The organism is Xanthomonas sp. DAR 80977 (assembly GCF_041240605.1).
In the GTDB taxonomy this organism is placed as follows: Bacteria; Pseudomonadota; Gammaproteobacteria; order Xanthomonadales; family Xanthomonadaceae; genus Xanthomonas_A; species Xanthomonas_A bundabergensis.
This window is the reverse complement of record NZ_CP162487.1, coordinates 2,848,728-2,964,070: the sequence shown is the minus strand read 5'-3', so window position 1 is coordinate 2,964,070 and position 115,343 is coordinate 2,848,728. Positions and strand designations below refer to the sequence as shown.

Sequence of the window (115,343 nt, the reverse complement as noted above, 5' to 3'; positions counted from 1 at the left end):
GCTGGGCGACCAGGGTGCTGCGCAGGTGAAGCAGTTCGCGCAGCGCTTGCACTGGCGCAGGCAGCACGGCAGTGGGCTGACCGGGGAGGCATTGGGCCGCCACGGCCAGCAACCGCGCATCCAGGGCGTCGGTCTTGGCCTTGAGCCCCAACGCGTGCGCCAGCGCCCGGGGGCGCTGGGCAGACAGCCGGACCACGGGCAGGCCAGCCTGTGACAGCACTTGCAGGACCGCCCGTTCGTAGCCGCCGCTGGCTTCCAGCACGATCCGCTCGCATCCCAGCGACGCCAGCCGCAGGGCCAGGCGGGCCTGCTCCTCGGGCGTATTGGCCTGGGTCCAGTCCAGCCCGTCTGGCAAGACATGAATGGCCAGTTCGGCCTTGGCGACATCAATCCCGACAAAGCGTTGCAGCGACATGGACGTTCTCCGCAGTAGACTCAGGGACGAGAGATCTCCTGCCGATGCCCATGCTTGTCGGTTCGAGCTCGCGGCTCAGGCAACTGTTCGGGCTTGTGGGGCAGGAGAAACGGAGTGCGGCGGCCCTGACTCCTACCCGTGCTTGCGACGCACTGCGACTTAGCGGCCTGCCGCACTCCGCTCTCACCTCAACGATAGACCCGTAGAAGACACAAGCGACTTCAGTCGCGACGAGCGCAGCGGGAAACCTGCAGGTTCCGGCTACAGGTCGGGGCTGAAGCCCCTCCTGCGGTGCACCGATCAGCACCCCTGAAGCTTCCTTGCAGGAGCAACTTCAGTCGCGCCGAACGCAGCGGGAAATCCACAGGCTTCGGAAAAGGCCGAGGCCGATCTAGCGCCGGCCCCAGAAACAAAAACGCCTCCACGAGGGAGGCCGGCGAAAGCAGGTGATCCTGGCTGGCGAGCGAAGGCGAGCGGGCGGAAGGATCGGGCGCAGCTGGCTGGCGTGAGGCTGGCGGGCTTGCTGCGGGACGAAGTCTAGCGAGCGCCGCGGCTCCGCGATCAAACGCGAATCACTCGCATCTATTGGCGCGCAAACCCATGAAACGGATGGACTCGATCGCACGCTTCGTGCCTGGCGTCGCGCTCGTTCGCGCGCGCATCGCCGCAGGACTCAGTGCGAGGACACCGCCGCCGTCGGCGATGCGGCGTGCGCTGCGTGCGCCGAACCTGCGACCACCGCATCAGCTGCATCATCGGCATTCGGGCCCGGCGCGGCGTGCGGTTTCGCAGTGGCCTTGCCGTCGCCAGCCGCTTCTGGCGGTGCCGCCGTGCCTGTGTCCGTCTCCGGTTCCGGATAGGGATACGCCGGCGCCGCAACCGGCTGCAGCTGCGCGCGCCAGCGCTGCAGCAGCGGTGCGATGCGCGCGCCCACGTACAGCTGCGGATACGACGGCGCTTCGCCTTCGGCCTGTTCGCGCGCGGTGATCTCGGCGGTGGCCAGGCGGTAGCTCTCGACGAAATCGTTGGTCCGCGCCAGCGCGTCGATCAGCCAGGCGCGGCCGAAATAGGTGGCGCTGGCGGTGTTGCCGCAACCGAACGAGGGCCGGTCGCGACGCGCGGCGGTGATGACCAGCGTGTCGGGGCTCTTCAGCGCCGGCACGAAGCCGCCCGAATAGCACGCCGACAGCACGATCACCCGGTTGCGGATGCCGGCGTCGTCGAGCAGCCCGCGCAGTTCCTTGGGGGTGATGGTGTCGTAGTCGGCGTCTTCGCCGGGACCGAACTGCACATACAACTCGTGCTGCTCGGTGCCGTGGCTGGTCAGGAACAGCAGCAGCGCATCCTCGCGCCGGTCCATCAGCTTGCCGATCCGCTGCAGCGTATCGGCCAGGTTGTCGTACGAGGCCTGCGGCGCGTAGGCGCGGGCGCCGAGATTGTCGGCGTGGTTGATCAGGGTGACGATGCGTCCCGCCGCGTCGAAGCGCTGCGCGAACAGCTGGCGCAGGTACAGGGTCTCGTTGCGGAACACGTCCTCGCTGGCGTCGCCGGCGAAGCCGACCACGTACAGGTCGGTCACGCCCGGCCGCTGCGGTCGCAGCGCGGCCAGCGCCTTGTGCAGCTGCGCCTGGTCGAGCGGATCGACCGGCGCGTCCGCCGCTGCCGGCGCCGGCGCCTGCGCTGCGCCGGCATCCGGATGGCAGGCGGGCAGCAGCAGCGCCAGCAGCAGGGCCAGGGCCAGGCGGCGGTACGACCCGCTGAGGCTGCGCAGGAACCAAGGCATGGGCGGCGTGGGCGGCACAGGAAGAACGCGGCGACGCACGGCGGCGGCCGCGGCGCTCACAGCGCCAGGTCGGCGAAGCTCTCCACGCGCCGGTGGCCGTTGCAGGCATCGCCAAGGCGCGGTTCGGGATAGTCCTCGCGGCGATCGACCAGCACCGTGTCCAGCCCGGCGTCGCGCGCGGCATCGAGTTCGGCGACCACGTCGGACAGGAACACGATCTGCGCGGGCGCAGTGCCGGTGGCCTCGGCGATGCGCGCATAGCTGGCCGCCTCGCGCTTGGCGCCGACTTCGGTGTCGAACCAGCCGGAGAACAGCCCGCTCAGGTCGCCGGCGTCGCTATGGCCGAAGAACAGTTTCTGCGCCGGCACCGAGCCGGACGAGTACACGTACAGCGGGTGGCCGTCGGCGTGCCAGCGGCGCAGCGCCGGCGCGGCGTCGGGGTAGATGTGCGCGGCGAAGTCGGCGTCGCGGTAGCCGGCCTCCCAGACCATGCCCTGCAGCGCCTTCAGCGCGGTGTGCTTGCGGTCCTGGTCGATCCAGCCCTGCAGCGTCTCCACGATCACCGCGTCGCTGCAGATGCCGCCGGATTCGGCCGCCACCGCGTCCAGCCATTGCCGCACCTGCGGCTGCTGGCCGTGCGCGCGCACGAACTCGGGCAGGGCGCGGCGCGCGTACGGGAACAGCACGTCCTTGACGAAGGAGATGCTGCTGGTGGTGCCTTCGATGTCGGTCAGGATCACGCGGGGGGCGCTCATCGCTCAGTTCGCCTCGCCGCGCAGCGCCGCTTCGTAGCGCGGGAAGCGCTGGGCGATGTCGGTGCCGGTGAAATGGCCGACCCAGCCGTCCGGCTCGGTGAAGAAGCGGATCGCGACGAAGCGCGGTTCCGGGCCCATGTCGAACCAGTGGTGGGTGCCGTCGGGCACCGCGATCAGGTCGTTCTGCACGCATTCGATCTCGTAGACCTTGCCGTCCACGTGCAGGGTGAACAGTCCCGAGCCGGCGACGAAGAAACGCACTTCGTCCTCCTTGTGGAAATGCTCCTCGAGGAACTTCTTGCGCATCTCCTCGCGCTGCGGGTGGTCCGGGGCGATGCTGACCACGTCCACGGTCTTGAAGCCGTGCTCGGCCACCAACCGGTCGATGTCGGTCCTGTAGGCGGCCATCACCGCCTCCGGGGTGGCGCCGGCCTCGATCGGCTGGTCGGCCTGCCAGCGCTCGAAGGTGACGCCGATCTTGCGCAGCTCGGCGGCGATCGCGTCGCCATCGCGGCTGTCGAACAGCGGCGCGTCGGGAGTGGTTTCGGCGAAGATGCGGAGTCGGCTCATGGCGGCGGGCGAGGGCGTCGTGGTGGGAGGAAAAGGGTAGCAGCTGGCGGGGAAGCCGCCGTTGCGGCGCTGGAACGCTGTCGCGCGGGCGCCGTGCCGGGGATCAGCCCGACACTGCGCGCAGCTTGCGCAGTTCCAGCTCGCAATGCAGCAGGAACTCGATCGCTTCCAGGTGGCGGCGCGCCTCGGCCATGTCGCGGCCCCAGGCGTACAGGCCGTGGCCGTCGATCAGGTAGCCCCACAGCGCGGTGCGGTCCAGCAGCGCGTCCACCTGCGCGGCCAGCACGGTCATGTCCTGGGTGTTGGCGAACACCGGCAGGTCCACCGCGGTCTCGTGGGTCTGGTTGCCGTGCAGCGCCTTCAGTAGCTCGTAGCCTTCCAGGCGCACGTGGCCGGCGGGCGCGTACAGCCGCGAGGCGATGGTCTGCACCGGCGAGTGCGTGTGCAGCACGCAGCCGATCTCCGGGAAGCGGCGATACAGCTGGGTGTGCAGCAGGGTCTCGGCCGAGGGCCGGTGATCGCTGCCGACCGCCTTGCCGTCGAAGTCCACCACCATGATGTCGGCCTCGACCAGCCGGCCCTTGTCGCGGCCGGACACGGTGATCGCGGCATGCGCGGCGTCGAGCCGGTGCGAAAAGTTGCTGCTGGTGGCCGGGGTCCAGCCGGCCGCCGACAGTTCGCGGATGTTGCCGATCAGCAGCTGGGCCAGCGTGCGCAGGCGTTCGGTATCGTAGGGCTGTGCGTTCATGCCCCTATTCTAGCGAGCCTGTGTGGCACGCAGACGGCTGTGGCGGAAGCCGTAGCCGAAATAGATGAGCAGGCCGAGCACGGTCCAGCCGCCCATCAGCAGCCAGTTGTGCGCGGTCATCGCCGACAGCAGCGCCAGGCAGCTGAGCACGCCGGCGATGCAGATCGGCCAGGCGAACGGGATGCGGAACGGGCGCGGCAGGTCCGGCTGGGTGCGGCGCAGGATCAGCACCCCGGCGCAGACCGCGGCGAAGGCGATCAGCGTGCCCATCGAGGTCAGCTCGCCGAGCACGTCCAGCGGGAACACCGCCGCCAGCAGCGCGATGCCGATGCCGGTGATCACCGTGTTGACGTGCGGGGTGCGGTACTTGGGATGGATCTTGGTGAACACCGGCGGCAGCAGCCCGTCGCGGGCGATGATCATGAAGATCCGCGGCTGGCCGATGATCATCACCAGCACCACCGAGGACAGGCCGATCAGCGCGCCGACCTCCACCACCACCCGCAGCCAGGCCAGCTGCGGATGCGCGCCCACCGCGGTCACCACCGGCTCGTCGGTGCCTAGCTGGGTGTAGGGCACCAGCCCGGTCATCACCGCGGCCATGGCGATGTACAGCACGGTGCAGATCACCAGCGACAGGATCATGCCGATCGGCAGGTCGCGCTGCGGCCGGTGCGATTCCTGCGCCGCCACCGACACCGCCTCGAAGCCGATGTAGGCGAAGAACACCATCGCCGCGCCGCGCAGCACGCCCTCCATGCCGTACTTGCCCGGGCCTTCGTTGGCCGGGATGAACGGGTGCCAGTTGGCGCTGTCCACGTACTTCCAGCCGGCGGCGATCACCAGCAGGATCAGCCCGGTCTTCAGCACCACCATCGCCATGTTCATCGCCGAGGACTTGCGGATGCCGACGTAGCACAGCCAGGTCAGCAGCAGCACGATGCCGGCGGCGGGCAGGTTGGCGATCGCGCCGGTGCGCTGCAGCTTGCCGTCCAGCGGCGCGTTGACCAGCGCCGCGGGCAGGTGGATGCCGAAATGGTCGAGCAGGCTCAGGAAATAGCCGGTCCAGCTCACCGCCACCGCCGAGGCCGATACGCCGTATTCCAGCACCAGCATCCAGCCGATGAACCAGGCCGCCAGTTCGCCGAAGGTGGCGTAGGTGTAGGTGTAGGCGCTGCCGGACACCGGCACCATCGCCGCGAACTCGGCGTAGGCCAGCGCGCAGAACGCGCAGCACAGCGCGGCCAGCACGAACGACAGCATGATCGCCGGGCCGGCATGGTTGGCCGCGGCTTGGCCGGTGATGACGAAGATGCCGCCGCCGATCACCGCGCCGATGCCCAGCGCGGTCAGGCCCCAGGGGCCGAGTGCGCGCTGCAGGCCCAGGCCGCCGGCGTCCTCGTGGCTGGCATGGGGGTGTTTGGTGGCCCAGAGTTGTTTGAACATGGAGCGGTTCCAGCCTGGCGCTGCGCGCGATGGACGAAGGGACGAACGCGAAGACCGGCGCGGGCGCCGGTCTTCGCGGAAGGATCAGGCCTTGGCCAGGCGGCTGTGGCGGATGCCGTAGCCGAAATAGATGAACAGGCCGATCACGGTCCAGCCGACGAACACCTTCCAGTGTTCCTGGAACGCCTGCAGGAACAGGAACAGGCAGGCCAGCGCGCCGAGCGGGCAGATCAGCATCGCGAACGGCACCCGGAACGGGCGCGGCAGGTCCGGCTTGGTGAAGCGCAGCACCAGCACCCCGACGCAGACGGTGGCGAAGGCGAGCAGGGTGCCCATCGACACCAGTTCGCCGAGCACGTCCAGCGGGATCAGCCCGGCCAGCAGCGCGGCGACCACGCCGACGAAGATGGTGCCGACGTAGGGTGTGTGGAACTTGCGGTGCACCTTGCCGAACAGCTTCGGCAGCAGGCCGTCGCGGGACATGGTGTAGAAGATGCGCGGCTGCGCCATCAGCATCACCAGCACCACCGAGGACAGGCCGGCGATGGCGCCGATCTCCACCGCGGTCTTCAGCCAGGCCAGGCTGGGGTAGTGCTCCAGCGCGGTGGCGACCGGCTTGGCGGTGCCGAGCTGGGTGTAGGGCAGCAGGCCGGTCAGCACCGCGCAGACGATGATGTAGATGACCGTGCACACCGCCAGCGACACCAGGATGCCGATCGGCATGTTGCGCTGCGGGTCCTTGGTCTCGCCGGCCGAGGTGGAGACCGCGTCGAAGCCGATGTAGGAGAAGAACACGATCGAGGCGGCGCGGAACACGCCGCTCCAGCCGAACTGGCCCGGCCCGGTGTTCTCGGGAATGAACGGGTGCCAGTTGGCCGGGTCGACATGGGACACGCCGAAGCCGACGAACAGGCAGATCACCAGGACCTTGATCGCCACCACGATGGCGTTGGCGAACGCCGACTGGGTGACGCCGACGTAGCACAGCGCGCTGACCGCGACCACGATCAGCACCGCCGGCAGGTTGACGATGCCGCCGGAGGCGACGAAGGCGTGGCCGTTCCAGGCCAGTGGCGCGCCGGCCAGTTCCGCCGGGAACGGCAGCCCCAGGGTGCCGGTGAGGAAGCTGATCAGGTAGGCCGACCAGCCGACCGCGACGCTGGAGCCGGCGAACAGGTATTCCAGCACCAGGCACCAGCCGATGAACCAGGCCACGCCTTCGCCCAGGGTGGTGTAGGAGTAGGAATAGGCGCTGCCGGAGACCGGCATCATCGCCGCGAACTCGGCGTAGCACAGGCCGGCGAAGGCGCAGGCGATGCCGGCGAACACGAACGACAGCATCACCGCCGGGCCGGCATGGTTGGCCGCGGCCTGGCCGGTCAGCACGAAGATGCCCGCACCGATCACCGCACCGATGCCGAGCATGATCAGGTGCTTGGCGGTGAGGGTCCGTTTCAGCGTGGCTTCGCCTTCCAGGCTGCCTTCGAACGGTTCGCCGGCATCGACGTGGCCGGCAGGCTCGATCGGCTTGACCCTCAACAGAGACTTCAGCATGCGGTGCATTCCCCGGTGGCGATCGGGGCCGTAGTGCCCCGGTAACGATGGTGCGCTAGGCCCAAGCGGGCCACGCAAGCGTCGTACCATGCCAAAGCCGGACGGCCGCCACAAGCCGCGCCGCACCGGCGGCGGCGATAATGGCCGCCCCCGATCGCGAGAACCCCCCATGCCGGACCTCTCCCTGCGCCGCCAGTTGCAGGCCTATGCCGTCCGTTGGCCGCAGGAGGCCGAGGTTGCCGCGCAATTCCTGGCCTTGCTGGACGACGCGCAGGACCCGTTCGTGCGCGCGCGGCTGGACGGCCATTTCACCGGCTCGGCCTGGCTGGTCAGCGCCGACGGCGCGCGCACCCTGCTGACCCACCACCGCAAGCTGCAGCGCTGGCTGCAGTTGGGCGGGCACGCCGACGGCGACCGCGACCTGGCGCTGGTGGCGCTGAAGGAAGCCGAGGAGGAGTCGGGGCTGCCCGGACTGGCGCTGCACGATGGCGTCCTGTTCGACCTGGACCGGCACTGGATCCCCGAGCGCCAGGACGTGCCGGGCCACTGGCACTTCGACGCGCGCTACGTGGTGCGCGCCGGCGCCGACGAGGCGTTCGCGGTCAGCGCCGAGTCGCTGGCCCTGGCCTGGCGCCCGATCGCCGAGCTGCTGGCCGAGCCCGACCTGGATCCATCGCTGCGGCGGATGGCCGGCAAGTGGCTGGCGCACGGCGGCAGCTGAGGGAGGCCCCCGGCGACGGGCGCTGCCTGACCGGCCGGTCCGGGCGCCGGGCATGCGCGGCCGCTGGGCGGGCATGGCGGGATTGGGTACCCTTGGGCGCCCGTTGCCTGTCCCTGCCCATGTCCCGCGCCGCCGCTTCGTTCACCTACCGCCTGGCGTTCCGCCCGCTCGACGAGCGGATGGACTCGGCCGACCTGGCGCGCACCGTGCAACGTGCGCTGCTGGCCTTGAGCGGGCCGCCGCATGGCGTGGCGATCGTCAGCCTGCAGCGCCCGCCGCGCGAGGACGGCGACGGCCTGTACATGGAGGCGGTCACCACCGGCCCGGAGCGCTGGTACCTGAAGGCCGACGACTATCTGTTGAGCGAAGGGCTGCGCGGCGAGTTGCAGCCCTAAGGGGCCGGGATTCGGGATTCGGGATTGGGGATTCGCAAGAGCGTCGTAGGTCGCGTGATCCGCGTTTTTTGCGCCACTGCAATCGACCCAAGCCAGATTGCAGCCGCATGAATGACTCGCCAGCGCCGCCGCTCTTACGAATCCCCAATCACGACTCCCCAATCCCCGTCAGTAGAGAATCCGCGTGCGCAGCGTGCCGGCGATCTGCCCCAGCTCGTCCTTCAGCACCCCCGCCAGTTCCTCGCTGGCGGCGACGTCGATCACCACGTAGCCGACCTTGGGGTCGGTGCGCAGGAACTGGCCGTCGATGTTGACGTTGTGGCGCGAGAACAGTTCGTTGATCTGCGACAGCACGCCTGGCACGTTGCGGTGGATGTGCAGCAGGCGCAGGCTCTCGGCGTGCTCGGGCAGGGTGACCTCGGGGAAGTTCACCGCCGACAGGGTGCTGCCGTTGTCGCTGTAGCGCACCAGCTTGGCCGCCACCTCCACGCCGATGTTGTCCTGCGCTTCCAGCGTGCTGCCGCCCACGTGCGGGGTCAGGATCACGTTGTCGTGCGCGGCCAGCGGCGATTCGAACAGGTCGCCGTTGCCCTTGGGCTCGACCGGGAACACGTCCACCGCCGCGCCGCCGATGTGGCCGGAGCGCAGCGCCGCGTCCAGCGCGGCGATGTCGATCACGGTGCCGCGCGAGGCGTTGATCAGGTGCGCGCCGGGCTTCATCTGCGCGATCTGCGCCGCGCCGATCATGTCCTTGGTCGCGGCGGTTTCCGGCACGTGCAGGGTCACCACGTCCGAACGCGCCAACAGCTCGTCCAGGTCGGTCGCCGCGCGCGCGTTGCCCAGCGACAGCTTGGCCTCGATGTCGTGGAAGATCACCTGCATGCCCAGCGATTCGGCCAGCACGCCGACCTGGGTGCCGATATGCCCGTAGCCGACGATACCCAGCACCTTGCCGCGGGTCTCGTGGCTGCCGGCGGCCGACTTCGACCAGCCGCCGCGGTGGCATTCGGCGTTCTTCTGCGGAATGCCGCGCAGCAGCAGGATCGCCTCGGCGATGACCAGCTCGGCGACGCTGCGGGTGTTGGAATAGGGCGCGTTGAACACCGGGATGCCGGCCAGCTCGGCCGCGTCCAGGTCCACCTGGTTGGTGCCGATGCAGAAGCAACCGACCGCGATCAGGCGCTTGGCCTGCGCCAGCACCTCGGCGCTGAGCTGGGTGCGCGAGCGGATGCCGACGATGTGCGCCTCGGCGATGCGCGCCTTCAGTTCCTGTTCCGGCAGCGACTTGGCGTGCAGTTCGATCTGCGAGTAGCCGGCGGCGCGGAACACGTCGATGGCGGTCTGGCTGATGCCTTCGAGCAACAGCACGCGGATATCCTGCTTCGGAAACGAGGTTCTCTTGGGCGACATTGCGGCGACACGGCGAGGCGAAAGGGTCGGTCACTATGCCAGATGCGTCCGCGCTTTGGTGCGCCGCAATAGGACGCCGGGGCGGCGCGAACGCGATGCTGGCAAAGGTTTCAGTTGCATCTGTTCGGGACTGGGGACTCGGGACTGGGGACTCGGAAGAGCAGGAGCATCAGCATGAAGCGAGGGGGCAACGTCAGACCCAGGCTCCCTGCGAGTCCCCAGTCCCGAGTCCCGCCCAACTGGACGCCGCCGCACAACGCTGGCAGGCTTGAACGCTTGCCTTCGCCCCGACCTCTGAGCCGATGACCGACCCGCGCCTGGATGCCCTTACGCACGCCGTTCCCGGACTGCGCCTGAAGACCGACCCCGCCGACCTGGAGCACTACGGCCGCGACTGGACCCGGCGCTGGACGCCGGCGCCGCTGGCGATCGCGCTGCCGGCGACGGTGGACGAGGTGCAGGCGGTGCTGCGCTGGGCCAACGCGCACGCGGTGGCGGTGGTGCCTTCCGGCGGCCGCACCGGCCTGTCCGGCGGCGCGGTGGCCGCGCACGGCGAACTGGTGCTGAGCCTGGAGCGGATGAACAAGGCGCTGGCGTTCGACGCGGTCGACCGCACCCTCACCGTGCAGGCCGGCATGCCGCTGGAAGCGGTGCACAACGCGGCGCGCGAGCACGGGCTGGTGTATCCGGTGGATTTCGCCGCGCGCGGCTCCTGTTCGATCGGCGGCAACATCGCCACCAACGCCGGCGGCATCCGCGTGATCCGCTACGGCAATACCCGCGAATGGATCGCCGGGCTCAAGGTGGTCACCGGCAGCGGCGAGCTGCTCGAACTCAACCGCGGGCTGATCAAGAATTCCAGCGGCTACGATTTCCGCCAGTTGCTGATCGGCTCGGAAGGCACGCTCGGCATCGTCGTGGAGGCCACGCTGCGGCTGACCGATCCGCCGCCGCCGAGCAACGTGATGCTGCTGGCGCTGCCCTCGTTCGAGGTGCTGATGCAGGTGTTCGCCGCGTTCCGCGGCCGCCTGCAGCTGGAGGCGTTCGAATTCTTCACCGATCGCGCGTTGGAACATGTGCTGGCGCACGGCGCGCAGGCGCCGTTCGACACGGTCTACCCGTATTACGTGGTCACCGAGTACGCCAGCGGCGACGAGACGCAGGAAGCCGCGGCGCTGGCCGCGTTCGAGACGTGCATGGAGCAGGGCTGGGTGCTGGACGGGGTGATCAGCCAGAGCGATGCGCAGGCGGCGCAGCTGTGGCGCCTGCGCGAAGGCATCACCGAGGCGCTGGCGCGCTACAAGCCGTACAAGAACGACGTGTCGGTGCGGATCTCGGCGATGCCGGCGTTCCTGGCGCAGACCCAGGCGCTGCTCGGCGCGGCCTACCCGCAGTTCGACGTGGTCTGGTTCGGCCATATCGGCGACGGCAACCTGCACATCAACGTGCTCAAGCCCGACGCCACCGCCGATGCGGACTTCATCGCCGCCTGCGAGCAGGTCACCAAGCTGCTGGCGCAGGTGCTGGCCGAGCATGGCGGCAGCATCTCCGCCGAACACGGCATCGGCCTGGTCAAGAAGCCGTATCTGCAGAGCACCCGCAGCGCCGAGGAGATCGCGCTGATGCGCGCGGTCAAGCGCGTGTTCGATCCGGCCGGGCTGCTCAATCCCGGCAAGCTGTTCGATCCCTGAACCGCGCGCCGCGCAGGCGGCGGCGCGGCGGTTGGCGCGCATGGCAGCGGCCGGCTAGGCTATGCCGACGCGGTCCGCCCGCGTCTCTTTCCCGATCCGTTGGAACCGATGCGATGAACCGAGTGACCGTGCGCTGCGCCCTGTTGTTGATCCTGACCGTCCCGGCGTTCGCGCAGGCCTCCAGCTTCGCCGGCACCTCCGCCGGCTCGGCCTCGGCCGGTTCGGCCGGCAGTTCGGCGTCCTCGGACAGCAGCTCGGGCGACGACAAGCTGGTGCTGCAGGCGCGCGACGACGCGGCCGGCTTCGTCGCCAGCGCCGGCCGCATCCGCGGCGTGCAGCTGGAAGCGGCGCTGCACGTGCTGCGCGAGCGCAATCCGCAGGCGCGGCAGGCCAGCGACCTGCAACTGGCGCAGGCCATCCTGGCGCTGTGATCGCGCGCCGGCGGCTGCGCCGGCTGGCGTGGCTTGCGCTGCTGGCCCTGGCCTGCGCGGCACCCGCGCAGGCCTTGCAACTGCAGGTCGACGCGCGCGGCCTGAGCGCGCCCGAACGCGCGGCCAGCCAGGCCCTGCTCGACGCGGCGCGGCCGAAGCTGCCGCCGGCCTGGAGCGCGGCGATCGAGACGCCGCTGACGCTGCAATGGCGCGACGACCTGCCGGCGCAGGTGCATGGCAGGGCGCAGGCGCGGCAACTGCTGTTGAACAAGGCCTTGCTGCGCGCGTGGCTGGCGCGGCCTGCCGCGGCCGCCGATGGCGATGTGGACGCCGATGCGGCGCGGCGGCCGGCGCTGGCCGCGCTGCTGCATGAACTGGCGCACTTCTACGACCGTTCCGCGGCGGGCCGGCTGTCGTCGGATCCGCGCCTGCTGGATCTGGCCGGCTGGCAGGTCAGCCCGATGCGGCTGGGCCTGCGCCTGGGCCGCAACGCCTTCAGCGAGCGCAGCCCGGACCGCTACGAACTGACGTCGCCGACGGAATTCGTCGCGGTCAACCTGGAACACTTCCTGCTCGATCCGGACTACGCCTGCCGGCGCCCGGCGCTGGCGCGCTATTTCGCGCAGCGCCTGGACTGGTCGCCGCCGGCCGCCGCGTGCGCGCCCGGCCTGGCCTATCTGCAGGATCCGCTGGCCGACGAGGCGGCGTTGCTGCAACTGGATCCGGCGCGGGTCTACGCGGTGGACTACCTGCTGGCCGAGGGCAACGCGCAGCCGATGAGCCATTGGGGCCACAGCATGCTGCGGCTGGTGATCTGCGCGCCGGGGCGACCGCCCGGGCCGCAATGCCGGCTGGACCTGGCCTATCACAAGGTGCTGTCGTTCCGCGCCTTCGTCGACGACGTGCAGATCTCCAGCCTGCGCGGCCTGGTCGGTTCGTATCCGTCGCGGCTGTTCGTGCTGCCGCTGCGGCAGGTGGTCGACGAATACACCCAGGTGCAGCTGCGCGGCCTGCAGTCGATTCCGCTGACGCTGGCGCCGCAGGAGATCGCGGCGCTGCTGGAGCGCGCCGCGCAGCTGCACTGGAGCTACGACGGGCGCTATTACTTTCTCAGCAACAATTGCGCGGTGGAAACCTACAAGCTGCTGCACGACGGCGTGCCGCGCCTGGCCGGCGCGCGGTTGTCCGGAATCAGCCCGACCGGCCTGCTGCGGCGCCTGGGCCGCGCCGGCGTCGCCGACACCGCGGTGCTGGACGATGCCGACGCCGCCGCGCGCCAGGGCTATTACTTCGCGCCGGCGAGCGCGCACTACGCGGCCATGTTCGCGGTGGCGCGCGCGCAGCTGGCGTTGCCCGCGCGCAGCGTGGAAGCCTGGCTGGACCTGCCGGCGGCGCAGCGCGCGCCCTGGCTGCAGCGCGGCGACCTGCGCGCCAGCGCCGCCTTGCTGTTGCTGGAAAACGCCGCGCGCCGGCGCCAGGAGCAGCGCGGCCGCGATGCGTTGAAGCGGCGCTATCTGGACAAGGCGCATCCGCCTGCGGCGGTGGCTGGCGGCGCAGGCGCCGATGCCGAGAACACCGGCAACGCCGGTGTTGCCAGCGCGACCGCCGACGCGGCCGAGACCCGCGACGCGGCGGCGGCGGTGCGCGCGCTGCTGGCGCAGCAGGGCCTGTTGAGCCAACCGTCGACGCTGCTGCAGGGCCAGCCCGGCTACGGGCTGCCGCAGGCGCAGGAACGCGCATGGCTGCAACTGCAGGGCCAGGCGCGGATCGACGCGTTGCGCAGCGACGGCGCCGCGCTGCAGGCGCGGCTGCATGCCTTGCTGCCGCCGCCGCTGCGCGCGGAGCTGCAGCAGATCGACGCGAACCTGGCGGCGCTGGGCACGCGGCTGCGCGATCTCAATCGCGACAGCGGCGGACTGCAGTTGCTGTCGCCGTCGCTGCTGCAGCCTGCGGATGCGAAATGAGGGCGCGGGAACGGGTTCGCCGCTGACAGGAGCCGCTTGATCGCCTGGAGCGGATGGCGAGGGGCTGTGCCGGAGCGCAGCAGTGCGTCCTGCCGCCATCGGAGGCGAATGGGTGTCCGACACGATCTGTCGCGGCTGAAGCCGCTCCTACAGGGGCTATCGGAGCTTCTGTAGGAGCGGCTTCAGCCGCGACAGACGGCCGGCGACACCGCGCCCCGGGCCGTTACGGCAAATCCAGATCGGCGTCTTCGCCATAGCGGCTCAACCAGGCGTCGCGCACCGGGTCCTGCCGATACTTCGCGCGCAGCCTGGCCCAGGTCGCCTCGTTGCCGTCGCAGTACTTGGCCATCGCCTTTTCCAGCTCGCGGCGGCGCGCGGCATCGTAGGGCTCCTCGCCGGCGAAGTGGGTGCACACGTCCTGGCGCGCGACGAACGCACGGATCTCCTGCGGCAGCGCGCAGAAGCCGGCGTGGTGCTCCGGATCCACCTCCGCGGGGATCGTGCAGGCGGCCTGGGGCTGCGCCGCGGGCGTGGGCCTGGCGGCGGCCGTGGCCAGGCCCGGCAGGCTCAGCAACGCCGCCAGGACGATGCTGTGGCGTGCGCGCATGCGCTCAGTCCGCACGTCCGGCGAACTCGCCGGTGGTGGTGTTGACCAGCACGCGCTCGCCGTTGCCGATGTACTCCGGCACCATGATCTCGATCCCGGTATTGAGCTTGGCCGGCTTCGGCCGCTTGGTCGCGGTGCCGCCCTTCAGCTCCGGCGGGGTCTCGACCACTTCCAGGGTCACGCTCTGCGGCAGCTGCACCGCCACCGGCTGGTCGTCGATGACCTGCACGTAGAGGCCGCTCAGGCCCTCGGTGATGTAGCCGGCGTCGTCGCCGATCACGTCGGCGTCGAGGGTGTACGGGGTGTAGTCCTCGTCGTCGAGGAACACGAACGCCTCGCCGTCCTTGTACGAGAAGGTGGCCTGGCGGCGCATCAGGTCGACTTCGCGCAGGTCGTCGTCGCCGTCGAAGCTGGCGTCGAGCTTGTTGCCGCCCGGCACGCTGTACATCACGAAGCGGAAGCGAACGTTGCCGCCGCGGCCCTGCGGCGAGCTGCGCTCGATGTCGCGGATCTGATAGACGCCGTTGTTGTACTCGACGACGTTGCCTTTCTTGATTTCGTTGGCTTTCATGGGTTGGGAGCCGGGATTGGGGATTGGAGATTCGGGATTGGTAAAGAGCAGGGCGGGGGGCGAAGGGGGCGGGGCGCTTTTACGAATCCCCAATCCCGAATCACGAATCCCCGCTACTTGGGCGCCAAGCGTACCGCGCCGTCGAGGCGGATGACCTCGCCGTTGAGATAGCGGTTGCGCAGCAGGAACAGCACCGTGTCGGCGAATTCCTCCGGGCGGCCGAGCCGCGGCGGGAACGGGATCGACGCGGCCAGCGACTGCTGCACCGCCTCGGGCATGCCGTCCACCATCGGGGTCCAGAAGATGCCCGGGGCGATGGTGTTGACGCGGATGCCGAAGCGCGCCAGTTCGCGCGCCATCGGCAGGGTCATCGCCACCACGCCGCCCTTGGAGGCGGCATACGCGGCCTGGCCGATCTGGCCTTCGTAGGCGGCGACGCTGGCGGTGTTGACGATCGCGCCGCGCTCGCCGTCCTCGCCCGGCGCGTTGTGCTGCATCAGGTCGGCCGCGGCCTTGGCGACGTTGAAGCTGCCGACCAGGTTGACCATCACCGTGCCCTGGAAGGTGGCCAGCGGCATCGGCGCGTCCTTGCCGAGCACGCGGCCGGCGCCGAGGATGCCGGCGCAGTTGATCGCGGCGTTGAGCCCGCCGAGGAACGCGCGCGCCGCGCCGAGCTGCGCCACCACCTGCGCCTCGTCGCTGACGTCGGTGCGGAAATAGCGCGCCTGCGCCGCGCCGAGCGCGGCGACCGCCGAGGCGCCCTTGTCGTCGTTGAGGTCGAACAGCGCGACCTTGCCGCCGTCGGCGACGATGCGCTGCGCCACCGCCAGGCCGAGACCGGAGACGCCGCCGGTGACCACCGCGCGGATATCGGCAAGCTGCATTGGGTGCTCCCTCCCAGGAAAGCGCGCATTTTAGCCGACTCGCCGCCGCCACTGTCCGGCTGGCGGCGGCAAGCGCGTGGAGGCGCATGCCAAGCCAGGCAGGTGCATCGCGCTTCGCGTGTGCCGCGGCTGCCTGCGCGGCTGGCGTACTCGGGCCGCAGTGTTGCCATGGCCACGCTGGCGTGCGCCGCCGGTCGGCGACCGCGTTCGCGTCAGCGCCTGTGAGTGTCGGCCTGGAACTGCCTCGACATGCATGCGCGGCAAGTTGCGTGAGGCACTGCCGGTGCAGGATCGGTGGGCACTGCCGGCGCGCCGATCCAGGCGCGCCGGTCGGCCGCGGTCACGCCGCCGCCAACGCCTGGCCGACCTTGCTGCCGGTCGGCCGGCCGAGTTTCTGCGCCAGCCAGCGCCCGGTCGCGGCCAGCGCCTGCAGGTCGATGCCGGTGGCCACGCCGTTGCCGTGCAGCAGGTAGACCACATCCTCGCTGGCCACGTTGCCGCTGGCGCCCTTGGCGTACGGGCAGCCGCCGGCGCCGGACACCGCCGCATCTACCACGCGCACGCCTTCCTCCAGGCACGCGGCGATATTGGCCAGGGCCTGGCCGTAGGTGTCGTGGAAATGCACCGCCAGCGCCGCCATCGGCACCTCGGCGGCGACCGCGCGCAGCATCGCCCGCGCCTTGCCCGGGGTGCCGACGCCGATGGTGTCGCCCAGCGAGATCTCGTAGCAGCCCATCGCGTGCAGCTGCCGCGCCACCCGCACCACGTCGGCCAGCGGCACGGCGCCCTGGTAGGGGCAGCCGAGCACGGTGGAGACGTAGCCGCGCACCTTGACCCCGTCGGCGGCCGCGCGCGCCAGCACCGGCGCGAAGCGCGCCAGCGATTCGTCGATGCCGGCGTTGGTGTTGGTGCGGTTGAAGGTCTCCGAGGCGGCGGTGAACACCGCGACCTCGCGCACGCCGACCGCGGCCGCGCGTTCGTAGCCCTGCAGGTTCGGCACCAGCACCGGGTAGTCCACATCGGGCGCCGGCACGATGCCGGCATAGACCTCGGCCGCATCGGCCAGCTGCGGCACCCATTTCGGGCTGACGAAGCTGGTCGCCTCGATGCTGCGCAGGCCGGTGCGCGACAGCTGCGCGATCAGTTCGATCTTGTCGGCGGTGGCGACCCAGGCCTTCTCGTTCTGCAGGCCGTCGCGCGGTCCCACTTCCACCAGGCGCACGAAGTCGTTCATCGGCCACGCCCAGGTCGCGGCGCGAAGACGCGGGCCGTCGGCGCGGCGCGCGCGGGGCAGGGCGGAGAGGGCGGGTGGGTGGTCACGTGCATTCCTTGGAGTGAACGGCTGCGCGCCGTGGCCGCGCGGCGCAGTGCAGCCCGGGCGACGCGCGGCGGCCGGCGCAAGGCGCCGCTCAGGCGCTCGCCGGGCGGTGGCACACGGCTTCGATGTTGTGCCCATCCGGATCCAGCAGGAAGGCCGCGTAGTAGTCGGGGTGGTAATAGGGCCGCAGGCCGGGCGCGCCATGGTCGCGCCCGCCGGCGGCCAGGCCGGCGCGATGGAACGCGTCCACCTGCGCGCGCTCGGCGGCGACGAAGGCCAGGTGCAGCCCGCCGCCGGTGCCGGGGGCGCCGTCGCTGAGCCAGACGCTGGGCTTGCCGTCGCGGCCGAAGCCGACGTGGCGGCGGTCGCCGGTCTGCTCGGCGCTCACTTCCATCACCACGTCCAGTCCGAGCGCGGCCAGCGCGGCGCGGTAGAAGGAGAGGCTGCGCTCCAGGTCGGCGCAACTCAGGCCGATGTGGTCGAGCGGGCTCACCAGAATCCCATCCAGTCCGGGTCGCGCTTGTCCAGGAAGGCGCTCAGTCCTTCCTGGCCTTCGGCCGAGACCCGCAGCCGCGCGATCAGCGCGGCGTTGTCGCGGTCCAGGGTGGCGCCGTCGCCGCCCGCGGCGACCCGGCGCACCAGCGCCTTGGCGCCGGCGGCGGCGAGCGGACCGGCCTGGCCGAGCAGTTCCACCTGGCGTTGCACCGCCGCGTCCAGCGCGTTCGGCGCCACGGTCTGGTGCACCAGGCCGATCTGGGTGGCGGTGGCGGCGTCGAACGCCTCGGCGCTGGCGAACCAGCGCCGCGCCTGGCGCGCGCCGATCGCGGCGATCACGTACGGCGAGATCACCGCCGGCAACAGGCCCAGCCGGCTCTCGCTGAGCCCGAAGCGGGCATCGGTGGAGGCCACCGCGATGTCGCAGCAGGCGATGAGCCCGACCGCGCCGCCGAAGGCCGCGCCATGCACCCGCGCCACGGTCGGCTTGGGCAATTCGTCCAGGCTGCGCATCAGCTGCGCCAGCGCCAGCGCGTCGGCCAGGTTCTCGGCCTCGCTGGCGGCGGCCATCGAACGCATCCATTGCAGGTCCGCGCCGGCCGAGAACGCCGCGCCGGCGCCGGCCAGCACCACCACCTTGACCTTGGGGTCGGTGCCGATCTGCTGCAGCGTCGCGGTCAGCTGCGCGATCAGCGCGGCGTCGAACGCGTTGCGTACCTCGGGTCGGTTCAGCCGCAGCGTCAGGACCTTGCCTGAGCGCTCCAGCAGCAGTGCATCGCTCATCGGCGGGTCTCTTGCGAAGGGATAACGGCAGCCATACGGCGATCATAGCGGGCTGCGCCGGCCGCGCCATCATGCGATGCGGCGATGCTACAATTGATAACCATTCTTATCGACGGAACGTTCCGTGACGTTGTCCGATATGCCGTTGCGCAGCACCGCCACCGTAGAGACCGTGCACGACACCCAGCCCAACGACGCCATCGCGCGCCGCCTGCGCGAGCTGGGTTTCGTCGCCGGCGAGCAGGTGCAGGTGCTGGCGAGCGGTCCGGTCGGCGGCGAGCCGTTGCTGGTGCAGGTCGGCTATACGCGGTTCGCGCTGCGCCGCAGCGAGGCGGCGCGGGTCCAGGTCAGCGTCGCCGTCGAGGCCGACGTCGCCGCCGGGGCGCGGCCGTGAGCGCGGAGCGCGTCCCGCTGCGGCTGGCCCTGGTCGGCAACCCGAACTGCGGCAAGACCGCGCTGTTCAACCAGCTCACCGGCAGCAAGCAGAAGGTGGCCAACTACGCCGGGGTCACCGTCGAGCGCAAGGAGGGCCGCTTCCGCGCGCCGTCCGGGCGCGACTTCGCGGTGCTCGACCTGCCCGGCGCCTACAGCCTGCAGCCGGCCAGCCTGGACGAGGCGATCACCCGCGACCTGTGCCGCGGCTTCTATCCGGGCGAGCCGGCGCCGGACGTGCTGGTGTGCGTGGTCGATGCCACCAACCTGCGCCTGCACCTGCGCTTCGCGCTGGAGCTGCGCGAGCTGGGCAAGCCGATGCTGGTGGCGCTGAACATGGTCGACGCCGCGCAGCGCCGTGGCATCCAGATCGACCGCCAGGCGCTGGAAGACGCGCTCGGCGTGCCGGTGATCGAGACCGTGGCGGTGCGCCGCAACGGCGCCAGGGCGCTGGTCGAGCGGCTCGACGCGCTGGCCCCGTCGCTGCCGCCGGCGGTGGCGCCGGCCGAGGGGCAGGGCGACTACCACCAGCAGGTGCGGCGCATCCTCGCTGCGGCGGTGTCGATGCCGACCCGCACCTCGCGCATCGACGATGCGCTGGACCGCTGGCTGCTGCACCCGGTCGCCGGGCTGCTGACCCTGGCGGTGGTGATGTTCCTGATCTTCCAGGCGGTGTATGCCTGGGCCGCGCCGCTGATGGACCTGATCGACGGCGGTACCAAGGCGCTCGGCGCCTGGGTCGGAGCGACCCTGCCGGAGGGGCCGCTCAACAGCCTGCTGGTCGACGGCATCATCGCCGGGCTCGGCGGGGTGGTGATCTTCCTGCCGCAGATCCTGATCCTGTTCGCCTTCATCCTGGCGCTGGAGGAATCGGGCTACCTGCCGCGCGCGGCGTTCCTGCTCGACAAGATGATGGCCGCGGCCGGGCTGTCCGGGCGCTCGTTCATCCCGCTGCTGTCCAGCTTCGCCTGCGCGGTGCCCGGGATCATGTCCACGCGCAGCATCCAGGACCCGCGCGACCGCCTGGCCACGATCCTGGTGGCGCCGCTGATGACCTGCTCGGCGCGGCTGCCGGTGTACGCGCTGCTGATCGGCGCGTTCATCCCGCAGCAGAAGGTCTGGGGCGTGTTCAACCAGCAGGGGCTGGTGCTGTTCGGGCTGTATTTCGCCGCGATCGCCAGCGCGCTGGCGGTGTCGTGGACGATGAAGAAGTGGCGCCGCGACAAGGGCGAGCACCCGCTGCTGCTGGAGCTGCCGTCCTACCGCGTGCCGCACCTGCGCGACCTGGCGCTGGGCCTGTGGGAGCGCGCGGCGATCTTCCTCAAGCGCGTCGGCGGCATCATCCTGGCGTTGACCATCCTGCTGTGGTTCCTGCTGTCGTTCCCGGCCGCGCCGGCCAACGCCACGCTGCCGCCGATCGACTACAGCTTCGCCGGCCGCATCGGCCACGCGATGACCACGGTGTTCGCGCCGCTGGGCTTCAACTGGCAGATCTGCATCGCGCTGATCCCCGGCCTGGCCGCGCGCGAGGTGGCGGTGGCGTCGCTGGCGACGGTGTACGCGCTGTCGGCGGCCGACGACGATGCCGCCGCGCAGGCGCTGTCGCCGCTGATCAGCGACGGCTGGTCGCTGGCTACCGCGCTGTCGCTGCTGGTCTGGTACATCTACGCGCCGATGTGCATTTCCACGCTGGCCACGATCAAGCGCGAGACCAACTCGTGGAAGCAGATGAGCTTCGCCGCGCTGTACCTGTTCGCGCTGGCGTATTTCGCCTCGCTGGTCACCTACCAGGTCGCGGTGGCGCTGGGAGCCGGCTGAGATGAGCGCCTCGCTGCTGCTGCAGTACCTGGTGATCGCACTGGCGGTGCTGCTCAGCGCCTGGGTGGTGCTGAAGAAGCAGTTCCCCGGCACCGCGCGCAAGCTGCGCGGCGCCATCGCCGTGCGCCTGCTCAAGCCCGGCCGCGCGTCGTGGCTGCAGGCGCTGGGCCGCAGGATCGCGCCTGCGGCCAGCGCCGGCGCCGGCGCGTGCGGCGGCTGCGACAGCTGCGGCCCGGCGCCGACGCGGCGGCATTGAGCCTGGCGGCAGCGCACGCAACGCAATGAGGCGGGGCCAGCTGCCATGAACGATCCGCCGCTGCCGGCCGGCGCCTTCCCGGGCCTGGATCTGCAGGCGCTTGCGCCGCTGCAGCGCGATGCGTTGCGCCAGGCCGATGCCGATTTCCGCGCCGTCGCCGCCGGCCGCGCGCCGCTGCACGCCCACATCGATATCGAAGCGCCGTTGCCGGCCGATGGCGGCACCCGTTACTACCTGGGGCAGGGCTATCGCTTGACCGTGCTGCGCCGCCTGTCCGGCCTCGGTGCACAGACGGCCATCGCCTACGGCCCGATCCTGCAACTGGACGCGGCGCTGTTCGCCGGCGTGGAGGTTCCGGCGCTGTCGGATGTGCGCCTGTATGCGCCTGCCGCGCTGCAGCAACTGGTGTAGCCGCAATCCGGGCATGCGCGCCGCGCGTTGCCCGGCGCCGCGCGTCCTGCAAGGGTTTCGCTCGTGCAGACAAGCGCGTCGCGCGTCGCGCGCGGTCGCCCCGGCGCTGGCGCAGGACTGCAGGGCGGGGTCGCCGATGCGCACTGGCACCCCCGCGCTTATCCTATGCCGATGACGACCTCCTTCCAGTTCTCCCGCCGTGCGCAGGCGCTGACCAGTTCGGCGATCCGCGAAATCCTCAAGATCACCGAACGCCCGGAGGTGATCTCCTTCGCCGGCGGCCTGCCGTCGCCGGACACGTTCCCGGTCGCGCGCATGCAGTACGCCTGCGACAAGGTCCTGCGCGAAGCGCCGCAGGCGGCGCTGCAGTACGGCCCCACCGAAGGCTACCTGCCGTTGCGCGAATGGGTGGCGGCGCGGCTGAGCCGCGACGGCGCCAGCATCCGTCCCGGCCAGGTGCTGATCACCACCGGTTCGCAGCAGGGCCTGGACCTGCTTGGCAAGGTGTTCATCGACGAAGGCAGCAAGGTGCTGGTGGAGACGCCGAGCTACCTCGGCGCGCTGCAGGCGTTCTCGCTGTTCCAGCCGGCGTTCGCGGCGATGCGCTCGGACGACGACGGGCTGGTGGTGGATGCGCTGGACGACGCGCAGCTGGCCGGCGCGCGTTTCATGTACTGCCTGCCGAACTTCCAGAACCCGACCGGGCGGCGCCTGCCGCTGCACCGGCGCCAGGCATTGGTCGCGCGCGCGGCCGCCGCCGGCGTGCCCATCGTCGAGGACGATCCCTACGGCGAGCTGTGCTACAGCGGCGACACGCTGCCGAGCCTGCTGTCGATGAATCCGGACGGCGCCATCTACATGGGCTCGTTCTCCAAGGTGCTGGCGCCGGGCCTGCGCCTGGGCTTCGTGGTCGCGCCCGAAGCGGTGCACGCCAAGCTGGTGCAGGCCAAGCAGGCGGCGGACCTGCACACGCCCTCGTTCAGCCAGCGCATCGTCTACGAGGCGGTGCAGGACGGCTTCCTGGATGCGCACATCCCCGGTATCCGCAGCCTGTATGCGAGCCGCTGCCAGCAGATGCTGGCGGCGCTGGAGAAATACTTCCCGTCGCAGGTGCGCTGGAACCGCCCCGCCGGCGGCATGTTCATCTGGGTCGAACTGCCGGCGGGCATGGACGGCGGCGCGCTGCTGGCCAAGGCGATCGAACGCAACGTGGCCTTCGTGCCGGGCGCGCCGTTCTTCGCGGTCGAGCCGCAGCGCAACACCTTGCGCCTGTCGTTCGTGACCGTGCCGGAAGCGCGCATCGAGACCGGCGTGCGCATCCTCGGCGAGCTGCTGCAGGCCGAGGTCGCCGCGCATCGCGGCGCCGCGGCCTGATGCGGCCTGTGGGGGGCCGCGCATGAGTGCGCCTGCGGCACTGGACCTGGGCGTGGACGCGGTGCTGGTCGGCCGCGTGCAGGCATTCACCCGTCCCGGCAGCCGCAGCGCGATCGCCAAGCGGCCGCTGCCCGGGCGGCTGCGGATCGGCAGCGAAGGCCTGGAACTGGACGAGCAGGGCGACCGCCGCGTGCATGGCGGCCCGGACAAGGCGCTGCACCACTATCCGCGCGACCACTACGCGGCCTGGCGCCAGGAACTGGGCGCGCACGCCTTGCTGGACGCGCCCGGCGCGTTCGGCGAGAACCTCAGCACGCACGGCGCCACCGAGGCCGATATGTGCCTGGGCGACCGGCTGCGGCTGGGCACGGCGCTGGTCGAGGTCTCGCAGTCGCGGCAGCCGTGCTGGAAACTGTCCGACCGCTTCGGCGTGGCCGCGCTGGCGCGGCGCGTGCAGGAAAGCGGCCGCACCGGCTGGTACTACCGCGTGCTGCAGCCGGGCGAGGTCGCCGCCGGCGACCGCCTGACCCTGCTGGAGCGGCCGTATCCGGCCTGGTCGCTGGCCCGCCTGATCCAGCTGCTGTACCGGCGCGAGGTGGACCCGGCGCAGCTGGAGCAGGTGCTGGAATTGCCGCTGGTGCCGAACTGGCGCGTGCTGTTCGAACGCCGCCTGGCCCAGCGCGAGGTCGAGAGCTGGGACAAGCGCCTGCTGGGGCAACCGGCGGCCGAGTAGGGCGCGCCACTCATCGCCGCGGCGAATGAGCGTCGGACGTTCCGGCGGCGGATGCCGTCGGGACTGAAGTCCCTCCCACAGTGCACCCGGCGAGTTGGCCGCAAGTCCCTGCAGGAGCGGCTTCAGCCGCGACGAACGGAGCGCTGGCCCTTCCGCCTTCGGATATTGTCGGGGCTGAAGCCTCCTACAGTGCACCCGTCGTGCTGGCCGCAAGTCCCTGTAGGAGCGGCTTCAGTCGCGACGAACGGAGCGCTGGACCTTCCGCCTTCGGATACTGTCGGGGCTGAAGCGCCTCCTACAGTGCACCCGGCGTGCTGGCCGCAAGCCCCTGCAGGAGCGGCTTCAGCCGACGAGCGCAGCGATGGACCTTCCGCCTTCGAATGCTGTCGGGGCTGAAGCACCGCCTACAGCGCACCCGGCGCGCTGCTCGCAAGTCCCTGTGGGAGCGACTTCAGTCGCGACGAGCGCAGCGGCAGACCTTCAGGCGTCGAATTACCGTCAACGCTCGAACAGCCTCCGTCGCGAATCAGTGCCACGGCCCACCACCCCTGTCGCCCACCGCCACAAACCGCTAGCCTTGCGCGATGACGACTTCCCCCGTGCGTGTGTTGATTCATGGTGCGTCCGGCCGCATGGGCCAGGCGCTGTTGCGGCTGGCCGCGCAGGACCCCGCCTTGCAGGTGGTCGGCGCGGTGGTCCGCCGCGCGCCGGCGCAGCGGGTGGTCGACGGGGTGCCGTACTTCGCCGCGGCCGAGCTGAACGGGGCGCCGGCGTTCGACGTGGCGGTCGATTTCAGCCTGCCGCAGGGCTTCGACCCGGTGCTGGCGCTGTGCGTGGCGCGCGGCGCGGCGCTGGTGTCCGGCACCACCGGCCTGGACGAGGCGCAGCGGCAGGCGCTGGCCGACGCGGCCGCGCGCATCCCGCTGATCTGGGCGTCGAACTTCAGCCTCGGCGTGGCGGTGCTGAACGAGCTGGTGGAGCGCGCCGCCGCGGCGCTGCCGGGTTGGGATTGCGACATCGTCGAATCGCACCACGTGCACAAGCAGGACGCGCCGTCCGGCACCGCGCTGACCCTGGGCGAGGCGGCCGCGCTCGGCGGCGCGCAGCCGCGCTACGCCAGCCTGCGCGCTGGCGACATCGTCGGCGAGCACCTGGTGCAGTTCGCCGGGCTCGGCGAGCGGGTGGAACTGGTGCACCGCGCAAGCAACCGCGACATCTTCGCCCGCGGCGCGCTGCATGCCGCCGCACGCCTGCCGGGCCGCGCGCCCGGGGCCTACCGGCTGCGCGACCTGCTCGGCTGAACGGCGCTTTCACATAAACGTCTGGCGCGGACAGGCCCGCGTCGGTACAATTCTCGCTCGCCTGTTACCCATCGCCACGGACCCGGAGAAGCGCCGAGTTCGCGGTTTCTTGCAGCCGCAAGTTGGTGGGGCAGGGTTCCTCTCTCCCCAAGGCGAACCCCGTGACTCAACCCGCAATCCTTGTCCTTGAAGACGGCACCGTGTTCGAGGGCGAATCCGTAGGCGCCGCCGGCCTGTCCGTCGGCGAAGTGGTGTTCAACACCGCGATGACCGGCTACCAGGAGATCGTCACCGATCCGTCCTACGCCCGCCAGCTGGTCACCCTGACCTACCCGCATATCGGCAACACCGGTTGCACCGACCAGGACGACGAAGCCGCCCAGGTCTGGTCGGCCGGCCTGATCGTGCGCGACGTGCCGCGCCGCCCCAGCAGCTGGCGCAGCCAGGTGTCGCTGCCGGACTGGCTGATCCAGCGCGGCGTGGTCGCCATCGCCGGCATCGACACCCGCAAGCTGACCCGCATCCTGCGCGAGAAGGGCGCCCAGAACGGCGCGCTGATGGCCGGCGAAGTGAACGTGGACACGGCGCTGGAAGCGGCGCGCACGTTCCCCGGGCTCAAGGGCATGGACCTGGCCAAGGTGGTGTCCACCGACAAGGCCTATGCGTGGCGCGACGGCCAGCTCGACCTGGACAGCAACGCGTTCGCGCAGGCGGCGCCGAAGTACAAGGTCGTCGCCTACGACTACGGGGTGAAGCTCAACATCCTGCGCATGCTCGCCGAGCGCGGCTGCGAGGTCACCGTGGTGCCGGCGCAGACGCCCGCCGCCGAGGTGCTCGCAATGAATCCGGACGGCGTGTTCCTGTCCAACGGCCCGGGCGATCCGGCGCCGTGCGACTACGCGATCGCCGCGATCAAGCAGATCGTGGCCAGCAGGATCCCGACCTTCGGCATCTGCCTGGGCCACCAGCTGCTGGCGCTGGCCGCCGGCGCGCAGACCCTGAAGATGGGCCACGGCCACCACGGCGCCAACCATCCGGTGCAGGACCTGGACAGCGGCCGGGTGATGATCACCTCGCAGAACCACGGCTTCGCGGTCGACGAAGCGTCGCTGCCGGCCAACGTGCGGGTGACCCACCGCTCGCTGTTCGACGGCACCAACCAGGGCATCGAGCTGACCGACGCGCCGGCCTTCAGCTTCCAGGGCCACCCGGAGGCCTCGCCGGGTCCGCGCGACGTGGCGCCGCTGTTCGATCGCTTCACCGCGCTGATGCGGGACTCGGGACTCGGGACTCGGGACTCGAGTTCGGTGCAGTGAGTCCCTCGCATTTTCGAGAACTCGATGTTTGGCAGTTGGCGATGGCGTTAGCCAAGCAGGTTTACGAAATAACCGCGGATTTTCCGCGGGAAGAGCGTTATGGGTTGACGTCACAACTGCAACGTTCCGCCGTATCCATTCCTTCGAATATTGCCGAAGGCAACGCGCGCCACGGCGCGCGCGACTACGCAAGATTCGTTTCCGTGGCGCAGGGGTCCTGCGCCGAATTGCAAACGCAATTGCTGTTGGCGCTGGAACTTTTCCTGGGCGACGCAGCAGCAATCGAAGAAGCCTTATCGACGTGTGACCGGGTCGGCCGCATGCTGTACAAGCTGCATCGCAGCTTGCTGCAGAAGCTCGAATCCGAGTCCCGAGTCCCAAGTCCCGAGTCCCGGAGCTGACATGCCCAAGCGCACCGATCTAAAAACCATCCTCATCATCGGCGCCGGTCCGATCGTCATCGGCCAGGCCTGCGAGTTCGACTACTCCGGCGCGCAGGCGTGCAAGGCGCTGCGCGACGAGGGCTACCGCGTGGTGCTGGTCAACAGCAACCCGGCCACGATCATGACCGACCCGAACATGGCCGACGCCGTGTACATCGAGCCGATCAACTGGCAGACGGTCGAGAAGATCATCGCCAAGGAAAAGCCCGACGCGCTGCTGCCGACCATGGGCGGGCAGACCGCGCTGAACTGCGCGCTGGACCTGGCCGACCACGGCGTGCTGGAGAAGTACGGCGTCGAGCTGATCGGCGCCAAGCGCGAAGCGATCATGATGGCCGAGGACCGCGAGCTGTTCCGCGTGGCGATGGGCGAGATCGGCCTGGAATGCCCGAAGGCGGCGGTGGCGCACACCCTCGAGGAAGCGCTGGAGATCCAGACCCGGGTCGGCTATCCGACCATCATCCGCCCCAGCTTCACCCTCGGCGGCAGCGGCGGCGGCATCGCCTACAACCGCGAGGAACTGATCGAGATCGTGACCCGCGGCCTGGAACTGTCGCCGACCAGCGAAGTGCTGGTCGAGGAATCGGTGCTGGGCTGGAAGGAATTCGAGATGGAAGTGGTCCGCGACACCGCGGACAACTGCATCATCGTCTGCTCGATCGAGAACCTGGACCCGATGGGCGTGCACACCGGCGACTCGATCACCGTGGCCCCGGCGCAGACCCTGACCGACAAGGAATACCAGCGCCTGCGCGACGCCTCGATCGCGGTGCTGCGCAAGATCGGTGTGGACACCGGCGGCTCAAACGTGCAGTTCGGCATCAACGCGCAGACCGGCCGCGTCGTCGTCATCGAGATGAACCCGCGCGTGTCGCGGTCCTCGGCGCTGGCCTCCAAGGCCACCGGTTTCCCGATCGCCAAGGTCGCCGCCAAGCTGGCGGTCGGCTACACCCTGGACGAACTGAAGAACGAGATCACCGGCGGCCTGACCCCGGCCTCGTTCGAGCCGTCGATCGACTACGTGGTCACCAAGATCCCGCGCTTCGCGTTCGAGAAGTTCCCGCAGGCCGATGCGCGCCTGACCACGCAGATGAAGTCGGTGGGCGAGGTGATGGCGATGGGCCGCACCTTCTCCGAATCGCTGCAGAAGGCGCTGCGCGGCCTGGAGACCGGCAAGATCGGGCTCGACCCGACCGGGCTGGACCTGGGCAGCGAGGACGACATGGCCGCGCTCAAGCGCGAGTTGAAGGCGCCCGGCCCGGAGCGGCTGTTCTACGTCGCCGATGCGTTCCGCGCCGGCATGAGCGTGGAGCAGGTGCATGCGCTGTCGTTCATCGATCCGTGGTTCCTGGACCAGATCGAGGACCTGATCGCGCAGGAGAAGCAGCTGGCCGCCGACGGCCTGGGGTCGCTGGACGCCGCGCGCCTGCGCACGCTCAAGCGCGCCGGCTTCTCCGATGCGCGCCTGGCCGAGCTGGCCGGCACCAACGAGGCCGCGATCCGCGCGCTGCGCCGCGCACACAAGGTGCGCCCGGTGTACAAGCGGGTGGACTCGTGCGCGGCCGAATTCGCCACCGATACCGCCTACCTGTATTCGACCTACGAGGACGAGTGCGAGGCCAAGCCCAGCGACCGCGACAAGATCATGATCCTCGGCGGCGGCCCCAACCGCATCGGCCAGGGCATCGAGTTCGACTACTGCTGCGTGCACGCGGCGCTGGCGCTGCGCGAGGATGGCTACGAAACCATCATGGTCAACTGCAACCCGGAGACCGTGTCCACCGACTACGACACCTCCGACCGCCTGTACTTCGAGCCGCTGACCCTGGAAGACGTGCTGGAGATCGTCGAGCTGGAGCAGCCCAAGGGCGTGATCGTGCAGTACGGCGGGCAGACCCCGCTGAAGCTGGCGCGGGCGCTGGAAGCCAACGGCGTGCCGGTGATCGGCACCAGCCCGGACTCGATCGACCTGGCCGAGGACCGCGAGCGCTTCCAGCAGCTGGTCGACAAGCTGGGCCTGAAGCAGCCGCCGAACCGCATCGCGCGCAACGCCGACGAAGCGCTGGTGCTGGCGCGCGAGATCGGCTACCCGCTGGTGGTGCGCCCGAGCTACGTGCTCGGCGGCCGCGCGATGGAGATCGTCTACGGCGAATCGGACCTGGCGCGCTACGTGCGCGACGCGGTCAAGGTCTCCAACGATTCGCCGGTGCTGCTGGACCGCTTCCTCGACAACGCGGTGGAAGTGGACGTGGACATCATCGCCGACAAGGACGGCCAGGTGCTGATCGGCGGGGTGATGGAGCACATCGAGGAAGCCGGCGTGCATTCGGGCGATTCCTCGTGCTCGCTGCCGCCGTACTCGCTGTCGGCCAAGACCCAGGCCGAGCTGCGCCGCCAGGTGGTGATGCTGGCCAAGGGCCTGAACGTGGTCGGGCTGATGAACACCCAGTTCGCGGTGCAGGTGGACGAGGCCGGCGACGACATCGTGTTCCTGCTGGAAGTGAACCCGCGCGCCTCGCGCACGGTGCCGTTCGTGTCCAAGGCCACCGGCATGGCGCTGGCCAAGATCGCCGCGCGCTGCATGGCCGGCAAGACCCTGGCCGAGCAGGGCGCGCTGAAGGAGATCGTGCCCGACTACTACTCGGTGAAGGAAGCGATCTTCCCGTTCGCCAAGTTCCAGGGCGTGGACCCGATCCTCGGCCCGGAGATGCGCTCCACCGGCGAGGTGATGGGCGTGGGCCGCAGCTTCGGCGCCGCCTTCGCGCGCGCGCAGGAAGCCGGCGGGATCAAGGCGCCGCCGCTGGGCAAGGCGTTCCTGTCGGTGCGCGACCCGGACAAGCAGCGCGTGCTGCCGGTGGCGCAGGCGCTGGTCGAGCGCGGCTACACCCTGGTCGCGACCAGCGGCACCTGCGCATGGCTGCGCCAGCACGGCCTGCAGTGCGACCAGATCAACAAGGTGGCCGAGGGCCGCCCGCACATCGTCGATCTGATCAAGAACGGCGAAATCGTGTATATCGTCAACACCACCGAGGGCCGTGCGGCGATCTCCGACTCGTTCTCGATCCGGCGCGAAGCCCTGCAACAGCGCGTCACCTATTCGACCACCGTCGCCGGCGCGCGTGCGCTGGTGCATTCATTGGAATTCCGCGGCACCGGCCCGGTCTGGGCGCTGCAGGAACTGCACAAGGAGCTGGAAGCGTGAGAGCCCCGATCACCATGCAAGGCGCGCAGCGTTTGCGCGAGGAACTGGACCAGCTGAAGTCGGTCAAGCGCCCGGAAGTCATCGCCGCGATCGCCGAGGCGCGCGCGCACGGCGACCTCAAGGAAAACGCCGAGTACCACGCCGCGCGCGAGCAGCAGGGCTTCATCGAAGGCCGCATCAAGCAGCTGGAGAGCGAGCTGTCGCACGCCGAGGTCATCGACGTCAGCAAGCTGGCGGTCGGCAGCAAGGTGGTGTTCGGCGCGACCGTGACCCTGGCCGACGTCGAGACCGACGAAGAGAAGCGCTACCAGCTGGTCGGCGACCTGGAAGCGGACATCAAGCTGGGGCTGATCGCGATCTCCTCGCCGCTGGCGCGCGCGCTGATCGGCAAGCTGGAAGGCGACAGCGTCAGCATCGACGCCCCGGCCGGCCGTCGCGAGTACGAGATCGTCAGCGTCGAATACGTCGGCTGACGCCGTGGCGGTCGCCACCCTGCTGTTGCCGGAGCGGGCGCGCCTGGCCGGTGCGCCCCTGACCGGCGAGGTGGCGCGCGCGTTCGGCCGCGCCGAGCGCGAGCGCCTGGAGCCCGGAGCCGACGCGCAGTTGCGTCGCCATTTCGCGTTGCCGCCCGGGCCGTTGCCGGTGGCGGCGCTGACCCGGCAGCTGGATGCCGGCGATGCCGGCGACGGCGTGTGGCTGCGCGCCGATCCGGCCTACGTGGTGCCGGACATGCAGGGCGCGCGGCTGATGGCGCATGGCGACATGCTCGCGATCGACGCCATCGACCTGGCCGCGCTGCTGCCGTCGCTGCAGGAGGTGTTCGCCGAGGCCGGCCTGGCGCTGGACGCCGCCGAACCCACCCGCTGGTATCTGCGCCTGGACCCGGGCAGCGCGCTGCCCGAGTTCGCCGCACCGGCGCAGGTGCTCGGCGCCGACCTGTTCGACCACCTGCCGCAGGGCGAGGGCGCGCGCCGCTGGCGGGCGCTGCTGACCGAGACCCAGGTGGTGCTGCACCAGCATCCGTGGAACCGCGAGCGCGTCGCCCGTGGGCAGCCGGCGATCAACTCGCTGTGGTTCTGGGGCGGCGGCGCGCTGCCGGCCACGGTCACCACCGCGCATGCGCAGGTGCGCAGCCGCGAGCCGCTGCTGCGCGCGCTGGTGCAGGCGGCCGGGATCGACGCCGAACAGGCGCCGCGCGTCGACGCGCTGGTCGACCTGCGCCAGCTGCGCGCGCCCGAGCAGTTCGTCGGCGAGGTGATGCAGCCGCTGCTGGAAGCGCTGCAGCGCGGCGAGCTGCAGCAGCTGTTGCTGGATTTCGAGGACGGCGTGCGCTTCCGGATCCAGCGCGACCAGCGCTGGCGGTTCTGGCGGCGGCCGCTGGCGCGCCTGGACGCATGAGCCCGGCGCTGCGCATCACCCGGCGGCCGGCCGCCGAGGGCGGGCCGTGGACGGACAGCATGCTGCCGCTGCTGCGCCGCATCTACACCGCGCGCGGCGCCCACGACCCCGGCCTGGCGCAGCCGAAACTGGCGCAGCTGCTGCCGCCGGATGCGCTCAGCGGCATCGACGCGGCGGTCGCCTTGCTGGCCGCGGCGATCGGCGCCGGCAAGCGCATCCTGGTGGTCGGCGATTTCGACTGCGACGGCGCCACCGCCTGCGCGGTCGCGGTGCGCGGGCTGCGCCTGCTCGGCGCCGCGCAAGTGCTGCACGCGGTGCCCAACCGCATGGTGCACGGCTACGGCCTGTCGCCGGCGCTGGTCGCCGAACTGGCGCCGCTGCAACCGGACCTGCTGGTCACCGTCGACCACGGCATCGCCTGCCATGCCGGCGTGGCCGCGGCCAAGGCGCTGGGCTGGCAGGTGCTGGTCACCGACCACCACCTGCCGGGCAGCGTGCTGCCGCCGGCCGATGCGATCGTCGATCCGAACCTGGCCGGCGACGCGTTCCCGAGCAAGATGCTGGCCGGCGTCGGGGTGATCTTCTATGTGCTGCTGGCGCTGCGCCGGCACCTGCGCGAGCGCGGCGCGTTCGCGGCGCAGGCGCCGGACCTGACGGTGCTGCTGGACCTGGTCGCGGTCGGCACCGTCGCCGACCTGGTGCCGCTGGACGCCAACAACCGCGCGCTGGTGGCGGCCGGGCTGCGCCGCCTGCAGCGCGGCGACGGCTGCGTCGGCCTGCGCGCCTTGATCGAGGCCAGCGGCCGCGACCCGGCCCGGCTCAGCGCCGGCGACATCGGCTTCGCGCTGGCGCCGCGGCTCAACGCCGCCGGGCGCCTGGAGGACATGGCGCTGGGCATCGAGCTGCTGCTGTGCGAAGACCCGCGGCAGGCGCGCGAGATCGCCGCCACGCTGGAACAGATCAACGGCGAGCGCCGCGCCGTGCAGCAGCAGATGACCGACGAGGCCGAGGCCACCGTGGCGCGGGCCTTGCTGGCCGCGCCGGACGCGCCGCCGGTGGCGGTGTGCCTGTTCGATGCCGACTGGCATCCGGGCGTGATCGGCCTGGTCGCCTCGAAGCTGAAGGACCGGCTGCATCGCCCGGTGATCGCCTTCGCCCCGGCCGAGCCCGGCAGCGCGCAGTTGCGCGGTTCGGCACGCTCGATTCCCGGCTTCCATATCCGCGACGCGATGGCGGCGGTGGAGGCGCGCCGGCCCGGGCTGATGGACAAGTTCGGCGGCCATGCGATGGCGGCGGGGCTGAGCCTGCGCCAGGACGCCCTGGCCGAGTTCGAGCAACTGTTCCGCGAACATGCGCTGGCCAGCCTGGACGCGGAATTGCTGCAGGCCGAACTGCTCAGCGACGGCGCGCTGGATCCGCACGAGCTGGACCACCGCCATGCCGAGGCGCTGCGCCTGGCCGGGCCATGGGGGCAGGGCTTCCCCGAACCGCTGTTCGACGGCGAGTTCGAGGTGCTGCAGTGGCGCGTGCTGAAGGAGCGCCACCTCAAGCTGAGCCTGCGTTGCGCCGGCCGCGGCGACGCGTTGAACGCGATCCACTTCAACGGCTGGCACGGCAGCGAACCCGGCCGCCGCGTGCACATCGCCTACCGCCTGGTCGCCGACGACTACCGCGGCGGCGAGGCGGTGCAACTGGTGGTGGAGCACTGCCAGAGCCTGGCTTAGCCCCTCTTCCCTCGGGAGAGAGGGGTTGGGGTGAGGGTGTCGCTTGAAGCGTCTCGCGGAGTTCGGGTGCAGGAGGCTTGCGCCCGGACCCTCATCCTCCCCTTCGGAGCACCTTCCCCCCAAAAAGGGGGCCATGGTCCCGAGGGGAGAAGGGAACAGCCATGCGCACATGGCCCTCTCCCTCCGGGAGAGGGGTTGGGGTGAGGGTACGGCGCGAAAGCGACTCGCTGAGTTCGGATGCAGGAGGCGTGCGCCCGTACCCTCATCCGCCCTTCGGAGCACCTTCCCCCCAAAAGGGAGCCATGGTCCCAAGGGGAGAAGGGAAAACAGCCGCGCGCTAACCCCGCAACGCGGTACCGCGCGTTCAAGCTGTACCGTCCCATCGAGGAGTGATCCATGCCGTCCATCGCGCGCAAAGGCCTGTGCTTGCTGTTGTTGTCGTTATCGTTGGCCGCCGCCGTGCCGGCCTGGGCGCAATCCGCGCCGCAGCGGCAGCTCCTCGCGCCGCTGCTGCAGACCGACCAGGGCGAACGCCCGGTCGAACTGCGCTCGGCGACGGTGAGCGCGCATGCCGCGGCCGGCCTGGCCGAGACCACGGTGGAGCTGCTGTTCTTCAACCCCAATGCGCGGGTGCTGGAGGGGCAGCTGGCATTCCCGCTGCGCGACGGGCAGCAGATCAGCGGTTTCGCGCTGGATATCGACGGACAGATGCGCGATGCGGTGCCGGTGCCGAAGGCGCGCGGGCGCCAGGTGTTCGAGGCGATCGAGCGGCGCGGGGTGGACCCGGGCCTGGTCGAGCAGACCGCCGGCAACCAGTTCCAGTTGCGCCTGTACCCGATTCCCGCGCACGGCAGCCGCCGCGTGCGCCTGGTCTATCGCGAATCGCTGCCGCGCAGCGCGGCGGGCTGGCAGTGGCGCCTGCCGCTGGGCTATGCGGCCAGCGCCCAGGCGCTGCGCCTGCAGCTGAGCACGCAGGCGGCGCCGATCGAGGCCGCGGCGTTGCCTGCAGGCCTGCGCCTGCTGCCGACGCCTGGCGGCTATGCGGCGGACTGGTCGGGTACCCCGTCGCAACTGCCGAAGGAACTGGCGCTGTCGTTGCGCACGACCAACGATCCGCGCGTCGCGATCGGCCGCCACGACGGCCAGCGCTATTTCCAGGCGCTGGTGCCGATCGCCGACCTGCACGGCGCACGCCCGCTGCCGCAGCGCATCGGCCTGCTGTGGGACGCGTCCGGTTCGGCGCGGCAGCGCGATATTCCCGCGGAACTGGCGCTGCTGCAGCGCTATTTCGCCGCGCTCGGCAACGCCCAGGTGGACCTGATCGTGCTGCGCGACCGCGCCGAGGCGCCGCGCCGGTTCCAGGTGCGCGATGGCGACTGGAGCGCCTTGCAGGCCACGCTGCGGGGCCTGCAGCCCGACGGCGCCAGCGCGCTGGGCGATTGGCGGCCGGCGGCGCAGGTGCAGGAGTATCTGTTGTTCAGCGATGGCCTGGGCAACTACGGCGCGCAGGCCTTGCCGGCGCTGGCGCCGGGCCAGCGCCTGTACGCGATCGATTCGGCCGGCGCCCACGCCGATGCCGCGCGCCTGGCGGCGTCGGCGGAAGCGCGTGGCGGCCGCTTGATCGAGGTGCATGGCATGCAGGGCGTGCAGCAGGCCAGCGAACGGCTGCTGCAGCGCGGCGGCGAACTGGTGGCGCTGCAGGGCGAGGGCGTGGCCGATCTGGTCGCCGATTCGCGCTACGCCGACGACGGCTATCTGCGCATCGCCGGGCGCCTGCTCGCGGCCGATGCGATGCTGCAACTGGAAATCGCCACCGCCGCCAGCACGCGCCGCCTGAGTCTTCCGTTGCGCGGCGCCAGCGAGGTGCCCGGCGACCTGGTGCCCGGCGCCTGGGCGCGGGCCATGTTGCGCAGCCTGGCGGCCGATCCGCTCGGCGATGCCGAGCGCCGCCAGCAGCTGGCCAGCCGCTTCGGCCTGGTCAGCGCCGATACCTCGTTGCTGGTGCTGGAAAACGTCGACGATTACGTGCGCTACGCCATCGCGCCGCCGCCGGCGCTGCGCGAGGCGGTCGCGCGCGCGCAGGCGCAGCGCCAGCAGGAGCAGGGCGAGCAGCGCAGGCAGCGCATCGACCGCGTCGCCGAGGATTTCGCGCAGCGCATCGCCTGGTGGCAGCGCACGTTCCCGAAGAACGCGCCGCCGCCGGCCAAGCCGCAAGGCGAGGGGCGCGATTCCAGCCGGCAGCGGCGGGACGGCGTTTCGCGGCCTGCGCCGATGATGGCCATGGCGCCGCCGGCACCCGCCGCGCCGATGCCAGCGGCAGAGTCTGCTGCGCTGGATGCAGTGGCCGTCAGCGGCGCGGTTGCGGCATCGGATGGCTATGCGAGGAACGCCGATGCGCGTGCCAGCGCGCCTGCGGCCACCACGATCTCGCTGGCCCTGCAGCCCTGGCGGCCGGATTCGCCCTATGCCCGGCGCCTGCGTGCCGCGGCGGCGGACGAGGTCTATCCGCTGTACCTGAGCGAGCGCGCCGCGCATGCCGACAGCGTGGCGTTCTACCTCGACGTGGCCGACGTGCTGTTCGAACGCGGCCAGCGCGAGCTGGCGCTGCGCGTGCTGTCGAACCTGGCCGAGCTGCAGCTGGAGAACCGCCACGTGCTGCGCGTGCTCGGCTACCGGCTGCTGCAGGCCGGCCGCGCCGACCTGGCAGTGCCGGTGTTCGAGCAGGTGCTGCGGCTGGGCGAAGAGGAGCCGCAGAGCTTCCGCGACCTGGGCCTGGCCTATGCCGCACGCGGCGACCGGCAGGCGGCGATCGAACAGCTGTACCAGGTCGTCGCGCGCGACTGGGACACCCGCTTCGACGGCGTGGCGCTGATCGCCTTGAACGAGTTGAACGCGATCGTGGCGCAGGCCCCGCGCCCGCTGCAGACCGGTTTCGTCGACCCGCGCCTGCTGCGCAACCTGCCGCTGGACCTGCGCGTGGTGCTGAACTGGGACAGCGACAACAGCGACATGGACCTGTGGGTGACCGATCCCAACGGCGAGCGCTGCTACTACGCGCACCGCGCCACCTACCAGGGCGGGCAGCTGTCGCAGGATTTCACCGGCGGCTACGGGCCGGAGGAGTTCTCGCTGCGCCGGGCCAAGCCGGGCACGTACAAGGTGGAGGCGAACTTCTTCGGCGACCGCCAGCCGCTGGTCACCGGCGCCACCACCTTGCACCTGCAGCTGAGCACCGGCTGGGGCGGCGCCACGCAGCGCGACCAGCAGGTGACGCTGCGGCTGAAGGACAGGAAGGAGACGATCCTGGTCGGCGAGTTCGAGGTGCGCTGAGCGCGCCGCCGCATCGCCGCGACGGCCATTGCGCAATGGCCGGCGCGCTACCATGCGCGCCATGTCCGAATCGCCAAGCCCCAGCGTCTATTCCCGTTTCCTGCCGTGGCGGCGCGGTTTCGAGATCGGCTTCTGGGTCGCGCTCACCCTGGTCAACGGCATCGCCAACAGCATCACCGTGCTGATCGACATCCGCCGCAACGGGCTGCATTTCGCCGCCTGGGAGCCGGCGTTGTGGGAATGGTCCAGCGGCCTGATGTTCCTGCTGATCGTGCCGATCCTGGTGCTGCTGACCCGGCGCTATCCGCTGCATTGGGACAACTGGCGGCGCCGGCTGCCGGCCTATGCGCTGGGCAGCGTCGCGTTGTCGGTGCTGCACGTGCTGGGCATGGTCGCGATCCGCAGCGCGGTGTACCGCCTGCAGGGCCTGCACTACGACTTCGGCCCGTGGCCGCAGGGGCTGGCCTACGAGTACCTGAAAGACGTGCGCAGCCTGGCCTCGATGCTGCTGTGCGTGGAGATGTACCGCTTCCTGCTGCGCCGCTGGCAGGGCGAGGCGGCCTTGCTCGGCGCGCCCGACGAAGGCCCGCCGGTGGAGTCGCTGGAGCGCCCGGAGCGCTTCCTGGTGCGCAAGCTCGGCCGCGATTTCCTGGTCGCCGCCGCCGATATCGAATGGCTGCAGGCCTCGGGCAACTACGTCAACCTGCGCGTGCGCGGCCACGACTACCCGCTGCGCAGCACCATGGCCGCGATCGAGGCCAGGCTGGACCCGGCGCGGTTCGTGCGCATCCACCGCAGCTACATCGTCAACCTGGGCTGCGTGGTGTCGATCGAACCGCTGGAGACCGGCGAGGCGCGCGTGCACCTGCGCGACGGCAGCCATGTGCCGTGCAGCCGCCGCTACCGCGCCGCCCTGCGCGCGGCGGCCGGGGAGGGCGAGGCGACGCTCGCCGAATGATCGGCACGGTGCCCGGCCCGGGCGGGCCGCCGCCGCGCGCTGTGGCGCGGCGGCCGGAATTGCTAGAATCGCGCTCTTGTTTGCCGGAATACCGACCATGATCGAACTCAATCCCATCCGCCACCGCATCGCCGATCTGTCCGATCGGGTGCTGTCGCTCCGGGGGTTTCTTTGACTACGACGTCAAGAAGGAACGCCTGGAGGAAGTGACCCGGGAGCTGGAAAGCCCCGATGTCTGGAACGACCCCGAGCGCGCCCAGGGCCTGGGCCGCGAACGCGCCAACCTGGAGAAGACCGTCGGCGGCATCGCCAGCGTGCTCGACGGGCTGAACGAGGCGCTGGAGTTCCTGGAGCTGGCCGAGAGCGAGGACGACGAGGACACCGCGCTGGCGGTGGTCGCCGATGTCGAGCGCTTCCAGGCGCACGTGGAGAAGCTGGAATTCCAGCGCATGTTCTCCGGGCAGATGGACGCCAGCAACGCCTTCGTCGACATCCAGGCCGGCGCAGGCGGCACCGAGGCGCAGGACTGGGCCGAGATCCTGCTGCGCATGTACCTGCGCTGGTGCGAGTCGCGCGGCTGGAAGACCGAGTTGATGGAAGTCTCCGGCGGCGAAGTGGCCGGGATCAAGTCGGCCACGCTGCGCGTGGAAGGCGATTTCGCCTACGGCTGGCTGAAGACCGAGACCGGCGTGCACCGGCTGGTGCGCAAGTCGCCGTTCGATTCGGACAACCGCCGCCACACCAGCTTCACCTCGGTGTTCGTGTCGCCGGAAGTGGACGACAACATCGACATCGACATCAACCCGGCCGACCTGAAGACCGACGTCTACCGTTCTTCCGGCGCCGGCGGCCAGCACGTCAACAAGACCGAGTCGGCGGTGCGCATCACCCACGTGCCGACCGGCATCGTGGTCGCCTGCCAGACCGGGCGCAGCCAGCACCAGAACCGCGACAACGCGATGAAGATGCTCGCCGCCAAGCTGTACGAGCTGGAGATCCAGAAGCGCAACGCCGAGCGCGACGCGGTCGAGGCGACCAAGTCGGACATCGGCTGGGGCAGCCAGATCCGCAACTACGTGCTCGACCAGAGCCGGATCAAGGACCTGCGCACCGGCATCGAACGCACCGACACGCAGAAGGTGCTCGACGGCGACCTGGACGAATTCGTCGAGGCCAGCCTCAAGTCCGGCCTGGAAGTCGGCGCCAAACGCAGCGACGCCTGAACCGCCGGCCTCCGCCCGCCAGGGCGGAGGCCGCCCGCGCGGCGCAGCGCGCGCATCCTGCTGCATCCTTTCCCTTCTTCTCCGCGTACCCATCCCCATGACCGAGCAGACCCCCGCGCCGTCCCTTCCCGTCGACGAGAACGGCCTCATCGCCGAACGCCGCGCCAAGCTGGGAGCGTTGCGCGCGCAGGGCGTGGCCTATCCGAACGATTTCCGCCGCAACGATTACGCCGGCGACCTGCAGGCCGAGTTCGCCGACGCCGAGCGCTGGAGCGCCGAGGCGCTGGAGGCCGAGGGCCGCAGCCTGCGCCTGGCCGGGCGCCTGCTGGCCAAGCGGGTGATGGGCAAGGCCAGCTTCGTGCAGCTGCAGGACGAGTCCGGGCGCATCCAGCTGTTCCTGCAGGCCAATGCGCTGGGCCCGGCCTACGACGCGTTCAAGGGCTGGGACATCGGCGACATCATCGGCGTGGAGGGCGGGCTGACCCGCACCAAGACCGGCGAGCTGTCGGTCAAGGCCACCGCGCTGCGGCTGCTGACCAAGGCGCTGCGCCCGCTGCCGGACAAGTGGCACGGCCTGTCCGACGTGGAGCAGCGCTACCGCCAGCGCTACGTCGACCTGATCGTGTCGCCGGAGGCGCGCGAGGTGTTCGTCAAGCGCTCCAAGATCATCCGCGCGATGCGCGCCTGGCTGGACGCGCGCCGCTTCCTGGAAGTGGAGACGCCGATGATGCATTACATCCCCGGCGGCGCCACCGCCAAGCCGTTCACCACCCACCACAACGCGCTGGACCTGGACCTGTACCTGCGCGTGGCGCCGGAGCTGTACCTGAAGCGGCTGGTGGTCGGCGGCCTGGAACGGGTCTACGAGATCAACCGCAATTTCCGCAACGAAGGGGTCAGTACCCGGCACAATCCCGAATTCACCATGATGGAGCTGTACGAGGCCTACGCCACGTACCACGAAGTGATGGACCTGACCGAGAACGTGATCCGCGACGTGGCCCGGGAGGTGCTCGGCACCACCCAGGTGCACTGGGACGGCGCCGACATCGACCTGGCCCCGGCCTTCCGCCGCTGGCGCATGGACGAGGCGGTGCGCCACCACAACCCCGAGATCAGCGCCGCCGACTGCACCGACCGCGACGCGCTGCTGCGCCACTGCGAGCGGCTGAAGATCCGCACCAAGCCGTCCTACGGCTGGGGCAAGCTGCTACTGGAGATCTTCGAGGCCACCGTGGAACACACCCTGATCCAGCCGACCTTCATCACCGACCACCCGGTCGAGGTGTCGCCGCTGGCCCGCTCCAGCGACACCGAGCCGGGCTATACCGACCGCTTCGAGCTGTTCATCAACGGCAAGGAGATCGCCAACGGCTTCTCCGAGCTCAACGACCCGGAAGACCAGGCGGCCCGGTTCCAAGCCCAGGTGGCGGCGAAGGAGGGCGGCGACGACGAGGCCATGCACTTCGACGCCGACTACATCCGCGCGCTGGAGGTCGGCCTGCCGCCCACCGGCGGCCTGGGCATCGGCATCGACCGGCTGGTAATGTTGCTCACCGGCAGCGGTTCGATCCGTGATGTGCTGCTGTTCCCGTACATGCGTCCGGAGGCTTAATCTAGCCCAGGGCGGCGGTGGCCTTGGGATGGGGTTCTTGTATCGGGCGTCGGCAAGCGAGCGGTTGGCTAGCAAGCGGAAGTGAGGCGGTGGGGCCGGCGTGGCCGGCGCCGGAGCGTTTCCCGTTGTTGTCTCAACAGCCCGATGCCCGTGGGCGAGAGGATCGCAGATGCAAGATGCCAGCATGAGCCTGTCCGGAGTATCCTCCAGCAGCGACCGCCCGGACTGGGCGGAGGGGGCGGACAATCGCTTGAACATCGTCATCGTCGACGATCAGACGTCTGCGCGCACCATGCTGCGCCACGTGATCGAGGACATCGCCCCGGAACTCACCGTCCGCGACTTCGGCGACTCGCAGGCCGCCCTGGCCTGGTGCGAGGCCGGCAAGGTCGACCTGTTGCTGCTCGACTACCGCATGCCGGGCATGGACGGGCTGGAGTTCGCGCGGCGGCTGCGGCGCCTGCCCAAGCACCGCGACATTCCGATCATCCTGATCACCGTGGTCGGCGACGAACCGATCCGCCAGGCCGCGCTGGAAGCCGGCGTCATCGACTTCCTGGTCAAGCCGATCCGCCCGCGCGAACTGCGCGCGCGCTGCCACAACCTGCTGCAGCTGCGCCTGCAGAGCGAGAACATCAAGCAACGCGCGATGTCGCTGGAGCAGCGCCTGCTGGCCAGCATGCGCGAGGTGGAGGAGCGCGAACGCGAGACCCTGTCGCGGCTGGCGCGGGCGATCGAGTACCGCGACGCCGGGACCAGCGCCTACCTGGAGCGCATGGCCCATGTGGCCGGCCTGATCGCCGAGCAGCTGGGCCTGTCCGAGGACGAGGTGCGGGTCATCGAAATGGCCGCGAGCCTGCACGACATGGGCAAGATCGCCATTCCCGATGCGGTCCTGCTCAAGCCCGGCAAGCTGAACGAGGAGGAGATGGCGGTGATGCGCATGCACCCGCGCATCGGCTACGAACTGCTCAGCGGCAGCCAGAACCGCTTCATCCAGGTCGGCGCGCTGATCGCGCTGCGCCACCATGAACGTTACGATGGCAGCGGTTACCCCGATGGACTGGTCGGCGAAGCGATCCCGCTGGAGGCGCGGATCGTGGCGGTCGCCGACGTTTTCGACGCGCTGATCTCGCCGCGTCCCTACAAGGAAGCCTGGACCATGGATGCGACCCTCGCCTATCTCTACGCGCAACGCGGCCGTTTGTTCGACCCGCGTTGCGTGGACGCGCTGTTCCGCGGGCGCGAGCAGTTGCACATGATCTGCGAGCGCTTTTCGACCGCGTCGATCCGGCCGGGGGTGAGCCCGTGAACCAAAGGCTGGAGTGGATCAGGAGCCGATTGCGACAGCGTACGGACACCGAGCATGGCCAGACCCTGATCCGGGTGGCCATCTTCCTTGGCGTCATCGTCTGCATGACGGTGGCGGAAAAGCTGGGCTATCTCGCTCCCGACGTGTACCTGACCTCGGTGCTGATGAGCGGGGTGGGCGTCCTCGTCGGCCTGGCCCTGTTCGCGGCGATTCTGGCCCGGCCGGGGCCGTCGAACGTCCGCCGCATCATCGGCATGGTGACCGACTACGGCCTGATGACGGTGGCGATGATCCTGCAGGGAGAACCGCTGGCCTGGCTGTACGTCATCATCATGTGGGTCACGGTCGGCAACGGCCTGCGCTACGGCAACCGCTACCTGATCGGCGCCGTGGTGTCGGCCTGCATCAGTTTCGGCTGCGTGGTCCTGCTCAACGGCTACTGGCGCGAGAACCTCACCCTCAGCGCCGGGCTGTGGGCCGGCCTCATCGCCATTCCCATGTACCTGTCGGGGCTGCTGCGGCAGTTGACCCAGGCGACCGCCGAGGCGCGGCGCGCCAGCGAGGCCAAGAGCCGTTTCCTCGCCAACATGAGCCATGAGTTCCGCACCCCGTTGAACGGCCTGTCCGGCATGACCGAGGTCCTGGCCACCACCAAACTGGACGCGGAGCAGCGCGAGTGCGTGGGCACCATCCAGGCGTCGGCGCGCAGCCTGTTGTCGCTGGTGGAAGAGGTGCTGGATATCTCCGCCATCGAGGCGGGCAAGCTGCGGACCGAGAAACACGATTTTTCGTTGCGCGAGACGATGGCGCAGATCGGCTTGATCCTGCAGCCGCAGGCACGGGCCAAGGCGCTCGGTTATCACCTCGAGGTCGCGGCCGATGTTCCCGACCACCTGCGTGGCGATTCGGGTCATTTGCGTCAGGTGCTGTTGAACCTGGCCGGCAACGCGATCAAGTTCACCAACATGGGACGCGTGGATATCCGCGTCCGGATCCAGCGCAACGATCTGGGCGAGCCGTCCAGGTTGAGCTTCGATATCGTCGATACCGGCATCGGCGTGCCGCCGACCATGCGTCCGCGGCTGTTCGAGGCCTTCGAGCAGGCCGACGTGGGATTGGCGCGCCGCTACGAGGGAACAGGCCTGGGCACCACGATCGCCAAGGGGCTGGTCGAAGCGATGGGCGGCAGCATCGGTTACCAGGAGAATCCGCCGCGCGGGAGCCGCTTCTGGTTCGAGTTGCCGTTCGAGGCGGCGACCGCGTCGCCGCTGTCCACGGTGCCCGCGGATGGCCCTGTCGAAGAAGCCGGTTCGCCGAGCGGCAATATCATCGCCTTTACCGATCCGTTCCTGCGTCACCGTGCACGCGTTCGCAGCATGCGCATCCTGGTTGCCGACGACCATGCCGCGAACCGCATGGTGCTGCAGCGGCTGCTGCAGAAGGCCGGACATCGGGCGATCTGCCTCGATGGCGCCGAAGCGGTGCTGGACGCACTCGCCGAGACCGAATTCGATGCCGTCATCGTCGATCTGCACATGCCTGGCATGAGCGGCTTGGACATGCTCAAGCAGTTGCGGATCATGCAGGCGGGCCGGCCGCGTACGCCGGTCGTGGTGCTCAGTGCGGACGTCACCCCGGAGTCGATCCATCGCTGCGAGCAGGCCGGAGCGCACACCTTCCTGGCCAAGCCGGTGGTGGCGTCGAAGCTGCTGGACACGCTGACCGATATTGCGACCGACGGCAGGCTGCGGCCGTCCGAGGCGCAACCGCGCCAGCGGATCGACGCGGAGGGGGTGCTGGATCCTTCCGTGCTGGACGAGCTGGCCGGATTGGGCATGGGCGATGGCTTCGAGCGCGAATTCATTTCCCAGTGCCTCAACGATGCCGATGGTTGCCTGGGCGGAATGCAACTGGCGGGCGAGACCGAGAATTGGGAGCGCCTGCGCGAGCATGCCCATGCGATCAAGGGCGTGGCCAGCAACCTGGGGCTGGTGAAGATGGCCAGCCTTGGCGGCGAATTGATGCGAATGGCGGAATGGCAGATGCGCAGCGAGTGGCGGCAGTGCCTCGCCTCGCTCAACGCCAGTCTGACCGAGGGCAGGGAAGTGCTGGACCTGCGCGCCTTGCAAAGCGGCAGGCAGGACGGCAACGAACTTCGCTGAGGGAAAGCCCGGCGCTACGCCGGGCCGGCCCCCTCCGGTCCATGGCTCTATGCAGAGGCGGCAACTCCCTGCGCACGCCGTGTTTGCGCCCGCACCAGGCGATCCATCATGCGCAGCGATTTGTCGTCGAGCGCAAGCGCCGTATCCACCCAGACCTCGGTGATCGCCATCAGCTCCTGCAGTGGAACCTGTCGCGAAATCCTGCGCGCGGCATTCATCGCCAGATAGGAGAGCTTGTTGCGTTGCTGGTTGTGGATCAGCTCTTCGACCGCGGCCTTTCCCTGGCCCTTGGGCACCAGGATGTCGACCAGCCCGAGCGCGTGCATCTGTTCGCTGCTGTAGACCGTTCCTTCCAGGATGATTTTCTCCGCCAGTTGCGGAGGCACGCGCTGGCACAGGAACGAGTACGCGCCCATTCCCGGGAACAAGCCGAACATGACTTCCGGCAGGCCCATGCCAACGCCTTCCTCCGCAACGATGGTGTGGCAGGCCAATGCCATCTCCAGGCCGCCCCCAAGGGCATCGCCCTGCAGCAGCGCGATCGTGCGCACGTCGCCGCCCAGCCCGGTATGCAGGGTGTGGACGCCCTCGACGCAGCGTGTGGCATAGGCCAGCAGGGCGCTCCTGTCGCGCAGGCGGATAAGCCGGGTAAACAGCTCCAGGTCGCCGCCCAGGTTGAAGACGCTTGCATCGGAGGCCAGGACGAAGTGGCGCAGCTGCCTGCGCTCCAGTGCGCCGGCTCCGCCCGCGGTGATGGCATTGGTGAAGCTCCACATATCGTCGAGCAAGTCGTCGCGGAAGCACGGGCGCGAGCCGTCGGACGTATCGTTGTGCATGAACATCCAATGCGCGTTGCCATCGGCGCTCGATTCAACACGGATAGTGGCGTAGCTGGAGTTGAAGAAGCGTTTCTCAACGTTCATGGGATTTCCTCGGTGTTTGGTTGGCGGCGAAACGACGTGCGCTACTGCAAGCTGAGCGGCGCGCGAGCCGATGCTACACCTACGCAAACGGAGGAATGGCCGGCCGCGAGAAAGGCGCGAGAGGCACGCCTGCGGGGCTTTCGCGGGGCTGCTGTGAGCCTGGATGTCATGCGGCGGCAAGGGTGCCGCCGATCCCGATCCGCCCCGCGGGACGGGGCTTGGGTCCTCAAGGCATGGGCGGCGGCCCATGCGGACGAAACGGCTACGCGTTCGGCGAGCTGTCGCGCAATTCCCGCCGCAGGATCTTGCCGACATTGGTCTTGGGCAGTTCCTTGCGGAACTCGACGATGCGCGGGTGCTTGTACCCGGTCAGGTTGGCGCGGGCGTGGGCCTTGACGTCCTCGGCGGTGAGGTTGGGGTCCTTCTTGACGATGACAACCTTGACCACCTCGCCGGATTTCTCGTCCGGCACCCCGACCGCGGCCACTTCCAGCACGCCGGGCATCATCGCGATCACGTCCTCGACCTCGTTCGGGTACACGTTGAAGCCCGACACCAGGATCATGTCCTTCTTGCGGTCGACGATGTAGAAGAAGCCCTGCGGATCCATCCGCGCCATGTCGCCGGTATGCAGCCAGCCGTCGGCATCGATCGCGCCGGCGGTTTCCTCCGGGCGCCGCCAGTAGCCCTTCATCACCTGCGGGCCCTTGATGCACAGCTCGCCGACCTCGCCGGGCGCCATGGTCTGGCCGTCGTCGCTCTTCACGCAGGCGTCGGTGGACGGGATCGGCAGGCCGATGGCGCCGTTGTATTCCTTCAGCGTCAGCGGGTTGATGCAGGCGGCGGGCGAGGTCTCGGTCAGGCCGTAGGCCTCGACCAGGGTCACTCCGGTCACCTGCTTCCAGCGCTCGGCCACGGCGCGCTGCACCGCCATGCCGCCGCCCAGGGTGAACTTCAGCGCCGAGAAATCCACCTGATCGAAGCCGGGCGTGTTGAGCAGGCCGTTGAACAGCGTGTTGACCCCGGTGAAGGCGGTGAAACGGGTCTTCTTCAACTCCTTGACGAAGCCGGGCATGTCGCGCGGATTGCTGATCAGGTGGTTGAGGCTGCCGAGCTTCATGAACACCAGGCCGTTCGCGGTCAGCGCGAAGATGTGGTACAGCGGCAGCGCGGTGATGATGACTTCCTTGCCTTCCTCCAGCTTGCCGGTCGCCGCGATCCAGGCGCCGGCCTGCAGCATGTTGGCGACCAGGTTGCGGTGGGTCAGCATCGCGCCCTTGGCCACCCCGGTGGTGCCGCCGGTGTACTGCAGGAAGGCGATGTCGTCCGGCTCGATGTCCAATTGCGGCAGCGTGTGCAGCCGGCCCAGGGTCAGCGTGTCGCGGAAGCGGACCGCGTTGGGGATGTCGTAGTCGGGGACCAGCTTCTTGACGTACTTCAGCACGAAGTTGACCAGCGCGCCCTTGGGGAAGCCGAGCATGTCGCCCAGGCCGGTGGTGATGACCTGCTTGAGCGGGGTGTCGGCCAGCACCTCCTGCACGGTCTTGCCGAAGTTGTCGATCACCACGATCGCGCTGGCGCCGGAGTCGATCAGCTGGTGGCGCAGTTCGCGCGGCGTGTACAGCGGATTGACGTTGACCACGGTCATGCCGGCCAGCAGCACGCCGAAGGTGGCGATCGGGTACTGCAGGCAGTTGGGCATCATCAGCGCGACGCGGTCGCCCTTCTTGAGCTGCAGCTCGCCCAGCAGGTAGGCGGCGAAGTGCCGCGCCAGTTCGCCGGCCTCGCGGTAGGTCAGGGTCTTGCCGAAGTTGCAGTAGGCCGGGCGGTCGCCGAACTTGGCGACGGAGGTTTCGAACACGGCGGCGACGGATCGGTACTCGTTGACGTCGATCTCGGCGGGAATGCTGGCCGGATAACTCTGCAACCACGGACGTTCCTGACTCATGTACTCCCCCCTCGTGTGGAATGCTGCCGCACGCCGACGCAACGCTGCGGCGTGGCGAGTGGCAGGATACCGTTCCGCATGGAAAAGGCGAAGCCGAGGAGGAATCCCGATGCGACAGCCGTTGGCGTGGGGTTGGGGATGCGCGCTGCTGCTGGCCTTGCCCGGCTGCCAGCGCGATTCGGCGGAACAGCGGCTGCGCAAGGACATGGCCGCATTGCAGGAGGCGGTGGAGGAACACCGCCTGCGCGATGCGATGGCCGGCGTGGCCGACGATTTCGCGGGCGAGGCGGGGATGGATCGTGCTGCGCTGCACAACCTGTTGCGCGCGCAATTCCTGGCCAATGCGCGGATCGGGGTGAACACCGGGCCGCTGTCGATCGCGCTGCAGGGCGACGACGCCACGGTGCGTTTCGACGCGGTGGTCAGCGGCGGCGACGCGCGTTTGCTGCCGGAGCGGATGCAGCGCTACGAAGTGGTCACCGGCTGGCGCGAGCAGGACGGCCGCTGGCGGCTGCGGCATGCGCAATGGAGTGCGGCGCCGTAGCGTCGCAAGTGCTGCGTGCGTGTCGAACGGCAATCGCCCCGTCCGGTGAACGGGGTGCCTCGATGCGATCGGTCTGGCGGGTAGGGACCCGCACTTCGAAATGTCGTGCCGATGCGCAAGCGGCGCGCGCGCCGTGTGCACCTGCATGCGGGCGCACGGCGCCCGCGCAGGACGCCGTGCGCCGTGACCGGCCTCAGGCCGCCTTGCGCGCCGCCAGCTGGCGCAGCACGTACTGCAGCAGGCCGCCGTGCTTGAAGTACTCCACTTCCTTCGGCGTCAGCAGCAGCACCTTGACCTGGAACTGCTTGACGCTGCCGTCGGCCTTCTTCGCCTCCACGGTAGCGCGCTTGCTGGCGCCGTCCTGCAGCCCGGTGATGTCGAACACCTCCGAACCGTCCAGGCCCAGCGACTGCGCGTTCTCGTTGTCCAGGAACTGCAGCGGCAGCACGCCCATGCCGACCAGGTTGGAGCGGTGGATGCGCTCGAAGCTTTCGGCGATCACCGCCTTGACCCCGAGCAGGTTGGTGCCCTTGGCCGCCCAGTCGCGCGAGGAGCCGGTGCCGTATTCCTTGCCGGCGATCACCACCAGCGGCACGCCGTCGGCCTTGTACTTCAGCGCCGCGTCGTAGATCGCCAGCTTCTCCGGCTGCGCGCCGTCCGGCCCGCGGTACAGCGTGTTGCCGCCTTCTTCGCCGCCGAACATCAGGTTCTTGATGCGGATGTTGGCGAAGGTGCCGCGCACCATCACGTCGTCGTTGCCGCGGCGGCTGCCGTAGCTGTTGAAGTCGGCCGGCTGCACGCCGCGCTCCTGCAGGAAGCGGCCCGCCGGCGAGTCCTTCTTGATGTTGCCGGCCGGGGAGATGTGGTCGGTGGTGATCGAGTCGCCGAACAGGCCGAGCACGCGCGCGCCGTGCACGTCGTCGATGCTGCCGACCTGCATGGTCATGCCGTCGAAGTAGGGCGGGTTCTTGATGTAGGTGGAGGCCGCGTCCCAGGCGTACAGCTCGCCGTCGGGCGAGGCGATGGCGGCCCAGCGGCTGTCGCCCTTGAACACGTCGGCGTAGTTCTGCTTGAACATCTCCGGGCCGACGGTGGCGGCGATGGTGTCGCCGATCTCCTTGTTGCTCGGCCAGATGTCGCGCAGGTACACCGGCTGGCCGTCGCTGCCGGTGCCGAGCGGCTCGTGGGTGAGGTCGATGTCGGTGGTGCCGGCGATGGCGTAGGCGACCACCAGCGGCGGCGAGGCCAGGTAGTTCATCTTCACTTCCGGGTGCACGCGGCCTTCGAAGTTGCGGTTGCCCGACAGCACCGAGGCCACCACCAGGTCGTCCTTGGCGATCGCCGCCGACACGTCGTCCGGCAGCGGGCCGGAGTTGCCGATGCAGGTGGTGCAGCCGTAGCCGACCACGTAGAAACCGAGTCGCTCCAGGTCGTCCATGACCCCGGCCTTCTTCAGGTAGTCGGTGACCACCAGCGAGCCCGGCCCGAGCGAGGTCTTGACCCACGGCTGCGCCTTCAGGCCCTTGGCCACGGCGTTGCGCGCCAGCAGGCCGGCGCCGAGCATCACCGCCGGATTGGAGGTGTTGGTGCAGGAGGTGATCGCGGCGATCACCACCGAGCCGTCGCGCAGCCGCCAGCCGGCGCCGCTGTCGGCGCTGGTCTCGGCCTGCGAGGCCTTGGCGCCGACCGCGGTGCCGCCGCCGCCTTCGTTCTTGAGCCGGTCTTCCTGCTTGGCGTCGCTGTGGCGCTTGTTGCGCGCCTCGGCGAAGGGCACCAGGCTGTCGCGGAAATTGCGCTGCATGTCTTCCAGCAGCACGCGGTCCTGCGGTCGCTTGGGGCCGGCCAGCGACGGCTTGACCTGGCCCATGTCCAGCTCCAGCGTGGTGCTGTAGGCGGCGTGCGGGCTGTCGGCGTCGTGCCACAGGCCCTGCGCCTTGGCGTAGGCCTCGACCAGCGCGATCTGTTCCTCGCTGCGCCCGGACAGGCGCAGGTAGGTCAGCGATTCGGCGTCGACCGGGAAGATGCCGCAGGTGGCGCCGTATTCCGGCGCCATGTTGCCGATGGTGGCGCGATCGGCCAGCGGCAGGTGCTGCAGGCCCTCGCCGAAGAACTCGACGAACTTGCCGACCACGCCGTGCTTGCGCAGCATCTGCGTCACCGTCAGCACCAGGTCGGTGGCGGTGGCGCCTTCGGGCAGCTTGCCGGTCAGCTTGAAGCCGACCACCTGCGGGATCAGCATCGACGAGGGCTGGCCGAGCATCGCCGCTTCGGCCTCGATGCCGCCCACGCCCCAGCCGAGCACGCCGATGCCGTTGATCATGGTGGTGTGGCTGTCGGTGCCGAACACCGTGTCCGGATAGGCGATCGCCTCGCCGTCGCGCTCGCCGGTCATCACCACCCGCGCCAGGTGCTCCAGGTTGACCTGGTGCACGATGCCGGTGTTCGGCGGCACCACCTTGAAGTTGTCGAACGCCTTCTGGCCCCAGCGCAGGAAGCCGTAGCGTTCCTTGTTGCGCTGGAACTCGATCTTGCCGTTGAGGTCGAGCGCGTCGGCCTTGCCGAACACGTCCACCTGCACCGAATGGTCGATCACCAGCTCCGAGGGGATCAGCGGATTGATCTGCTCCGGGCGCCCGCCGAGCTTGACCACCGCGTCGCGCATCGCGGCCAGGTCGACCACGCACGGCACGCCGGTGAAGTCCTGCAGCACCACCCGCGCCGGCATGAACGCGATCTCGGTGTCCGGCTCGGCCTTCGGGTCCCACGTGGCCACCGCCTCGATGTGCTCCTGGCCCACGGTGATGCCGCCGTCTTCGTGGCGCAGCAGGTTCTCCAGCAGGATCTTCAGCGAGTAGGGCAGGCGGCCGATGTCGAAGCGCTCGGCGAGCTTGGGCAGGCTGTAGTAGGCGTAGCGTTTGCCGTTGACCTCGAGCGAGGTGCGGGTGGAAAAAGAATCGCTCATCACGGAACTCCTATGGCGTCGCGGCTGTAGGGACTGCGGTCATTCTGACCGATTCAGTGTGTACGGATGGTGTTACCGGCACTGTATGCAGGCTTGAGTATGACGCCTGAAGTATGTAAAATTCGTGCATACCTTGCGGAGCCCGTCCATGGAAGCCACCGTCGCCGAGCGCGGTCAGATCACCTTGCCCAAGGCCGTGCGCGACGCGCTGGGGCTGAGCAAGGGCACTATTTTGAAGGTGGAACTGGACGGCGGCCGCATCATCCTGCGCAAGAGCGTGGACGATGCGATCTCGCGCGCGCGCGGCCGCTTCAAGCTCGACGGTTTCGCCAGTACCGACGAGGCGATGCGTGCGATCCGCGGCCGCGCGCCCGGCGATCCGTTCGAACCCGACGCCAAGGCATGATCGCGATCGACTCCTCGGTGCTGGTGGACCTGCTGGCCGACGGCCCGCAGGCCGACGCCACCGAAGCCTGCCTGCGCCAGTGCCTGAGCACCGGCCCGGTGGTGGTGTGCGACATCGTCCTGGCCGAGGTCTGCAGCGCGCTGCGCGACGGCGCCGAGGCGCTGTCGGTGCTGGAGGACATGAGCATCCGCTTCAATGCGCTGGAGGCCAAGTCGGCCTTGCGCGCCGGCGAGATGCAGCGCCGCTTCCGCGCCCGCGGCGGCCGGCGCGAGCGGGTGGTGGCCGATTTCCTGATCGGCGCGCATGCGCTGCTGCAATGCGATGGCCTGATCACCCGCGACGACGGCTTTTTCCGCGACTACTTCAAGGGCCTGAAGATCATCGTGCCCAAGCCGGCCTGACCCCGCTCATCCGTTTACCGCTCATCCCTACCGAAATTCCCGGAGAACCCGCATGTTGGAAGCCTACCGCCACCACGTTGCAGAGCGCGCCGCGCTCGGTATCCCGCCGCTGCCGCTGAGCGCGCAGCAGACCGCCGAGGTCGTCGAGCTGCTGAAGCACCCGCCCGCCGGCGAGGAACAGTTCCTGGTCGAACTGCTGAGCCAGCGCGTGCCGGCCGGCGTCGACGACGCGGCCAAGGTCAAGGCCTCGTACCTGGCCGCGCTCGCCTTCGGCACCGAGCGGACCCCGCTGATCTCGCCCACCCACGCCACCGAACTGCTCGGCACCATGCTCGGCGGCTACAACATCCATCCGCTGATCGAGCTGCTGGACAACGCCGAGCTCGGCGCGGTCGCCGCCGAAGGCCTGAAGCACACGCTGCTGATCTTCGATGCGTTCCACGACGTGCAGGAAAAGGCCGAGGCCGGCAACGCGCACGCCAAGGCGGTGCTGCAGAGCTGGGCGCAGGCCGAATGGTTCACCAGCAAGCCGGAAGTGCCGCAGAGCCTGACCATCACCGTGTTCAAGGTGCCGGGCGAGACCAATACCGACGACCTGTCGCCGGCGCCGGACGCGACCACGCGCCCGGACATCCCGATGCACGCGCTGGCGATGCTGAAGAACAAGCGCGACGGCGCCGCGTTCGTGCCGGAAGAAGACGGCAAGCGCGGCCCCATCCAGGCGATCGCCGACCTCAAGGCCAAGGGCCACCTGGTCGCCTACGTCGGCGACGTGGTCGGCACCGGTTCCTCGCGCAAGTCGGCGACCAACTCGGTGCTGTGGTGGACCGGCGAGGACATTCCGTTCATTCCGAACAAGCGCTTCGGCGGCGTGTGCCTGGGCTCGAAGATCGCGCCGATCTTCTACAACACCATGGAGGACGCCGGCGCGCTGCCGATCGAGCTGGACGTGTCGCAGATGGAGCACGGCGACGTGGTCGAGCTGCGTCCGTACGACGGCAAGGCGCTGAAGGACGGGCAGGTGATCGCCGAGTTCGCGATGAAGTCGGACGTGCTGTTCGACGAAGTGCGCGCCGGCGGCCGCATCCCGCTGATCGTCGGCCGCGGCCTGACCGCCAAGGCGCGCGAGTTCCTCGGACTGCCGCCGTCGGACCTGTTCCGCCTGCCGATGGTGCCGCCGGATACCGGCAAGGGCTTCTCGCTGGCGCAGAAGATGGTCGGCCGCGCCTGCGGCCTGCCGGAAGGCCAGGGCATGCGCCCGGGCACCTATTGCGAGCCGAAGATGACCTCGGTGGGGTCGCAGGACACCACCGGGCCGATGACCCGCGACGAGCTGAAGGACCTGGCCTGCCTGGGCTTCTCCGCCGACCTGGTGATGCAGTCGTTCTGCCACACCGCCGCGTATCCGAAGCCGGTCGACGTCAAGACCCACCACACCCTGCCGGAGTTCATCTCCACCCGCGGCGGCGTATCGCTGCGTCCGGGCGACGGCGTGATCCACAGCTGGCTCAACCGCATGCTGCTGCCCGACACCGTCGGCACCGGCGGCGACTCGCACACCCGCTTCCCGATCGGCATCTCGTTCCCGGCCGGCTCCGGCCTGGTCGCGTTCGCCGCGGCCACCGGGGTCATGCCGCTGGACATGCCCGAATCGGTGCTGGTGCGCTTCAAGGGCGAGATGCAGCCGGGCGTGACCCTGCGCGACCTGGTCAACGCGATCCCGCTGTACGCGATCAAGGACGGCCTGCTGACCGTGGCCAAGCAGGGCAAGAAGAACATCTTCTCCGGCCGCATCCTGGAGATCGAAGGCTTGCCGAACCTGAAGGTGGAGCAGGCGTTCGAACTGTCCGACGCCTCGGCCGAACGTTCCGCCGCCGGCTGCACGGTGCGCCTGGACAAGGCGCCGATCATCGAATACCTGACCAGCAACATCACCCTGCTGCGCTGGATGATCGCCGAAGGCTACGCCGATGCGCGCACCCTGGGCCGCCGGATCAAGAAGATGGAGGAGTGGCTGGCCGATCCGCAGCTGCTCGAGCCCGATGCCGACGCCGAGTACGCGGCGGTGATCGAGATCGACCTGGCCGACATCCACGAGCCGATCGTGGCCTGCCCGAACGATCCGGACGACGTCAAGACGCTGTCCGAGGTCGCCGGCGCGGCGATCGACGAGGTGTTCATCGGCTCGTGCATGACCAACATCGGCCACTTCCGCGCTGCGGCCAAGCTGCTGGAAGGCAAGCGCGACATCCCGACCCGCCTGTGGGTCGCGCCGCCGACCAAGATGGACGCTTCCGAGCTGACCAAGGAAGGCCACTACGGCACCTTCGGCGCGGCCGGCGCGCGCATGGAAATGCCGGGCTGCTCGCTGTGCATGGGCAACCAGGCGCAGGCGCGCGAGGGCGCCACGGTGTTCTCCACCTCCACCCGCAACTTCCCCAACCGCCTCGGCCGCAACACCAACGTGTACCTGGGCTCGGCGGAACTGGCGGCGATCTGCTCGCGCCTGGGCCGCATCCCGACCAAGGACGAGTACATGGCCGACGTGGGCGTGATCAAGACCAGCGGCGAGCAGATCTACCGCTACATGAACTTCGACCAGATCCAGGAATACCAGGACGTGGCCGAGACCGTCGCCGCCTGATCCAGGCGGTCGGACATGGCAACGAGGAAGCCCGGCGATGCCGGGCTTTTTCGTTTGCGGCGTCGCGCATCGATTGCATGGTGTCGCGAGCGCGATGGGCGCTGGACGATCGCGCGTGGGTCTGGTTCGTTGCAGGGGCCTGATGCGTTCGGGCGGCCAGGATGCTTTGCGCAGGCGCGCGCTGGCACGCTGCGGGCTGCAGCGTCGGTGCTGAGGTACCCTGGCGCGCAAGGCGTGCCGCTTCGTTCGTCGCGACTGAAGTCGCTCCCACAGGGGACTCGGCACGGCGATCTGGTGGCAGTTGTGGGAGGGACTTCAGTCCCGACTGCACGATGCCGGCGGCTTTCCCGCCACGCCCGGCGACTGGAAAAACCGTGCCGCGGGAGCTTGGCGAGGCCAGCACGCTTGCGCCAACACATGCCCACTCAGGCGCTCTCGACCCGGTTGCGGCCGTTTTGCTTGGCCCGGTACAGGGCCTGGTCGGCGAGGTCGGTCAGGCGCGTGCTCGAGCGGCTCGCGCTCGGCCACTTGCTGGCGCAGCCGATGCTGACCGTCACCAGCGGGTGCAGCGCACCGGGGGCGTGCGCCACCGCGCAGCCCAGCACCGCCTGGCGCAGGCGTTCGCCGACCGCGTGCGCGGCCTCGCTGTCGCAGCCGGGCAGCAGCGCCACGAATTCCTCGCCGCCGTAGCGCGCCAGCACGCCGTCGTCGCGCAGCTGCGCGGCCATCGCCAGCGCCACCATGCGCAGGCAATCGTCGCCGGCGAGGTGGCCGTAGTGGTCGTTGAAGCGCTTGAACTCGTCGATGTCGATCATCAGCAGCGACAACGGCCGCTGTTGCGCCTGCATCTGCGCCCACAGCCGCTGCTGGCTTTCGACGAAGTGGCGGTGGTTGGCGATGCCGGTGACCGGGTCGCGCTGCGCCTGGTCGGCGAGGCGGCGGTTGGCCTGCTCCAGTTCGTGGGTGCGGGTGCGCACCAGCTGCGCCAGCAGGTCGCGCTGGCGGCGCAGCCGGTAGTCGTGGACGCGCCAGCCGAGCAGCAGCGCCGCCAGCAGCGCCGTCGCCGCCACGCCCCAGCCCAGCGGCGACAGGTACCACGGCAACGGCTGCCGCAAGCGCAGCCGTGCCGGCGTGGTCGACCAGGCGCCGGTATCGCTGCGCGCGATGATTTCCAGGGTGCTGTCCTCCCAGGGCAGCAGCGGGAAGTGCAGGCTGCGCTGCGCGCCGATGTCGGTCCACGCCGGATCCTGCCCCGGGCGCGTCAGCCGGTAGCGGAAGCGGGTCTTTTCCGGCGCGCTCAGGTTGATCGCGGTGAAACCCACTTCGATGTCGTGGCTGTGCGGCGGCAGGCGCAGCCCCGCGGTCAGCGGCACGCTGCGGCCGCCGATGTCGAGCGACTGGATCCGCACCGGCGGCGCCTGCGCGCGGCGGCCGCCGAGGGCCAGCGGATCGATCTCGGCGAAGCCGGAAATCAGCGGGAACCACAGCTTGCCGGCGGCGTCGCGCAGGCATGCCGGCTGGCCGCCGCCGTTGGTCTCGGCCGGCTCCAGCCCGTCGCTTTCGGAAAAGCCGATCGCGCTCAGTTCCTGGCGGCCGGCGGCGGCCTTGGCCAGTTCCTCCGGCGGCAGCAGGGAGATGCCGCGGTTGCCGCTCAGCCACAGCCCGCCGCGCGCGTCGGCGACCATGCACGAGACCACGTCGTCGAACAGGCCGCTGCCGCGATCGAAACGCTGCACGCGGCCGTTGCCGATGCGGTTGAGGCCGCCGCCGTAGGTGCCGATCCACAGCGTGCCGTCGGGCTGTTCGTACAGCGAGCGCACGAACCGGCTGGACAGGCCGTTGGCGGTGTTCCAGCGTTCCACCACCTGCTGCCGCCGCCAGCGCACCACGCCTTCGCCGCCGGCCAGCCACAGCCCGCCTTGCTGCGCCGGCTGGATCAGGCTGACGCTGCCGGGCAGGCCGGGGATGGGCTGCGGCGCGCCGGTCTCGCCGCCGGCACCGACCGCGATGGCATAGACGCCGTGCCCGCCGGCGACCAGCAGCTTGTGCTTGGCGGTGCGATACAGGGCGCGGATCGGCAACTGGTCCGGCCATCGCGCGACCAGCCGCAGCGCCTGGCTGCGGTAGGCGTCGCTGTCGCGGGCCGCACGGTCGTCCTGCGCCTCGGGCGGCAGGTAGCCGACGCTGCCGTCGACGGTGCCGATCCACAGTCCGCCCGCCTCGTCGCGGTGCAGCGACCACGCGCATTCGTTGCCGAGCACGCGTTGCAGCGACCAGCGGCGCAGGCGCCCGCTGGGCGCGTCCCAGTGCTGCAGGCCGCCGCACACGGTGCCCAGCCACAGGCCGCCGCTGCCGTCGCCGACCACCGGCAGGCCGGGCAGGTCCAGGCCCTGCCGCGGGTCGTTGAGCAGGCCGATGCGCGAGCGCGCGATGCGCAGCAGGCCGCGCGCGTTGCTGCCGAGCCAGAGGTTGCCGTCGCGGTCGGCGAGCAGGCTGTGCGACGCCGGCAGCGCCGGGGTCGCCAGCGGACGCAGGCCGCCGCCATCGTCGTCGTCGCGGAACACGTGCCCATCGACATCGACCGCCCACAGGCGTTGCTGCGCATCGCGGGCCAGCGCCTGCACCCCGCGCACCGCCGCCGGCGCCGGCAGCCACTGCCGGCGCACCGTGTCGTAGCGGTGCAGGGCCGCGCCGGCGCCCACCCACAGGACGTTGCCTTCGCTGTAGAGAAAACCGACCCGGGTTTCCCCGGCCGGCAGCGGCAGCGCCTCGCGGCGTCCCTGGTGCAGCCGCCACAGGCCTTGCCCGCCCAGATACAGCTGTGCGTCGCCGCCGACCGCGGCGCTCACCTCCAGTGCCTGCGGCTGGTGCTCGAGGGTGCGCAGGGTGCGCGCGTCGACCCGGTACGCGCCGGCGCTGCTCAGCACCCACATGCTGCCGTCGGCCGCGGCGACGAAGCGGCGGATCAGGCAGCGGCCGCCGCACACGTCCAGGCGCCGGAAGCGGCCGTCGCGCAGCACGCTGACGCCGGCGTCCTCGCTGCCGATCCACAGCTGGCCGCGCGCGTCCTCGAGCAGTTGCAGGATGCGGTCGCTGGACGGGCCGCTGCCCGCCAGGCTGCGGTAGACGCGGAAGTCGCTGCCGTCGAAGCGTGCCAGTCCGCCGAACGTGCCCAGCCACAGGAAGCCGTCGCGGTCCTGCACGATCGCGTTCACCGAGTTCTGCGGCAGGCCGTCGTGGGTGGAGAAACGACGCACCACCTCGGGATAGGCAGGCCGCAGCGTCTGCGCGGCGAGCGCGGCACTGGCGGACAACAGCAGCAGCGACAACAGGAAGCGGATCGGCATTGCGGGGGGAGTGGGGAAAATTGTGCGATGGATCAAGCAATATTTGTGCCGGGATCCGCGGCTCGGGCCTGTCGCCGGGTCCGGTTGGCGCGGTTACCGGCTCGCGTCGGCCTGGTGCGCGTCGAGCCAGCGTTCCAGTACCGCCGCCGGCAACGCCGGCGCGAACAGGAAGCCCTGCAGCACGTCGCAGCCGAGCGATGCCAGGAAGGCCCGCTGCGCCTCGGTCTCGACGCCTTCGGCGACGGTGTGCAGGCGCAGGCTCTCGCCGATGCGCAGCACCGAGGTGGTCAATGCGCGCGCGGTCTCGCTGTGCTCCAGGTCGCGCACGAAGCTCATGTCCAGCTTGAGTTCGTTGACCGGCAGCTGGTGCAGATGGCTGAGGCTGGAATAGCCGGTGCCGAAATCGTCCAGCGACAGGCGCACGCCGCTGGCCTGCAATTGACGCAGATTGGCCAGCACCGCCGGTGCGTTGGACAGCATGACGCTCTCGGTCATCTCCAGCGCCAGGTCGCTGGGCGCCAGCGCGTGCGCGCTCAGCACCTGGGCCACGCGCGCGGGCAGCTGCGCGTCGGCGAAGTTGCTGGCCGACAGGTTGACCGCCACGCGCGGCACCCGCACGCCGCGCAGGCGCCAGTCGGACATCTGCCGGCAGGCCTGGCGCAGCGCCCAATGGCCGAGTTCGTCGATCAGCCCGCATTCCTCGGCCATTGGCACGAAGCGCGCCGGCGAGATGTCGCCCAGGTGCGGGTGCTGCCAGCGCAGCAGCGCCTCCACGCCGTACAGCGCGTAGGGCGACTGGCTGTACAGCTGCGGCTGGTAGTGCAGCTGCAGCTGGTCGCGGCGCAGCGCCTCGCGCAGCGCGGTCTCCATCGCCACGCGTTCCTGCGCCATGCGGTTCATGTCGGCGCTGAAGAAGCGGAAGCTGCCGCCGCCTTCGTTCTTGGCCCGGTACATGGCCAGGTCGGCGTGGCGCAGCAGGGTCTCGATGTCGCGGCCGTCGTCGGGGAACATGGCCACGCCGATGCTGGCGCCCGGGTGCAGGGTCACGTGCCCGACCACCAGCGGCTCGGCCAGCGCCAGCAGCACGCGTTCGGCCACGCCGGCGGCCTGCTCGGCGCCGCACTGCGGCAGCATCAGCACGAACTCGTCGCCGGCCTGGCGGCCGATCAGGTCGGCCGCGCCCAGGGTTTCGCCCAGGCGCCGGGCGATGTCGCGCAGCAGGCCGTCGCCGGCGGCATGGCCCTGGGTCTCGTTGACGCGCTTGAAGCGGTCGATGTCGACGAACAGGATCGCCACCGGCGACTCGTGGTATTCGGCGGCGGCCAGCGCCTGCTCGGCGCGGGCGCTGAACATCACCCGGTTGGGCAGGCCGGTCAGCGAGTCGTAGAACGCCAGCTGGTGCACGCGCGCCTTGGTCTGCTCGCGCTCCAGCGCCAGCGCGCACAGGTGCAGGCACAGTTCGATCAGCCGCAGGTGCCAGGGCCGCGGCTCGCAGGTCTCGCGGTAATACAGCGCGAAACTGCCGAGCACGCGCCCGCCGCTGGACTTGATCGGACTGGCCACGCAGCTGCCCAGGCCGAGTTGCTGCACCAGCGGGCGGTAGTCGGCGTACAGCGGGTCGGTGGCGGCGTCGCGCACCAGCACCTGCTTGCCGCGCCAGATCGCCGCGCCGCAGGCGCCGGCATTGGGGCCCACGCGCATGCCTTCGACCGTCTCGTTGAAGGCGGTGGGCAGGCTCGGCGAGGCCAGCGCATGCAGCCGGCCCTCGCCATCGACGCGGATGATCGAGGCCACCAGCTGCGGGGCGATGCGCTCCACCTCGCTGCAGATCAGCGTGGCCACGTCGACCAGCGGCTGTTCGCGGACCAGCGCGTCGAGCACGTTCTTGTGCAGGATCTCGTGCATCTTGCTCTGGGTGATGTCGGTGAACGACACCACGTAGTGCTGGATGCCGCCGCTCGCATCGGCGATCGGATTGGCCATCAGCGTGGTCCACAGCGGCGAACCGTCCTTGCGGTAGACCAGCAGATCGGTCTGGTGGCCCACGCCGCTGACCACGCGCTCGCGCACCAGCCGCACCGCCTGCATGTCGGTGCCGGCGCCGGGCAGGACGCTGCTCGGCAGCCGCCCGCGCACCTCCTCGGCGGCATAGCCGAACATGTGCACGAATCCGGCGTTGACGTACAGGATGGCCAGTTGCGGGTCGCACACCACGATGGCGTTGTCGCTGCGGTCCAGCGCCAGCGACAGCAGCCGCATCTTGGCGTCGCGCTCGCGTTCGGCGCTGATGTCGCGCACGAACACCACATACAGCGGCGCCGCTTCCTGCGGCACCGTGGCCGCGCTCACCGACACCCAGCGCTGCACGCCGTCGTTGCCGGGCAACTGCAGTTCGTAGCCGTCGCCGTCGCCGGGCGTGCCGGTGCGCGGGCGCATGCAGCTGGCCAGGAATGCCGCACACGCCTCCTCGGGCACCAGTTCGCCGAGCGCACGCCCCAGCACCTGCGCCTGCGCCAGGCCCCACAGCGCCTCGGCGGTCTGGTTGAAGGCGAGGATGCGGGCGTGCGCGTCGATCACCACCACGCCGTCCGGCGCCTGCTGCAGGCAGCTCAGCAGGGCCTGTTCGGAATCGGTCAGCCGGGCCAGGCACGGAACCGTGGCGGCAACGGCGTCGCCAGGCGCGTTCGGGGTGCGGACGCGCTGGCGCGGCATGGGCTAGCGGGCCTGGTTGGACAAGGCGATCAGGCGTTCGGCGATCCGGTCCAGCGGCAATACCTCCTGTGCGGCGCCAAGCCGGAACGCGGTGCCGGGCATGCCCCAGACCACGCTGGTGGCTTCGTCCTGGACCAGCGTACTGGCGCCGGCCTGCAACATTTCCAGCAGGCCGCGCGCGCCGTCGTCGCCCATGCCGGTCAGCACCGCGCCGATCGCGTTGGCGCCGGCGTTGCGCGCCACCGACTGGAACAGCACGTCCACCGCCGGCTTGTGCCGGTTGACCGGCGGGCCGTCGTCGATCTTGCAACGCCAGCGCGCACCGTCGCGGACCACCTGCAGGTGCTTGCCGCCGGGCGGCAGGTAGGCGTGGCCGGGCAGGATCGCCTCGCCCTCGCTGGCCTCGCGCACCGCCATCGCCGAGTGCCGGTTGAGCCGGTCGGCGAAGGCGGTGCTGAAGCCGGCCGGCAGGTGCTGGGTCATCACCACTGCCGGCGCGTCGGCCGGCATGCCTTCCAGCACCACGCGCAGCGCCTCGGTGCCGCCGGCGGACGCGCCGATCGCGATCAGCCGGTCGGTGGTGCGGAACTTCAGCGTGGACACGGCGCTGGGTGCGGCCACGGCGGCGCCGGCCGGGCGCGGCGCGGCCGGGCGGTCGAGCGCGCGGACCTTGGCCTTGGCCGCCGCCTTGACCTTGCCGATGATTTCCTCGGCGTATTCCTCCAGGCCGCGCGCCACGTCGAGCTTGGGCTTGGAGATGAAGTCGACCGCGCCCAGCGCCAGCGCCTGCAGCGTGGTGTCGGCGCCGCGCTCGGTCAGCGAGGAGATCATCACCACCGGGGTGGGCCGCAGCCGCATCAGGTTCTCCAGGAACGCCAGGCCGTCCATGCGCGGCATTTCCACGTCCAGGGTGATCACGTCCGGATTGAGCCGCTTGATCTTCTCGCGGGCCAGGATCGGGTCGGCGGCCGAGCCGACCACCTCGATGCCGGGCGCGCGCGACAGGATCTCGGTCAACATCTGCCGCACGACCGCGGAGTCGTCGACGATCAGCACGCGGCAAGGGGATTCTGAGGTCATTCGAACAACTCCACGGCCCCGGTGACCGGAGCTTTGGCAAGGCGGGCACGCACCGCCGATTCGGCGGCGGCGACTTCGGCTTCCTCGTGCGCATGCGGCAGGCGCTGCACGACCACGCGGCCGGTGCCGGGGAAGAACCAGATCTTGCGCGGATGGATGCCGCGCAGGTCTTCGGCCACCACCGGGATGTGTTCGGCCTTCAGGTACTGCAGCACGAACTCGGCGTTGCGGGTGCCGACCGGATTGTTGGTGAAGCCCTTGAGCACGTTGCCGCCGCCGAACACCTTGGCTTCCAGGCGGCTGCGGCTGGCGCCGCGCTTGAGCAGGTCGTTGATCAGCACTTCCATCGCATAGCTGCCGTAGCGCGCCGGCGCGCCGTCGCCGGCCTGGCCGTCGGGCAGCATGAAGTGGTTCATGCCGCCGATCTTCAGCAGCGGGTCGCGGATGCAGGCGGCCACGCAGGAGCCGAGGATGGTGGTCAGCGCGGTGTCGTCGTCCACCACCAGGTACTGGGTCGGCAGCAGCTTGGCCGCGATCGTCTGGAAGCGGGCGTCGTGATACCGCATCACCTGGTCGGCGACCACCGTGGCGGCGCTCATGCGCGTGCCTTGGCGGCGCGACGGTACAGCGTGCGGCCGCAGGGCTGGATCAGGTCGGCCGCATGCAGGTAGTTCTCCGAATGGCCGGTGTAGAGCATGCCTTCGTCGTCCAGGTGCGGGATCAGCCGCGACAGGATGCCACGTTGGGTCGGCTTGTCGAAATAGATCATCACGTTGCGGCAGAACAGCGCCAGGTACGGGCCGCTGACGTCGTAGCGCGGCTCCAGCAGGTTCAGCTGGCGGAACTCGAGCAGCTCGCGCAGCGCCGGCACCACCCGGCACTGGCCTTCGTTGGCGCCGCTGCCGCGCTGGAAATACTTGCGCTTCAGCGCCGGATCCAGGCTGGCGATGCGCTCGACCGCGTACACGCCGCGCGAGGCGGTCGCCAGCACCTGGGTGTCCACGTCGGTGGCCAGGATCCGCACCGGCGGGGCCAGCGTGCCGAACGCCTCGCAGGCGGTGATCGCCAGCGAGTAGGGTTCCTCGCCGGTGGAGGAGGCGCACGACCAGATCTTCAGCGGCGCCGAGGCGGCGTGTTTCTGCAGCTCCTCGCGCAGGCGCTCGAAGTGGTGCGGCTCGCGGAAGAACGAGGTCAGGTTGGTGGTCAGCGCATTGGTGAACGCCTCCCACTCGTCGCCGCCGTCGCGCTCCAGCCAGTCCAGGTAGTCGCGGAACGAGCGCAGGCCCAGCGTGCGCAGGCGCCGCGACAGGCGGCCGTAGACCATGTCGCGCTTGGCCGGGGCCAGGGCGATGCCCGCCTTCTGGTAGATTAGGTCGCAGACCCGCTTGAAATCGCGATCGCTGAATTCGAAGTCGCGGTTGTCGGAACCGGGATGGGGCAGGGAAGACGTTGGAGTGGCCATGGCTCGCAGCGGTGGTCGGTCTATCGTGTTATCGGCCGGCGCCGGGTGAAATTGACGCCGGAAGGAGGCGTGGCCGCCGCCGCTGTCGCCGCCGCCGGGGTCAGAACTCCTGCCACTGGTCTTCGGCGGCGCTCGCACGCGGCGTGCCGGCCACGCTGCGGATGCGCGCCGGCGGACGCGGCGCGGACGCCACCGGCCGCGGCTTGGCCCGCACCGCAGGCACCGCCGCCGCGACGGCCACGGCCTGCGCCGTCGCCGCGCCGCCGTGCGTGTCCAGCTTGAACTCGGCGATGGTGGCGTTGAGCTGGCCGGCCTGCGCCTGCATCGTGCGCGCGGCGGCGGTGGCTTCTTCCACCAGCGCGGCGTTCTGCTGGGTGGCTTCGTCCATCTGGGTGACGGTCTGGTTGACCTGCTCGATGCCGGCCGACTGCTCCTGCGAGGCGGCGGAGATCTCGCCCATGATGTCGGTCACGCGCTGCACCGAGGACACGATCTCCTGCATGGTCTGGCCGGCACGATCGACCAGCGCCGAGCCCTCGGCGACGCGGCTCACCGAGTCGTCGATCAGATGCTTGATCTCCTTGGCCGCACCGGCCGAGCGCTGGGCGAGGGTGCGCACCTCGCTAGCGACCACCGCGAAGCCGCGGCCCTGTTCGCCGGCACGCGCGGCTTCCACCGCGGCGTTGAGCGCCAGGATATTGGTCTGGAAGGCGATGCCGTCGATGACGCTGATGATGTCGGCGATCTTCTTCGAGGAGGTCTCGATGCCGCTCATCGTGGCCACCACCTGGCCGACCACCTCGCCGCCCTGCGAGGCGACCGCGGCGGCACCGACCGCGAGCTGGTTGGCCTGGCGTGCGTGCTCGGCGTTCTGCTTGACCGTGGACGTCAGCTCTTCCATCGACGCGGCGGTTTCCTCGAGGCTGGCGGCCTGCTGTTCGGTGCGCCGCGACAGGTCGTCGTTGCCGGCGGCGATTTCCGAGGAGGCGACGTTGATGCTGGCCGCGGCGGTCTGGATGCGGCCGACGATGTCGGCCAGCTGCTCGGCGGTGGCGTTGGCGTCGTCGCGCATCCTGGCGAACACGCCATGGAAGTCGCCGTGCATGCGCACGCTCAGGTCGCCGGCGGCGATGGCCTGCAGCAGCTGCGACAGCTTGCCGAGGGTGTGGTCGCTGACTTCCATCATCGCGTTGAGGTTCTGCACCATCGTGCGGAAGTCGTACTGGAAGCGCTCGGCGTCGCCGCGGGCGCTGAAGTCGCCGGCGGCGGCGGCTTCGGCCAGCTGCTTGACCTGGTCGTTCATCGCGCTCAGGTTGGCCTTGGCGGTGTCCATCGCCTCGGTCAGCGCCGCCTTCTCGCCGGGCAGGCGTTCCATGTCGTCGGACAGGTCGCCGATCGCATAGCGCTGGATGATCTGCACCAGGCGCAACTTCACCGCTACGTGCGAGGCGACCAGGTCGTTGGTGGCCTTGACCATGTGCCCGTAGTCGCCGGGGAAGGCGGACTCGTCCATGCGGTAGCTGATCGTGCCCTGTTCGTGGCGTTGCGCCATCTGGTTCTGCGCGTCGATCACCTCGCGGATGCGGCCGCGCATGTCCAGCATGTCGCCCATCAGCTGGCCGACCTCGTCGCTGGAGCGGCTGCGCACCGCGCTGTCCAGGTCGCCGCGGGCGATGGCCTGCGACAGCTGCCGTGCCGCGTCGAGCTGCCGCGCGATGCCGCGCGAGATCAGCCAGCCGACGCTGGATGCGGCGCCGATGGTCAGCGCGAGCAGGCTCAGGATCAGCAGCTTGGTGCGCGACAGCTGCGCATTGATGGTGTCCATTTCCTGGTTCAGCTGGGCGACGTTGTACTCGGTCAGCGCCACGATCCGCTCGAACAGCTCGCGCCGCAGCGGCCGCGACTGCTTGTCGGAGATGGTCTGCGCGGTGGCGACGTCGCCGGCACGCAGCGCATCGCCCATCAGGGTGTTGGTGTGCAGGTAGGCATCCAGCTTTTCCTTGACCCCGGCGTACATCTGCGCCTGCTGTTTCCCCAGCATCACCTTCTCGATGATGGCCTGGTTCTTCGCCACTTCCGTGCGCACCTTCTGCATGCGCTTGAAATAGTCGGCCATCGCTTCCGGGTCGTTGGCGCGCGCGATCTGCGCCAGTTCGTAGGTGCGGAACTCGCCGAGCTGCGCGCGCACTTCCGCCAGCGCCTGCGTGGCCGGCACCCAGTCGACCTCGATGCGCTTGAGCTCGGCCATCGACATGGTGGTGCGCGAATAGGTGAACGCGCCCAGGATCACGGTCAGCAGCGTGGTCAGGGCGAACGCGAAGATCAGCTTGTCGCGGATTTTCAGTTGTTTGAAGAAGTTCATTGACGTGTCCGTGCAGCAGATTGGTCGAAGACGATGGCGTTGCGGCTGGGCTAGCGCGTGGCGTAGGCGGGGGCGTCGGGGTCGGCGAGCAGCGCGTGGCGGGCGTTGATGCGGCCCAGTTCCTCAAGGGCAAACAATGCCCGGCGCTGCGGCAGCGCCTGCTGCGTGGACAGCTGGCTGGCGCGATCGCGGTCGCCGGCATGCACCGCGGCGCCGATCTGCCGGTGCAGCTGCAGATAGGCATCCAGCTCGGCCTGGACGGTGGCGAAGCGGCGGCGTTCTTCGTCGCTCGGCGCGGTGGCGACGTACAGCGCCACCTGCTTGCGCGCGCCGCGCAGCGATTGCTCGATGCGCCGGTCGTAGTCGGCCACGTCCGCGGTATTGCCGGTCGCGGCGATCAGCGACAGCTGGTACAGGCGCAATTCCGCCAGCTGCGCGCGCAGTTCGCGCAAGGCCATGGCCGAGGGCGCCTGCCGGGTCTGCAACTGCAGCAGGTGCTCGCGCGACTCGTCGAGCGGGCGGGTGCTCAGCTGCGCTACCCCGATCGCCGCGGCGCAGCCGAGCATGCACAGCAGCGAAACGACCAGGGACGATTTCAGATCGGTATGGCGTGGCATCTCATGCTCCGGAAGCGGCGGCGATGGCGACACGGTGACTGCTTGCATTCACCTATCGTTAATCCAATATCGACTGTGACGCGTGCCGCTTGAGATCGCTTGCGTCCGGGGCCGAATGAACTGTGGTGCAAGTCGGCTTATCCGGCCGAATGCCGCGACGCGCTCAGAACTCCGCCCAGTCCGCCTCGGTCGCTGCCGCGCGCTTGGCCGCCGCCTGGCGCGGCGCCGGCTTGGCGACCGCCGGGCGCGACGGCGCACGCGAGGGCGCGACCGCCGCGGCGCGAACCGGCGCCGGCGCAGCGGTACCGCCCGCACCGTCGAGCCGGAACACCGCCGCGGCCTCGCTCAGCCTGCGTGCTTCTTCTTCCAGCGCCCGCGCCGATGCGCTGGCCTCCTCGACCAGGGCGGCGTTCTGCTGGGTGGCCTCGTCCATCTGGGTGACGGTCTGGTTGACCTGCTCGATGCCGGCGTACTGTTCCTGCGAGGCGGCGGAGATCTCGCCCATGATGTCGGTGACGCGCTGCACCGAGGACACGATCTCGCTCATGGTCTGGCCGGCGCGATCGACCAGGGCCGAGCCTTCGGCGACGCGGGTGACCGACTCGTCGATCAGGCCCTTGATCTCCTTGGCGGCGTTGGCCGAGCGCTGGGCGAGGGTGCGTACCTCGCTGGCGACGACGGCGAAGCCGCGGCCTTGCTCGCCGGCGCGCGCGGCTTCCACCGCGGCGTTGAGCGCCAGGATGTTGGTCTGGAAGGCGATGCCGTCGATGACCGAGATGATGTCGGCGATCTTCTTCGACGAGGTCTCGATCCCGCTCATGGTGGTGACCACCTTGCCGACCACCTCGCCACCCTGCGAGGCGACCGACGCGGCGCCGACCGCCAACTGGTTGGCCTGGCGCGCATGTTCGGCGTTCTGCTTGACCGTGGAGGTCAGCTCCTCCATCGAGGCGGCGGTCTCTTCCAGGCTGGCGGCCTGCTGTTCGGTGCGGCGCGACAGGTCGTCGTTGCCGGCGGCGATCTCGGTGGTCGCGGTATTGATGCTCAGCGCCGCGCTCTGGATGCGGCCGACGATGTCGGCCAGCTGCTCGGCGGTGGCGTTGGCGTCGTCGCGCATCCTGGCGAACACGCCATGGAACTCGCCGTGCATGCGTGCGCCCAGATCGCCGGCGGCGATGGCCTGCAGCAGGGTGGACAGCTGGCCCAGGTTGCGGTCGCTGACCTCCATCATCGCGTTGAGATCCTGCACCATCAGCCGGAAGTCGTGCTGGAAATGCGCCGCGTCGCCGCGGGCGCTGAAATCGCCAGCCGCGGCCGCGGCGGCCAGGCGCTTGATCTCGGTGTTGATCGCCAGCAGGCTGGCCTTGGCCGCGTCCATCGATTCGTGCAGCACCGCGCGGCTGCCGGGCAGGCGCCGCGCATCGCGGCGCAGGTCGCCGTTGGCGTATTCGTTGAGGATCTCGACCGCTTCGACGATCGCGTCCAGGTGCTCGAACATCATCGTGTTGATGCCGCTGGCCAGGTCGCCGTAGACGCCGGGAAAATCCTGCGGCATGCGGTGGGAGATGTCCTTGTCCGCATGCAGCAGCGCCATTTGCGCGGTCTCGCGCGAGAAGCGTTCCAGCATCTGGATCATCTCGCCGGTGGCGCGCAGCATCTGCCCGGTCTCGTCGCGTCCGGGGTTGTCGATGCGCACGCTGAGGTCGCCGCGGGAGACGGCGCGGATCGCCTGCAGCGTGCGCGACACCGGCACCAGCACCGAACTGCCGATCAGCCAGTTGATGCCGAAGGTGATCAGCACCAGCACGCCGCCGGCCACGGTCATCACGCCGGTGAACAGCAGCGCCTGCGCCTGCACGTCGTCCATGTACACGCCGGTGCCGATGACCCAGTTCCAGGGCTTGAACGGGGCGTTGTAGGACACCTTCTCGACCGGCTTCTCGCTGCCGGGCTTGGGCCACAGATAGTCCACATAGCCGCCGCCGGCCGCGGCCGCGGCGGCGAACTGGCGGAAGATCGGCTTGCCGTCGGCGCTCAGCACGCCGCCGATGTCCTTGCCGACCAGGTCGTGACGGGTCGGGTGCATCAGCATGGTCGGATGCATGTCGTGCACGTAGAAATAGTCCACGCCGTCGCGGGCGCGCATCGACTCGAGCGTGGCCAGCGCGGTGCGCTGCGCATCGGCCAGCGGCATCTGCCCGGTCTCGGCCTTGGCCGCATAGGCCTGCACCACGCCGAGCGCCAGTTCGATCTGGCTCTTCAGCGCCTGCTCGCGGGTATTGCGGATATCCACGTACTGCATCCGTGCGGCGATGATCGCCAACAGCACGATCCCTCCGCCCAGCAGCAGGGTCTGCCAGACGAACTTGCGACGCAGCGGCAGATCCGACAGGCGTGCGACGAGCGACGGATACGACATGGAGGTGCGCCTTCGAGTGATCTTGAAGCAAATAGCGGCGCGGTTGTGACAAAGTTGAGACATGCCTGGCGCAGGCCGGGGCTGCACGGCCTCAGCTCGCGGCAAAAAAAATCCCCGGCGCAGGGCCGGGGATCGGGGAGTGCCGGGAGGTGGCGAGCGCCGCCGCCTCAGAACTCCTGCCAGTCCGAGTCGGCCAGGGCCGGTTCGGACTTCTTGGCGCGGGCGGCCGGGGCCGGCTTGCTCGACGCCACCGCGACCGGCTTCTTCGCCACCGGCCGGATCGGGTGCACCTGCGCCTGCTTCGCCGCCGGTGCGTTGGCCAGCGATTGCTCGACGCGGAAGATCGAGACCGCCTCGGTCAACTGCCCGGCCTGCTCCTCCATCGAGCGTGCGGCGGCGGTGGCTTCTTCCACCAGCGCGGCGTTCTGCTGGGTGGTCTCGTCCATCTGGGTCACGGTCTGGTTGACCTGCTCGATGCCGGCCGACTGCTCCTGCGACGCCGCCGCGATCTCGCTCATGATGTCGGTGACGCGCTGCACCGAGGACACGATCTCGGTCATGGTCTGGCCGGCCTGGCGCACCAGCGCCGAGCCGTTGGCGACCTGGCCGACCGAGGCGTCGATCAGGCCCTTGATCTCCTTGGCGGCGTTGGCCGAGCGCTGGGCCAGCGTCCGCACTTCCGAGGCGACCACGGCGAAGCCGCGGCCCTGTTCGCCGGCGCGCGCCGCTTCCACCGCGGCGTTGAGCGCCAGGATGTTGGTCTGGAAGGCGATGCCGTCGATGACCGAGATGATGTCGGCGATCTTCTTCGAGGAGGTCTCGATGCCGCTCATCGTGGTGACCACCTGGCCGACCACCTCGCCGCCTTGCGAGGCGACTGCAGCCGCACCGACCGCGAGCTGGTTGGCCTGGCGTGCATGCTCGGCGTTCTGGCGTACGGTGGAGGTCAGTTCCTCCATCGAGGCGGCGGTCTCTTCCAGGTTCGCCGCCTGCTGCTCGGTGCGCCGCGACAGGTCGTCGTTGCCGGCGGCGATCTCGCCGGCGGCGGCGTTGATGCTCGACGCCGCGGTCTGGATGCGGCCGACGATGCCGGCGAGCTGCTCGGCGGTGGCATTGGCGTCGTCGCGCATGGTCGCGAACACGCCGTCGAACTCGCCGTGCATGCGCGCGGTCAGGTCGCCCTGCGACAGCGCGGTCAGCAGCTTGGAGACTTCGCCGATGCTGTCGCCGTTGGCCTGCAGCAGGCCGTTGAGCTGCTGCGCCAGCTGCAGGAAGAAGCCCTGCTTGCCGTCGGTGACCACGCGTCCGGACAGGTCGCCGGCAGCGGCGGCCTGCACGATCTTGGCCACTTCCTCTTCGACCTGGGCCTCGACGGTGCGGTCGCGCGATTCGCAGACGAAGCCGACATGGCTGCCGTGCGCGTCGCGGATGCTGGAGACGATCTGGGCGATACGGGCGTGGCCGTAGGCCATCTCGCGCTCGGCGACGCCCTGTTTCTCGATCGCCGCCACGGTGCGGCTGTCGATCTGGTTGCCGTACTCCAGCACCGACAGCGAGGAACCGACCAGCGGCATGCTCGAGTCGAACGCGGGGGCGACGCTGCGGATATGGTCGGCGTACTTGTCGACGATGCCCTGCATCGACGGGTTCGCGTAGACGATGGTGTAGTCCAGGTCGGCGATGTACATGCCGGTGGAGGAGTTGTCCAGCGCGGTGCGGATGCGCAGGTTCTCGGCCGCCACCGCCGCGTCGCGCTCGGTGCGCTCGCGCAGGTCCTGCTGCATGCGCTTGAGCGCCTGCATCAGTTCGCCGATCTCGTCCTTGCCGCTGGCGTCGATGTGTCCGTCGAGCTTGCCGGCGGCGACATCGTTGGCGATCTTGACCGCGCCGCGCACGTTGTTGGCCAGCATGCGCCCGAACAGCCAGGCCAGGCTCACGGCGCCGGCGATGCCGATCAGCAGGCAGACCAACAGGGTGGCCGAGGCCTTGCCGTAGGTGCTGTTGGCGTTTTCCGCGGCGACCTTGGCCTGGCGGTTGTTCTCGGCGATCAGGTCGACCACGTCGGCCACGACCTTGTTGTGCAGGGTGCGGGTTTCGCTGGTAAAGGTGTCGATCGCGTCGTCGTGCAGTTCCAGCTGCAGCATCTCGTCGACCGATTTGTAGGAGTCGCTGGCTTTTTTCCAGTCGGCGACGGTGCGTTTGTAGATCTCGCGTTCCTTTTCGCTGCCGATCATCGGCGGGTACTTGGCCAGGATCTCTTCCAGCTGTTTGGCCAGCGCGACCTTGCGCGCCTCCGACTCCTTCTTCAATGCATCGCTGCTGCGGATCAGGCTCTGGTAGGCCGCATTGCGGTATTCGCCGAGGATGCCGCGCATCTCGCCGCCGGTGCGCACGCTGGGCACCACCTGTTTGGAAACCCCGTCGGCCACGCCGTTGAGCGAGTGCAGGCCGTTGTAGGCCGCCAGCCCCTGGATCAACATGATGGCGAGCACGAGACCGAACGCCAGCATCAGCTTCGGCATCAATTTCAGATTCTTTATCCACTGCATGGACGCATTTCCCCTTGGTTCGACGACGGCGGCGAAGCACCAAAAAAAACAAAAGCGCCGCCATGCCGGAAGCGCGAGGGCTCCGGCGCGGCGGCGCTTCGTCTTACTTGATCGTGGCCAGCTTCAGGCTGGACGGCGCGCTGACCTGGATCTCGGCGCGCGAGCTGTCGCGTTCGATCTTGCCGATCACGCACACGTCCTTGCCTTCCAGGGTTTCCGGCGCGAAGCCGAACTTGCCGCGGTCGGCGCCGGCGATGCGCGCGGAGAAGGTGTGGCGCGGGAACATGCCGCCCATGTACAGGAAGGTCGGCTCGCCTTCGGAGTTCTGCGCGTACTTGGCCTTCTCGACCTTGCCGCAGACCATGCCGTCCTTGCCGACGAAGCGGGCCGCCATCTCCGGCGGGATCATCTGCTGCGACTGGGCGAAGGCGCTCGGGCTGGCGGCAAGCAGCAGGACCAGCAACAGGGGAAAGCTCGGCTTCATTGGGGGGAACTCCTTTAGGGGTGGGCGAATGGGTCGGCCCAGGTGCTGGATCGGGCCACCTATCAGCTATCGGCGTGGTAACGACGAACTTGACCGGCGCAAGTGATAAGCAGTTCGCATTTCCGAAAGAAAAAACCCGCCAATGAACGGCGGGTCGGGAATTGCGTGCGCAACCGCGGCGCGGCCGCGGCGCGAGCGGCTCAGGCGGCTTCGTCGACGTGCGCGTGCTGGCTCAGGTCGGCGCTGTCGAGCAGGGTCTCGATGTCCAGCAGGATCAGCATCTTGTCGTCCTGGGTGCCGATGCCGGAGATGAAGCGGGTGTCCACCGCGGCGCCGAACTCGGGCGTCGGCCGGATCTGGTCCTCGTTCAGCGGGATCACGTCGGAGACGCTGTCCACCACGATGCCGACCACGCGGTCCTCGACGTTGAGCACGATCATCACGGTGAAGGCGTCGTAGCGCGCTTCCTTCAGGCGCAGCTTCAGACGCAGGTCGATCACCGGCACGATGGTGCCGCGCAGGTTGATCACGCCCTTGATGTACTCCGGGGCGTCCGGGACCCGGGTGACCGAGTCGTAGCCACGGATTTCCTGCACCTTCAGGATATCGACGCCGTAATGCTCTTCGCCGAGGGTGAAGCTGAGGAATTCGCCGCCGGTGGCGCCGGAGGCAGAGGTGTTCTTGTCGTTCATCGTGTGCTCCTGGTGCGCACGGGATTGCGGAGGGATGGCGGGAAACGGGAAATGCGGCTCTTGCACTAGATCGGCGTGCGGTTGCGGAACTTTAGCGATCCGGCAGCCATGCCGGGCCGCATTCAGCTGGTCGTCGGCTAGGACAGCACCCCGCTCTTGCGCGCGCTGCGCTGGCGCTCGATGCGGAAGATGTAGCGCTGGATCGCCGCGTCGGCGCCGCGCGGCAGGTCGGCGAAGCGCAGCCCCACGCGCAGCGTGTCCTGGCCGTTGGCCAGCTTGTGCGGATACATGTTGCAGACCTGCAGGGTCAGCCTGATGGCATCGGCGTCGGGCAGCTGCAGCACGCAGCCCGGGTAGCTCTGCCGGTTCTCCGGTATCGCCTGGCCGGGCACCAGCGCCACCGCCACGCCGCCGGCGCTGATGTCGATGACCCGCAGCACCAGTTCGGTGGGTGGGCTGGCATCGTCCAGGCGCAGCACGCACATCGGCGATTCCGTGATCGGCGTCTCCAGCCGGAAATGCTCGCGGCGCTGCAGGTAGTACAGCGAATCGGGCAGCGGCGCGCGGAAGCCGGGAACGCCGTCGTTCTCGACCCGTTCCAGGCCGGCGATGCGGAAGCGCAGGCGCACCTTGTCCAACTGTGCGAAACACAACAGGTAGTCGGCCTGCTCGGCGGAGCGGTTGCAGGCCTCGTTGACGCTCAGGTCCAGCAGCAGGCTGTCCTCGTCCAGTTCCAGCAGCGCGGTCGAGAACGACTGGTCGCGGCCGCCCAGATGCGCGCTGACCTGCGAGCGTTGGTTGATCAGCGACTGCAGCAGCTGCCGGATCTGGCGCGGATTGGTCAGCAGGAAGCGGTCGTCCTGTTCCGTCGCCTCGTGCGCGGACGGTTCGTGGGAGTCGCTGGGAATGCCTTCGGCCATGTGTGGACAATAGGATGGTGGATGGGGCGGGGCGGCGTATTCCGCCCGTCCCACGATCCTATCGGCCGTGTTTGGCTTTTTTGTAGCCTGGATGCAAGGTGGCGACGTTGCTCCCGGCCGCGGCCGACGGGCGTTGGTCCAGGGTGAACGAGGCGACCGCACGCGCCAGCTCGCCGGCCTGGCTTTCCATCGAACGCGCGCTGGCGCTGGCCTCCTCGACCAGGGCGGCGTTCTGCTGGGTGGCCTCGTCCATCTGGGTGACGGTCTGGTTGACCTGCTCGATGCCGGCGTACTGCTCCTGCGAGGCCGAGGAGATCTCGCCCATGATGTCGGTGACGCGCTGCACCGAGGACACGATCTCCTGCATGGTGCGGCCGGCCTGGTCGACCAGCGCCGAGCCTGCGGCGACGCGGCCGACCGAGTCGTCGATCAGGCCCTTGATCTCCTTGGCGGCATTGGCCGAGCGCTGCGCGAGGGTGCGCACCTCGCTGGCGACCACGGCGAAGCCGCGGCCCTGTTCGCCGGCACGCGCGGCTTCCACCGCGGCGTTGAGCGCCAGGATGTTGGTCTGGAAGGCGATGCCGTCGATGACGCTGATGATGTCGGCGATCTTCTTCGACGAGGTCTCGATCCCGCTCATCGTGGCCACCACCTGGCCGACCACCTCGCCACCCTGGGTGGCCACGGCCGCGGCGCCGACCGCGAGCTGGTTGGCCTGGCGTGCGTGCTCGGCGTTCTGCTTCACGGTGGAGGTCAGCTCCTCCAGCGAGGCGGCGGTCTCTTCCAGGCTGGCGGCCTGCTGCTCGGTGCGGCGCGACAGGTCGTCGTTGCCGGCGGCGATCTCGCCCGCGGCGGTATTGATCGCATCCGAGGCGCCCTGGATCTGGCGCACGATGGTCGCCAGCTGTTCGGCGGTGGTGTTGGCGTGGTCCTTCATGCCGCCGTAGACGCCTTGCAGATCGGCGTCGATGCGGGTGGACAGGTCGCCTTCGGACAGCGCCTGCAGCATGTGCTGGATATGCGCCAGGCCGGAGCCGCTGGCCTCCAGCAAGGCATTGATCCGTTCGGCCAGCAGCAACAGGAAACCCTGCTTGTTGTCCAGGCGCACGCGGCCGCCGAGTTCGCCGGCGGCTGCGCTGCGCACGATCCCGGCGATTTCCTCTTCCACCGCCACTTCGTCGGTACGGTCGGCCCATTCGACGACGAAGCCGAGGCGGTTGCCGTCGCCGTCGATCACCGGATTGACGATCAGGCGCATGGTGTGGCCGCCGACGCGGATCTGCGCGCGGTAGGTGCCCTTCAGCTCGGCCAGCAGGCGCGCCTGGTGCTCGGGGTGGCGATGGAACACGTCGATGGTGTTGCCGATCAATGTCTGCACGTCGAACTGCGGCAGGTCGCGGCGCAGGTCGTCCTGCACGTCGCCGAGCATCCGCAGCAGCGGGCGGTTGACGTAGACGATGCGGCGATCGGCGTCGGCGATCATCACGTTGGTGCTGACATCGTCCAGCGCGGTGCGCACGCGCAGGTTCTCCGCGGCCACCACGCGTTCGGTACGCAGCCGTTCGCGCAGGTCGTCGCGCATGCGGCGCATGCCGTGCAGCAGCCGGCTCACGTCGTCGTGGCCGTCGCCGACATCGATATGCCCTTCCAGGCGCCCGGCGGCGACGTCGCCGACTACCTGCTCGACCACCGCCAGCGGGCGCGACACCATGCGCCGCGCCAGCACGAACACCAGCGCCGCGCAGCCGGCCAGCATCAGCGCGGAGAACACCAGGATGCTGCGCATCAAGGCGTGCAGCGGCGCTTCGATGGCGCTGCGCGGCTGTGCGCCGAGCAAGACCCATTTCCATGGCGCGTAGGCCTGCGCGGTGACCAGGAACGGCTCGGCCGGCGCGTCGGCGCCGGCGTCGCGCCGCAGGTGCAGTGTCGCGCTGGCTTGCTTGCCCTCGAGCAGCGCCTGCAGCAAGGGCTTGTCCGCGTCCACCACCAGCGCCTCGACGCTGTCGGCCTTCGACACCGGGTGCGTGAGCAGGCGCCCGCGCCGTGCCGGGTGCATGTCGACCGCGATGAAGTGGCCGTCTTCGCCGATGCGCGTGCTGCGCAGGCGCTCCTGCAGCGCGGCCAGGCCCTGGGTGTAGTTGCGGCCGACGAACAGCGCGCCGACCAGTTCGCCCTGCGCGTTGCGCAGCGGCTGGTAATGGGTCATGTAGTCGTTGCCGAACAGATGCGCCGGCCCAGTGTAGGCCTTGTCCTGCAGCAGCAGCGCATAGGCCGGATGCGCATGGTCCAGCACGGTGCCGACCACGCGCGCGCCGGACTGGTCGTGCAGCGAGGTCGCGATCCGGACCAGGTCGTCGCCCTGGCGCGCGAACACGGTCGCCACGCCGCCGCTGGCCGTGGCGAAGTGGTCCACCGAGGCGAAATCGAGGTTCAGCACGTGCTGGCCGAGGCGCAGCGTCGGCGTCTGTGCGTCGCCGATCTGCACGGTCTTGGCCGTGTCCAGTTGCGGCTCGCCGGCGGGCAGCATGCTGGCGAACATCTGTCCCATCCGATCGGTCTCTTCGCTCAGCACCCGGTCGTACATCGCCACCGACTGGGTCATCAGCGTGGTGGCCGACTCGATTTCCTTCTGCACCTGGGCGGCGTGGCTGGCGGCGGACTGGCGGTAGATGAGGGTGGCCAGCAGCACCAGCGCGGCGCTGACCGCGATGGTGAGCAAGGCCGACAGCTTGGTGCCGACCGACAGATGGCTGAATTTTTTCATGGAAACGCCTATGGAAGCGGAGCAGACGCGCGCATGTGAGCGGCGCGTGAATCCGTATCGGCGGTTTTCACTGAAAATTGACTGGACGCTTGGCGTTTTGTGACCTTTGTGCAGTGCAATACCTCATGTCTCAGGACATGGTGTTTGACATTGCGGGACAGGATTTTGGACAGGCCTGGCGGGCATTGGATCAGGACCCGCGCCGCTCGGTGCCCCTGGCCATCGCGGCCGGCATGGTGCGCACTGCAGTCAATGCTGCGGTTTTGCCGGCCAGGCGCAGCGATGCGCCAGGGTGCGTGTGGAGCGTGGAGGTCGCTGCGCTGTCGGGCAGCTTGAATGCCGCGACCGCGTCGGCCAGCTGTCCAGCCTGTTCCTCCATCGCGCGCGCCGCGGCGGTGGCTTCCTCGACCAGGGCGGCGTTCTGCTGGGTGGCCTGGTCCATCTGGGTGACGGTCTGGTTGACCTGCTCGATGCCGGCGTACTGTTCCTGCGAGGCGGCGGAGATCTCGCCCATGATGTCGGTGACGCGCTGCACCGAGGACACGATCTCGCTCATGGTCTGGCCGGCCTGATCGACCAGCGCCGAGCCTGCGGCGACGCGGCTCACCGAGTCGTCGATCAGATGCTTGATCTCCTTGGCCGCGCCGGCCGAACGCTGGGCGAGGGTGCGTACCTCGCTGGCGACGACGGCGAAGCCGCGACCCTGTTCCCCCGCACGCGCCGCTTCCACCGCGGCGTTGAGCGCCAGGATATTGGTCTGGAAGGCGATGCCGTCGATGACGCTGATGATGTCGGCGATCTTCTTCGACGAGGCCTCGATGCCGCTCATGGTGGTGACCACCTGGCCGACCACCTCGCCACCCTGCGAGGCGACCGCGGCCGCACCGGCCGCGAGCTGGTTGGCCTGGCGCGCATGTTCGGCGTTCTGCTTGACCGTGGACGTCAGCTCTTCCATCGACGCGGCGGTTTCCTCGAGACTGGCGGCCTGCTGTTCGGTGCGCCGCGACAGATCGTCGTTGCCGGTGGCGATTTCCGAGGCGGCGCTGTTGATGCTCGACGCCGCGGTCTGGATGCGGCCGACGATCGTAGCCAGTTGCTCGGCGGTGGCGTTGGCGTCGTCGCGCATGGCGGCGAACACGCCCTGGAACTCGCCGTGCATGCGCGCGGTCAGGTCGCCGGCGGCGATGGACTGCAGCAGCGCGGACAGGGATTGCAGGTTGCCGTCGGCGGTGGCCATCAGCTGGTTGAGATTGTCGACCATGGCGCGGAAGTCGTACTGGAAGCGCTGCGCGTCGCCGCGCACGCTGAAGTCGCCTGCCGCGGCGGCGGCGGCGAGTTGGCCGATCTCGCGGTTCATCGCGCCCAGGTTGCGCTTGACCGTATCCATGATCTCGTTCAGCACCGCCTTCTCGCCCGGCAGGGGTTCCAGGTCTTCGCTGAGGTCGCCGATCGCGTAGCGGCCCATCATCTGCGCCACGCGCATCTTCACCGCGATGTGCGCGGCGACCAGCGCATTGCTGTCGCGGACCATGCGCCCGTAGTCGCCGGGGAAGGCGGCTTCGTCCATGCGATAGCTGATCTGGCCGGCGTCGTGGCGTTGCGCCATCTCCACCTGTGCGGCCAGCACCTGCTGCAGTTGCTGTTGCATCTGCTGCATGTTGCCGAGCAGCTGGCCGCTTTCGTCATGGCTGGAAACCGCGATCGCCGTGTCCAGCTTGCCCTGCGCGATCTGCGCGGCGACGCCCGCGGCGCGGCGCACGTTGCGGGTCAGCGTCGACAGGGTATGCACGCACAAGGCCACGATCAGCAGCGTCAGCAGGCCCAGGCCGGCGATCGTCCACCACATCGCGCTGCGTGCGTCCGCCAGGTGCCGGGCCGATTGGCCCTGCAAGGCCTGCAGCGACACCGCGCTCAGCGCCTGCAGCGCATGGCCCCACTCGTCGAGCGCGCGGTTCCAGCGCTGGTCGGCGTCCGCTGCGCCGCTGTCCAGTGCGTTGGACAGTTGCGCCAATGCCTGGTCCGCACGACCCGCTTCGGCGGCGACTGCCGCGGCCAACGCCGGATCCGGTTGCTCGAGCAGGCCGACCGCTTTTTCCAGTTCATGGCGCAGCCGTGCATGGTCGCGTGCGACCTGCGCGATCTGTTCGCGCAGCACCGGCGCCTGCGCGCCAGCCTGCGACGGGTCCGTGGCCGCATCCAGGCGGGTCAGCGCCTGGCCGGTATCGGGGCCGTAGATCAGGCTGGCCACCACCAGGTGGTAGCTCTCGACATAGGGGGTGTAGACCAGTTGGCTGTCGTCGCGCATCGCATCCAGTGCGGCGGAGGCCCGGTCGGCGACCGTGGCGCTGTCGCCGCGTCCGTCCGCCAGGGCCTGGTGCAGGCGCGCCAAGGCCTTGTCGCTGCGCTCGAAGCCGGGCAGGGTGGCGACGGTGCGTTGCAGGTCGGCCAGGAAGTTGTCGGTGCGCCGCGCCGCGACGGCTGCGGCGGCGCCGGTTTCCACGCGTTCGGCCTGCAGCGCGCCAACCAGCGACAGCATCTGGCGCAGCGGCGCATAGCTGCGCAGTTCGTTGCGGCTGATGCCGACGCTTTCGTTGAGCTTGCCGCTGTAGAGCAGGACCGGGATCACCAGCCCAAGCAGGGCGAGGATGCCGATGATGCTCAGTTTCCTGGCGATGGCGAGATCGTGCCAGGCGCGCAGCGCTCGCTGCGGCCCGATGGGGGAGTGGGGGTGGCCGGCAGCGGCCTGGATGGACAATGGCATGGAAAGTCTCTGAACGTCGTCGGGGCAACAGGTCAGGCGGTGCGCGATTGCAGCGGCGCGGCATCGCCTGCCTGCGCATACGGAACAACCGCCGGCAGGGATGCAGGCAGTGGGCGATGCGATAGGGGATGCTTCATGGTGATGACTGCTTGCGCAAACGTCTGGGAGTCGATGCAGTAGCGGCGTGCCGGCTGGGTTGTTGAAGCGCGGCAGGCATGCGAGTCAGCCGGCGATCGAGTTTGTCGCGCGGCTGTGAGCGCCGGGTTACAGCGTCGCTGTGCCATGGCCTGCGGCGCGACGTTCGATCCGAAAGACGGGGGCCGATCCCGGGCCGATGCCGCTCCTGCCGGCGATCGGCGCGATCTGCATGGGCGGCCGGTGCAACGACGATCGCCATGCCGGAACCGGCATGGCGATCGTCGGCATTGCGTTGGCGGGACTTAGAACTCGTGCCAGCTGGTATCGGCAGCAGCAGCGCCGGCGCCGACCGCACGCTTGGGTGCGGCGTTGCGCACGGCGCGGGTCGCCGCCGACACCTGCGCCTTGACCACGGCGGCCACGGCCGGTGCGCTGACTGCCTGGCGCCGGCTGGCCGGCGCCGTCGTCGCGGGAGCGTCGTCGATCTTGAACACCGCGACGGTTTCGGTGAGCTGGCGCGCCTGGTCTTCCATCGCGCGTGCGGCGGCGGTGGCTTCTTCCACCAGGGCCGCATTCTGCTGGGTCGCCTCGTCCATCTGGGTAACGGTCTGGTTGACCTGCTCGATGCCGGCGTACTGCTCCTGCGAGGCGGCGGAGATCTCACCCATGATGTCGGTGACGCGCTGCACCGAGGACACGATCTCGCTCATGGTCTGGCCGGCCTGGCGCACCAGCGCCGAGCCGTTGGACACCTGGCCGACCGAGTCGTCGATCAGGCTCTTGATCTCCTTGGCGGCATTGGCCGAGCGCTGGGCGAGGGTGCGGACTTCCGAGGCGACGACGGCGAAGCCGCGGCCCTGTTCGCCGGCACGCGCCGCTTCCACCGCGGCGTTGAGTGCCAGGATGTTGGTCTGGAAGGCGATGCCGTCGATGACCGAGATGATGTCGGCGATCTTCTTCGACGAAGCTTCGATGCCGCTCATCGTGGTGACCACCTGGCCGACCACCTCGCCACCCTGCGAAGCGACAGCGGCGGCGCCGACCGCGAGCTGGTTGGCCTGGCGCGCGTGCTCGGCGTTCTGCTTGACCGTGGAGGTCAGTTCCTCCATCGACGCGGCGGTCTCTTCCAGGCTGGCGGCCTGCTGCTCGGTGCGGCGCGACAGGTCGTCGTTGCCGGTGGCGATCTCGCTGGACGCGCTGTTGATGCTCAGTGCGGCGGTCTGGATGCGGCCGACGATGCCGGCCAGCTGCTCGGAGGTGGCGTTGGCGTCGTCGCGCATCCTGGCGAACACGCCCTGGAACTCGCCGTGCATGCGCGCGGTCAGGTCGCCGGCGGCGATGGACTGCAACAGCGCGGACAGGGATTGCAGGTTGCCGTCGGCGGTGGCCATGAGCTGGTTGAGGCTGTCGACCATGGCGCGGAAGTCGTACTGGAAGCGTTCGGCATCGCCGCGCACGCTGAAGTCGCCGGCCGCCGCTGCGGAGGCCAGGTGGCTGATCTCGCGGTTCATCGCGCTCAGGTTCTGCTTGACCGTGTCCATGGTCTCGGTCAATACCGCCTTCTCGCCGGGCAGGCGGTCCATGTCCTCGTTGAAGTCGCCGATCGCATAGCGGCCCATGATCTGCGCCAGGCGCATCTTCACCGCGATGTGCGAGCCGGCCAGCTCGTTGCTGTCGTGCACCATGCGGCCGTATTGCCCGGGGAATGCCTTGGCATCCATGCGGTAGCTGATCTGGCCGGCGTCATGGCGCCGGGCCATCTCGGTCTGCGCCGCGAGCACCGCCTGCAACTGGCTCTGCATCTTGTCCATGCTGATCAGCAGGCGGCCGGTTTCGTCGCGCGACTTGGTATCGATGGCATTGTCGAGGTTGCCCGAGGCGATGGCATCGGCGACCGAGATGGCCTGGCCCATGCGCTTGACCAGCTGGCGGCGGATCACCAGGCCCATGCCCACGGCGACCAGCACCGCGATCAGGCTGCCGATCAGCACCGACCACTTGCCGCGGGCGCGCACCGCTTCCAGCTCGGCGCTGCGCTTGGCCAGCAGGCTGGTCTCTTCGTTGGCGAAATCGCCGAGCAGCTGACGGATCTTGCCCATGGCGGCGCGGTCGCGTCCCTCGCGGAACACCGCCAGCGCCTGTTCGGCACCGTTGGCCCCTTCGCGGACGCCGATGGTGTCCTTTTCCACGGCCAACAATTGCTGGTAGGCCTTGTCCACCTCGGCCAGGCGCGCCTGTTGCTTGGCATTGTCCACGGTCAGCTGCTTGGCGTCGGCATAGCCCTTTTCGAACGCGGCCTGGCCTTTCTCGAAGGGCTGCAGATGCTGCTTGTCGCCGGACAGCAGGTAGCCGCGCGTGCCGGTCTCGATGTTCAGCGCGTTCTCCTGCATCTCCTGGCCGGTCGCCAATACCTTGAACGTGTGCTCGTTGATCGCCATCGCGCTGTTCAATTTTGACTGGCTGCTCAGACTGATGCCGCCGACGATGAGCATGACCAGCACGACGGCGCCAAAGCCGATGGCCAGCTGCGTGGAGATAGTCAGATTCTTGGATTTCATTGTGTTCTACCGGGTCGGGTTAACGAACAATCAAGCTGTGAAGGTACGAGTCCGGCAGGGACAGCAGTCTGCTTGGCGCCGGAGCTCAGCAGACATGTCGCACACACATGAAGAATCCGCTGGCGCTGCCATCGGGGTCGCAGGCTGCAGCTGTGAGACGCCGAGCAGCGGCGACTTAGCAGATGGCAGCGAAAACTTTAGTAGTATTTTTTAGACAAATTCTCAGATTGAGACTTTTAGCGGCATTGGGTGGGGGGACTTTAGGCCGCGAGCCGAAAAATGTTCGGCTCAAGACGCCCATCTCAGAAACTTGAGGGCGTTCGGCAGTTTTTTTGAGGCGCGCATGAGAATGATTCCCATGCCTTGCGACGCGGCGGCTATGCGATGCCTGCCGGCGCTTCGGGCGCAGGCTTTTTCCTTGGCGCTTTGATCGCTACGACGAGTCGCCGAACCATTCGAGGATGCAGTGCGCGCGGCGGCTGTTCGCGTTGCGGAAATGGAAAAGCCCGAATGCACGACTCGGGCTTGCCGATCATTCGATGCCGGTGCGACTGTCGAAGCCGCGGCCGCTCGCAAGGCGGGCCAGGCCTCAGGCGCATGCTGTCGACCAGTCTGGGTTGCAGCCGCGATGCAATCACCCGCATCGCGGCCGCAGGACTCAGAACTCCTGCCAACTGGCGTCGCCGCCACCGCTGGCGGCGCGCTTGGGCGCATTGCGCACCGCACGCGTCGCGGCGGCCACCTGTGCCTTGACCACGGCGGCCACGTCCGGCGCGCTGACCGCGGGGCGGTGGCGTGCTGGCGCGGAGACGTCGTCGATCTTGAACACGGCCACCGCGGCGGTGAGTTGCCCGGCCTGGTCCTCCATCGAGCGCGCCGCCGCGGTGGCCTCCTCGACCAGCGCGGCGTTCTGCTGGGTGGCCTCGTCCATCTGGGTGACGGTCTGGTTGACCTGCTCGATGCCGGCGTACTGTTCCTGCGAGGCGGCGGAGATCTCGCCCATGATGTCGGTGACGCGCTGCACCGAGGACACGATGTCCTGCATGGTCCGACCCGCCCGGTCGACCAGCGACGAGCCTTCGGCGACGCGGGTCACCGAGTCGTCGATCAGGTGCTTGATCTCCTTGGCGGCATTGGCCGAGCGCTGGGCGAGGGTGCGCACCTCGCTGGCGACCACGGCGAAGCCGCGGCCCTGGTCGCCGGCGCGCGCCGCTTCCACCGCGGCGTTGAGCGCCAGGATATTGGTCTGGAAGGCGATGCCGTCGATGACCGAGATGATGTCGGCGATCTTCTTCGACGAGGCTTCGATGCCGCTCATGGTGGTCACCACCTGGCCGACCACCTCGCCGCCCTGGGTGGCGACGCCAGCCGCACCGACCGCCAGCTGATTGGCTTGCCGCGCGTGTTCGGCATTCTGCTTGACCGTGGAGGTCAGTTCCTCCATCGAGGCGGCGGTCTCTTCCAGGCTGGCGGCCTGCTGTTCGGTGCGCCGCGACAGATCGTCGTTGCCGGCGGCGATCTCGGTGGCGGCGGCATTGATGCTGACCGCGGCGGTCTGGATGCGGCCGACGATGCCGGTCAGCTGATCGGCGGTGGCGTTGGCATCGTCGCGCATCCGCGCGAACACGCCATGGAACTCGCCATGCATGCGCGCGGTCAGGTCGCCGGCGGCGATGGCCTGCAACAGCGCGGAGAGCTTGCCGAGGTTGCGGTCGCTGACCTCCATCATCGCGTTGAGTCCTTCCACCATCAGGCGGAAGTCGTGCTGGAAGTGCGCCGCGTCGCCGCGGGCGCTGAAATCGCCGGCCGCGGCCGCCGCGGCCAGGCGCTTGATCTCGGTGTTGATCGCCAGCAGGCTGGCCTTGGCCGCGTCCATCGATTCGTGCAGCACCGCGCGGCTGCCCGGCAGGCGCCGCGCATCGCGGCGCAGGTCGCCGTTGGCGTACTCGTTGAGCACCTCGATCGCATCGACGATCGCGTCCAGGTGCTCGAACATCATGGTGTTGATGCCCTTGCTGAGGTCGCCGTAGACGCCGGGGAAATCCAGCGGCATGCGGTGGCTGATGTCCTTGTCGGCGTGCAGCTCGATCATCAGCGTGGTCTCGCTGGAGAAGCGCCGCAGCTGGGTCTGCATCTTGTCCATCGCATTGAGCAGGCGGCCGGGTTCGTCGCGCGCATCGGTGCGCACGTCGTTGTCCAGGCGCCCGTCGGCGATGGCCTCGGCGGCGCGGGTGGCGCGGTTCAGCGGCCGGGTCAGGCTGCGGGTGATCGCCCAGGCCAACAGGCTGCTGACCACCAGCACTGCGATGCCGCCGATGGTCAGCAGCAGCTTGCCGCGATTCATCGCCTGGAGCGCCGCCGCATATGCCGCCTTGGTCTGTTGCTCCTGCAGGGTCACGTTCTCGCGGATCGCGGCCTGCCACGCCAGCGTGGCGGGGCGTGCCTTCTCGCTCAGGACCGCTTGCGCTTCGGCGTTGCGATTGGCGCCGGCCAGCGCCATCACCTGGTCGTTCATGCCGCGAGCGACTTCGCGGCGCCGATCGATTTCCGCCAGCAGCTTCAGCCCGGCCGTCGAGACCGGCAGGCCGTCCAGTCGCTTGCGCAGATCGCTGTAGCGTTGCCGTTGCTGCTTGACCGTGGCGATGGCCTCGGCGTTGAGTTGCTCCGATGTCACCATCGTATAGGTGCCGAGCGCGATCAGGATGGACGAGTTGGCGTCGAGCATGCCATTGCCGATGCGCATCTTCTCCACGTTCACATTGACGATGCTGTCCAGTTCCTTGCGCGCACTGGACATGGCGATCAGGCCGGCGGCGACCAGCACGCCGGAAAGCAGGATCAGCAGGCCGAAGGCGCCGGCGAGGCGGCGTCCGACGTTGTAGCGTTGCAGAAACGAATTCATGGCTGACCTCGTTGATTGCCGGAGATTGGCTGTAACGGTTGCGTCGGCAACGCCCCTGCATAGGGCCGATGTCGAACGCGAAACCTGTAACGGCGAAGCGTGGCGACAAGCAAATGGAGCAATGATTCGTCTGTGCTGCTGTTCTGTGCTGCTGTATCGCTGGACAACCTCGATGCCGCCGCCTGAATGCACTATCGGCACCGACCCTGCGTTGGCGCATGGCAATTTGGTTGTAGGTCGATTCCCGACCTTGCGCGATTGTTTTCCTTACACTCGGGAAGTCTGCCAATGCGCATCGTTCGCATCGGCGATGACGGGGGCGTACGCCTGGGAAGCGGCATGCCGTGCGGGCGCCGAACCGGCACCATGGCGCGTCGCAACCGCGGAAAGCGCAGAGGCCGATGCGGTCGCCTTGCGGGGACCGTCCTGTTCCAGCCGGAAGATCGAGACCGCGCCGCTCAGTTGCTCGGACTGCTCTTCCATCGAGCGCGCGGCGGCGGTGGCCTCCTCGACCAGCGCGGCGTTCTGCTGGGTGGCTTCGTCCATCTGGGTGACGGTCTGGTTGACCTGCTCGATGCCGGCCGACTGCTCCTGCGAGGCGGCGGAGATCTCGCCCATGATGTCGGTCACGCGCTGCACCGAGGACACGATCTCCTGCATGGTGCGGCCGGCGCGGTCGACCAGGGCCGAGCCTTCGGCGACGCGGGTGACCGAGTCGTCGATCAGGCCCTTGATCTCCTTGGCGGCGTTGGCCGAGCGCTGGGCCAGCGTCCGCACTTCGCTGGCGACCACGGCGAAGCCGCGGCCCTGTTCGCCGGCACGCGCCGCTTCCACCGCGGCGTTGAGCGCCAGGATGTTGGTCTGGAAGGCGATGCCGTCGATGACGCTGATGATGTCGGCGATCTTCTTCGACGAGGTCTCGATGCCGCTCATCGTGCTCACCACCTGGCTCACGATCTCGCCGCCCTGCGAGGCGACCGAGGCGGCGCCGACCGCCAGCTGGTTGGCCTGGCGCGCATGTTCGGCGTTCTGCTTCACGGTGGAGGTCAGTTCCTCCATCGAGGCGGCGGTTTCCTCGAGGCTGGCGGCCTGCTGTTCGGTGCGGCGCGACAGGTCGTCGTTGCCGGCGGCGATCTCGGTGGCGGCGGTATGGATGTTGCCGGCGGCCTGCTGGATGCGGCCGACGATGCCGGCCAGCCGCTCGGCGGTGGCGTTGGCGTCGTCGCGCATGTCGGCGAACACGCCGTGGAACTCGCCGTGCATGCGTGCGCTCAGGTCGCCGTCGGCCAGCGCGCTGAGCAGCCGCGACACTTCGGCGATGCTGACCGCGTTGGCGTCGAGCAGGCCGTTGAGCTGCTGCGCCAGCAGCAGGAAGAAGCCCTGTTTGCCGTCGCTGTCGATGCGCTTGGACAGGTCGCCGGCGGCGGCGCTGCGCACCACCTCGGCCACGTCCACCTCGACCTTGGCCTCGGCGGTGCGGTCGCGCCATTCGCAGACGAAACCGACGTGCGCACCGGCCTCGTTGCGGATCGCGGACACCTCCTGGGCGATGCAGGCCTCGCGGTACCGCACCTCGCGCTGGGCGATGCCTCGGCGGTCGAGTTGCTGGTAGATCTCCGCGTCCTGCGAGTTGCCGACTTCCAGCAGCGACACCGGCTGGCCGAGCAGCGGGCTGGAGCGCTCGAAGGCCGGCGCGCAGGCATGGATGTCGTCGGCGTAGGTATGCAGCAGTTTCTGCAGCGCGTTGTTGGCGTAGACGATGGTCAGGTCGGGGTCGGCGATGTACATGCCGGTCGAGGCGTTGTCCAGCGCGGTGCGGATGCGCAGGTTCTCGGCGGCGACGCTGCGCTCGCGCTCGATCCGCTCGCGCAGTTCGCGCTGCATCCGCGCCAGGGCCGCCATCAGGCTGTGCGCGTGCTTGGCGGCGACCGGGATCGGCTGGTCCAGGCGTCCTTCGGCGATGTGCTGGGCGGCGGCCATCGCCACGCGCGGCTCGCCGCCGAGCAGGCGCGACACCGAGCGCAGGATCCAGCCGGCGGCCAGTCCCAGGCACAGCACCGCCAGCACCACGGCGCCGGCCTGCTGCCAGGTGACGCGGCGGCTGTACTGCTCGGCGGCGCTGCGGCTGGCCTGGTTCAGCGCCAGGATGCGCTCGCTGATCGAGCCCATCCGCGTCTCCAGCTGTTCGAACTTTTCGGTGAAGTCGGCGTAGGCGGCGGCGCTGTCCGCATGCGCCTCGACCACGGTCATGACCTGGTTCGCGGCGGCGATGTAGGCCTGCAGCGCGGGAGCGACCGCCTCCAGTTCCTTGCGCAATGCCGGATCCAGCGGCAGCTTGCGGTTGTCGGCCAGCGACTGGCGGAACTCCGCGGCGTGCTCGTCGAGCGAGGCGTGCGCGGCCTTGATCCCGGCCTCGTCCTGGCGCGAGGCGGCCAGCAACGCGGTGGTGACGTCGCCGCGCAGGGCGTCGTGCATCATGTCCGCCTGCATGTGGTTGCGCAGCGCATCGGACGAGGTGACCTGTGCGGCGACCGCGCCGAGCAATCCCTGCTGCGCGCCGTAACCGACGCCGCCCAGCGCGAGCAACGCGAGCAGCGCCACCAGCACCAGGATTGCGAGCATGTGCGTGATTTTCATGGGTGTCGCCTAGGTCAGAAGCGGAAGGACAAGCCCGCGCCGAGCGCGTGATCCGGCGAGCGGTCGTTGAGGCCGTAGCTGTAGACGGCATCCAGCTGCACGTTGTCGCTCAGCAGCCAGGCCGAGCCGACATCGAGCAGGGCGACGGTGCCGCCATCGTCGCTGCTGGCGATCTGCGGCAGCGCCACCTCGACGAACGAGCGGCTGCGCTCGGTCCAGGCCTTGCCGAGCACCACGCCGAAGATGCCGGCCGCATAGCGGTGGCCGCTCTCGTCCTCGTCCCAGATCACGCCGGGCATCGCCCCGAGGGAAAGGCTGTCGCTGAGTTCCCATTCGGCGACCAGGCGGAACGATGGCCGCGCGCCGTGCCCGCGCACGTCGCGGCCGCCGCTGGGCAGGTCCACGTGCAGCAGCCAGGCCAGCGAGGCGCCGCCGTCGTCGGAACTGGCCAGATGATGTTTGATCCCCAGCGAGATATCGCTGAAGCCGAGCGCGTCGGCATCGGCGGGCGCATCCAGATGCTGCCAGCCGTCGGTTTCCAGGCGCAGTTCCCAGGTCTCGCCGAGGCCGTAGCGGAACAGGGTCGGCGTGGTGTAGCCGTTGACGTCGCCGTCGCGCTCCCAGGCGACGCTGGTCTCCACCTGCAGCCGGCGGTCGCCGACGGTGAGGCTGGATTCGACGAAGTCGGGGCGATCGGTGGCGATCGTCTCCTCTTCGGCGCGCGCAAGGCTGGCGATGCCGAACAAGGTCAGGCAGCTGGCAAGAACGATAGGCTTCATGGCAATCCCCGTGACGGTCAATCTTGAAACGCAGGTGCTTCGCGATGCTGTCCGCCGATTTGCCGCACGGTCCGCTTCGACCTGCGGTTGCGCTTCCGTGACGCAGCTAGCACAATCGGTCTCCAGGCTAACGGCACCGTCCGGGTTTTCTTTAAGCATGTCCGACCGGTGGCCTGCTGCGGCCATCGAAAGGACAGTGCGGCGGCGCTTGGCGTGTCGCGGTTGTCGCCCCGGTCATGCGGCGTGCGCGTGCTCCATCCGCCGCCGCATGTGCCGCTCCGGCGTGTCCCCGCGGCAATGCGGGAACCTGCCGGAGCGGCTGCTCAGAACTCGTGCCACTGCGCCTCGTTGGCGCTGGACGACGTGCTCGGCAACCCCTGCACGGGCGCCTTGCGCTTTGCCGGCGCCCGCTTGGCTGGCGTCGCGGGCGCGGCGGCGACGATGCCGGGCCTGGCCACCGCGGCCGGCGTGGACGCGACCGCGGTGTCGAGCTTGAACACCGCCACCGCCGCGGTGAGCTGCCCGGCCTGTTCCTCCATCGCGCGCGCGGCGGCGGTGGCTTCCTCGACCAGGGCGGCGTTCTGCTGGGTGGCCTCGTCCATCTGGGTGACGGTCTGGTTGACCTGTTCGATGCCGGCGTACTGTTCCTGCGAGGCGGCGGAGATCTCGCCCATGATGTCGGTCACGCGCTGCACCGAGGACACGATCTCGCTCATGGTCTGGCCGGCGCGATCGACCAGGGCCGAGCCTTCGGCGACGCGGGTGACCGACTCGTCGATCAGGCCCTTGATCTCCTTGGCGGCATTGGCCGAGCGCTGGGCGAGGGTGCGCACTTCCGAGGCGACGACGGCGAAGCCGCGGCCCTGCTCGCCGGCGCGCGCCGCTTCCACCGCGGCGTTCAAGGCCAGGATGTTGGTCTGGAAAGCGATGCCGTCGATGACGCTGATGATGTCGGCGATCTTCTTCGACGAGGTCTCGATCCCGCTCATCGTGGTCACCACCTGGCTGACGACGTCGCCGCCTTGCGAGGCCACCGATGCGGCGCCGACCGCGAGCTGGTTGGCCTGGCGCGCATGTTCGGCGTTCTGCTTCACGGTGGAGGTCAGTTCCTCCATCGAGGCGGCGGTTTCCTCGAGGCTGGCGGCCTGCTGCTCGGTGCGGCGCGACAGGTCGTCGTTGCCGGCGGCGATTTCCGAGGCGGCGCTGTTGATGCTCAACGCCGCGGTCTGGATGCGGCCGACGATGCCGGCCAGCTGCTCGGAGGTGGCATTGGCGTCGTCGCGCATCCGCGCGAACACGCCCTGGAACTCGCCATGCATGCGTGCGGTCAGGTCGCCGGCGGCGATGGACTGCAGCAGCTTGGATAGCGCCTCCAGGTTGCCGTCGGCGGTGGCCATCAGCCGGTTGAGGCTGTCGACCATGGCGCGGAAGTCGTACTGGAAGCGCTCGGCGTCGCCACGCACGCTGAAGTCGCCGGCGGCCGCGGCGGAGGCGAGCTGGTTGATCTCGCGGTTCATCGCGCTCAGGTTCTGCTTGACCGTGTCCATGGTCTCGGTCAATACCGCCTTTTCGCCGGGCAGGCGGTCCATGTCCTCGCTGAGGTCGCCGATCGCATAGCGGCCCATGATCTGCGCCAGGCGCTGCGTGACCGCGATATGCGCCGCGGCCAGCGCATTGCTGTCGCGGACCATGCGTCCGTAGTCGCCGGGGAAGGCGGCTTCGTCCATGCGGTAGCTGATCTGGCCGGCGTCGTGGCGCTGCGCCATTTCCTTCTGCGCATCGAGGACGGCACGCAACTGTTCCTGCATGCGCTGCATGGAGCCGAACAGCCGGCCCAGCTCGTCGTTGCGCCGGTAGTGGATGCGGCTATCCAGGCGCCCGGCGGCGACGGCGCCGGAGACCTCGACGGCATCGGCCAGCGGCTTGACCACCAGGCGCCGCAACAAGACGTAGAGGCCGCCGCTGAGCAGCAGCGCCGCGCACAGGCCGACCGCGATGATGGTCCACAGCAGCGAGCGCGCCTGCGCCATCAGCAGCGAGCGCGGAACCGCCACGCCCAGCGCGAAGCGCTCCTGGGCCTGGCCGATCTGCAGCGGCACATAGACTTCGATGTCGGTGACGCCGGTCTGCGGATCGGCGACCTGGCGGGTCACGCTCTCGCCTTTGGCGATGGCGGCCAGCAACGCGCGCGTGTCCGGGTCGTCGAGCTTCTTGCCGACCTTGGCCGCGTCGCGATCGGCGATGATCGCGCCGCCGGGCGACAGCAGGCGCACGCGGCCTTCGCCGAGCGGGTGCAGCTTGGACAGGCGTTCCTGCAGCTTGGCCAGGCCGAAGTCGGTGGTCACCACGCCCAGGAACTTGCCGTCCTCGAGCACCGGCGTGGTCAGCGTGGTCATCAGCACCTTGTTGCCGCCGATCTCGTACACATAGGGTTCGACCACGGTCGGGCGGTGTTGCTGGCGCGCCTTCAGGTACCAGTCGCCGGAGCCGGGCACCTCGTAGTCGCGCAGCGGCTCGCGCACCTGCTTGTCGCCTTGCCATGCCCAGTACACCATGTAGCGGCCGCTGCCATCGTGCCCTTCGGCGTTGGCATAGGCGCTGTCCTTGCCGTCGAACGCCTGCGGCTCCCACAGCGTGCCCAGGCCGGTCCAGTCCGGGTGCTGGCGCAGTTCGCGCAGCACGCTGTCGCTGAAGGTCTCGCGCACCTTGCCATCCTGGCCGCGCTGCGCCAGCAGGCTGTTGGCGAACACCTGGTTGGACACGAAGGCTGCGCCGATGTCGCTGGAGATGCGTTGCGCCTCGAGGTAGGCGGCATCGGTCATGCCCGCCTTCGCCGAGGTGAGCAGCGCATCGCTGCTGCGCACGTAGATGATCGCGGCGGTGACGCCGAAGCACAGCACGGCGATCGCGGCGACACCGAGCATCAGGCGGGTGGCCACACTGGTGGAGCGGGGGGCAGGGGTCGGTTTCATGGCGTCATCGGTGGCGGAAGTGGAGAAAAATGCAGCAGCCGATCCGCTCGCCCGCGCTGGAGCGCCGCGTTTCTTGTTGGGTGCGGCGGTATCGGCAATATCCTGGGTCTGACTCCTTATCGGCACTGCGTCTCATAAATTGAATCGGCCGCAGCGGGGCTGCGGCCGATCGGGTGTCGCGGCGGGATGTGTGGGCTGCCCGGACTCAGAATTCCTGCCACTCCGTTGCGGTCCCTGCGACGGCCAGCCGCCGCGGCGCGGGTGCCTGGCGCACCTGTGCGGGGACCGCCGGCACGCTGCGCAGTACCGGCCGGACCGCAGGCGCGGCGCTGGCCGGCTCGGCCTCGATCCTGAACACCGCGACGGTTTCGGTGAGCTGGCCGGCCTGGTCCTCCATCGAGCGCGCCGCGGCGGTGGCTTCTTCCACCAGGGCCGCATTCTGCTGGGTGGTCTCGTCCATCTGGGTCACGGTCTGGTTGACCTGCTCGATGCCGGCCGATTGCTCCTGCGAGGCGGCGGAGATCTCGCCCATGATGTCGGTCACGCGCTGCACCGAGGACACGATCTCCTGCATGGTGCGGCCGGCGCGATCGACCAGGGCCGAGCCTTCGGCGACGCGGCTCACCGAGTCGTCGATCAGGCCCTTGATCTCCTTGGCCGCGCCGGCCGAGCGCTGGGCGAGGGTGCGCACTTCCGAGGCGACCACGGCGAAGCCGCGACCCTGTTCGCCGGCACGTGCCGCTTCCACCGCGGCGTTGAGCGCCAGGATGTTGGTCTGGAAGGCGATGCCGTCGATGACGCTGATGATGTCGGCGATCTTCTTCGACGAGGCCTCGATCCCGCTCATCGTGGTGACGACCTGGCCGACCACCTCGCCGCCTTGCGAGGCGACCGCAGCCGCACCGACCGCGAGCTGGTTGGCCTGGCGCGCATGTTCGGCGTTCTGCTTCACGGTGGAGGTCAGCTCTTCCATCGATGCAGCCGTCTCTTCCAGGCTGGCGGCCTGCTGCTCGGTGCGCCGCGACAGGTCGTCGTTGCCGGCGGCGATTTCGCTGGCGGCGGCATTGATGCTGACCGCGGCGGTCTGGATGCGGCCGACGATCGCAGCCAATTGCTCGGCGGTGGCGTTGGCGTCGTCGCGCATGGTGGCGAACACGCCCTGGAACTCGCCGCGCATGCGCGCGGTCAGGTCGCCGGCGGCGATGGACTGCAGCAGCGCGGACAGGGATTGCAGGTTGCCGTCGGCGGTGGCCATCAGCTGGTTGAGATTGTCGACCATGGCGCGGAAGTCGTACTGGAAGCGCTCGGCGTCGCCGCGCACGCTGAAGTCGCCTGCCGCGGCGGCGGCGGCGAGCTGGCCGATCTCGCGGTTCATCGCGCCCAGGTTCCGCTTGACCGTATCCATGATCTCGTTCAGCACCGCCTTCTCGCCGGGCAGGCGCTCCATGTCCTCGCTGAGGTCGCCGACCGCGTAGCGGCCCATGATCTGCGCCAGGCGCATCTTCACCGCGATATGCGCGGCGACCAGCGCATTGCTGTCGCGGACCATGCGCCCATAGTCGCCGGGGAAGGCGCTCTCGTCCATGCGGTAGCTGATCTGGCCGGCGTCGTGGCGCTGCGCCATTTCCGTCTGCGCCGCCAGCACCGCGCGCAGCTGGGTCTGCATGGTGTTCATGCTGGCCAGCAAGCGCCCGGTCTCGTCGCGCGACTGGGTGTCGATGGCGTTGTCCAGCCTGCCCGAGGCGATGGCATCGGCGACGCCGATCGCCAGGCCCAGGCGCTTGAGCAACTGCCGCCGGATCAACACGCCCATGCCCACCGCGACCAGGATCGCGACCAGGCTGCCGAGCAGCACCGACCACTTGCCCTGGGTACGCACCGTCTGCAACTGTTGGCTGCGCTTGACCAGCAAGCCGCTTTCCTCATCGGCGAACGCGCCCAGCAGCGAGCGGATCTCCCCCATCGTCTTGCGGTCGCGGCCTTCGGCGAACGCGGACAGCACCTGCTGCTGGCTGTCGGGACGTTCGCGCAGGGCGATGATCTGCTGCTCGATCTGCAGCAGTTGCTGGTACGCGGTCTGCAGCTGCGCCAGGCGCGCCTGTTGCCGCGGGTTGTCCGCGGTCAGGCGCTTGGCCTCGGCAAAGCTCTTGTCGAAACCTTCCTGGCCGAGGGCGAACGGCTGCAGATAATCCTTGTTGCTGGACAGCAGATAGCCACGGGCGCTGGTCTGCACATTCAGGGCATTGGCCTGCATCAGTTCGCCGGTGGCCAGCACCTTGAAGGTATGTTCGTTGATGGCGACGGCATCGTTGAACTGGAACTGGCTGCGCAGGCTGATCGCACCGACGATCAGCAGCACCAGGACGACGGCACCGAAGCCGAGGGCGAGTTGAGCCGACAGGGGTAGATTCTTGGTCTTCATCGATGGATCCCAGGAGAAATGAAAAGGCGACTGCAGCGCGTCGGATGCGTGATTGCTGCATCCATATCTCCTGTAACGGCATTTCCATATCCAAATTCAATCGATTCATTGATTGCGATAGATAGGTTTAGTCAATGGAGGTTGATTTTTTTGTAGGCCAGGTCTTCGGCGAGGGCGGTGCGAGCCATCCGCTGGGCCTTGCTGCACAAGGGGCCGCGGCAGGATCCACGTCGGTCGCGGTGACAAACATGGGGCAGGGACGGACGGGGACCGCGGCCGGCATTGCGGCGCAGAGAGCCAATCGGCCGCGGAATGCCGCGGCCGATCGGGGGCGTGCAGCAGTGGGGCGGGTGGGCGGCCTGACCCGGGGCGCTGCCATTCCGGTATGGCCGGCGCCCGCGGCGGCTAGGCCTGGCGCAACTGCGCCGGCTGTGCCGGCAGGCTGCGCAACGCCGGCCGCTTCGCCGCACCGGCGTTGCTCGCTTCCAGCTTGAACACCGCCACTGCCGCGGTGAGCTGGCCGGCCTGGTCCTCCATCGAGCGCGCCGCCGCGGTGGCCTCCTCGACCAAGGCGGCGTTCTGCTGGGTGGCCTGGTCCATCTGGGTGACGGTCTGATTGACCTGCTCGATGCCGGCGTACTGCTCCTGCGAGGCGGCGGAGATCTCGCCCATGATGTCGGTCACGCGCTGCACCGAGGACACGATCTCGCTCATGGTCTGGCCGGCCTGGCGCACCAGCGTCGAACCCTCGGCGACGCGGGTCACCGAATCGTCGATCAGGTGCTTGATCTCCTTGGCCGCGCCGGCCGAGCGCTGGGCGAGGGTGCGCACCTCGCTGGCGACCACGGCGAAGCCGCGGCCCTGGTCGCCGGCGCGCGCCGCCTCCACCGCGGCGTTGAGCGCCAGGATATTGGTCTGGAAGGCGATGCCATCGATGACGCTGATGATGTCGGCGATCTTCTTCGACGAGGTCTCGATGCCGCTCATCGTGCTCACCACCTGGCTCACGACGTTGCCGCCCTGCGAGGCGACCGAGGCGGCGCCGACCGCCAACTGGTTGGCCTGGCGCGCATGCTCGGCGTTCTGCTTGACCGTGGAGGTCAATTCTTCCATCGACGCGGCGGTTTCCTCCAGGCTGGCGGCCTGCTGCTCGGTGCGGCGCGACAGGTCGTCGTTGCCGGCGGCGATCTCGCTGGCGGCGGCATTGATGCTGACCGCGGCCGTCTGGATGCCGCCGACGATGCCGGTCAGCTGATCGGCGGTGGCGTTGGCGTCGTCGCGCATCCTGGCGAACACGCCGTGGAACTCGCCGTGCATGCGCGCGCTCAGGTCGCCGGCGGCGATGGACTGCAACAGCGCCGAGAGCTTGCCGAGGTTGCGGTCGCTGACCTCCATCATCGCGTTGAGGCCCTGCACCATCAGTTGGAAATCGTACTGGAAGCGCTGGTCGTCGCCGCGGACGCTGAAGTCGCCGGCCGCGGCCGCCGCGGCCAGGCGCTTGATCTCGGTATTGATCGCCAGCAGGCTGGCCTTGGCCGCATCCATCGATTCGTGCAGCACCGCGCGGCTGCCCGGCAGGCGCCGCGCGTCGCGGCGCAGGTCGCCGTTGGCGTACTCGTTGAGCACCTCGATGGCATCGACGATCGCGTCCAGGTGCTCGAACATCATGGTGTTGATGCCCTTGCTCAGCTCGCCGTAGACGCCGGGGAAATCCAGCGGCATGCGGTGGCTGATGTCCTTGTCGGCGTGCAGCTCGATCATCAGCGCGGTCTCGCTGGAGAAGCGCCGCAACTGGGTCTGCATCTTGTCCATCGCGTTGAGCAGGCGGCCGGGTTCGTCGCGCGCATCGGTACGCACGTCGTTGTCCAGGCGCCCGTCGGCGATGGCCTCGGCGGCGCGGGTGGCGCGGTTCAGCGGCCGGGTCAGGCTGCGGGTGATCAGCCAGGCCAGCAGGCTGCTGATCAGCAGCGCCGACACGCCACCGATGATCAGCTTGAGCCGGCTCTGGGTCATCGAGGACAGCGCCGCCGCATACGCCTGCTTGCTCAGATGCTGCTGCAGCTCGGCATTGGCGCGGATCGCGGCCTGCTGCTGGTCCATGGCCACCGACGCCGCGCCCAGCAGCAAGGCCTGCGCCTGCGCATTCTGGTCCTTCTCGCCGAATTGCAGGACCTGGTTGTTGAGCGCGACCGAGACCGCGCGCCGCGTATTGATCAAGTCGATCGCCTGCCGCTCGGCGGCGCTGCTCGGCAGGGCCACGAGCGCATCGTGGGCCGTCTTGTAGCGGTCGCGGTTGGTGTTGACGAAATTCAGCACGCGTTGGTTGGCCGCGTCGCCTTGCACGATCGTGATGTCGCGCAGCCCGATCGCGACATTGGTGTTGGCGTCGAGCATTTCGTTCGACAGCCGGATCTTTTCCATGTTGTCGTTGACGATGGAGTCCAGTTGCCGGTGCGCGTTGGCCATGCTCGCCAGTCCGATGGCCACCAACAGCCCGGACAGCAGGATCAGGATGCCGAATGCGGCGCCAAGACGGCGCCCGACGTTGTAGCGTTCGAGGATTGCGTTCATGTCAGACCTTGCTTCATCTGCGATGGATGGACTGCCCCGGCGATGCGCGACCGGGTGCCAGTGCCCTGCGTGGATCGCTGCGTCGCGATGCCACGATCCGGGTATCGACGCTGCAGAGGAAAACTGATTGACGGCGGTCGGCCGCATTTGCGTCACGGTTAGGTAGCTGTCCGGCAGCTTTGCGGGCGCCGCGATAGCGACGTTTCTCCGACAGGCGCGGTGGTTTTCTGCACTGGTGATCGCGCGCGCGGCCGGCATTTTCCTGCGCATGCAAGGCGGCCTTTCGCGCAGGCCGGGCGCGGCGAGCGGCGTGCAGCTGTACCGCAAAAAGCAAAAGCCCCGGCATCGCTGCCGGGGCTTTTTTTTGCTGGCCGCGCGACGTGCGCGGCGATCTGCGACAGCGGCGATCAGGCCGCTTGCGGGACCCGCAGCGAGCGCACCAGTCCGCCGATGTCCACGATCAGGGCGACGCGGCCGTCGCCGAGGATGGTGGCGCCGGAGATGCCGCCGATGCGCCGGTAGTTGTTCTCGATGTTCTTGACCACCACCTGCTGCTGGCCGACCAGTTCGTCCACTTCCAGCGCCAGCTTCTGGCCGTCGGCCTCGACCACCACCACCAGCGGCTCGGCCTGCTCGGTGCGGCCGTAGCCGTAGCAATCGCTGAGCGAGAGGATCGGCAGGTATTCGCCGCGGACCCGCAGCACCCGGCCTTCGCCGGCCATGCTGCGGATGTCGTCGGGCTGCGGCTGCAGCGCCTCGATCACGTAGGCCAGCGGCAGGATCAGCGTCTCGCCGGCGACCGACACGGTCATGCCGTCCAGGATCGCCAGGGTCAGCGGCAGCCGGATCAGCACGCGGGTGCCGCGGCCGGCATTGCTTTCCAGCTGCACTTCGCCGCCCAGGCCCTGGATGTTGCGGCGGACCACGTCCATGCCCACGCCGCGGCCGGACAGGTCGGTGACCGCATCGGCGGTGGAGAAGCCGGGCGCGAAGATCAGGTCCCACACCTGCGCATCGCTCGGGTTGTCCGGGACCGCCAGGCCGCGTTCGGCGGCCTTGGCCAGGATGCGGTCGCGGTTGAGGCCGGCGCCGTCGTCGCTGACTTCGATGACGATGTGCCCGCCCTGGTGCGAGGCGGCCAGGGTGATGGTGCCGGTCTCGTCCTTGCCGGCGGCGCGGCGCGCGTCCGGCATTTCCAGGCCGTGGTCGATCGAATTGCGCACCAGGTGCACCAGAGGATCGGCGATCTTCTCGATCAGGCCCTTGTCCAGCTCGGTGCCTTCGCCGATGGTGCGCAGCCGCACCTGCTTGCCGAGGCGGGTGGAGAGGTCGCGGACCAGGCGCGGGAAGCGGCGGAACACCGCGTCCACCGGCAGCATGCGCACGCCGATCACCGCTTCCTGCAGGTCGCGGGTATTGCGTTCGAGCAGGTCCAGGCCGGCGAACAGGCGTTCGGCGTGGGCCGGGTCGAGGTCGCCGGAGACCTGCTTGAGCATGGCCTGGGTGATGACCAGTTCGCCGACCAGGTTGATCAGCGCATCGACCTTGTCGACGCTGACCCGGATCGAGCTTTCCGCTTCGTGCGCGGCGGCGGCGTTGCCGGCCGGCGCATTGGCGGCCACGGCGGCGGCCGGCGCGGCGGTGGCGCTGGCCGGGGCCTGCGCCAGCACCGGTGCCGGCGCGCTGGCCAGGCTCGGCGGCGGCACCGCGCGGATGTCCAGTTCGCAATCGTCGATCACCCAGGCGAAGGTGTCTTCGATGGCGCTGCGCGGGATCTTGCCGACCAGGCCCAGGTCCCACGCCAGATAGGCCTCGAGCGGGTCGAGGTCGTTGAAGCCGGGCAGGCGCGCGGTGCGGCAGGCGACCTGCAGCGGGCCGAGGTGTTCGAGCTCGCGGATGATGCGCAGCGGGTCGTTTCCGCTCATGAACAGCGACGGCGCCGGGGTGAAGCCGATCTGCCAGGCTTCCGGTTCGGCCGGCTGGTTGGCCGCCGGGGTCGCGGCGGACGCGACGGCGGCGTTGCCGTTGAGCGCCTGCTGCAGGCGGTCGTGCACGGCCTTGACCGCGACCGGGTCGGCCGGGGTGCCGTGCTCGGCTTCGCGCAGCAGTGCGCGCAGCACGTCCACCGAACCCAGGATCGCGTCGATCGCGTGCGCTTCCACGTCGCGCTTGCCCGAGCGCAGTTCGTCGAGCAGCGTCTCCAGCACGTGGGTCAGGCCGGCCATCGCCTCGAAGCCGAAGGTGGCGGCGCCGCCCTTGATCGAGTGCGCGGCGCGGAACACCGAGTTGATCGTCTCGGGGTCGCGGTTGCCTTCTTCCAGCGACAGCAATCCGGCTTCCATCGCGTCCAGCCCTTCGCGGCTTTCCTCGAAGAAGGTGGCGTGGAAACGTTGCAGGTCCATGCTCATGGGCGGGGAATCCGGAAAAAGGGTGGGGAGGGAATCAGCCCAGGACTTTCTGGACGGTGGCGATCAGCTGTTCCGGGTTGAACGGCTTGACCAGCCAGCCGGTGGCGCCGGCGGCCTTGCCTTCGGACTTCTTGTCCGCCGCCGACTCGGTGGTCAGCATCAGCATCGGCGTGAACTTGTAGTCGGGCAGCTGGCGCAGCGCGCGGATCAGCGAGATGCCGTCCATGTTCGGCATGTTGACGTCGGTGACCACCGCGTTGAAGCGCTGGCCCTGGGCGCGGCCGAGGGCGACCTGGCCGTCTTCGGCTTCCTCGACCGCGAAACCGGCCGAGGTCAGGGCAAAGGAGACCATCTGGCGCATCGACGCCGAATCGTCCACCACCAAGATACGTGCGCTCATGCGGCGTTCTCCACAGATTTCAGGTTGTCAGGGGTTGCAGGAAGGCCCAGCGATTCGCTGACCCCTAGCAGGCGTGCCGCATCGCGGAACGTGTCGTTGCAGGCCTCGAACACGGTGCGTTTGCCGTCCTGCCGACGTGCATCGACGAATGCGCACAGCACCTGCACGGATGCGGTATGGATGCGGCGGACCTCGCCGGCGTCCAGCCGCAACTCGTCGTCCGACGCCAGGAACGGGGTCAGCCGTTGTTTCAGGTCGGCGCTGGTCTCGATGCCGAGATCCTCGCCAAGGGTGACTGTGCTCATCATTGCTCCGCACGAATGGTTCTATGGCAGATAACGGCCAATGCGCGGGAAGCTTTAGCGGCGCATCGGAAAAGTGCGGCGTGGTTGGCAGTTGCCGCGCGGCGAGCAGTCGTCGCCGCTGGTCCAGCCTTGCCGGCGCGCTTCGGCAGCGCGTGGCCGTGTCCGGCGCCAGGCCAGTGCTGGCCGCCTGTCCTTGCCGCGCGCGCTCGTCGCTGCGCGGCCCGGCGAGCCGCGCCGGGATTGCGTCGTTGCGCGGCGGCCAATCGACACCGACTTGCCGCGCTCGTGTTGCGCGGCCGGCGCCCAGGCACGGCGCGGCCGGTCCCGTCGTGTGGCGCCTAGTGCAGCAACTGCTCGGCGTCGAGCAGGATCATCGGTTGCTGGGACAGGCGCGCCACGCCGCGGAACAGATGGTTGGAGATGCGGCAGATGCGGGCATTGTCCGGCGGCTCGATCTGCTGGTCGGTGAGGCTGGCCACGTCTTCGACCGCGGACACGCGCAGGCCCAGGGTCTCGCCGTTCTCTTCCAGCACCACCACCCGGGTCAGCATGTCCATCTCGATCGGCGCGGCGCCCAGGTGGATGCCCAGGTCGATCACCGGCACCACCTGGCCACGCAGGTTCATGATCCCCAGCATCGCCGGCGGGGTGCCGCGCAGCGCCAGCAGCGGCACCGGCAGCACCACTTCCTGCACCTTCAGCAGCTCCAGCGCGTAGGCCTGTTCGCCGCAGCGCAGGCGCAGCCAGCGGGTGCTGCGGTCCGGCGCGCGGCGCTGGTGCGGGGAGGCTTCGTGGGCCGCGCTCGGGGCCATGAACGACTGCAGATTGGGCGGCAGCCGCGAACCGGCGGCCTGTGCGCGCTCGGCCTCGGCGCGGCGTTCCGGCGGTACCGCCATCGGCGGGCGCTTGATCGCGCGTGCGGCGGCGGCATCGTCTTCGGCGGCCAGGTCGCGCGGCGGCGCGGCGGCGCGTTGCATCTCCATCGCCGCGACCACTTCCAGGTCGGCCTGGCGCTCGGCGGCGGACGGCGCCTGCTGCGACATGATGCCGGCCAGGGCCGGATCGGAGTCGGCCTCGGCCAGCACCGCGGCGGCGATCTGTTCCGGGGTCGGGCCGGCCGGTGCGGGCGCCAGCGCCTGCTGCGACATGATGCCGGCCAGGGCCGGATCGGAATCGGCCTCGGCGAGCACGGCGGCGGCGATCTCTTCCGGGGTCGGGCCGGTTGGCGCGGGCGCCAGTGCCTGCTGCGACATGATGCCGGCCAGGGCCGGATCGGAGTCGGCTTCGGCCAGCACCGCGGCGGCGATCTGTTCCGGGGTCGGGCCGGCCGGGGCGGGCGCCAGCGCCTGCTGCGACATGATGCCGGCCAGGGCCGGATCGGAATCGGCTTCGGCCAGCACCGCGGCGGCGATTTCTTCCGGAGTCGGGCCGGCCGGCGTGGGCGCCAGCGCCTGCTGCGACATGATGCCGGCCAGGGCCGGATCGGAGTCGGCCTCGGCGAGCACGGCGGCGGCGATCTGTTCCGGGGTCGGGCCGGCCGGCGCGGGCGCCGCGGCGGCACGCGCGGGTTCCGGCGCCGCTGCAGCGCTGGCCGCGGCGAGCGCGGCCTGCCGTTCGGCGTGCTGCTCCTCGGCGATCACGTCGTGCAGCAGGCCTTCCAGATAGTCGTCGATGACCCCGGGGGTGTTCATGCGGCCTGCTCCATCGGCGTGGCGTCGCTGGCGATCAGCCATTCCAGCGCGCGGCGGTAGGCGGCCAGGCCGCGGCCGGGGTAGTCGCCGGGGACGCCGGCCACGGTCAAGGCCTTGACGTTGCAGATCTTGGTGTCGACCGGGATCGCGTCTTCCCAGACCCGCTCGCCGTAGCTGTCCTGCATCTGCCGCAGGGTGTCGTTGCCGGCGCGGGTGCGCTTGTCGAACAGGGTCGGCAGGATCGAGGCGGGCAGGGGGCGGCGGCGCGAACGCTCGACCATGTCCACGGTGCGGACCATGCTGGCCAGGCCGTGCAGCGCCAGCGGCTCGGCCTGGGTCGGGATGATCACCCGGTCGGCCGCGGCCAGCGCGTTGATCATCAGCAGGCCCAGGGTCGGCGGGCAGTCGAGCAGGATGTAGTCGTGCTGGCCGGCATGGCGCGCCATGGCCTGCTGCAGCGCCAGGCCCAGCCCGGGCTGGTTGGCGCTGCGCCGTTCCAGCGTGGCCAGCGCGGTCTGCCCGCAGACGTAGCTCAGGCGCTCGATGGCGCTGTCGCGGGCCAGCGCGGCCAAGTCGCTCGGCGGCGTGGCGAACAGGTCGAGCACCCCGCTCGGCGGCGGGTCCTGCGGCACGTCGAAGGCGCGGGTCAGCGAGGCATGCGGATCGAGATCCAGCATCAGCACGCGGTGGCCGAGCATGGCCAGGCCGCGGCCCAGCGCCAGCGTGGTCGTGGTCTTGCCCACGCCGCCCTTCTGGTTGGCAATCGCCCAGATGCGCATCAGTTCACTCCTTCAATGGCGGCAGGTAGCGCGCGGGAGGCGCCGGCGGTGCCGGCAGCCGCCGCAGCGGGATGTGTCGGGGGCGCCGGCGTCGTGCCGGCATTGGTCAAGCGGTCTTGCGCCGAGGGCGTGCCGGCCGCGGCGCCATCGGCAACGGCGCCGCCGGCATCGGCCAGGATCACCAGCACCACGCGGCGGTTGGCGTTGCGGCCGGCCTGGGTGCCGTTGTCGGCGCGCGGGCGGAACTCGCCGTAGCCGATCATCGACAGCCGCGAGGGCTGCAGGCCCTGGTCGGCGAACAGGTGCACCACGCTGGCCGCGCGCGCCGCCGACAGCTCCCAGTTGGACGGGAACTGCATGGTGGCGATCGGGGTGTCGTCGGTATAGCCCTCCACGCGCACGCCGTTGGGCACCGGCACCAGCACCTGCGCCAGCTGCGCCAGGGTGGCGCGGGCGCTCTGGTCCAGCGACGCGGAGCCGGAGCCGAACAGGATGTCGCTGTTGATCTCCACTTCGATCCACAGCCCGGCATGGCGCACGGTGATCAGCTTCTTCTGGATCAGCGGCGCCAGCGCGGCGCCGAGCCGGTCGGCGATGCCGTCGAGCTGGCGCTGCGCGCGCCGCAGCTGGTCCTCGTCGCGCAGCGCGCCGGGCGCACGCAGCGGCGAGGCCGACGGCAGCCGGTTCGGGTCGGGCAGGGACAAGGCCGGGCTGGACTTGATCGGGGTCGGGCGCGCGCCGCCCTGGCCCTGCATCAGGTGCTCGCCGACCTGCACCGGCGCCATCGTCCGCGGCGCGCCGCCGAAGGCGGTGCTCATCGCATCGGCCATGACCCGGTACTTGGCCTCGTTGACCGTGGACAGCGCGTACATCACCACGAAGAAGGCGAGCAGCAACGTCATCAGGTCGGCATAGGGGATGGCCCATGCCTCGTGGTTGACGTGATCTTCGTGGGGACGCTTGCGGGCCATAGTGGTGGGGTCAATGCAAGAAGCCTGCCAGCTTCGATTCGATGTTGCGCGGGTTCTCGCCCTGGGCGATGGCGATGAGCCCTTCGATGATCATTTCGCGCTCGCCGCTGCTGTGCTTGATCACGCTCTTGAGCTTGCTGGCCATCGGCAGGAACAGCAGGTTGGCCGAGGCGATGCCGTAGATGGTGGCGGTGAACGCGGCGGCGATGCCGTGGCCGAGCTTGCTCGGGTCGGCGAGGTTCTTCATCACCGCGATCAGGCCCAGCACCGCGCCGATGATGCCCAGGGTCGGCGCATAGATGCCCATGCCCTCGAACACCTTGGCCGCGGCCAGGTCGCAGTGTTCCTGGCCGTCCAGGTCGATCTCCAGCATGTGCCGGATCGATTCCGGCTCCACCCCGTCGACCAGCATCTGCAGGCCCTTGCGCACGAACGGGTCGTCCTGCTGCTGGACCTGGTTCTCCAGGCCGAGCAGGCCCTGGCGGCGGGCGATGTTGCTCCACTCCACGATCTGCTGCAGCAGCGCGTGGCGGTCGCTGGACGGCGGATGCAGGATCCACTTGGCGATCTGGAACGCGCGCCGGAACACCGCCGGCGGCGTGTGCACCAGGATCGCGGCGACGGTGCCGACGATCACGATCACGAACGCGGCCGGCGACCACAGCGCGGAAACGCCGGCGCCCTTGAGGATGCTGCCGCCGACCAGCGAGGCGATCGCCAACAGCAAGCCAATGAGACTGAGTTTGTCCATGCAGAAACTATCGGCCGCTAGGGGAGGGACTTGATGGGGCCGGGATTGGGGATTGGGGATTGGGGATTCGGGATGAGCGGCCGCCGGCCGTGCGAGTGGGTTGCACCCTGTAGGAGCGGCTTCAGCCGCGACGGGCGTTACCGGTAAGGCCCGTCGCGGCTGAAGCCGCTCCGACAGGAAAGCGCGATGGAGAGCAGCCGCTGAACTTACTGCCACGTCCATGACACTTCGGGCATCGGATCGCCACGCAACGACCGGACCGGGACCGCCTTTGCGAATCCCCAATCCCCAATCCCCAATCCCGAATCCCGGCCTCTCAGCTCTTCAACCCATCCACATCCAGGATCAGCGCCAGCCGGCCGTCGCCGATCAGGGTCGCGCCGGCGTAGCCGGGCAGGCCGCGCAGGGCGCGCGGCAGCGGCTTGATCACCACTTCCTCGCGGCCGCGGACCTGGTCCACGACCAGGCCCATGCGCGATTCGCCGGCCTGCAGCACCACCACGGTCAGCAGCGGCAGTTGCGGCGCCTCGATGTTCAGCCACTGGCGCAGGTCCACCAGCGGCAGGGTGTGCGATTGCCGGTCGAGCACGGCGCGGCCGTCGAACCAGCCCAGCGAGCGGCGCGGCGCGTGCAGCACTTCCACCACGCGCGCCAGCGGCAACGCGTAGACGGTGTCGCCGGCCTGCACCAGCAGGGTCGGCAGGATCGCCAGGGTCAGCGGCACGCGGATCAGGAAGCGGCTGCCGCGGCCCAGTTCGGACTGGATCTGGATCTGCCCGCTGAGCTCGCGGATGCGCGACTGCACCACGTCCATGCCGACGCCGCGGCCGGAGATGTCGGTGACTTCGGACTTGGTCGAGAAGCCGGGCAGGAACACCAGGTGCAGGCATTCCTCGGTGGTCAGGCGCGCGGCCGCTTCCGGATCGATCAGCCCCTTCTCGCGCGCCTTGGCGCGCAACCGCTCCGGGTCGATGCCGGCGCCGTCGTCCTGCACCTCGATGCTGACGTAGTCGCCTTCCTGCTGCGCCGACAGGCGCACGTGGCCGCCGCGCGGCTTGCCGGTGGCCTCGCGCAGCGCCGGCGCCTCGATGCCGTGGTCGATGGCGTTGCGCACCAGGTGCACCAGCGGATCGGCCAGCGCCTCGACCAGGTTGCGGTCCAGTTCGGTGTCGGCGCCGATCAGTTCCAGCTCCACTTCCTTGTTCAAGGAGCGGGCGACGTCGCGCGCCACCTTCGGGAAGCGCGAGAACACCTTGCCGACCGGCTGCATGCGGGTGCGCATCACCGCCGACTGCAGGCGCGCGGTGGCGATGTCCAGGCTGCTGACCGCGCGGTCCAGTTCTTCGTCGCGCAGGCGCACGCGCAGGGTCTTGAGCCGGTTGCGCGACAGCACCAGTTCGCCGATCAGGTTGACGATCGCGTCCAGGCGCTTGGTGTCCACGCGCACGGTGTGCTCGGGTTCGGCGGCCTTGGCCGGCGCGGCGGCGGGCTTGGCGCTCGGCGCCGGCCGCGGCGCGGCGGCCGGCACCGGCAGCGCGGCCGGCGCGGCGCCGCCGTGCAGCTGGTCGAGCAGCGCTTCGAATTCGTCGTCGTCGATGAGGTCGCTGTTGCCGCCTGCGGCCGGCGCCGACGTCGGCGCAGCGGCCGCCTTGGGGCTGGGGACGGCGGTTTCCTCGCCGCTGGTCGCGAACTGCGCGATCAGCTGCTGCGGCGCGCGCGGCGGTTCGCTGCCGCTGCCGAACGCGTCGAGCATCGACTGCAGGTAGTCCAGCGACTGCTGCGCGGCGTCGAAGTGCCGCGCCTGCAGCGTGGCCTGGCCGGCGCGGGCCTGGCCCAGGGTGTCCTCGGCGGCGTGGCACAGCTCGACCATGGGCGTGATCGCCAGGAATCCGGCGCCGCCCTTGAGCGTGTGGAAGCCGCGGAACACCGCGTTGAGCTGCGCGCTGTCCTCGGGCGCCTGCTCCAGCGACACCAGCTGCTCGCCGAGCCGGTCCAGGATTTCCTGGGCCTCGATGATGAAGTCGGCAGCGATGTCGTCGGGAACGGCGCTCATGAGATTACAGCCCCAGTCCGGACAGCAGGTCGTCGGCGTCGTTCTGCGACACGCCGTGACGGTCCAGCCCGGCCAGCGCCGGACCGGCCAGGCCGCCGTCGGCCTTCTTGTTGTCGTCCTTCGGCGGCAGGCCCAGCGCGCCGAAGCCCTCGTGCACGCGGCGCACGATGCTGGCCACGCGGCGGATGATCTGCCCGGTCAGGTCCTGGAAGCTCTGCGCCAGGGCCATCTCGGTGAGGTTGTGGCGGATCTTGTCGAGGATCTCGCCCTGGTCGCCGGTCAGTCCGCCGGCGCGCAGCTGATCGGCCAGCGCGCGGCATTCCTCGGCCAGGTCCAGGGTGCGGTGGCTGGCCTGCTCGGTCATCGCCACCACGTGGTCCAGGCGCGAGCAGGCATCGTCCAGCTCGCCGGCCTCGCTGGGGATGGTGGGCAGTTCGCCGAGCGCCTGGCCCAGATCGCGCGCCAGCCGGCTCAGGCCCTGCATCATCGGCCGCGTGCGCCAGGCGGCGAGCGTGTCGATTTCCTTGCGCCAGGCGGCTTCGTCGCCACGCTCCAGTGCGTCCAGCGCACCTTGCAGGCGTTCGATCAGGGCGCTGCGTTCGGCGGTGGCTTCCATCAGGCGGTCGCTCCCAGGCGTTCGAAGATCTTGCCCAGCTTCTCCTGCAGCGTCTGCGCGGTGAACGGCTTGATGATGTAGCCGTTCACGCCGCACTGCGCCGCCTCGATGATCTGCTCGCGCTTGGCCTCGGCGGTCACCATCAGCACCGGCAGGTGCTTGAGCTTGTCGTCGGCACGGATGTTGCGCAGCAGGTCGATGCCGGTCATGCCGGGCATGTTCCAGTCGGTGACCACGAACTCGAACGGTGCCGAGCGCAGTGCAGCCAACGCACTGTTGCCGTCTTCGGCCTCTGCAGTGTTGGTGAAGCCGAGATCGCCGAGCAGATTCTTGACGATGCGCCGCATCGTCGAGAAATCGTCCACGATCAAAATCCGCATGTTCTTGTTCACCGCTAACTCCCTTGGGTCTTATTCTTCGTCTTCCAGGCCGGCATCGGCCGCTTCGAACGCTTTCAAGCGCCCGCGCAACCGTACCGTGGCCTGGCCGTGGATCTGGCAGACGCGCGACTCGCTGACACCGAGCACCGCGCCGATTTCCTTCAAGTTCAATTCCTGCTCGTAGTACAGCGACAGCACCAGCTGCTCGCGTTCGGGCAACTGCGCGATCGCCTTGCCCAGCTCGCGGCCGAACTCGCTGCGCTCCAGCATCTGCTGCGGGTTGGGGCCGCCCTTGGCGATGGTATCCAGTTCGCCGTGGTCCTCGACCCGCGACTCCAGGCTCAGCACCTGGCCGCGCGCGGCATCTTCCATCAATCGCAGGTATTCGGGAAGCGGCATGTCCATCGCCGCGGCCACTTCGTTGGCGGCGGCGGCGCGGCCGGTGCTCTGTTCGATCTTGCGGATCGCCGAGGCGGCGTCGCGGGCGCGGCGGTGCACCGAGCGCGGCACCCAGTCGCCGCGGCGGATCTCGTCGATCATCGAGCCGCGGATGCGGATCGAGGCGTAGGTCTCGAACGAGGCGCCCTGGTCGGCATCGTAGCTGCGCGAGGCCTCGATCAGGCCGATCATGCCGGCCTGGATCAGGTCGTCGATCTCGACGCTGGCCGGCAGCCGCGCCGCCAAGTGGTGGGCGATGCGCCGCACCAGGTCCGAATGCTGGGTGATGTAGTCGTTGGCGCTGTTGCGCTGCACGGCGCGGTATTGGGCGGCGGCGTTCATGCGGCGACCCCCCGCTGGATGATCCGTTCGACGAAGAACTCGACGTTGCCGCGCGGCACGGTCGGCGCCTGCCAGCGCGAGGTGCGGCGGGCGATCTCGGCGATCGCCTGCGCCGACGGGCTAGACGGGTAGGCCTTGACCACCGGCTGCTGGCGCTGCACCGCCAGGCGCAGCCAGTCGTCCTGCGGCACGCAGCCCAGGTAGTTCAGCGACACGTCGCCGAGGAACTTCTCGCACACCCGGCTCAGCTTGTCGTACAGCAGGCGGCCTTCGTTGAGGTCGCGGACCATGTTGGCGACGATCTGCACCCGGTCCACGCCGCGTTCGCGCGACAGCACCTTGATCAGCGCGTAGGCGTCGGTGATCGAGGCCGGCTCGTCGCAGACCACCACCACCGCGTCCTGCGCGGCCTGGCAGAAGGTCAGCACGCTGTCGGTGATGCCGGCGGCGGTGTCGATGATCATCACGTCCAGCTCGCGCTGCAGCTCGGAGAAGACGTTGACCAGGCCGACGTGCTGGGCGGGCGGCAGCTCGGCCATGTGCCGGCGGCCGGAGGCGGCGGGCACCACCATCAGCCCGTTGGGCATGTCGATCAGCACCTCTTCCAGGGTGCAGCGCCCGGCGACCAGGTCGGCCAGGGTGAACTTGGGGGTCAGCCCGAGCAGCACGTCGACGTTGGCCAGGCCGAGGTCGGCGTCCAGCAGCAGGGTGCGCTTGCCCATGTCGGCCAGCGCCATGGACAGGTTGACCGAGATGTTGGTCTTGCCGACGCCGCCCTTGCCGCCGGTCACGGCGATCGTACGCACCGGGCCCAGCGGTTCGCTGCGCGTTGCCGACAGGGGGAAGGCATTGGTCAGATTGGCGTAATCACGCGACGGCATGGTTCTGCTCCGGAGTACAGGGCTTATCGGCAGCGCGCCGCAAATCTTCAAGGCGCAATACCAGGCTGGCGGCGTTGGCGCGGTGCAGGTCGTCCGGCACGCGCTGACCATCGGTCACCCAGGTGATGGGAAGCCGGTGGTCCGCGACCACCGACAGGGCACTGCCAAACCGCCCGGTTTCATCCAGCTTGGTCAAGATCACCCCCTGCGGATCGGCGCCGGCGAACCGGCGCACCACCTCGTCCAGGTCGGAGAAATGAGCGTTGGCAGGGAGTACTAGCAAGGACCGGACCACTCGCGAGGCGCGCAGCCAGTGCAGCTGCGCGGCCAGGGCGCGGTCGCGCTGGCCCATGCCGGCGGTGTCGATCAGCACCAGCTTGTAGTCGCTCAGACGCTCCAGCAGCTGCTGCAGCGCGGCGTCGCTGTCGGCCTCGTGCACGGCGATGCCGAGCTGGCGGCCGTAGCTGTGCAGCTGTTCGCGGCCGCCGACGCGGATGGTGTCGGTGGTGACCAGGGCCACGTCGCGGGCGGCGTGGCGCTCCAGGAAACGCGAGGCCAGCTTGGCGATGGTGGTGGTCTTGCCGGCGCCGGTGGGGCCGATCAGGGCGATCACGCCGCCTTCCTCGATCGGATCCAGCGGCGCGATCGGCAGGCGCTTGGACAGCAACCCCAGCATCAGCCCGCGGCCGCGGTGCAGCTCCAGGTCGGCGGGGATCTGCATGACCACGTCGCGGGTGATGCCGCTGTCGAAGCCGTAGTCGTCCATCAGCTCCAGCGCCTGGGCGCGCACCGGCGAGCCGCGCAGGCGTTCGTCGGTGAGCCGGTTCATCTCGCGCTCGATCATCTGCCGCATCAGCGCCAGTTCGTCGCGCAGCTGAGTCAATTGTTCGTCGTTCTGCACCGCGGGGAAGCTCGGCACCGGCGCCAGGGCCGGCAGCGCCGGGATCCCGGCGCTGGGCGCGGCGGCGGCCGGCGCCGCGGCCACCGGTGCCGGCGCGGCGGGCGCCGCGGCAGGTGCGGCGGTCGGGGTCAGCGACACCGCGGCGATGTCCTCGAGCCAGGCCGGCACCGCGGCGGCGCTCGCGGCGGCGCTGGCCGCGGCGGCCGGGGTGGCGGCCGCCGCAGTGAACGGGCTCGGCAGCGGCACGCTGATCGGCGCGTTGCGGAACACGTCCTCGGGAATGCGGAATTCGGCGAACGCTGCGTCGGCGGCAGGAGCCGGGGCCGGGGCCGGGGCGCGCGGCGCGGCGGCGGGACGGCTCGGCGCGGGCGCGGTGCCGGCCGGCATCGCCGAGGCGGCGATCGCGGCGGGCTGGGTCAGCGGCCGGGCCGGCGCGGCCTGGGCCACGGGCGCAGCGCTTGCGGCCGGGGCGCGGCGCTCGCTGATCGCGGCCATCATCGCCATCGCCGCATTGGCCGAGGCCTTGGCCGGGCGCGGTGCCGGATTGGCGGCCGACACCGGCGGCCGCGGCGCCGCCTCTTCCGGACGCACCGCGTCCAGGGCCTGCTGCACCAGCGCCTCGTCGTAGTTGCTGGCGGCCACGATCTCGATGCCTTCGTCGGTGCGCCGGTTGGACAGGATCACCGCATCCGGACCGTGCTCGTCGCGCACCATGCGGAACGCGGTACGCATGTCGGGGGCTACGAAGCGTTTGATCTTCATGGGTGGAAACCGGGATTCGGGAGTGGGGATTGGGGAGTGGTCGCGGATGCCGCCATTGCGTGGCTGCTCTCCGGTCGCCTTGTTCTGGTTGTCTTCGATCGTTTCATTGCTGTCTCTCTCCGCTCGCCGGGTCCGCTGTCGCAAATCCCGAATCCCAAATCACCAATCCCTGCCGGTCAGCTGATCGTCCCGACCAGCTTCAGCCGCTTGTCTTCCGGAACCTCGCTGTAGGACAGCACCGACAGCGAGGGGACGCTGTGGCGGACCAGGCGGGCCAGCGCGGCGCGGACCTGCGCCGGGACCAGCACCACCGCCGGTTCGTTGCGCGCTTCCTGCTTGCTGACGCATTCGGCCAGGCTCTGGTGCAGTCGCTCGGCCAGGCCGGGTTCCAGCGCGGCACCGTTGCCTTGGGTGGAGTCCTGCAAGACACGTTCCAATTGCGGGGCCAGGGTGAAAACAGGCAGTTCGGCGGACATTCCGGCGATTTCCTGGACGATGAAGCGGCCCAGCGCATTGCGCACGGCGGCGGTGAGCGCGCCGGGTTCCTGACTCTGCGGGGCGTGCTCGACCAGCGCCTCGACGATCTTGCGCAGCTGCCGCACCGGGATCTTCTCGATCAGCAGGTTCTGCAGCACGCGCACCACCACCGACAGCGGCAATGCCTTGGGGGTGAGGTCCTCGACCAGCTTCGGCGCGCTCTTGCCCAGGGTAGCCAGCAGCTGCTGCACCTCCTCGTGGCCGAGCAGTTCCGGGGCGTGTTCGCGGATCAGGTGCGACAGGTGGGTGGCGATCACCGTGGCCGGGTCGACCACGGTGTAGCCCATGGTCTCGGCCTGGGCGCGCTGGTGTGGCTGGATCCAGATCGCGTCCAGGCCGAACGCGGGATCCTTGCCGGCGATGCCGTCGATCTTGCCCAGCGCGCCGCCCGGGTCCAGCGCCAGTTCGCGGTCGGGATGGATGTCGGCGGTGGCCACCGGCACCCCGTGCACCAGCAGGCGATAGGCGTTGGCCGGCAGTTCCAGGTTGTCGCGGATGTGCACCGGCGGGATCAGGAAGCCGATGTCCTGGGTCAGCTTGCGCCGCACGCCCTTGATCCGCGCCATCAGCTCGCCGCCCTGCGCCTTGTCCACCAGCGGGATCAGCCGGTAGCCGACCTCCAGGCCCAGCGGGTCGATCGGGCGCAGTTCGTCCCAGCCCAGTTCGGCGTTGGCCTGCGCGCCGGCGGTGGCGGCCTGCTGCGCCGGATCGGGCTTGGCCTCTTCCGGCAGCAGGCTGCGCTTCCACATCTTCCAGGCCAGCAGGCCCAGGATCAGCGCCAGCGTCAAGAAAGCGACGTTGGGCATGCCCGGGACCAGGCCGACCAGGCCCAGGATCGCCGCGGCCACCGCCAGCGCTTTGTGCTGGCCGAACACCTGGCCCATCATCGAGGCGCCCATGTCCTGCGAGCGCGAGGCGCGGGTGACCAGCATCGCCACCGCCGAGGACACCAGCAGCGCCGGCAGCTGCGCGACCAGGCCGTCGCCGATCGACAGCAGGGTGTAGGTGGACGCGGCCTCGGCGACCGGCATGCCGTGCTGCAGGACGCCGACCGCCATGCCGCCGATGAGATTGATGAACAGGATCAGGATGCCGGCGATGGCGTCGCCGCGGATGAACTTGCTGGCGCCGTCCATCGAGCCGTAGAAGTCCGCTTCCTCGCGGACCTCCTCGCGCCGGGCCTTGGCTTCCTCGCGGGTCAGCAGGCCGGCGTTGAGGTCGGCGTCGATCGCCATCTGCTTGCCGGGCATGGCGTCGAGGATGAAGCGCGCGGTCACTTCCGACACGCGTCCGGCGCCCTTGGTGATGACCACGAAGTTGATGATGGTCAGGATCGCGAACACCACGATGCCGACCGCGTAGTTGCCGCCGATCACGAACTGGCCGAAGGCCTCGATGACCTTGCCGGCGGCGCCGTGGCCGTCCTGGCCGTTGATCAGGATCACGCGGGTGGAGGCCACGTTCAGCGCCAGGCGCAGCATCGTGGTCATCAGCAGCACGATCGGGAAGATGCTGAACTCCAGCGGCCGCTTCACGTAGACCACCGCCAGCAGCACCATCAGCGAGATGGCGATGTTGAAGGTGAACAGGGCGTCCAGCACCGGCGCGGCCAGCGGCACCACCACCATCGCCAGCATCGCCATCACGATCAGCGGGGCGCCGAGGCCGTGCTTGATCATGTCCATCATCTTGCGCGTGTTCATCTGCGCGGCCGGCTGGCTCATGGCGTGCTCCCCGGGGCGAATTCATCGACCTCCAGCGGCGGCAGCGGCGGCATCGGCCCGCTGCGCCAGGCGCGCAGCTGGTACACGTAGGAGAGGATCTGCGCCACCGCCGAATACAGTCTCACGGGAATTTCCTTGCCGAGTTGCCCTTCCCGATACAAGGCGCGTGCCAAAGGTGGCGCAGACACCACTGCGACGCGGTGCTGCTCGCCGATCTCGCGGATGCGGAAGGCCAGTTCGTCCACGCCCTTGGCGACCACGGTCGGGGCGCGCATGCGGCCGCTCTCGTATTTCAGCGCCACCGCGTAGTGGGTGGGGTTGACCACCACCACGTCGGCGCTGGGCACCGCCTCCATCATCCGCCGCTGCGACAGCTGCATCTGCATCTGCCGGATGCGGCCCTTGACCTCGGGGCTGCCCTCGCTCTCCTTCATTTCCCGGCGCACTTCGTCGCGGGTCATCATCAGTTTGCGGGTGTAGTTCCACTTCTGGTACGGCGCGTCGATCGCGGCCAGCAGCGCCAGCGCGCCGGCGGTGTACAGCAGCAGGTGCAGGGTGAAGCCCAGGCCGTCGCCGATGGCCTGTTCCAGCGGCTGCCGCATCAGGTTGCGCAGGCCGTGCACGTTGTTGGAGATGCACAGGGCCGCGGCGCCGCCGACGAAGCCCATGCGCAGCATCGACTTGAACAGTTCGGCGAGGCTTTCCGGGCCGTACAGCCGGGTCAGCCCGGCCATCGGGTTGAGCCGCTCGAGCTTGGGCACCAGCGCCGCCCCGGAGAAGCGCAGGCTGCCCATCAGGATCGGCGCGACGAAGCCGGCCGCCACGCAGATGCCGACCAGCGGAAGGGTCACCCACAGCAGCCCCAGCAGCAGCTCGCCGAAATGGCCGAACAGGGCGTCGGGGTTGTCGTGCAGGCCCGGATCCGGGCGCAGCGCCGCCTTCATCCAGTTCACCGCGCCGGCCGCCAGCGAACCGGACATGCCCATCAGCGCGAAGATGCCGGCGCTGAACACCGCCGCCGTGGCCAGTTCGCGCGAGTGCGGGATGTTGCCCTGCTCGCGCGCCTCGCGCAGGCGTTTTTCGGTAGGTTGTTCGGTTTTCTCGGTGCCTTCTTCGTTTTCGGACATGGCGCTGGAGCGAGCCGGGCAGGGGGTTCGCCCAACCTCTTGCAAGGACCGTACCGTTCGCCCGGCGACCTTGCGCCGCCGGCGCCGCGCGGCGCCGGCGGCTAGTCGCGCTGCAGTTCGACCCGGTTGCGGCCCAGGTGCTTGGCCCGGTACAGGGCCTGGTCGGCACGCGCCAGCAACTGCTGCAGGCTTTCGCCGGGCAGATGCCAGGCCACGCCGATCGAGGCGGTGACCGCCAGGCACTGCTTGCCGATCCGCAGCGGATGGCCGGCGATCGCCACGCGCAGCTTCTGCAGCCGCGCGTCGGACGGGACCGGCAGTCCCGGCAGCACGCCGAGCAATTCCTCGCCGCCGTAGCGGCCGATCAGGTCCGAGCCGCGCAGGTTGGCGTTCAGGCGCCGCGCCACCTCGATCAGCACCGCGTCGCCGATCAAATGGCCGTGCTCGTCGTTGATGCGCTTGAAGTGGTCCAGGTCGATCATCGCCACCGCCAGCGGCTGGCCATCGGCCTGGCAGTGCTGCATCTGCGCGACCAGCGCGTCGAGGATGCCGGCGCGGTTGAGCAGGCCGGTCAGGGAGTCGTGCGAGGCCTTCACCGCCAGCGCGGCGCGGGCGATCTCCAGTTCGCGCTTGTCGTGCTCCAGTTCCTGGGTGCGCAGCGCGACCAGGTCGGCCAGTTCGCGCTGGCGCTGGCGCAGGCGGCGCTCGCGCCAGTGCAGCGCGGCGATCGCGATCCCGCCGCCGAGCAGCAGGTACAGCGCCAGCATCGGCTGGCTGCGCCACCACACCGGCGCCACCGAGAACGGAACCCGGATCGGCGCCGAGGCGCTGCGCCGGTAGGTGTCGAGCAGCTGGATCTCGAACGTGTAGGCGCCCGGCGGCAGCGGCGGATGCTCGATCTCGAAGTTGGGCGTGTAGATCCAGCGCGTGTGCGCGCCTTCGAAGCGATAGCGGAACGAGACCCGGTTGCGGTCGTCGTACAGGTCCGGCGACCCCGCCTCGATGTGCAGCGGCTCCTCGCTCCACGGCAGGCGCGCGCCGGCGGCGATCGGATGGCCGCCGCGGCTGAACTCGCTGAGCATGACCTGCGGGGCGCCGGCCTGGAACAGGCGCTGCGGGGCCAGTACGTGGCTGACGCCCTTGCTGTTGCCGATCCACACCGAGCCGTCGCTGTCCTCGAAGAAGGCCGATTCGGAGATGTCGTCCCACAGCAGCCCCTGCGACTGGGTCAGCCGCGACCAGCGGCGCCCGTCGTAGATGTCCACGCCCTGGTTGTGGCCGATCCACACCCAGCCGTTGCGGGTGCGCCGCATCAGGTAGATCTGCAGCTCGCGCTGCTCCAGCTGGGCGCTGGGCTGCAGCTGCAGGGTGTCGCCGTCGAGCCGGCCGCGCCAGACGCCCGGATGGTAGAGCGCGGCCCAGACCTGGCCGTCTTCCTGGATCAGCAGCTTGCTGACCCACGCCTGCGCGGCCTTGCCGTCCAGCAGCACCCGGATCGGGGTCCAGGTGCTGCCATGCAGGCGAAACACGCCGGCCGCGCCGGCCAGCCACAGCGTGCCGTCGCGGCGCTGCTGGATGTCCGTATAGGCGCCGCCGGGCAGGGCCTGCACCCGCTGCGGCACCGCGTCCGACTGCGGCCGCGCCAGCAGGTACACGCCATCGGCGGTGAGGATCCACACCCGGTCCGCGGCATCCAGGTACATGCGCTTGATCGCGCTGCCCAGCCGCGGATAGGCGCGCAGCAAGCGGCCCTGGCGGTCGTGGTGGTGTAGCTCGCCCAGCGAGCCGAGGCTCCACAGCGAGCCGTCCGTGGCGGTCTGCAGGCTGATGACCTGCAGCCCGGCATCGGCCAGCCAGGGCTGGAAGCGGCCGCCGGCGCGAAGCTGGCGGTTGATGCCGCCTTCGTTGCCGAGCAGCAGCGCGCCGTCGGCATTGCGGTGGATGCTCCAGGTCGGCGCGGTGCTCATGCCCTGCGCGCGGTCCCAGTTCTCGATCCAGCCATAGCCGCTCCAGCGCACCACGCCTTCGCCGTCCACCGTCATCCACAGGTCGCCGGCGTGGTCGAACAGCAGCGCGACGATGCCGCCGTCGGGCAGACCGTTGCTGCGGTCGAAGCTGCGCCAACGGTCGTGCTCCCAGCGCGCCAGGCCCTGGCTGGTGCGCATCAGCACGCGTCCTTGCGGATCGAGCAGGATCTGCGCCTGGCCGACGACCTGGCGCAGGCCCACGCCCGGCGCGGCCTGGGCGAGGAAGCGCGCGGCGCCGAGCGGCAGGCGCATCAGGTGCTGGTCGCCGCGCAGCCACAGCGCGCCGTCGCGGTCGCGCACCACGTTGCGCCAGCGATCCGGCGGCAGGCCCTGCGCCGGGCCGTAGACCGTGATCGATCCGTCGGCGGTCACCTGGCACAGCTGCTGGCCGCAACCCAGCCAGAGGTTGTCGGCCTCGCCATGGAGGGAGCCGATCCTGCCCAGTTGCGGCAGCCGCGCCAGGGTCGCCGCGTCGAACAGCGGCCGCAACCGCCAGCGCCCGTCGTGGCCGGCCACCGCGCGCAGCGCCTGGGTGCCGTTGCCCAGCACCGTGCCCCAGCGCGGGTTGGCCAGGCGCAGCGTGTTCTCGTGCAGCGGCCCGGTTTCCTCCGGCGCCAGCTGGCGCAGCTGGCGGCCGTCGTCGACGTAGACCGCGTCGAAGGTGGCCACCCACAGCCGGTGCTCGGGGTCCTCGCTGGCGGCGCTGATGAAATGGCCGCGCTGCCCCTGCAGCGCGACCTGTTCGAAGCGATGCCCGTTGAAGCGATACAGCCCGCTTTCGGTGCACACCCACAGGTTGCCGTCGCCGGTCTGCAGCAGGCAGGTGCCGGCCAGGCCGAGCAGGCCCTGGTCGTGCGCATAGCGGCGCAAGGGGATCGACTGGGCGCGGGCGACGTCGCCCAGCGCCAGGCCCAGGCCCAGCCACAGCAGCAGGACCTGCAAGATGCGCAGGCAGGGCAGGCGCACGCGCATGCCGCGTCCCTCAGCCGCCGCGAACGCCGCGGCGGTCATGAGCGGGGGCTGGCAGGAAATCTGACATCGCGTGCGGCACCGGACAGGTCATGTAGAGAAGGAGAGCGAGCGTCGGCAATGCCTTGTCCGCTGCGGCAGGCGGCCACGGCGATCCGCGCGCGGCGCCTGGCACTCTCTGTATCGGCCGCGCCGCGGCCGGGCTTGAGCCGGCACCGCTCAGGGCGGCACGGCGTGTCCTGGCTGCGCGTCCAGGTGCAGTTCGACCCGGTTGCGGCCGCCATGCTTGGCCCGGTACAGCGCGTCGTCGGCGCGGCTGAGCAACTGCTGCAGGCTCTCGCCCGGGCGGTGCCAGGCCACGCCGATCGAAGCGGTGATCTCGAGCAGGCCGGCATCGGTCAGGAACGGCGTGGCGCCGATCACCTGGTGCAGCGCGTGCAAGCGGTTCTGCGCCGGCGGCAGCAGGCCCGGCAGCACCGCCAGCAGTTCCTCGCCGCCGTAGCGGCCGATCAGGTCGGCGCCGCGCAGGCTGGCGTTCATGCGTCGCCCGACCCGCGCCAGCACCGCATCGCCGATCAGATGGCCGTGCTGGTCGTTGATCTGCTTGAAGTGGTCCAGGTCGATCATCGCCACCGCCAGCGCGGTGCCGTCGCTGCGGCTGCGCTGCATCTGCACGGCCAATGCATCGAGGATGCCGACGCGGTTGAGCAGGCCGGTCAGGTCGTCGCGGACCGCCTTCAGCGCCAGCGCCGCGCG

Annotated in this window: 83 protein-coding genes (2 of these 83 cut by a window edge); 28 read left to right on the top strand and 55 right to left on the bottom strand. The window is 69.6% G+C overall.

Annotation, left to right across the window (positions count from 1 at the left end; all coding sequences use genetic code 11):
- The 7 genes from AB3X10_RS12485 to AB3X10_RS12455 all read right to left on the bottom strand — a co-directional run.
- Positions 1 to 415: the 5' end (the start) of an IS110 family transposase gene (locus AB3X10_RS12485; RefSeq protein ID WP_369975348.1), read on the bottom strand. Its footprint begins 515 nt before the window's first position; the window shows 415 of its 930 coding nt (coding positions 1-415); the start codon lies at positions 413 to 415; its stop codon lies beyond the left edge, outside the window.
- A 673-nt stretch (positions 416 to 1,088) separates the two neighbouring features.
- Positions 1,089 to 2,198, bottom strand: a complete 1,110-nt coding sequence (locus tag AB3X10_RS12480; RefSeq protein ID WP_369975346.1) for a C13 family peptidase — start codon at positions 2,196 to 2,198, stop codon at positions 1,089 to 1,091.
- 56 nt (positions 2,199 to 2,254) lie between these two features.
- Positions 2,255 to 2,953, bottom strand: a complete 699-nt coding sequence (mtnC, locus tag AB3X10_RS12475; protein ID WP_369975345.1) for an acireductone synthase — start codon at positions 2,951 to 2,953, stop codon at positions 2,255 to 2,257.
- A 3-nt stretch (positions 2,954 to 2,956) separates the two neighbouring features.
- Positions 2,957 to 3,523 (bottom strand): 1,2-dihydroxy-3-keto-5-methylthiopentene dioxygenase, encoded by a 567-nt coding sequence (locus AB3X10_RS12470; protein WP_145700141.1) that lies wholly within the window; start codon positions 3,521 to 3,523, stop codon positions 2,957 to 2,959.
- Positions 3,524 to 3,626: 103 nt separating this feature from the next.
- Positions 3,627 to 4,271, bottom strand: coding sequence for a methylthioribulose 1-phosphate dehydratase (locus AB3X10_RS12465; protein WP_369975344.1), 645 nt, complete (start codon positions 4,269 to 4,271; stop codon positions 3,627 to 3,629).
- Positions 4,272 to 4,280: 9 nt separating this feature from the next.
- Entirely contained in the window at positions 4,281 to 5,717 is a 1,437-nt protein-coding gene (locus AB3X10_RS12460; protein ID WP_369975343.1) for an amino acid permease, read from the bottom strand.
- Positions 5,718 to 5,801: 84 nt separating this feature from the next.
- Positions 5,802 to 7,271 carry an amino acid permease gene (locus AB3X10_RS12455; RefSeq protein WP_369975342.1) on the bottom strand — a complete coding sequence of 490 codons (1,470 nt, stop codon included), beginning with the start codon at positions 7,269 to 7,271 and terminating at the stop codon, positions 5,802 to 5,804.
- Positions 7,272 to 7,440: 169 nt separating this feature from the next.
- Here AB3X10_RS12455 and AB3X10_RS12450 point away from each other — a divergent pair, with 169 nt between their 5' ends.
- Both AB3X10_RS12450 and AB3X10_RS12445 read left to right on the top strand, forming a co-directional pair.
- Positions 7,441 to 7,992, top strand: a complete 552-nt coding sequence (locus AB3X10_RS12450) for an NUDIX hydrolase (protein ID WP_369975340.1) — start codon at positions 7,441 to 7,443, stop codon at positions 7,990 to 7,992.
- Positions 7,993 to 8,111: 119 nt separating this feature from the next.
- A complete protein-coding gene (locus tag AB3X10_RS12445) occupies positions 8,112 to 8,387 on the top strand; it encodes a hypothetical protein (RefSeq protein WP_369975338.1) in 276 nt (91 codons plus the stop codon).
- 168 nt (positions 8,388 to 8,555) lie between these two features.
- Here AB3X10_RS12445 and serA read toward each other — a convergent pair whose 3' ends face one another.
- Positions 8,556 to 9,797 carry a phosphoglycerate dehydrogenase gene (gene serA, locus AB3X10_RS12440; RefSeq protein ID WP_369975337.1) on the bottom strand — a complete coding sequence of 414 codons (1,242 nt, stop codon included), beginning with the start codon at positions 9,795 to 9,797 and terminating at the stop codon, positions 8,556 to 8,558.
- 302 nt (positions 9,798 to 10,099) lie between these two features.
- Here serA and AB3X10_RS12435 point away from each other — a divergent pair, with 302 nt between their 5' ends.
- The 3 genes from AB3X10_RS12435 (at position 10,100) to AB3X10_RS12425 (ending at position 13,883) form a co-directional block, all read left to right on the top strand.
- Positions 10,100 to 11,488 (top strand): FAD-binding oxidoreductase, encoded by a 1,389-nt coding sequence (locus AB3X10_RS12435; RefSeq protein WP_369975336.1) that lies wholly within the window; start codon positions 10,100 to 10,102, stop codon positions 11,486 to 11,488.
- A 113-nt stretch (positions 11,489 to 11,601) separates the two neighbouring features.
- On the top strand, positions 11,602 to 11,919 hold the full coding sequence (locus tag AB3X10_RS12430) for a DUF2388 domain-containing protein (protein WP_369975335.1): 318 nt from the start codon (positions 11,602 to 11,604) through the stop codon (positions 11,917 to 11,919).
- Positions 11,919 to 13,883, top strand: coding sequence for a DUF4105 domain-containing protein (locus AB3X10_RS12425; protein WP_369981798.1), 1,965 nt, complete (start codon positions 11,919 to 11,921; stop codon positions 13,881 to 13,883). Before AB3X10_RS12430 ends, AB3X10_RS12425 begins: the two co-directional genes overlap by 1 nt.
- 223 nt (positions 13,884 to 14,106) lie before the next feature.
- Here the strand turns inward: AB3X10_RS12425 and AB3X10_RS12420 are convergent, their stop codons facing one another.
- From AB3X10_RS12420 to AB3X10_RS12395, 6 genes are all read right to left on the bottom strand, one after another.
- Positions 14,107 to 14,490 (bottom strand): hypothetical protein, encoded by a 384-nt coding sequence (locus AB3X10_RS12420; protein ID WP_369975334.1) that lies wholly within the window; start codon positions 14,488 to 14,490, stop codon positions 14,107 to 14,109.
- Between the two features lie 4 nt (positions 14,491 to 14,494).
- Positions 14,495 to 15,061, bottom strand: coding sequence for an elongation factor P-like protein YeiP (gene yeiP, locus AB3X10_RS12415; RefSeq protein ID WP_369975333.1), 567 nt, complete (start codon positions 15,059 to 15,061; stop codon positions 14,495 to 14,497).
- Positions 15,062 to 15,174: 113 nt separating this feature from the next.
- On the bottom strand, positions 15,175 to 15,945 hold the full coding sequence (locus tag AB3X10_RS12410; protein WP_369975332.1) for an SDR family oxidoreductase: 771 nt from the start codon (positions 15,943 to 15,945) through the stop codon (positions 15,175 to 15,177).
- A gap of 340 nt (positions 15,946 to 16,285) precedes the next feature.
- On the bottom strand, positions 16,286 to 17,179 hold the full coding sequence (locus AB3X10_RS12405) for a hydroxymethylglutaryl-CoA lyase (RefSeq protein ID WP_369975330.1): 894 nt from the start codon (positions 17,177 to 17,179) through the stop codon (positions 16,286 to 16,288).
- 175 nt (positions 17,180 to 17,354) lie between these two features.
- The gene (locus AB3X10_RS12400; RefSeq protein WP_369975329.1) at positions 17,355 to 17,756 is read right to left on the bottom strand and encodes a VOC family protein; all 402 of its coding nucleotides are present in this window, start codon (positions 17,754 to 17,756) and stop codon (positions 17,355 to 17,357) included.
- Complete coding sequence (locus tag AB3X10_RS12395) at positions 17,753 to 18,541, bottom strand: enoyl-CoA hydratase-related protein (protein WP_369975328.1); 789 nt, start codon at positions 18,539 to 18,541, stop codon at positions 17,753 to 17,755. The genes AB3X10_RS12400 and AB3X10_RS12395 overlap by 4 nt, the downstream gene beginning before the upstream one ends.
- 124 nt (positions 18,542 to 18,665) lie before the next feature.
- Between AB3X10_RS12395 and AB3X10_RS12390 the strand changes: the two genes are divergently transcribed.
- The 19 genes from AB3X10_RS12390 to AB3X10_RS12300 all read left to right on the top strand — a co-directional run bounded on the left by AB3X10_RS12390 (position 18,666) and on the right by AB3X10_RS12300 (position 43,549).
- Positions 18,666 to 18,935, top strand: a complete 270-nt coding sequence (locus AB3X10_RS12390) for a FeoA family protein (RefSeq protein ID WP_369975326.1) — start codon at positions 18,666 to 18,668, stop codon at positions 18,933 to 18,935.
- Complete coding sequence (feoB, locus tag AB3X10_RS12385) at positions 18,932 to 20,791, top strand: ferrous iron transporter B (protein WP_369975325.1); 1,860 nt, start codon at positions 18,932 to 18,934, stop codon at positions 20,789 to 20,791. Before AB3X10_RS12390 ends, feoB begins: the two co-directional genes overlap by 4 nt.
- A gap of 1 nt (position 20,792) precedes the next feature.
- Entirely contained in the window at positions 20,793 to 21,047 is a 255-nt protein-coding gene (locus AB3X10_RS12380) for a DUF6587 family protein (protein WP_369975323.1), read from the top strand.
- A gap of 45 nt (positions 21,048 to 21,092) precedes the next feature.
- Positions 21,093 to 21,458: a hypothetical protein gene (locus AB3X10_RS12375; protein WP_369975322.1), complete on the top strand. Its 366-nt coding sequence runs from the start codon at positions 21,093 to 21,095 to the stop codon at positions 21,456 to 21,458.
- Between the two features lie 165 nt (positions 21,459 to 21,623).
- Positions 21,624 to 22,832 (top strand): PLP-dependent aminotransferase family protein, encoded by a 1,209-nt coding sequence (locus AB3X10_RS12370; protein WP_369975320.1) that lies wholly within the window; start codon positions 21,624 to 21,626, stop codon positions 22,830 to 22,832.
- A gap of 22 nt (positions 22,833 to 22,854) precedes the next feature.
- On the top strand, positions 22,855 to 23,565 hold the full coding sequence (locus AB3X10_RS12365) for an MOSC domain-containing protein (RefSeq protein WP_369975319.1): 711 nt from the start codon (positions 22,855 to 22,857) through the stop codon (positions 23,563 to 23,565).
- Positions 23,566 to 24,149: 584 nt separating this feature from the next.
- The gene (gene dapB / locus AB3X10_RS12360; RefSeq protein ID WP_369975317.1) at positions 24,150 to 24,866 is read left to right on the top strand and encodes a 4-hydroxy-tetrahydrodipicolinate reductase; all 717 of its coding nucleotides are present in this window, start codon (positions 24,150 to 24,152) and stop codon (positions 24,864 to 24,866) included.
- Between the two features lie 161 nt (positions 24,867 to 25,027).
- Positions 25,028 to 26,182: a glutamine-hydrolyzing carbamoyl-phosphate synthase small subunit gene (carA, locus tag AB3X10_RS12355; RefSeq protein WP_369975315.1), complete on the top strand. Its 1,155-nt coding sequence runs from the start codon at positions 25,028 to 25,030 to the stop codon at positions 26,180 to 26,182.
- Positions 26,179 to 26,583 (top strand): four helix bundle protein, encoded by a 405-nt coding sequence (locus AB3X10_RS12350; protein WP_128419732.1) that lies wholly within the window; start codon positions 26,179 to 26,181, stop codon positions 26,581 to 26,583. Before carA ends, AB3X10_RS12350 begins: the two co-directional genes overlap by 4 nt.
- 1 nt (position 26,584) lies before the next feature.
- On the top strand, positions 26,585 to 29,827 hold the full coding sequence (gene carB / locus AB3X10_RS12345) for a carbamoyl-phosphate synthase large subunit (RefSeq protein WP_369975314.1): 3,243 nt from the start codon (positions 26,585 to 26,587) through the stop codon (positions 29,825 to 29,827).
- A gap of 8 nt (positions 29,828 to 29,835) precedes the next feature.
- Positions 29,836 to 30,300: a transcription elongation factor GreA gene (gene greA / locus AB3X10_RS12340; RefSeq protein WP_185817409.1), complete on the top strand. Its 465-nt coding sequence runs from the start codon at positions 29,836 to 29,838 to the stop codon at positions 30,298 to 30,300.
- A gap of 4 nt (positions 30,301 to 30,304) precedes the next feature.
- Positions 30,305 to 31,225 (top strand): phosphoglycerate mutase, encoded by a 921-nt coding sequence (locus AB3X10_RS12335; protein ID WP_369975313.1) that lies wholly within the window; start codon positions 30,305 to 30,307, stop codon positions 31,223 to 31,225.
- Entirely contained in the window at positions 31,222 to 32,949 is a 1,728-nt protein-coding gene (gene recJ / locus AB3X10_RS12330) for a single-stranded-DNA-specific exonuclease RecJ (protein WP_369975312.1), read from the top strand. Before AB3X10_RS12335 ends, recJ begins: the two co-directional genes overlap by 4 nt.
- A 396-nt stretch (positions 32,950 to 33,345) precedes the next feature.
- On the top strand, positions 33,346 to 36,279 hold the full coding sequence (locus AB3X10_RS12325; protein WP_369975311.1) for a VIT domain-containing protein: 2,934 nt from the start codon (positions 33,346 to 33,348) through the stop codon (positions 36,277 to 36,279).
- 61 nt (positions 36,280 to 36,340) lie between these two features.
- A complete protein-coding gene (locus tag AB3X10_RS12320; RefSeq protein ID WP_369975310.1) occupies positions 36,341 to 37,237 on the top strand; it encodes a LytTR family DNA-binding domain-containing protein in 897 nt (298 codons plus the stop codon).
- A gap of 97 nt (positions 37,238 to 37,334) precedes the next feature.
- Positions 37,335 to 38,460, top strand: a protein-coding gene (gene prfB, locus AB3X10_RS12315) for a peptide chain release factor 2 (protein ID WP_145700079.1) whose coding sequence is annotated in 2 segments (ribosomal slippage) — positions 37,335 to 37,409 and positions 37,411 to 38,460 — 1,125 coding nt in all. Because the reading frame shifts where the segments join, the coding sequence is not laid out codon by codon here.
- Between the two features lie 97 nt (positions 38,461 to 38,557).
- Entirely contained in the window at positions 38,558 to 40,075 is a 1,518-nt protein-coding gene (gene lysS, locus AB3X10_RS12310; protein WP_369975309.1) for a lysine--tRNA ligase, read from the top strand.
- A 169-nt stretch (positions 40,076 to 40,244) separates the two neighbouring features.
- Entirely contained in the window at positions 40,245 to 41,387 is a 1,143-nt protein-coding gene (locus AB3X10_RS12305) for an HD domain-containing phosphohydrolase (protein WP_369975308.1), read from the top strand.
- Complete coding sequence (locus tag AB3X10_RS12300; RefSeq protein ID WP_369975307.1) at positions 41,384 to 43,549, top strand: ATP-binding protein; 2,166 nt, start codon at positions 41,384 to 41,386, stop codon at positions 43,547 to 43,549. Before AB3X10_RS12305 ends, AB3X10_RS12300 begins: the two co-directional genes overlap by 4 nt.
- 47 nt (positions 43,550 to 43,596) lie before the next feature.
- Here AB3X10_RS12300 and AB3X10_RS12295 read toward each other — a convergent pair whose 3' ends face one another.
- Entirely contained in the window at positions 43,597 to 44,472 is an 876-nt protein-coding gene (locus tag AB3X10_RS12295) for a crotonase/enoyl-CoA hydratase family protein (protein ID WP_369975305.1), read from the bottom strand.
- Positions 44,473 to 44,734: 262 nt separating this feature from the next.
- Positions 44,735 to 46,420 (bottom strand): long-chain fatty acid--CoA ligase, encoded by a 1,686-nt coding sequence (locus AB3X10_RS12290; RefSeq protein WP_369975303.1) that lies wholly within the window; start codon positions 46,418 to 46,420, stop codon positions 44,735 to 44,737.
- A 109-nt stretch (positions 46,421 to 46,529) separates the two neighbouring features.
- On the opposite strand from AB3X10_RS12290, the gene AB3X10_RS12285 reads away from it, so the two are divergent.
- Positions 46,530 to 46,964 carry a nuclear transport factor 2 family protein gene (locus AB3X10_RS12285; protein WP_369975301.1) on the top strand — a complete coding sequence of 145 codons (435 nt, stop codon included), beginning with the start codon at positions 46,530 to 46,532 and terminating at the stop codon, positions 46,962 to 46,964.
- A 193-nt stretch (positions 46,965 to 47,157) separates the two neighbouring features.
- Here AB3X10_RS12285 and acnA read toward each other — a convergent pair whose 3' ends face one another.
- Positions 47,158 to 49,926, bottom strand: coding sequence for an aconitate hydratase AcnA (gene acnA, locus AB3X10_RS12280; protein WP_369975299.1), 2,769 nt, complete (start codon positions 49,924 to 49,926; stop codon positions 47,158 to 47,160).
- A 148-nt stretch (positions 49,927 to 50,074) separates the two neighbouring features.
- Between acnA and AB3X10_RS12275 the strand changes: the two genes are divergently transcribed.
- From AB3X10_RS12275 to acnB, 3 genes are read left to right on the top strand one after another with little or no spacing between them, the layout of a single operon-like run.
- Positions 50,075 to 50,332 carry an AbrB/MazE/SpoVT family DNA-binding domain-containing protein gene (locus tag AB3X10_RS12275; RefSeq protein WP_309915637.1) on the top strand — a complete coding sequence of 86 codons (258 nt, stop codon included), beginning with the start codon at positions 50,075 to 50,077 and terminating at the stop codon, positions 50,330 to 50,332.
- Positions 50,329 to 50,733, top strand: a complete 405-nt coding sequence (locus AB3X10_RS12270) for a type II toxin-antitoxin system VapC family toxin (RefSeq protein WP_369975298.1) — start codon at positions 50,329 to 50,331, stop codon at positions 50,731 to 50,733. The genes AB3X10_RS12275 and AB3X10_RS12270 overlap by 4 nt, the downstream gene beginning before the upstream one ends.
- 52 nt (positions 50,734 to 50,785) lie before the next feature.
- Positions 50,786 to 53,377 (top strand): bifunctional aconitate hydratase 2/2-methylisocitrate dehydratase, encoded by a 2,592-nt coding sequence (gene acnB, locus AB3X10_RS12265; RefSeq protein WP_369975297.1) that lies wholly within the window; start codon positions 50,786 to 50,788, stop codon positions 53,375 to 53,377.
- 425 nt (positions 53,378 to 53,802) lie between these two features.
- On the opposite strand, the gene AB3X10_RS12260 is transcribed toward acnB, so the two are convergent.
- From AB3X10_RS12260 to AB3X10_RS12075, 38 genes are all read right to left on the bottom strand, one after another.
- The gene (locus AB3X10_RS12260) at positions 53,803 to 56,724 is read right to left on the bottom strand and encodes a diguanylate cyclase (protein WP_369975296.1); all 2,922 of its coding nucleotides are present in this window, start codon (positions 56,722 to 56,724) and stop codon (positions 53,803 to 53,805) included.
- 93 nt (positions 56,725 to 56,817) lie between these two features.
- A complete protein-coding gene (locus tag AB3X10_RS12255) occupies positions 56,818 to 59,436 on the bottom strand; it encodes an EAL and GGDEF domain-containing protein (RefSeq protein WP_369975294.1) in 2,619 nt (872 codons plus the stop codon).
- Between the two features lie 3 nt (positions 59,437 to 59,439).
- Complete coding sequence (locus AB3X10_RS12250; RefSeq protein WP_369975292.1) at positions 59,440 to 60,516, bottom strand: protein-glutamate methylesterase/protein-glutamine glutaminase; 1,077 nt, start codon at positions 60,514 to 60,516, stop codon at positions 59,440 to 59,442.
- Positions 60,513 to 61,115, bottom strand: coding sequence for a chemoreceptor glutamine deamidase CheD (gene cheD, locus AB3X10_RS12245; protein ID WP_369975291.1), 603 nt, complete (start codon positions 61,113 to 61,115; stop codon positions 60,513 to 60,515). Before cheD ends, AB3X10_RS12250 begins: the two co-directional genes overlap by 4 nt.
- Positions 61,112 to 61,978: a CheR family methyltransferase gene (locus tag AB3X10_RS12240; protein WP_369975289.1), complete on the bottom strand. Its 867-nt coding sequence runs from the start codon at positions 61,976 to 61,978 to the stop codon at positions 61,112 to 61,114. Before AB3X10_RS12240 ends, cheD begins: the two co-directional genes overlap by 4 nt.
- 100 nt (positions 61,979 to 62,078) lie before the next feature.
- Positions 62,079 to 64,340: a methyl-accepting chemotaxis protein gene (locus tag AB3X10_RS12235; RefSeq protein ID WP_369975288.1), complete on the bottom strand. Its 2,262-nt coding sequence runs from the start codon at positions 64,338 to 64,340 to the stop codon at positions 62,079 to 62,081.
- A gap of 50 nt (positions 64,341 to 64,390) precedes the next feature.
- Positions 64,391 to 64,957 (bottom strand): MCP four helix bundle domain-containing protein, encoded by a 567-nt coding sequence (locus tag AB3X10_RS12230; protein WP_369975287.1) that lies wholly within the window; start codon positions 64,955 to 64,957, stop codon positions 64,391 to 64,393.
- A 163-nt stretch (positions 64,958 to 65,120) separates the two neighbouring features.
- Entirely contained in the window at positions 65,121 to 67,376 is a 2,256-nt protein-coding gene (locus AB3X10_RS12225) for a methyl-accepting chemotaxis protein (protein ID WP_369975286.1), read from the bottom strand.
- Positions 67,377 to 67,543: 167 nt separating this feature from the next.
- Positions 67,544 to 69,925, bottom strand: a complete 2,382-nt coding sequence (locus AB3X10_RS12220) for a methyl-accepting chemotaxis protein (protein ID WP_369975284.1) — start codon at positions 69,923 to 69,925, stop codon at positions 67,544 to 67,546.
- 103 nt (positions 69,926 to 70,028) lie between these two features.
- On the bottom strand, positions 70,029 to 70,409 hold the full coding sequence (locus tag AB3X10_RS12215) for a hypothetical protein (RefSeq protein WP_145700032.1): 381 nt from the start codon (positions 70,407 to 70,409) through the stop codon (positions 70,029 to 70,031).
- 200 nt (positions 70,410 to 70,609) lie between these two features.
- Positions 70,610 to 71,101, bottom strand: coding sequence for a chemotaxis protein CheW (locus AB3X10_RS12210; protein WP_145700030.1), 492 nt, complete (start codon positions 71,099 to 71,101; stop codon positions 70,610 to 70,612).
- A 137-nt stretch (positions 71,102 to 71,238) separates the two neighbouring features.
- Entirely contained in the window at positions 71,239 to 72,021 is a 783-nt protein-coding gene (locus tag AB3X10_RS12205) for a flagellar brake protein (RefSeq protein ID WP_369975283.1), read from the bottom strand.
- Between the two features lie 58 nt (positions 72,022 to 72,079).
- On the bottom strand, positions 72,080 to 74,785 hold the full coding sequence (locus AB3X10_RS12200) for a Cache 3/Cache 2 fusion domain-containing protein (RefSeq protein WP_369975282.1): 2,706 nt from the start codon (positions 74,783 to 74,785) through the stop codon (positions 72,080 to 72,082).
- Positions 74,786 to 74,975: 190 nt separating this feature from the next.
- A complete protein-coding gene (locus tag AB3X10_RS12195) occupies positions 74,976 to 77,546 on the bottom strand; it encodes a methyl-accepting chemotaxis protein (RefSeq protein ID WP_369975281.1) in 2,571 nt (856 codons plus the stop codon).
- A gap of 440 nt (positions 77,547 to 77,986) precedes the next feature.
- A complete protein-coding gene (locus tag AB3X10_RS12190; protein ID WP_369975280.1) occupies positions 77,987 to 80,242 on the bottom strand; it encodes a methyl-accepting chemotaxis protein in 2,256 nt (751 codons plus the stop codon).
- Between the two features lie 658 nt (positions 80,243 to 80,900).
- Entirely contained in the window at positions 80,901 to 83,144 is a 2,244-nt protein-coding gene (locus AB3X10_RS12185) for a methyl-accepting chemotaxis protein (RefSeq protein ID WP_369975279.1), read from the bottom strand.
- Between the two features lie 267 nt (positions 83,145 to 83,411).
- Entirely contained in the window at positions 83,412 to 85,781 is a 2,370-nt protein-coding gene (locus AB3X10_RS12180; protein WP_369975278.1) for a methyl-accepting chemotaxis protein, read from the bottom strand.
- Between the two features lie 14 nt (positions 85,782 to 85,795).
- Positions 85,796 to 86,560, bottom strand: a complete 765-nt coding sequence (locus AB3X10_RS12175; RefSeq protein ID WP_369975277.1) for a transporter — start codon at positions 86,558 to 86,560, stop codon at positions 85,796 to 85,798.
- Between the two features lie 323 nt (positions 86,561 to 86,883).
- Positions 86,884 to 89,532, bottom strand: a complete 2,649-nt coding sequence (locus AB3X10_RS12170; RefSeq protein ID WP_369975276.1) for a methyl-accepting chemotaxis protein — start codon at positions 89,530 to 89,532, stop codon at positions 86,884 to 86,886.
- Positions 89,533 to 89,737: 205 nt separating this feature from the next.
- Positions 89,738 to 91,954 (bottom strand): methyl-accepting chemotaxis protein, encoded by a 2,217-nt coding sequence (locus AB3X10_RS12165; RefSeq protein ID WP_369975274.1) that lies wholly within the window; start codon positions 91,952 to 91,954, stop codon positions 89,738 to 89,740.
- A 405-nt stretch (positions 91,955 to 92,359) separates the two neighbouring features.
- Positions 92,360 to 94,525 (bottom strand): methyl-accepting chemotaxis protein, encoded by a 2,166-nt coding sequence (locus AB3X10_RS12160; protein ID WP_369975273.1) that lies wholly within the window; start codon positions 94,523 to 94,525, stop codon positions 92,360 to 92,362.
- A gap of 407 nt (positions 94,526 to 94,932) precedes the next feature.
- Complete coding sequence (locus tag AB3X10_RS12155) at positions 94,933 to 96,933, bottom strand: chemotaxis protein CheA (protein WP_369975272.1); 2,001 nt, start codon at positions 96,931 to 96,933, stop codon at positions 94,933 to 94,935.
- 34 nt (positions 96,934 to 96,967) lie between these two features.
- A complete protein-coding gene (locus AB3X10_RS12150) occupies positions 96,968 to 97,333 on the bottom strand; it encodes a response regulator (RefSeq protein WP_003470902.1) in 366 nt (121 codons plus the stop codon).
- Positions 97,330 to 97,638 (bottom strand): STAS domain-containing protein, encoded by a 309-nt coding sequence (locus AB3X10_RS12145; protein ID WP_145708096.1) that lies wholly within the window; start codon positions 97,636 to 97,638, stop codon positions 97,330 to 97,332. Before AB3X10_RS12145 ends, AB3X10_RS12150 begins: the two co-directional genes overlap by 4 nt.
- A gap of 338 nt (positions 97,639 to 97,976) precedes the next feature.
- Entirely contained in the window at positions 97,977 to 99,329 is a 1,353-nt protein-coding gene (locus AB3X10_RS12140; protein ID WP_369975271.1) for a chemotaxis protein CheW, read from the bottom strand.
- Entirely contained in the window at positions 99,326 to 100,108 is a 783-nt protein-coding gene (locus AB3X10_RS12135) for a ParA family protein (RefSeq protein WP_369975270.1), read from the bottom strand. Before AB3X10_RS12135 ends, AB3X10_RS12140 begins: the two co-directional genes overlap by 4 nt.
- Positions 100,108 to 101,079 (bottom strand): flagellar motor protein MotD, encoded by a 972-nt coding sequence (gene motD / locus AB3X10_RS12130; RefSeq protein ID WP_369975269.1) that lies wholly within the window; start codon positions 101,077 to 101,079, stop codon positions 100,108 to 100,110. The genes AB3X10_RS12135 and motD overlap by 1 nt, the downstream gene beginning before the upstream one ends.
- A 10-nt stretch (positions 101,080 to 101,089) precedes the next feature.
- On the bottom strand, positions 101,090 to 101,830 hold the full coding sequence (locus AB3X10_RS12125; RefSeq protein ID WP_369975267.1) for a flagellar motor protein: 741 nt from the start codon (positions 101,828 to 101,830) through the stop codon (positions 101,090 to 101,092).
- A 316-nt stretch (positions 101,831 to 102,146) separates the two neighbouring features.
- A complete protein-coding gene (locus AB3X10_RS12120; protein ID WP_369975266.1) occupies positions 102,147 to 103,883 on the bottom strand; it encodes a chemotaxis protein CheA in 1,737 nt (578 codons plus the stop codon).
- A 4-nt stretch (positions 103,884 to 103,887) separates the two neighbouring features.
- On the bottom strand, positions 103,888 to 104,499 hold the full coding sequence (locus AB3X10_RS12115) for a protein phosphatase CheZ (protein WP_369975265.1): 612 nt from the start codon (positions 104,497 to 104,499) through the stop codon (positions 103,888 to 103,890).
- Positions 104,499 to 104,891 carry a chemotaxis response regulator CheY gene (gene cheY / locus AB3X10_RS12110; protein ID WP_010341542.1) on the bottom strand — a complete coding sequence of 131 codons (393 nt, stop codon included), beginning with the start codon at positions 104,889 to 104,891 and terminating at the stop codon, positions 104,499 to 104,501. Before cheY ends, AB3X10_RS12115 begins: the two co-directional genes overlap by 1 nt.
- An 18-nt stretch (positions 104,892 to 104,909) precedes the next feature.
- The gene (locus AB3X10_RS12105; RefSeq protein ID WP_145708117.1) at positions 104,910 to 105,659 is read right to left on the bottom strand and encodes an RNA polymerase sigma factor FliA; all 750 of its coding nucleotides are present in this window, start codon (positions 105,657 to 105,659) and stop codon (positions 104,910 to 104,912) included.
- Positions 105,656 to 106,540: a MinD/ParA family ATP-binding protein gene (locus AB3X10_RS12100; protein ID WP_369975264.1), complete on the bottom strand. Its 885-nt coding sequence runs from the start codon at positions 106,538 to 106,540 to the stop codon at positions 105,656 to 105,658. The genes AB3X10_RS12105 and AB3X10_RS12100 overlap by 4 nt, the downstream gene beginning before the upstream one ends.
- Positions 106,527 to 108,203: a flagellar biosynthesis protein FlhF gene (gene flhF / locus AB3X10_RS12095; RefSeq protein ID WP_369975263.1), complete on the bottom strand. Its 1,677-nt coding sequence runs from the start codon at positions 108,201 to 108,203 to the stop codon at positions 106,527 to 106,529. The genes AB3X10_RS12100 and flhF overlap by 14 nt, the downstream gene beginning before the upstream one ends.
- Positions 108,204 to 108,379: 176 nt before the next feature.
- Positions 108,380 to 110,464, bottom strand: a complete 2,085-nt coding sequence (flhA, locus tag AB3X10_RS12090; protein ID WP_369975262.1) for a flagellar biosynthesis protein FlhA — start codon at positions 110,462 to 110,464, stop codon at positions 108,380 to 108,382.
- Positions 110,461 to 111,591, bottom strand: coding sequence for a flagellar biosynthesis protein FlhB (gene flhB / locus AB3X10_RS12085; RefSeq protein ID WP_369975260.1), 1,131 nt, complete (start codon positions 111,589 to 111,591; stop codon positions 110,461 to 110,463). The genes flhA and flhB overlap by 4 nt, the downstream gene beginning before the upstream one ends.
- Positions 111,592 to 111,692: 101 nt before the next feature.
- Positions 111,693 to 114,590 (bottom strand): diguanylate cyclase, encoded by a 2,898-nt coding sequence (locus AB3X10_RS12080; protein WP_369975259.1) that lies wholly within the window; start codon positions 114,588 to 114,590, stop codon positions 111,693 to 111,695.
- A gap of 216 nt (positions 114,591 to 114,806) precedes the next feature.
- Positions 114,807 to 115,343: the final stretch of a diguanylate cyclase gene (locus tag AB3X10_RS12075; protein WP_369975258.1), read on the bottom strand. 2,352 nt of this gene lie beyond the right edge of the window; the window shows 537 of its 2,889 coding nt (coding positions 2,353-2,889); its start codon lies beyond the right edge, outside the window; it ends in the stop codon at positions 114,807 to 114,809.

Bases quoted from the DNA above. Each gene is read 5' to 3' on its own strand.
- flhF (WP_369975263.1), bottom strand. From the start codon at position 108,203: ATGAAGATCAAACGCTTCGTAGCCCCCGACATGCGTACCGCGTTCCGC.
- AB3X10_RS12325 (WP_369975311.1), top strand. From the start codon at position 33,346: ATGCCGTCCATCGCGCGCAAAGGCCTGTGCTTGCTGTTGTTGTCGTTA.
- carB (WP_369975314.1), top strand. From the start codon at position 26,585: ATGCCCAAGCGCACCGATCTAAAAACCATCCTCATCATCGGCGCCGGT.
- cheD (WP_369975291.1), bottom strand. From the start codon at position 61,115: ATGAGCGCCGCCACGGTGGTCGCCGACCAGGTGATGCGGTATCACGAC.
- AB3X10_RS12140 (WP_369975271.1), bottom strand. From the start codon at position 99,329: ATGAACACCCCCGGGGTCATCGACGACTATCTGGAAGGCCTGCTGCAC.
- acnA (WP_369975299.1), bottom strand. From the start codon at position 49,926: ATGAGCGATTCTTTTTCCACCCGCACCTCGCTCGAGGTCAACGGCAAA.
- AB3X10_RS12135 (WP_369975270.1), bottom strand. From the start codon at position 100,108: ATGCGCATCTGGGCGATTGCCAACCAGAAGGGCGGCGTGGGCAAGACC.
- AB3X10_RS12320 (WP_369975310.1), top strand. From the start codon at position 36,341: ATGTCCGAATCGCCAAGCCCCAGCGTCTATTCCCGTTTCCTGCCGTGG.
- AB3X10_RS12250 (WP_369975292.1), bottom strand. From the start codon at position 60,516: ATGACCTCAGAATCCCCTTGCCGCGTGCTGATCGTCGACGACTCCGCG.
- AB3X10_RS12080 (WP_369975259.1), bottom strand. From the start codon at position 114,590: ATGCGCGTGCGCCTGCCCTGCCTGCGCATCTTGCAGGTCCTGCTGCTG.
- AB3X10_RS12120 (WP_369975266.1), bottom strand. From the start codon at position 103,883: ATGAGCGCCGTTCCCGACGACATCGCTGCCGACTTCATCATCGAGGCC.
- AB3X10_RS12405 (WP_369975330.1), bottom strand. From the start codon at position 17,179: ATGAACGACTTCGTGCGCCTGGTGGAAGTGGGACCGCGCGACGGCCTG.
- AB3X10_RS12290 (WP_369975303.1), bottom strand. From the start codon at position 46,420: ATGAGTCAGGAACGTCCGTGGTTGCAGAGTTATCCGGCCAGCATTCCC.
- AB3X10_RS12410 (WP_369975332.1), bottom strand. From the start codon at position 15,945: ATGCAGCTTGCCGATATCCGCGCGGTGGTCACCGGCGGCGTCTCCGGT.
- recJ (WP_369975312.1), top strand. From the start codon at position 31,222: ATGAGCCCGGCGCTGCGCATCACCCGGCGGCCGGCCGCCGAGGGCGGG.
- AB3X10_RS12270 (WP_369975298.1), top strand. From the start codon at position 50,329: ATGATCGCGATCGACTCCTCGGTGCTGGTGGACCTGCTGGCCGACGGC.
- flhB (WP_369975260.1), bottom strand. From the start codon at position 111,591: ATGTCCGAAAACGAAGAAGGCACCGAGAAAACCGAACAACCTACCGAA.
- AB3X10_RS12170 (WP_369975276.1), bottom strand. From the start codon at position 89,532: ATGAAACCGACCCCTGCCCCCCGCTCCACCAGTGTGGCCACCCGCCTG.
- AB3X10_RS12395 (WP_369975328.1), bottom strand. From the start codon at position 18,541: ATGAGCGATGCACTGCTGCTGGAGCGCTCAGGCAAGGTCCTGACGCTG.
- AB3X10_RS12205 (WP_369975283.1), bottom strand. From the start codon at position 72,021: ATGGCCGAAGGCATTCCCAGCGACTCCCACGAACCGTCCGCGCACGAG.
- AB3X10_RS12165 (WP_369975274.1), bottom strand. From the start codon at position 91,954: ATGAAGACCAAGAATCTACCCCTGTCGGCTCAACTCGCCCTCGGCTTC.
- acnB (WP_369975297.1), top strand. From the start codon at position 50,786: ATGTTGGAAGCCTACCGCCACCACGTTGCAGAGCGCGCCGCGCTCGGT.
- AB3X10_RS12240 (WP_369975289.1), bottom strand. From the start codon at position 61,978: ATGGCCACTCCAACGTCTTCCCTGCCCCATCCCGGTTCCGACAACCGC.
- flhA (WP_369975262.1), bottom strand. From the start codon at position 110,464: ATGAGCCAGCCGGCCGCGCAGATGAACACGCGCAAGATGATGGACATG.
- AB3X10_RS12375 (WP_369975322.1), top strand. From the start codon at position 21,093: ATGAACGATCCGCCGCTGCCGGCCGGCGCCTTCCCGGGCCTGGATCTG.
- AB3X10_RS12255 (WP_369975294.1), bottom strand. From the start codon at position 59,436: ATGCCGCGCCAGCGCGTCCGCACCCCGAACGCGCCTGGCGACGCCGTT.
- AB3X10_RS12105 (WP_145708117.1), bottom strand. From the start codon at position 105,659: ATGAACGCCGCCGCCCAATACCGCGCCGTGCAGCGCAACAGCGCCAAC.
- AB3X10_RS12295 (WP_369975305.1), bottom strand. From the start codon at position 44,472: ATGAACGTTGAGAAACGCTTCTTCAACTCCAGCTACGCCACTATCCGT.
- AB3X10_RS12160 (WP_369975273.1), bottom strand. From the start codon at position 94,525: ATGAACGCAATCCTCGAACGCTACAACGTCGGGCGCCGTCTTGGCGCC.
- AB3X10_RS12235 (WP_369975288.1), bottom strand. From the start codon at position 64,340: ATGAACTTCTTCAAACAACTGAAAATCCGCGACAAGCTGATCTTCGCG.
- AB3X10_RS12215 (WP_145700032.1), bottom strand. From the start codon at position 70,409: ATGAAGCCGAGCTTTCCCCTGTTGCTGGTCCTGCTGCTTGCCGCCAGC.
- yeiP (WP_369975333.1), bottom strand. From the start codon at position 15,061: ATGAAAGCCAACGAAATCAAGAAAGGCAACGTCGTCGAGTACAACAAC.
- AB3X10_RS12455 (WP_369975342.1), bottom strand. From the start codon at position 7,271: ATGCTGAAGTCTCTGTTGAGGGTCAAGCCGATCGAGCCTGCCGGCCAC.
- AB3X10_RS12220 (WP_369975284.1), bottom strand. From the start codon at position 69,925: ATGCAGTGGATAAAGAATCTGAAATTGATGCCGAAGCTGATGCTGGCG.
- AB3X10_RS12380 (WP_369975323.1), top strand. From the start codon at position 20,793: ATGAGCGCCTCGCTGCTGCTGCAGTACCTGGTGATCGCACTGGCGGTG.
- AB3X10_RS12115 (WP_369975265.1), bottom strand. From the start codon at position 104,499: ATGGAAGCCACCGCCGAACGCAGCGCCCTGATCGAACGCCTGCAAGGT.
- AB3X10_RS12200 (WP_369975282.1), bottom strand. From the start codon at position 74,785: ATGAAAAAATTCAGCCATCTGTCGGTCGGCACCAAGCTGTCGGCCTTG.
- motD (WP_369975269.1), bottom strand. From the start codon at position 101,079: ATGGCCCGCAAGCGTCCCCACGAAGATCACGTCAACCACGAGGCATGG.
- AB3X10_RS12195 (WP_369975281.1), bottom strand. From the start codon at position 77,546: ATGCCATTGTCCATCCAGGCCGCTGCCGGCCACCCCCACTCCCCCATC.
- AB3X10_RS12225 (WP_369975286.1), bottom strand. From the start codon at position 67,376: ATGTCGTATCCGTCGCTCGTCGCACGCCTGTCGGATCTGCCGCTGCGT.
- AB3X10_RS12155 (WP_369975272.1), bottom strand. From the start codon at position 96,933: ATGAGCATGGACCTGCAACGTTTCCACGCCACCTTCTTCGAGGAAAGC.
- AB3X10_RS12365 (WP_369975319.1), top strand. From the start codon at position 22,855: ATGAGTGCGCCTGCGGCACTGGACCTGGGCGTGGACGCGGTGCTGGTC.
- AB3X10_RS12260 (WP_369975296.1), bottom strand. From the start codon at position 56,724: ATGCCGATCCGCTTCCTGTTGTCGCTGCTGCTGTTGTCCGCCAGTGCC.
- AB3X10_RS12145 (WP_145708096.1), bottom strand. From the start codon at position 97,638: ATGAGCACAGTCACCCTTGGCGAGGATCTCGGCATCGAGACCAGCGCC.
- AB3X10_RS12480 (WP_369975346.1), bottom strand. From the start codon at position 2,198: ATGCCTTGGTTCCTGCGCAGCCTCAGCGGGTCGTACCGCCGCCTGGCC.
- dapB (WP_369975317.1), top strand. From the start codon at position 24,150: ATGACGACTTCCCCCGTGCGTGTGTTGATTCATGGTGCGTCCGGCCGC.
- AB3X10_RS12150 (WP_003470902.1), bottom strand. From the start codon at position 97,333: ATGAGCGCACGTATCTTGGTGGTGGACGATTCGGCGTCGATGCGCCAG.
- AB3X10_RS12190 (WP_369975280.1), bottom strand. From the start codon at position 80,242: ATGAAATCCAAGAATCTGACTATCTCCACGCAGCTGGCCATCGGCTTT.
- AB3X10_RS12175 (WP_369975277.1), bottom strand. From the start codon at position 86,560: ATGAAGCCTATCGTTCTTGCCAGCTGCCTGACCTTGTTCGGCATCGCC.
- AB3X10_RS12125 (WP_369975267.1), bottom strand. From the start codon at position 101,830: ATGGACAAACTCAGTCTCATTGGCTTGCTGTTGGCGATCGCCTCGCTG.
- AB3X10_RS12370 (WP_369975320.1), top strand. From the start codon at position 21,624: ATGCCGATGACGACCTCCTTCCAGTTCTCCCGCCGTGCGCAGGCGCTG.
- lysS (WP_369975309.1), top strand. From the start codon at position 38,558: ATGACCGAGCAGACCCCCGCGCCGTCCCTTCCCGTCGACGAGAACGGC.
- AB3X10_RS12465 (WP_369975344.1), bottom strand. From the start codon at position 4,271: ATGAACGCACAGCCCTACGATACCGAACGCCTGCGCACGCTGGCCCAG.
- AB3X10_RS12460 (WP_369975343.1), bottom strand. From the start codon at position 5,717: ATGTTCAAACAACTCTGGGCCACCAAACACCCCCATGCCAGCCACGAG.
- mtnC (WP_369975345.1), bottom strand. From the start codon at position 2,953: ATGAGCGCCCCCCGCGTGATCCTGACCGACATCGAAGGCACCACCAGC.
- AB3X10_RS12420 (WP_369975334.1), bottom strand. From the start codon at position 14,490: ATGCGCGCACGCCACAGCATCGTCCTGGCGGCGTTGCTGAGCCTGCCG.
- AB3X10_RS12450 (WP_369975340.1), top strand. From the start codon at position 7,441: ATGCCGGACCTCTCCCTGCGCCGCCAGTTGCAGGCCTATGCCGTCCGT.
- AB3X10_RS12275 (WP_309915637.1), top strand. From the start codon at position 50,075: ATGGAAGCCACCGTCGCCGAGCGCGGTCAGATCACCTTGCCCAAGGCC.
- AB3X10_RS12210 (WP_145700030.1), bottom strand. From the start codon at position 71,101: ATGAACGACAAGAACACCTCTGCCTCCGGCGCCACCGGCGGCGAATTC.
- AB3X10_RS12285 (WP_369975301.1), top strand. From the start codon at position 46,530: ATGCGACAGCCGTTGGCGTGGGGTTGGGGATGCGCGCTGCTGCTGGCC.
- AB3X10_RS12445 (WP_369975338.1), top strand. From the start codon at position 8,112: ATGTCCCGCGCCGCCGCTTCGTTCACCTACCGCCTGGCGTTCCGCCCG.
- AB3X10_RS12470 (WP_145700141.1), bottom strand. From the start codon at position 3,523: ATGAGCCGACTCCGCATCTTCGCCGAAACCACTCCCGACGCGCCGCTG.
- AB3X10_RS12430 (WP_369975335.1), top strand. From the start codon at position 11,602: ATGAACCGAGTGACCGTGCGCTGCGCCCTGTTGTTGATCCTGACCGTC.
- AB3X10_RS12230 (WP_369975287.1), bottom strand. From the start codon at position 64,957: ATGCCACGCCATACCGATCTGAAATCGTCCCTGGTCGTTTCGCTGCTG.
- AB3X10_RS12435 (WP_369975336.1), top strand. From the start codon at position 10,100: ATGACCGACCCGCGCCTGGATGCCCTTACGCACGCCGTTCCCGGACTG.
- serA (WP_369975337.1), bottom strand. From the start codon at position 9,797: ATGTCGCCCAAGAGAACCTCGTTTCCGAAGCAGGATATCCGCGTGCTG.
- AB3X10_RS12185 (WP_369975279.1), bottom strand. From the start codon at position 83,144: ATGAATTCGTTTCTGCAACGCTACAACGTCGGACGCCGCCTCGCCGGC.
- AB3X10_RS12180 (WP_369975278.1), bottom strand. From the start codon at position 85,781: ATGAAAATCACGCACATGCTCGCAATCCTGGTGCTGGTGGCGCTGCTC.
- AB3X10_RS12100 (WP_369975264.1), bottom strand. From the start codon at position 106,540: ATGCCGTCGCGTGATTACGCCAATCTGACCAATGCCTTCCCCCTGTCG.
- AB3X10_RS12305 (WP_369975308.1), top strand. From the start codon at position 40,245: ATGCAAGATGCCAGCATGAGCCTGTCCGGAGTATCCTCCAGCAGCGAC.